Below are 113,769 nucleotides of genomic sequence, written 5' to 3' on the forward strand. Positions count from 1 at the left end.
GTCGGGGCCCACCTGGAGCTGGTCTGCGGCAGCGCCCGGTTCACCCTGCCCACCATGCCGGTGGAGGACTACCCCTCGCTGCCCGACATGCCGGAGAGCGCCGGCACCGTCGACGCCGCCGCGTTCGCCGCCGCCGTCGCCCAGGTGGCCATCGCCGCCGGCCGGGACGAGACCCTGCCGATGATGACCGGCGTCCGGCTCGAACTCTCCGGCAGCTCCATGGCGATGCTGGCCACCGACCGGTACCGGCTGGCCCTGCGCGAGATGGACTGGCAGCCGGACGACCCCGAGGTGAGCATCAACGCCCTGGTCCCGGCCCGCACCCTGAACGACACCGCCAAGGCGCTCGGCCCGCTCGGCGGCCAGGTGACCATGGCGCTCTCCCAGGGCGCCGCCGGCGAAGGCATGATCGGTTTCGTCGGTGGCACCCGACGCACCACCAGCCGCCTGCTCGACGGCGCCAACTACCCGCCGGTGCGTTCGCTCTTCCCGGCCAGCCACAACGCCGAGGCCCGGGTCTCGGTCAGCACCCTGATCGAGGTCGTCAAGCGGGTCGCGCTGGTCGCCGAGCGGACCACGCCGGTCCTGCTCGGCTTCAGCGCCGACGGGCTGGTGGTCGAGGCCGGCGGCACCGAGGAGGCTCGGGCCAGCGAGGCGATGGACGCCACCTTCACCGGTGACGAGCTGACCATCGGCTTCAATCCGCAGTACCTCATCGACGGCCTGGCCAACCTCGGCTCGCAGACCGCCGTGCTGCACTTCGTCGACGCCTTCAAGCCGGCGGTGATTTCCCCCGCAGACGAGGATGGCGAGGTCGTTCCCGGGTACCGCTACCTCATCATGCCGATCCGCGTCTCCCGCTGATCGCATGACGGCGCGGATCGGCATGACGACGCCGATCCCGTGACGACCCCGCGAACCCGACCCACCGGAGGTAGGAACCCATGCAGCTCGGCCTGGTAGGACTCGGCCGGATGGGCGGCAACATGCGCGAGCGGCTGCGGGCCGCCGGTCACGAGGTGGTCGGCTTCGACCGTGACCCGGCGCTGAGCGACGTCGCCAGCCTGACGGAGCTCGCCGAGAAGCTGCAGGCACCCCGCGCGGTCTGGGTCATGGTCCCCGCCGGGGTCACCGACGCCACCATCGACACCCTCGCCGAGTCGCTCGGCGACGGCGACATCGTCATCGACGGCGGCAACTCCCGGTTCAGCGACGACGCGCCCCGGGCCGAACGACTCGCCACCCGTGGCATCGGCTACCTCGACGTCGGGGTCTCCGGCGGCGTCTGGGGCCGGCAGAACGGCTACGGCCTGATGGTCGGCGGCAGCGACGAACACGTCGCCCGGCTGATGCCGATCTTCTCCGCGCTCAAGCCGGCCGGCGAGTTCGGCTTCGTGCACGCCGGGCCGGTCGGTGCCGGGCACTACGCCAAGATGGTGCACAACGGCATCGAGTACGGCCTGATGCACGCCTACGCCGAGGGCTACGAGCTGTTGACCGCCTCCGAGCTGGTCACCGACGTACCCGGGGTGGTCAAGGCCTGGCGGGACGGCACGGTGGTCCAGTCCTGGCTGCTCGACCTGCTCGACCGGGCCCTGGAAGCCGACCCGGAGCTGACCGAGCTGAGCGGCTGGACCGAGGACACCGGCGAGGGCCGGTGGACCGTCGACGAGGGCGTCCGGCTCGCGGTGCCGCTGCACGTCATCTCCGCCGCCCTCTTCGCCCGGTTCGCCTCCCGCCAGGACGACTCACCCGCCATGAAGGCCGTCTCCGCGCTGCGCCAGCAGTTCGGCGGACACGCCGTCCACAAGCGCTGAGCGGCCCCGCCGCCCGTGTACGTCCGCCGGCTCGAACTTGTCGACTTCCGCTCGTACGAGCGGGTCGCCGTCGACCTGGAGCCGGGTCCCAACGTCCTGGTCGGCGCGAACGGCGTCGGCAAGACCAACCTGGTCGAGGCGCTCGGATACGTGGCGACCCTGGGTTCCCACCGGGTCGCCACCGACGGGCCGCTGGTGCGGATGGGCGCGGCCGCCGCGGTGATCCGCTGCGCGGTGACCCACGAGGGCCGGGAACTCCTCGTCGAGCTGGAGATCGTGCCGGGCAAGGCCAACCGGGCCCGGTTGGGACGCTCGCCGGCCCGCCGGGCCCGCGACGTGATCGGCGCCCTGCGGCTGGTCCTCTTCGCCCCGGAGGACCTGGAACTCGTCCGTGGTGATCCGGCCGAACGCCGCCGCTACCTCGACGACCTGCTGGTGCTGCGCCAGCCCCGCTACGCCGGGGTACGCGCCGACTACGAGCGCGTCGTCAAGCAGCGCAACGCCCTGCTGCGTACCGCGTACCTGGCCCGTAAGACCGGCGGTACCCGGGGCGGTGACCTCTCCACCCTCGCGGTCTGGGACGCCCACCTCGCCCGGCACGGCGCGGAACTGCTCGCCGGGCGACTCGACCTGGTCGCCGCCCTGACCCCGCACGTGACGAAGGCGTACGACGCGGTGGCGGCCGGACGGGGAGCCGCCGGCATCACCTACCGCCCCTCGGTCGAGCTGGCCGACCCCACCGCCGACCGGGCCACCCTGGCCGAGGTGCTGACCGCGGCGCTCGCCGAGTCCCGCACCGCCGAGATCGAGCGGGGCACCACCCTGGTCGGCCCGCACCGCGACGACCTCGCCCTCACCCTCGGCCCACTCCCCGCCAAGGGGTACGCCAGCCACGGCGAGTCCTGGTCGTACGCGCTCGCCCTGCGACTGGCCGGCTACGACCTGCTGCGGGCCGACGGCATCGAGCCGGTGCTGGTCCTCGACGACGTCTTCGCCGAACTCGACACCGGACGCCGGGAACGCCTGGCCGAACTGGTCGGCGGGGCCAGCCAGCTCCTGGTCACCTGCGCGGTCGACGACGACGTGCCGGCGGCCCTGCGCGGCACCCGGTACCGGGTCGACGAGGGGACGGTGCGCCGTGTCGGATGACCACGCCGGCGGTCCCGGCGACCGGCTGCCGCCCCGACGTCCCAGCGGTCGGTCCGGGCCTCCCCGGCGCGCCGGCGGCCCGGCCGAACCCGGGCCGAACAAGGACACCGCCGGCTCGGGCGGTCCGCCCGCACCGGACAGCTCGGGCTCGGCGGGCGACGGGCCGAGCGGCCCGGAGTTGGCCCGCGCGGTCCTGGACGCCGCTCGGGCCCGTCGGGAGACGGCGGCGCGCACTCGGCGACGTACCCCGGGATCCGCCGGGGGTGACGGCGCCGCACGGCGGCTGCGCGGCTACTCCGGTCCGGGGCCGGACCCGCGCGACCCGCAGCCGCTCGGTGTCGTGCTGGGCCGGCTGATGAAGGCCCGCGGCTGGCAGCAACCGGCGGCCGAGGCGACGGTCTTCGGTGCCTGGGAGAAGGTGGTCGGCGCCGAGGTCGCCCAGCACAGCCGGCCGGTCAAGCTGGAGGACGGCGAGCTGACCGTGGAGGCCCGCTCCACCGCCTGGGCCACCCAGCTACGGCTGCTCGCCGGCTCGCTGCTGAAGCAGATCGCCAGTGAGGTCGGCCACAACGTGGTCCGGAAACTGCACATCCACGGCCCGGCCGCACCCTCCTGGTCGCGCGGTCCCCGCCGGGTCCGGGGCCGGGGCCCCCGCGACACCTACGGCTGAGACGGCCTCAGGCGTCGGCGTAGACGGCGTAGCCCCGGTCGGCGCAGCGCCGGTAGAAGGCGGCCAGCACGCCCAGCTCCGGGCAGGTGAAGCTCCACTGCGGTGGCGCCCCCGCCTCGTCCCGCAGCCCGTCGAGACGGCTGTCCAGCCAGCGCAGCTGCTGCTCGGCCAGGCGCCCGTCGGCGAGCAGCGACCGCAGCACCGCGCTCACCGACTCGAAGGTCACCGCCTCGCCGAACGGGCGGTGCGCCGCCACGAACCGCTCGATGCCGCCCGCGACCCAGGCGCACCCGTCCGGGTCGATCACCGGGTCCTCCTCCTCGGCGGCGGCGTCCGTGGCGTAGAGCACGTTCTCCAGGCCGAGGATCAGGTCCACCAACTCGGTGTACGCGGTCGCGCGGACCGTGCCGGTCTTCGCGATCAGCTCCGCGAGCGCGGCGGTCGGCGCGGAGACCTGCGGCAGATCCACGATCTCGCCGAAGTCGACGAACTCCGCCGGCGCCACCGGGTCGTAGAAACGACCGGTCCGTGGCCAGTGCACCGCGACGTTGTCCAGCCCCATCGGGCGTCACTCCTCACCGCAACGTGTCGAGCCGGTCATGCTGAGCCGATCGGGCCGGGCCGATCGCGTCGATCGTCCGCTTCCCGCCAGGAAAGATCAGAACCGGCCGGTCAGTGTCGCAAAGGTACGGTACGACGCTCCGGCGCCTGACGTCCGGTCCGTCCGATCCGGCAATCCGACCCGTTGGCCGGCGGCGCCCCCGATCAGCCCATGGCGTGTAAGGGGGGTCGCGGCCAGCGCGGTTCGGCCGGCTATGGAGTTCTCAGCCGCCGCGCAGGGGTGCCGAGTGGTGGTTCTGTCGTTCGCGCACAGTAGGATTGCGGGTGAGACGAAGGCCCGAGACGCAACGACGGGACACCGGCACTCGACGCCGTTGACCGATCCTCCCGTGTCGGGTCGAGCCGATCGCGATCCGCGGGCAACCGCGGCGACCGGCGTGTTCGGCCCGTACCCCGGAAAAGCCGGCCCGGTCCGCGCGCCGACGTCGCGTCCTGTCCGCCGAACCCGCGCCCGACGTGCCCTGCGGCGCGGACGGCGCGAGAAAGTGGCCGAGGGTGGCAGCGCAGGACAAGCAGGAGTACGGCGCCGAGTCGATCACCGTCCTCGAGGGGCTGGAGGCGGTCCGCAAGCGGCCCGGTATGTACATCGGGTCGACCGGCGAGCGCGGGCTGCACCACCTCGTGTGGGAGGTCGTGGACAACGCGGTCGACGAGGCGATGGCCGGCCACTGCGACACCATCGACGTGGTGCTGCTCGCCGACGGCGGGGTCCGGGTCACCGACAACGGCCGCGGCTTCCCCGTCGACCTCCATCCGAAGCTCAAGAAGCCAGGCGTCGAGGTCGCGCTGACCGTGCTGCACGCCGGCGGCAAGTTCGACGGCAAGGCGTACGCGGTCTCCGGCGGTCTGCACGGCGTCGGCGTCTCGGTGGTCAACGCCCTCTCCACGAAGATGGCGGTGGAGATCCACAAGTCCGGGTTCGTCTGGCGGCAGCAGTACCACCACTCCAAGCCCACCGAGCTGGAGAAGGGTGAGACGACCGACCGGACCGGCTCGGCGGTCTCCTTCTGGCCCGACCCGGACGTCTTCGAGACCGTCGACTTCGACTTCCAGACCATCTACCGCCGGCTGCAGGAGATGGCCTTCCTGACCCGGGGCCTCACCATCCACCTGCTCGACGAGCGGGTGCCGGAGGGCGAGGAAGGCAAGACCCGCGAGGTCACCTTCCGCTACGACGGCGGCATCGCCGACTTCGTCCGGCACCTCAACGCCTCGAAGAACCCGATCCACAAGACGGTGGTCGAGTTCGGCGCGGAGGAGGACGGCATGTCCCTCGAAATCGCCATGCAGTGGAACGAGTCGTACGGCGAGTCGGTCTACACCTTCGCCAACAACATCAACACCCACGAGGGCGGCACCCACGAGGAGGGCTTCCGGGCCGCGCTGACCGGCATCGTCAACCGGTACGGCGCGGACAAGAAGCTGCTCAAGGGCGACGAGAAGCTCTCCGGCGAGGACATCCGCGAGGGGTTGGCCGCGATCATCTCGGTCAAGCTCACCAACCCCCAGTTCGAGGGGCAGACCAAGACCAAGCTGGGCAACACCCCGGTGAAGAGCTTCGTGCAGCGGGTCTGCAACGACCGGCTGGTCGACTGGTTCGACCGGAACCCGGCCGAGGCGAAGACCATCATCACCAAGGCGTCCCAGGCCGCCCGCGCCCGGATCGCCGCCCAGCAGGCCCGCAAGCTGGCCCGCCGCAAGTCGCTGCTGGAGTCCGGCTCGATGCCGGGCAAGCTGGCCGACTGCCAGTCCACCGACCCGCGCGAGTCCGAGGTCTTCATTGTCGAGGGCGACTCGGCCGGCGGCTCGGCCAAGCAGGGGCGGGACCCGCGTACCCAGGCGATCCTGCCGATCCGCGGCAAGATCCTGAACGTGGAGAAGGCCCGGATCGACCGGGTGCTGAAGAACAACGAGGTCCAGGCGCTGATCACCGCGCTGGGCACCGGCATCCACGACGACTTCGACATGGAGAAGCTGCGGTACCACAAGGTGGTGTTGATGGCCGACGCCGACGTCGACGGCCAGCACATCCAGACCCTGCTGCTCACCCTGCTCTTCCGGTTCATGCGTCCACTTGTCGAGCTGGGCCACGTCTACCTGGCCGCCCCGCCGCTCTACAAGATCAAGTGGAACAAGAAGGGCGACGACGCCCAGTACGCCTACTCCGACCGGGAGCGGGACGGGCTGATCGCGCTGCGCCAGCAGAAGAAGCCGAACGCCAAGCCGGACGACATCCAGCGGTTCAAGGGTCTCGGCGAGATGAACTACCCCGAACTCTGGGAGACCACCATGAACCCGGCGACCCGTACGCTGCGTCAGGTCACCCTCGACGACGCGGCGACCGCCGACGAGCTCTTCAGCGTGCTGATGGGCGAGGACGTCGAGGCACGGCGCTCGTTCATCCAGCGCAACGCCAAGGACGTCCGGTTCCTCGACATCTGATCGGCCCCGCCCGGACCGGCCGGCTGGTGCCCGGCCGGTCCCCGGTCCACAGAGTTATCCACAGGTAGACCGGTTTCCACAGCGGTTATCCACAGCACGAAAACGACTCTAAGTCTGATAAGGGTTTAAAAGTGACGGATTCCCCCGAGCCCACACCCAGCGAGCCGGAGCTGCCGGAGGCCGCCGCCGCAGTCGTGGCGCACGACCGGATCGAGCCGGTCGGCCTTGAGGTGGAGATGCAGCGCTCCTACCTCGACTACGCGATGAGCGTCATCGTCGGGCGGGCGCTGCCGGACGTCCGGGACGGGCTCAAGCCGGTCCACCGCAAGATCCTGTACGCCATGTTCGACTCCGGCTACCGGCCGGACCGGGGCTACGTGAAGTGTTCCCGGGTGGTCGGCGACGTGATGGGTCAGTTCCACCCGCACGGCGACTCGGCGATCTACGACGCCCTGGTCCGGATGGCCCAGCCCTGGTCGCTGCGCTACCCCCTGGTCGACGGCAACGGCAACTTCGGTTCGCCGGGAAATGACCCGGCTGCGGCCATGAGGTACTGCGTTACGGCAAATGTCCGTATTCGAACTGCGGACGGTAGCAGGCGAGTCGGCGACCTCGTTCCCGACGCCGCGCCGAACAGCGAGACCGACATCGACCTGAAGGTCCGGGACCGCAACGGCGACCTGGTGCACGCTTCGAAGTTCTTCCACTCCGGCGAGCACCCCACGCTGCGGCTGCGAACCCGCGAGGGGTACGAGCTGACCGGCACCCACAACCACCCGGTGCTCTGCCTGGTGGACGTGGCCGGGGTGCCGACCCTGCTCTGGAAGCTGCTCGCCGAGATCTCCCCGGGTGACCGGGTGCTCCTCCAGCGGACCGTGCCGGACGAGATCGGCTACCCGATGCTGGAGCACGTCGAGGCCGCTGTCCTCGCCGGTGCCTTCGTCAGCGAGGGCTGGACCTCACAGGGGCGCGTCGGTTTCGACAACTGCGATCGCGAGTTCTTCGTCCGTGTCCTGGCTGCCTACGACCTGGCAGTCGGAGGCCCGCGCTGGGTTGGCACCGAGACAACCGTCACCGGCAAGACTTTGCATAAGCTGCGCGGCTGGACTTCCGACTTCATGAGGTCGATTCTCGGCGAGCTGGTCGGGGCGCGGAGTGCGGCGAAGTTCGTGCCCGAGTTCGTCTGGCAGGGGCCGGCCGCGATCAAGCGGGCCTTCCTCCAGGCGCTCTTCGAGGGCGACGGCTCGTCCTCGCTGCTGCCCCGCAACACCATCCAGATCTCGTACTCGACCCGCAGTGAGCGGCTCGCCCGCGAGGTGCAGCAGCTGCTGCTGGAGTTCGGCGTGGTCAGCCGGCAGTGCCGGTACGACAGTGGCGAGATCAAGGTCGTGGTGACCAACCGGCGGGACGCCCGGATCTTCGCCGTACAGGTCGGGTTCCTCGGTCGTAAGCAGGCCAAGCTGGAGTCCGAGCTGGCGTCGGTGCCGGCGACCAGCACGGCGCTCTCCGGCGACCACGTGCCGCTGGTCGGTGACTTCGTCCGGGCGCACGGGGCGACCCGGTGGACCGAGCGGGACTGGCTGCGCCGGCACAACGTGGACCGGATCGAGCGCTGGGAGCGGGACCGGGACGAGATCGCCGCCCGGATCACCGAGCCCGGGGTGCTCGACGTGGTCGAGCCGTTGGTCGACGGCCGGTTCTACTACGCCGAGGTGGCCGAGCTGGCCGACGCCGGGGTGCAGGCGGTCTACAGCATCCGGGTGGACACCGACGACCACTCGTTCGTCTCCGACGGTTTCGTCAGCCACAACACCGAGTGCAAGCTCGATCCGTTGGCGATGGAGATGCTGCGGGACATCGACGAGGACACCGTCGACCTGCAGGACAACTACGACGGCCGGGCCAAGGAGCCCACCATTTTGCCGTCGCGGATCCCGAACCTGCTGATCAACGGCTCCGAGGGGATCGCGGTCGGCATGGCCACCAAGATCCCGCCGCACAACCTGCGGGAGATCGGCGCGGCCGTGCAGTGGTGTCTGGAGAACCCGGAGGCCGACGAGGCGACCACCCTGGAAGCGCTGCTGGAGATCGTCAAGGGGCCGGACTTCCCGACCCACGGTCTGATCGTCGGCACCACCGCGATCCAGGACGCGTACCGCACGGGTCGTGGCTCGATCCGGATGCGGGCCGTGGTGGAGGTCGAGGAGGACAAGCGGGGCCGGCCGGCGCTGGTGGTCAGCGAGCTGCCGTACCAGGTGAACCCGGACAACCTGGCCGAGCGGATCGCCGAGCTGATCAAGGAGGGCAAGCTCGGCGGCATCGCCGACATCCGGGACGAGTCGTCCGGGCGTACCGGCATGCGGATCGTGCTGGTGCTCAAGCGCGACGCGGTCGCCAAGGTGGTGCTGAACAACCTCTACAAGCACACCCAGCTGCAGGAGACCTTCGGCGCGAACATGCTGGCGCTTGTCGACGGGGTGCCGCGGACGCTGAACCTGGCGCAGTTCATCCGGTACTACGTCGAGCACCAGATCGAGGTGATCCGGCGGCGGACGGCGTTCCGGCTGCGCAAGGCCGAGGAGCGGGCGCACATCCTGCGTGGTCTGTCCAAGGCGTTGGACGCCCTGGACGAGGTGATCGCGTTGATCCGGCGCTCGCCGACGGTCGAGGACGCCCGCCAGGGCCTGATCCGGCTGTTGGAGATCGACGAGATCCAGGCGACCGCGATCCTGGACATGCAGCTGCGCCGGTTGGCCGCCCTGGAGCGGCAGCGGATCCTCGACGACCTGGCCAAGCTGGAGATCGAGATCGCCGACCTGAAGGACATCCTGGCCAAGCCGGAGCGGCAGCGGCGGATCGTCTCGGAGGAGCTGGGCGAGATCGTCGCCAAGTGGGGTGACGAGCGGCGGACCAAGATCGTGCCGTTCGACGGCGAGGTCTCGATGGAGGACCTGATCGCCCGCGAGGACGTGGTGGTGACCATCACCCGGACGGGGTACGCCAAGCGGACCAAGGTCGATCTGTACCGGTCACAGCGGCGGGGCGGCAAGGGTGTCAGCGGCGCCACTCTGCGGCAGGACGACATCGTCAGCCATTTCTTCGTATGCTCCACGCACGACTGGATTTTGTTCTTCACCAACAAGGGTCGCGTGTACCGGGCCAAGGCGTACGAGCTTCCGGAGGCCAGTAGGGTGGCCAAGGGTCAGCACGTGGCCAATCTGCTCGCCTTCCAGCCGGACGAGCAGATCGCACAGATCATCCAGATCCCGAACTACCAGGTGGCTCCCTACCTGGTCCTGGCCACGAGAAACGGTCTGGTGAAGAAGACCCGACTCGAGGAGTTCGACTCCAACCGGTCGGGCGGGGTCATCGCGATCAACCTGCGCGATGAGGACGAGTTGGTCGGGGCGGTTCTGGTGGCGCCGGAGGAGGACCTGTTGCTGGTGTCGAAGAAGGCACAGGCGATCCGGTTCAACGCGACCGACGAGGCCTTGCGGCCGATGGGTCGGGCCACCTCCGGGGTGATCGGCATGCGGTTCACCGACGACGACGTGCTGTTGGCCGTCGAGGTGGTCCGGGAGGGGCTGGACGTGCTGGTGGCGACGAACGGGGGGTACGCGAAACGCACCCCGATCGAGGAATATCCGGTCCAGGGCCGGGGAGGTAAGGGCGTACTGACCGCGAAGATCACCGAGCGTCGCGGTGGCCTGGTCGGTGCGGTGGTGATCGATCCGGACGACGAGTTGTTCGCGATCACGAGCAACGGTGGCGTCATCCGGACTCCGGTGAAGCCTGTACGCCGTACCCGAGACCGGAACACAATGGGGGTCAAGCTGATGGACCTCCCGGACGGTGTGACTATCGTGGCGATTGCTCGCAATGCCGACGAGCCTGACGAACAGGACTAGTTGAATGACGGAGACACAGGCGAAGTCGGGGAACAAGGGGACCTCGGCCAAACCGGTCGACGAGGAGGCCGCGAAGAGCGGCGCACCAGCGACCGGCCGCGCGGCCGTGGGCCGGGCCACGGTCCCCGCCGACGCGCCTGCCCCGAAATTCACTCGGGCCCCCGGCATGGCTCCGCCGCCGGACAAGCCCGAGGATCCGGGGGCGGCCGGTAAGCCGGAGAAGACGACAGGTGCCGAGGCGAAGTCCGCCCCGGCGCCCCCGGCCCGTCCGAACACCACCCAGCCGATCAAGACAGGTTCGGCCGGTCAGTCCGGTTCCGGTAACCAGACCCGGCTCGGTTCGGCGGCCACCGGCACCCTGCCGCGGGTGAGTTCGCCCGGTTCGGGCGGCAAGCCCGATCAGGGGCGTCCGGGCGGCGGCACCGGGCGACCGGCAAACGGTGGCGGCCTGCCTCCGGGGGTCGGTGGCGCGTCCGCCGTCGGGGCCGCGCGGGTGGGTGAGGCGGTACGCTCCGCGCGTACCTCGGTCAGCTCGGCCGCGTCGCGCGGACCGCGCCGGGCCCGGCTGAACCTGAAGCGGATCGACCCCTGGTCGGTGATGAAGTTCGCCTTCGCCGTCTCCGTGGTGCTCTTCATCGTGGTGGTCGTCGCCACGTCGGTGTTGTATCTGGCGTTGGACGCGATGGGTGTGTTCCAGAGCGTGAACGACAGCCTCACCGACCTGGTGAACGCCGGTGGCGGGCAGAGCGGCGGGTTCCAGATCACCGCCCGTGGCGTGATCCTGACCTCGGCGTTGGTCGGCCTGGTCAACGTGGTGCTGTTCACGGCGCTCGCCACGCTGGGTGCCTTCGTCTACAACGTCTGTGCCGACCTGGTCGGCGGGATCGAGCTCACCCTCGCCGAGCGCGACTGAGTCTCGACGTCGACGCCGGGGTGTCCGCCAGGTGCGGCCCCCGGCGTCTCGCGTCGCCACCCCCTGCGGCGGAGTAGGGCCACGGGTGGGCGGTGACCCCGGTTTGGGCCGGGGTGGGCGGATGGGTTAACCTTGCTCGTCGCTTGCGGGGCTATAGCTCAGTCGGTTAGAGCGCAGAGCTGATAACTCTGAGGTCGCTGGTTCGATTCCAGCTAGCCCCACCGCACGTCCTCCGACATCAGTCGAGCGCTAGGGGTCGCCCCATGGTGAAGAAGCTTCTTTTCGTCGTCGGCATCGTCGGCGTGGCGGCCTTGGTTGCCAAGCGGGTCAAGGACTCCAATGACGAGCGCGCCCTCTGGCACGAGGCGACCACCGCTCCCGACCTGCGCTGATCCGGGCGGTTCGACCGCCTGCGGGGCCCTAGCTCAACTGGCAGAGCACTGCCTTTGCAAGGCAGGGGTTAGGGGTTCGAGTCCCCTGGGCTCCACCAGCACGAACACCGGTTGATCCCGGTCCCGAGTACAGCCATTCGTACCGCCAAGCGGGTTTGCCAGCGCTACGGCTTGAGCGTGCTGAGCAACCCGGTGACGTGGGTCTTGATGTCGTCGCGGACCTGGCGGACGACGTCGAGGGGTTGGCCGGCGGGGTCGGTGAGTTTCCAGTCCTCGTAGCGTTTGCCGGGGAAGACGGGGCAGGCGTCGCCGCAGCCCATGGTGACTATGACGTCGCTGGCTTCGGCGGTGTCCCAGGTGAGTCGGGCCGGGGTCTGGTCGGTGATGTCGATGCCGACCTCCCGCATGGCCTCGACGGCGGTGGGGTTGATCCGGTCGGCGGGCGCGCTGCCGGCGGAGCGGACCTCGACGGAATCTCCGGCGAGGTGGCGTAGCCAGGCGGCGGCCATCTGGGAGCGGCCGGCGTTGTGGACGCAGACGAACAGGACGCTGGGTTTGTCGGTCATCGGGGTGCGCTTTCTCGGGTCGGGTGGGGCACGACCACCGCGTCGGCGGCGTGTCCGGCGTGGGGGTACCAGGCGGCGAGGGCGGCGACGGCCACCAGAGCGCCGACGAGCTGGGCGGCGAGGAAGCCCGGCACGGAGGCGGGGGCGATGCCGGCGAAGGTGTCGGTGAAGGCCCGGCCGATGGTGACCGCCGGGTTGGCGAAGGAGGTCGAGGAGGTGAACCAGTAGGCCGCCCCGATGTAGGCGCCCACGGCGGCGGGCGCTGCGGTGGTGCGGCCGGAACGGGCGAGGGCGAAGACCAGCACGACCAGCCCGGCGGTGGCGACCACCTCGGCCAGCCACAGGTTCCCGCCGGTGCGGTCGGTGCGTGACCAGGTGACCGGTGGGAGCCCGAACATGAGGGCCGCCAGCACCGCCCCGGCGACGGCCCCGGTGACCTGCGCGCAGACGTAGCCGGCCAGGTCCCGCGGGGTCAGACCGGTCCCGAGCCGGCGGCCGAGCCACCAGTCGACGGCCGAGACGACCGGGTTGAAGTGCGCGCCCGACACGGGGCCGAACATCAGGATCAACGCGCCCAGGGCGAGGGCGGTGGCGACCGCGTTCTCCAGGAGCTGAAGCCCCACATCGGTCGGGGAGAGCCGGGCGGCGGCGATGCCGGCGCCGACGACGGCGGTGACCAGCAGGGCCGTGCCGGTGAACTCCGCGCTGGCCCGCCGGGCCAGGGTGAGACTCACTCGGCGGCCCGGGCGGCGGTGGGGATGTCCAACAGCGCGCCGAGCTGCCGGAAGGCTTCCGGGCGGACCCGGTACCAGACCCAGGTGCCTCGCCGCTCGGAGTCGACCAGCCCGGCGTCCCGCAGCACCCGCAGGTGGTGGGAAATGGTGGGGCCGGAGAGGTCGAAGGCCGGGGTCAGGTCACAGACGCAGATCTCCGGTACGGAGGCGATCATCGACATCAGCCGGAGCCGGACCGGGTCGCCCAGGGCCTTGAACAGGGGAGCGACCGCTGCCGCCTGGTCGTCGTCCATGGGACGGGCCGCGATCGGGGCGCAGCAGGCCACGGCGCTCAGGTCGACCACCGGCAGAGGCTGTTTCGACATGCGTCTAGGTTGACAGATTTCAAAACAGAGGGCAACGTGGGGTCTGCTTCGAAAACCATCTAGGCAGGAGCCAGTCATGGTGCCCCTGTCGGGAGGAGAACCATGTCCCGCGTTCAACTTGCCCTGCGCGTGTCCGACCTCGAAGGCTCCGTCGCCTTCTACTCGAAGCTGTTCGGCGTCGAACCGGCCAAGCGTCGCCCCGGCTACGCCAACTTCGCCATCCAGAACCCGCCGTTGAAGCTCGTACTCCTGGAGGGCGAGCCCGCCCAGCCGACCGTGCTGGACCACCTGGGCGTCGAGGTGTCCACCACCGAAGAGGTCAACGCGGCCACCCGGCGCCTCACCGAATCCGGCCTGATCACCCTGGAGGAGAACAGCACCGAGTGCTGCTACGCCCTCCAGGACAAGGTCTGGGTACGCGGCCCCGGCGACGAGCCCTGGGAGGTCTACACCGTCAAGGCCGACTCCGACCAGCTGGGGAAGAAGGTCACCGCCAGCACCTGTGGCACTCCCGCCACCGACAACCAGCCAGCCACCACCGGAGCGACGGGGAGCTGCTGCTAGCGGCACCGTCCCGCCTGCCTGCGGCGGGCCGTGCAGTGGTTTCCGGTGGTCGTCTCCTGCCAGGGATCGATGACCTGGATGCCCGTGCCGGTGCTCCTCCGTCCGGTGGCCGGCGGCCTCCTACCCGGGTCGCAATTCGAGTGCCGTCCCGCGCCCGATGTCACCAGGAGCCCGCTCGAACAGGCTTGCCTGGTGCCCTCGGGTGACGCCACCGGGACCGGATCCCGGGCAGTCGAGGGCACCGGGAGGCGGCAGATCGACATGATCGACACAGATGCGTCGAGGCGACCCCGGGTCGTGCGGTTCGGTGCGGTCCTGGCGACCGTGGCGCTGGTCGGGGTGACAGCGGTGGGTTGTGGTTCCGGGCCACCGCAGGCGAGCGTGGCACCGTACGTCACGATTCCGGCGGCGCCGGGCGCGGCGACCGGCACGGCCGCCCTGACCGGCCCGGACGTCGAGGCCTGGCTGGACGGGATGCTGCCGGCCGCGATGCAGCGGACCGGCATCGCCGGGGCCACGGTCGCGGTCGTCGGCGACGGCCGGATCCTCACCACCCGGGGGTACGGCCACGCCGACACCGGTGGCGGGGCGGCCGCGCCGGAGCCGGTCGACCCCGAGCGGCACCTCTTCCGGCCGGGATCGGTGTCGAAGGTGTTCACCGCCGTCGCCGCGCTGCAGTTGGTGCAGGGCGGCACCCTGGAGCTGGATGCCGACATCGCCGGGAAGCTCGACTTCGACCTGCCCCGCAGCTTCGACGAGCCGATCACCCTGCGGCACCTGCTGACCCACACCGCCGGGTTCGAGGAGCGGGTAGCCGGCCTGATCGGTACCGAGGGCGACTCGACGGATCTGCGCCGGGCCCTGGTGACCGACCCGCCCGAGCAGATCTTCCGACCGGGTACGGTGCCGGCCTACTCCAACTACGGCTACGCGCTGGCCGGGTACCTGGTCGAGCGAACCAGCGGGATGCCCTTCGAGGAGTACGTCCAGCGGTACGTCATCGACCAGGCCGGGATGACCTCCTCGACCTTCGCGCAGCCGCTGCCCCCGGCCCTGCGGGACCGGATGTCGCAGGGGTACCCGAACTCGGCCGCCCCGGCGGGGCCCTTCGAGTTCGTCGGCGTCCCGCCGGCCGGTGCGCTCAGCGCTCCGGCGCCGGACATGGCCCGGTTCATGCTCGCGCTGCTGGGCGAGAAGACGGATGACCCGGCGCTGCTCGACCCGCCCACCCTGGAACTGATGCGGCAACCGGGCCTGGACGCGGGCTCGCTCGGCTTGCTGGCCGAGGGACCCCGGATGAGCCTCGGGCTCTTCGACGAGAGCCGTAACGGCCACCGGATCCTCGGCCACGGCGGTGACACCAACTACTTCCACTCCCACCTGCAGATCCTTCCCGACCAGCGGGCCGGCCTGTTCATCTCGCTGAACAGCGGCGGCAACGGCGGGATGGACAGCCACGAGCTGCGCCAGGCGGTGCTGACCGGCTTCGTCGACCGGTACTTCCCCGCCAAGGGCGACCAGTCCGGAGCCGGAGCGGGCGGGACCGTCGACGCGGAGACCGCGGCGGAGCACGCGGCGGTGCTGGCCGGCACGTACGAGAGTTCCCGGACGATGCGCAGCACCTTCCTGGCCACCGTAGGCCTGGTCGGTCGGACCAGTGTCGCCGCGTTGGAGGACGGGCGGCTGCTGGTCGAACCGGCACCACTGTCCACCACCCCCGCGGTGTACGAGGAGGTCAAGCCCTGGCTCTGGCGGGAGGTCGGCGGGCAGCGCACGCTCGCGGCCCGGGTCGTCGACGGTCAGGTGGAGGCCATCGGGTTCGATTCCGCCTTCGCCCTCCTGCCGGTCGACCCGCAGCGCGGCACCGGCCTGGTCGCCTCGGTCCTGGGCGCCTCGACGCTGGTGCTGGTGCTGACGGTGCTGGTCTGGCCGGTCGCGGCGGTCGTCCGTCGCCGACTCGGCCGGGCTCCACGCGGGCGGGCCGGGCGGACCGCGCGGGTGTTGAGCCGGGTCGCCGTCGCCGGTGCGCTGCTCGCCCTGGTCGGCTGGGCGGTCAGCCTGACCGCCATCATGGGGATGCGGGAGGTCCCGACGGCTGTCCTGCGCGGTGTGCAGGTGCTGCAACTGGTCGGCCTGCTCGGGGTGCTACCCGCCACGGTCCGGCTGGTCGACGAGGTCCGTCGCCGGGGCGGCTGGCCCCGGATCGTCGGTAGCGCACTGGTCCTGCTGGCGCTGGCCGGTACCGGGTGGTTCGCCGTCGAGTTCATGCTGCTCGCCCCGAGCATCTCCTACTGACGAGGAAGATCAGGCCATGACACAGCACAGCGGTACCGGCCCGGGGGCCACCGGCGTCCCGGGCCGGTACCGGCTCAGTGGGCGGCTGGACGGGTGGCTCACCCGGCTCGGGGTGACCGGACGGTTCGCCCGGGACTGCCTCCTGGCCGTGGTCGTCGCGGTCGTGACGTTCGTCCTGTTGGTGATGCTCTTCTGGGTCGTGCTGCCGACCGAGGAGATCGAGGTCGGCGCGGACCGGGCCCGGTTGGCGATCCTCCTCTGCTGCGGGCAGGCGCTGCTGCTCTGCCTGCGCCGGGTCCACCCGGGACGCTGCCTCGCGCTCGTCGTCGGCGTCCAGCTCGTGATCAATGCGACGATGCCGTCCGAACTGACGGTCCAGGGTGGTGCCACGCTGATTGCGGCCTACACCGTCGGCACCCTGCTCCCGGTACGGACGGTAGTCGTCGCGGTGGGCCTGGCCACGGCGGCCGACACCGTGGGTGCGGTCGCGGCCGCCGCCTCCGGCAGCCCGGCCCCGCTGCGGGCCGTCCTCGGTCACCTCGTGTCCAGTGCCCTGTCCTACGGCGGTGCGGCCTTCGTCGGCGGCTACGTCGCGACCCACCGGCGGTATCTGGAACTGCTGCGGGTCCAGGCGGTCGAGGCGGTCCGGGCGCAGCAGGCGAAGGTGTCGGCCGCGATCGGCGCGGAACGTTCCCGGATGGCCCGGGAACTGCACGACGTCGCCGCCCACCACCTCTCCGGCATGGTGGTGCAGGCCTCGGCGGTGGAACGGCTGATCGACCGGGACCCGGCGGCGGCGAAGGACGGGGTGGTCTGGATCCGCGCGCAGGGCAAGGAGACCCTGAACAACCTGCGGCTCGTGGTGGGGGTGCTACGCGGGCGACCGGAGGCGGACGGGGCCCCCGGTCCCGGCGAGGGCAACGTGCCCGTGCCGGGCCTGGCGGTGCTGGACGACCTGGTACGCACCGCTCGTGAGCTGGGCAGTTCCGTCGAGCTGACCCGGCAGGGCCAGGAACGCGAGCTGCCGCCGATCGCCGACGTGGCGCTGTACCGGACGGTGCAGGAGTGCCTGTCCAACGCCCGGCAGCACGCCCCGGGGGCCCCGGTACGCATCGAGCTCCGGTTCGCCGCGCGCGAGGTGGCGCTGGCGGTGGTCAACGGACCCGCCACCCGACGTCCCGAGCCGACGGGCCGGACCAGCAGCGGGGTCGGGCTGATCGGCATGCGGGAACGGGCCCAGCTGATCGGCGCCCGGTTCGCGGCCGGCCCGACACCGGCCGGCGGCTGGTCTGTCACAGTGACGCTGCCGACCCGGGACGAGGCTCGGGCCACGTCGACGCGGGCGACCACGAAGGGAACCGAACCGACATGATCAGGGTGCTGCTCGTCGACGACCAGGCGGTGGTCCGGGCCGGTTTCCGGGTGATCCTGGAGCAGTCCGGCGAGATCGAGGTGGTGGCGGAGGCGTCCAACGGCACCGCCGCCGTCGACCTGGCCCGCCGGACGAACCCGGACGTCATCTGCATGGACGTCCGGATGCCCGGCGGCGACGGGCTGGCCGCCACCCGTCGGATCGTCGCCGAGGCGCCCGGGGAACCGCCGGCGGTGCTGGTGGTGACGACCTTCGACCTCGACGAGTACGTCTTCGGCGCGTTGGAGTCCGGCGCGAGCGGCTTCATCCTCAAGGACTGTGAGCCGGAGGAGCTGATCGAGGCGATCCGGCGGTTGGCCAACGGGCAGGGACTCGTCGACCAGGCGGTGACCCGGCGGGTGATCTCGGAGTTCGCCCGTCGTCGCCCGGTGCCGGAGTCCGACGCGCCGGCGGCGTACCAGTTGACCGCGCGGGAGACCGAGATCGTGGTGTTGCTCGCCCGTGGACTGTCGAACGTCGAGATCGCCACGGAGCTGTTCATCGAGACCAGCACCGTCAAGTCCCACCTCGGGCGGGCGATGGCGAAGATCGGTGCGCGGGACCGGTTGCAGACCGTGGTGTGGGCGTACCAACACGGTGTGGTTTCACGCTGATCTCAGGTCAGCTGGCCGGCTGGGCATCGGCCCGAATGTCTGTAACTATCCGTGTCGTGCTGTTGACAACGGGAGATGGCGGTTCGGGGGTGTCGGGATGAGTGGGCGACTGGGCGTGCTCCTGCGACGACACCGGACGGTCGCCGGGCTCACCCAGGAGGAACTCGCCGAACGGGCGGGACTGGCCGTGCGTACCGTGCGCAATCTGGAGCTCGGCTGGGTGACCCGGCCCCAGCGGCGGACGGTGGAGGAGTTGGCCGACCGGCTCGGCCTGTCGGCGGCGGACCGCTCCCAACTGGTGGCGGTCGCCCGGTGCCGCGACGACACCGGGGAGGACCGGACCGGTGCGGACGAGGACCGGGCCGGTTCGCTCCCCGGTGACCTGACCGACTTCGCGGGCCGGGCCGGCGAGCTGCACCGGCTCGCCGAGGAGGCCCAGGGGGCCGCCCGTGCCGAGGCGGCCCGGGTGGTGGTGGTCAACGGGCCGCCCGGGGTGGGCAAGACCAGTCTGGTGGTGCACGCCGCGCACCAGCAGGCGCGGCACTTTCCCCGCGGGTCGCTCTTCGTCGACCTGCGCGGCATGGACGACGAGCCGACCCCCCTGGCCCAGGCGCTCGACCAGTTGCTCACCGCGTTCGGGGTGGCCCAACTGCCGCCGTCGACCGACGCCCGGTTGACCCTCTACCGGACGCTCAGCGGCGAGGGCCGGGGGTTGCTGGTGCTGGACAACGCCCGGGACGAGGCCCAGGTACGCCCGTTGTTGCCGAACGGGCCGGGCTGGCTGGTGCTGGTCTCCAGCCGGAGCGCGCTGGCCGGGTTGGCCGGGGTACGCCGGGTGCCGCTGCGGGTGCTGTCGGAGGAAGAGGCGCAGCTGCTGCTCACCGGTGCGGTGGGCGGTGGACGGATCGCCACCGAGAGCGCCGCCGCGGTGGAGCTGGGGCGGCTCTGCGGGCGGCTGCCGCTGGCCCTGCGGGTAGCGGCGAACCGGCTGGCCGTCCGTCCGCAGTGGAGCGTGCAGTCGCTGGTGGAGCGGCTGCGCAACGAGCGGCGTCGGCTGGACCTGCTGCGCGCCGGTGACATCGAGGTACGCAGCGCGTTCGAGTTGTCGTACCGGCTGCTCGACACCCCGGCGCGGCGGGCCTTCCGGTCGTTGGCGGTGGTGCCGCTGCCGCAGTACTCCGCGCCGGTGGTCGCCGCACTTGTCGACGAGCCGGTCGCGGTCACCGAGGACCTGCTCGACGCGTTGGTGGACGCCGGCCTGCTCAACGCGGCGGCCACCGCCGGCCGGTACGTCCTGCACGACCTGCTGGCGCTCTTCGCCGCCGAACGGATCGACGCCGAGGAGAGTGCCGCGGACACCGACGCCGCCCGGGACCGGCTCGCCGGGCACCTGCTGGGCCGGATCGCCTCCGCCCATGGGTGGCTCGACCCGACCCGCTGGCGGCCACCGGCCGGGTTCCCCACCGCGCCTGCGGCGGTCAACTGGCTGGACACCGAACGGCCGGGCTGGTGGTGGGCGATCCGGTACGTCGCGACCCGGGGCCGCCACCACGAGGTGCTCGCCGCCGCCGGGCACCTGTACTGGTACGCCGAACGGCGGCACCTGGCGGTGCCCTGGGACGAGTTGTTCCGCCGGGCGGTCCGGGCGGCGCAGTCGCTCGGTGACCCGGTGGCCGAGGCGTTCCAGCGCAACAACCTCGGCTGGGCGTTGTATCTCCTGCACGACGACCTCGACGAGGCGTACGTCGAGCACCGTACCGCGTTGGCGTTGGCCGAAGCCGCCGGTGAACCGGGGATCGCCGGGTGGGCCCGGTGCTACCTGGCGGCGCTGCAGAGTCGGCGGGCCGACCCGGGTGCCGCGTTGGCGAACCTCCGCGACGCCCGACGGTTGCTGTTGGCGGCCGACGACCGGCTCGGCTGGATCGTGGCCTCGTACACCCTCTCGGATCTGCTGCGCTCGACCGGCCAACTCGACGAGGCGCTGCGCCTGGTCGAGGAGGCCGACCAGGGTTGGGGGTCGGCCCTGCCGGACCGGCCCGCCAGCCGGCCGCTGCGCGGCTGGGTACGGCACCGGTTGGGGCTGCTGCAGGCCGACCGCGGCCGGTTCGGTGACGCGGAGGCGGCGTTGCGCGGGGCGATCGAGGACTTCGACGCCGGTGACGACCTGGGCTGCCTCGGCCGTACCCACCTCACCCTCGCCGAGGTGCTGCTGCGGGCCGGGGCACCCGAACGGGCCCAGGTGGTGCTCGACCGGGCGACCGAACTCCTCGAAACGGTCAACGACGTCGGGTCGCTGGGCGAGGTGGCCCAGGTCCGGGCCTGGCTCGACGAGATCCTCGACTGACCGGGCGGGTCACCCGGTGGGGGCGCCGCGGCGGGTAACCAGGCCGAGGGTGAACGCCTGCCGGGTCAGTTCGGCCTTGTTGCCCACGTCCAGTTTGGACCGGATCCGGGTGAGGTAGGTGTTCACGGTCGCCTCGGAGATGCCGAGCCGCCGGGCCACCTGCGCGTGGGTCAGACCGTGGGCGATCAGCTTCAGGGTCTCGGCCTCCCGGGGGGCCAGCGCGGGCCGGCGGGGCGGGCGGTCCCGCCCGGGGCCGGGACCCGGGGCGCAGGGCGGCGCCGCCCGGCCCGGCGCGCGGGTGGCGCCGGGGCCGGGCGGTTCACCGCGCAGCCGGGCGGTGAACCGCGGACACAGGTAGAACCCGCCGGTGGTGGCGATGTCGAGTGCGATCCGCAGCTGGGCCTGCTCGCTCGCGGTGCTCACCACCGAGCGGGCGCCGGCCCGAATCGCCGCCACCGCCACCGTCATCGCCGAATCCGGCAGCATCACCAGCGTCGGGTGCCGGGGACAGGACCACCGCACCGCGTGCAGCAGTGGATCCACCAGGACGACGACGGTCTCCGGACCCGCGCCGCTGCCGGTCACCTCGCTCACCGTGTCCACCGTGACACAGCGTCGTACCCGCTCGTTGCCTCCGATCAGTTGGTGCACCCCGCGCCGGGCCAGCGGCTCGGACACCACCACACACACGTCGAACATCGGCCACCCCTCGGTGACAAGTCAACTACAGCGTGATGGGAAAGGCGAGGCAAGAAGACCGGCAAGAAACGGGCGTCAAACGGACAGGTAACCGAGCTCCACGGCGCGTCGGGTCAACTCGGCCTTGTTGGCGGCCCCGAGCTTGCGTCGCAGCCGCTTCGCGTACGTGTTGACGGTCTGCTCGGTCACCCCCAACCGGTGGGCGGCCTGCCGGTGGGTGAGCCCCTGGGCGATGCAGCGCAACGTCTCCACCTCACGGGGACCCAGCGCGGCCGACGCCTGCGCTGCCCCACCGGCCAGCGTCGTCACCCCGGGCGACAGGTAGCTACCGCCGCTGAGCACCGCCGCCCTGGCCAGGGTGAACTCCTCGGCGCCGTCACCCTCGCGCAGCACCGCCCGCACCCCGGTCACCAGCAGCGCCAACGGGTCGACGCTCGACTGTCGGGGCAGGACCAGCAGCACCATCCGGTCAGCGGTGAGTGCGGTCAGCTGCGGCCAGCGGTCACCGGTCAGGTGGTCCCACCGCAGGACCACCGGCTCCGGCGCGCCGGCTTCGGGCAGATCAGCCGTCGACATCCGGTTGCTCCTGAGTGGACGGGTCCGTACCGGTGCGCGTGCACCGGCACCGACAATTAAAGCCCCTCGACGCGTCCCCGAACTGACGGCTGTCGGTGTCCCCCCGGACATCGAGAAGAATCCTCGGCGCGACCTCGTTGTCGCCCACCTCTCCCAGCAGCACAGGCCGTCCCGACCGCGTCGGGTGCCGTCGACGTCACCCGGCCGGTCCATCCAGCGGGGACCGTCCGGTCGTGGGCCGGACCAGATTCGCGAGGTCCTGGCGACAAGGGAGACAGATCACATGATTTCGGCTCAGTTACGACTGTGGTGTTTCGGTGGCTTCCGGCTGGAGCGGGACGGACTGCCGGTCGACCTGTCCGGCATCCGCCCCCGGGTGCGCACCCTGCTGCGGTATCTCGCCGCCGAGGCCGGGCAGCCGGTGCACCGGGAGCGGATCATGGCGGCGCTCTGGCCGGAGCTGCCGGAGCGGGCGGCCCTCAACAACCTGCACGTCGGCGTCTCGACGCTGCGTACCTTCCTGGAGCCGGGAGTGGCCCGGGGCGCGTCCCGGTTCGTCGTGCGCGACGGCTGGACGTACCGGCTGGAGGTGGACGACGGAGGTTGCGACGTGTCGGCGTTCGGGGCGGCGCTGGCCGAGTCCCGGCGGGCCCGGTCGCGGGGCGAGGACGCGGCGGCCGTCCGGGCGCTGCGCACCGCCCTCGACCACTACGCCGGTGACCTGCTGCCGGAGGACGGCACCGCGGAGTGGGTGCTCGCCGCCCGGGACCGGCACCGGTCCCGGGCAGCGGAGGCCGCGGTGCTCCTGGCCGGCCTGGAGTTGACCCGGGGGCGGGCCCGGGCCGCCGTGGCGGCGGCCCGTCGGGCCCTGGAGCTGGACGGCTACCACGACGACGGCTGGCGGCTGCTGATCAGCGCACAACGGCGGGCCGGTGACGTGGCAGCGGCCCGGCACAGCCAGCAGACGTACGAGCGGGTGCTGCGGTCACTCGGCGTCGGGTCCCGCCCGGTGCACGTCACGGCCGCCTGAACACCTCCACCTCGGCCAGGGCCACCCGCCGCCCGCGCTGCTCGCCGTAGCTCGCCTGGATGGTCAACCGCAGCCGCGACACCCCGCCCGCCACGTGATGGAAGCTCTGCGGGCCCGGCCGGTCGGTCAGCCGCAACTGGCTGGCGCGCTCGCCGTCGCCTGTCGACAGGGTCATGGTCAGCTCGGCCGGGCGGGCCTGCTCGACGAAGGCGTCCTGCTGGGGCGAGGCACCGGTGTGCACGATGAGATCCAGCAGACGGATCGGCGGATCGAAGGTGAACTCGACGTACTCGCCGGTGGCGGGTCGGTCGGTGGCAGGCGCCCAGTACCGGTTGTTCAGCCCGTCGACGGTGGACCGGGCCGGATGACCGCGCGCCGCACTGGAGGCCGTCACCTCGCTGGGCAGCACCGCCTCGGGCGTCGCGGTCCGGTCCCGGACGGCGTCCACGACCGGCCCGGCGAACCGGGCCACCGCCAGCGCCACCGCGCCGAGCAGGGCCAGCACGAGCAGGACCGCCAGCAGCCGGCGCAGCCAACCCCCGCGGGACCGGCGGCGTGGCCAGCGCAGTCGACGCCACCACGGTAGGGCCCGGGGCGGGCCGGTGGTCGCGGTCAACGGGTTGCCGCACCGCCGGCAGAACGACCGGTCCCGCGGGTTGCCGGTGCCGCAGACCGGACAGGTCACGTCGTGCGGGCCGCCCGCCGGATCACCGGTGAAGTCCCGGACCACCGGTGGCGGCGCGACCGGTCGACCCGGTTGCACCGCCGTCGGCTGGTCGACTCGGTCGGTGGGATCGAGCGGGGCCGGCTCGGTCGGGGTGCCCTCCCGGGCCGGTGCGGTCTCGTCGGCCGGCCGTACCGGCACCACCAACGCGGCGGCCCGCCGCAGGTCGCGCTCGGCGGTGGGCGGTGCCGGCTCCGCGACCTCGACCTCCGGCGTCGGGGTGGCGTCGTCGTCCCAGGACAGGAACGCCCCGCAGGTGCCGCAGAAGCCGTCGCCCGGAACGACCTCGGACCCGCAGTTGTCGCAGCGCCTCACCGGGCCACCGTCCGGTCCGTCCCGGCCGGGTCCTCGCCCACCAGTGGCAGCACCTCCACCGTGTACGGCACGTGCGCTGGCCGGTTCGCCTCGACCACCGCCCGCAGCCGGGCGACCAGGGCGTCGCTGGGCTCCGGCGCGTACACCCGCACGGTAAGGGCGGGCACGGCGGACCCGGGCAGGGCGGTGCCGGGCGTGACCGACCAGGTGGTGCCGCCGCTCTCGACGATCTCCGGGACGAGCCCGGTGGCGAGGCGTACCTCCTCGGCCAGTCCGGCGGCGGTGCCGCGGACCCGGTGTCGGGCGACGGCCCCGGCGACCACCCGGCGGCGTTCGGCGGCCGGCCGGTCCCGCCCACCACCGGCGGCCACCCAGGAGCCCAGCCAGTCCACGAAGTCCGGCGGGGCCAACGCCGGGTCGAAGTACGCCCACAGGCTGTCCAGGGTGGCGTGCACCGGCGCGAGCACCTGGTCGAAGCCGCCGGTGAGGCGCTGGGCCAGGTCGTCGGCGGCGTAGACGGCGGGCAGCCGCCGGCCCAGCGGGTCGGGGGTGGCCAGTCCAGCGACTGCGGCGCGCATGGGTGGTTCCTCCTCGCTCAGGCGCCCGACGGGCGTTCGTCGACCCGGACCTGGTGCTGGTGGGAGAAGACGAGGGCGTGCCGATCCAGGTCGATCCGGGTGACCTGCTCACCCCGCCGGCCGGTCAACGGATCGGCGGGGAACATGCGGACCTCCTCGACCACCTCCACCCCCGGCAGCCGTTGCAGGACCCCGAAGATCTCCCCGGAGTGCACCTGCCGCCCGAACGGCCAACCCGTGCCCTCCGGCCCACCGTGCACCGGGTCGAGGTAGCGGTACAGGGTGGCGGTGGCCTCGCCGCGCAACTGGGCGGCGGCGACGTCGGGCCGGGGGACCAGCCGGACGACCACGGTGACCCCCTGGTAGAACGGCGGCTCCACGACCAGCCGGGTGCCGACCGGGCGGCGGGTGTCCAGATGCTCGGCGATGGTGGCGAGCATCCCGTCCGGGGGGACCAGGTCCTCGAAGTGCAGCCGGCCCTCCGCGTCGGCGACCGCCTCCGGCACCACCAGCAGCCGGACCCCGCCGGCGTCGCTGCCGTCACCGGCGGACAGGCAGCGCACCCGGGCGGCGGCCGGGCAGGCCTGCCGGGCGAGCAACTCGTAGTCGCGGGCGGTCACCGCCCGGTCCTGGGCCCGCAGCTGGACCGGACCGCGCAACCGGGCCTCCGCCACGGTCTCCCCGTCCACCCCGCCGGTGGCGGGCGCCCGGTTCTCCACCCCGGAGACGTACGGCATCGAGCTGCGCAGCACGGCCAGCGCGCCCCGGGCGACGTTGCCGCTGCGCCCGCCCCCGGTGCGGTAGCGCCGGACCCGGACCCGGGAGCCGGCGGCCGGTACGGCACCGTAGCGGCGTAACGTCCCGTCGGGCTGCCGGACGGCCGGCCCGAAGAAGATCTCCCCGGCGGTCCGGTCGAGCACCACGTGCCGGTCCTGGGGCCCGGAACCGCTGAACGAGTCCACCTCGGCCCACTCCAGCCACCCGGCACCGTCGGCGGTCTCCACCACCAGGGGCTGCTCGTCGCCGACGATCGGCGGCCGGGCCACCGTGAACCGCTGCCCGGGCACCCCCTCGGCCTCACCCACCTGCTCGCCGAGGATCGTCTCGGCGTGCACCGCGGTGACCGTGCCGCCGATGGTGGCCGCCTCGACCGAGCGGACCGTCGGCGAGGCGGCGTAGAACGGCTGACCCGGCCGGGCCTCGACCAGCCGGCAGCGCAACCAGCCGGCCCGCTGCCCGGCGACCACGCTGCTGATGTGGGTGGCCGGCACGTGCAGCACCACCTCGCCCGGCCGGTTCAACCCGCCGGTGTCGTCGTGGTCGACCTCGCAGGGCGACCAGTCCGCACCGGTCCACGCCTCCCAGACCAGCGGCGGTTGCCGCGGGTCGACCCCGACCCCCTCGACCCGGCTGTCCATCCGCAGCAGCACCGCGCAGGACGGCACGGCGGCGGAGAGCCCGAGCAGCATGGCGTCACCCACCGACGGGCTGGCCGGGAAGCAGGCCACGTCCCGGCCGTCGAGCAGCTCCTCGGTCCGGTCCGCCGGTGGGCCCTGGGCCGGGTGGCTGCGCAACCGGCTCAGCTCGCAGGGCACCACGGCCAGGTCCGTCGCGGTGGTGAAGACGATCGCCTCGTCGGTCTGGGTACGTTCGGTGCCCACCTCGGTGCCGGCGCGCAGCACCACCGGCTGGGTCTGCGGGCCGGAGAGCCAGAAGGTGACCTCGCCCCGGGCGGCCGTCGGCGGGAACGGGCGTACCCCGATCAGGTCGAGGAAGGCCAGGTAGTTCTTCTCCGGCACCCGGTTGAGCCGGTAGAGGAGCTGGTCGACCATGTGCGCGAACGTCTCCACCAGGGTGACCCCCGGGTCGGAGACGTTGTGGTCGCTCCACTCGGGGCAACGCTGCTGGATGAACCGTTTCGCCTCGTCGACGAGCTGCTGGAAGCGACGGTCGTCCAGGTTGGGCGCGGGCAGCGGCATCAGGCGGTGCTTTCCTCGTGGGACGGGATGACGTAGAACGGGAAGACCAGGTTCCGGGGGTCGTTGGTGCCCCGGACGGTGTACCGGACGTCGATGTAGAGCACCCCGACCTCCTCGGCGTCGAAGCTGACCACCACGTCGGTCACGTCGATGCGCGGCTCCCAGCGGTCCAGCGCCCGGCGCACCTCGAAGGCGATCCGCCCGGCGGTGTTCTCGTCGGCCGGGGCGAATACGTAGTCGTGCACCCCGCAACCGAACTCCGGTCGCATCGGCCGCTCACCGGGGGCGGTGCCGAGGATCAGCTGGATCGCCTCGACGATCTCCCGCTCCCGGTCGACCAGGGCGATCCCGCCGGTCGCGTCGGTACGCAGCGGGAACGCCCAGCCCGCACCGATGAACTGCTCGGCCACCGGCTCAACCCCCGATCAACACGGTAGGCGCGCCGGTGCTGACCACGGACTTGCAGGTGGTCTGGTCACCGCGTCGGGCAGCCTGGTGCCCGCCGATCAGCACCCGCCGCAGCGGCGGCGGCATGGCCGGCACGATCCGGTTGGTCAGCAGGAGCACCAAATGCTGGGGTGGCTTCTCGCACACGCAGACGGTGCCGACCACGGCGGCGGGTCGGCCCGCGATGAGCACGCTGGAGACCCCGAGCATCGGGGCACCGGGCGTACCGGGTGGCAGCGCCTGCCCACCGGGCGGGCCGATGGTCCCGGTGGGTGGGCCGGGGGTGAGCGCGGTGGCCAGGTGGCTGAGCTTGTCACCGATACGGGCGGCGGGCGGCATGGGGCATCCCTCCGGTCAGTTGAGCTTCACGAGTGGTGCCTGGATGTCGACCTGGGTGCCGCCGTCGACGGTGACCTTGCGTCCCCGCATGACCAGCTCGCCGGTGCCGGCGTCCAGGGTGATGCCCCGGCCCTTGACGGTGACCTGCTTCTGCGCCTCGATCTCGACGGTGCCGTCACTGCGGATCACCACCGAGGTCTTCCGCTCGTCCAGGTGCACGGTCAGCCGGTCCTGGGAGGTGACCAACCGGATCCCCCGGGGGCCGGCGGCGAGCTGGGACTCCAGGAACTCGATCCGGTCGCCGCTGCGGGAGGCGAACGAGCGCCGGTTGACCCGCCCGGAGGAGGAGTCCACCAGCGCGCCGTCGTGCGGTGACGGTCGGTCCGTGCCGTTGTAGAGACCCCCGATCACGTACGGGCGGTCCAGCAGGCCCTGCTCGAAGCCGACCAGCACCTCGTCGTTGACCTCCGGGCAGAACACCCCGCCGCCGCCACCCCCACCGAGCTGCACCGTACGGACCCAGTCGGTCTCGTACTCGCCGACGTCGGTCAGCCACGGGAAACGCAGCTTCACCCAGCCCTGGCCGACCCGTTCGGGGTGCCGACGGTCCACGTCGGCCTTGACGTTGGTGACGATCCCGGTGGCCAGCCCCGGCACCCGGCTCGCCCGGGCCGGCGCGGCGGCGGCGGTGGCCAGCCCCCAGGTCGACCGGTCCTGACGGCCACTCACCGTCAACCAGGTCTCGTAGACCAGGCCGGGGCCGAGCACGTGCCGGCTGGCGGTGATCGTGTACTTGCCCTCGAAGGGGGCGCCCACCTGTTGCAGGGAGATCGGCACACCGGCCCGCAGCAGGGGATTGCCCCGGAGGCCGACCTCCAGCTCCGCGAAGGCCCCCGTCACGTCGGCGGCCACCGCGCCGGCCACCGCCCGGGTCTCCGCGGTGGTCCGGTACGGCACGTCGGCCACGCAGAGTCGGGCCGTACCGAACGGGCTGGTGACCTTGTCCGGGGTGGTGCCGATCTGTACCTCGTCGCTGGCCTCGGCGGTGACCTCGGTCTTGAGCGGCTGCTTGCGGCGGACGTCCCAGCCGCGCACCGTCACCCCGGCCACCTGCCCGACGGAGGTGACGGTGGAGCGGACCGAGAAGAGGTTGTCGTCCATCTGGACCACGAACCGGCTCTGCTCGGCGGTCACCCCGGCACCGGGCGCACCGGCGGCCCGCACCGAGCGGCGGAACTCGAACCTCCCGTCGACGACGACCACCTCGGCGTCGTTGTCGACCGCGAGCATCTTGAGGAACTCCCAGTCGTTGACGTTCGGCTGGGTGACCGTCTCGTACACGGTGGAGGTGGCCTCGACCCGGCCGATCGGGATCCCGGCGGCGGCGGCGACCTCCCGGGCGATGTCGGAGGCCTTGCGGTTGACGAAGCTGCGGACCCGCTGGCCGCGCATCAGCCGGTGGGAGAGGTCCAGCGCCCGCAGGGTGGTGAAGGTGCCGACCCCGTCGTACTCGCACTCCAGGGCGACCACCTCGCCGGTGAACAGCGGCACCGTGGCGGGGTCCCGGCCGGTACGGACCCGGACGGTGACGTCCTTGCCGATGGTGATGCTGTTCTTCTCCAGGAACTTGCTCTCCGGGTCGCGGAAGCTCAGGGTGGCGGCGGCGGCGAGGTTGGTGCTGTCCTGGATCTCCGCCGAGACCAGCAGGTCGGCCCACTCCTTGGGCAGCTCGCCGGGTACCCCGATGACCAGGTTGTTGGTGTGTTCACCGCCGGACATGACGGTCCTCCCCGGTGGGCAGCTCCTCCGGTGCGGGCAGGAGCAGTTGTCGTCCCGCCGTCAACCGGAGCGGGTCGTCGATGTCGTTGGCCTCGGCGATCACCCGCCAGACGGTCGGGTCCCCGTACTCGCGGTGGGCCAGCAGCTCCAGGGAGTCCCCGGCCACCAGGGTGTGCACCCGCCGGGCGCTCCGACTGCCCGAGGTCGGGTTCTGCCCCGGCGTGGCCCCGCTGATCTCGTGCAGGGTCAGCGAGCAGGTGGCCCGCAGCGGGGTGCCGTCCGGGTCGAAGAGGCTGTAGGTCGCGTTGATCTGGCTGACGTACGAGTAGAACGACACGGTCTGGAACTGCCCCCAGGCGAACTTCACCCAGGGTGGTGAGGGTGCCTTCGCGGCGATGCTCGCCTTCGTCGGCACACAGCAGGTGAGCAGGGAGTCGACCCGTTGCTGAACGGTGCGGGAGTGGGTGTCGGTGGCGTCGAGGAAGATCTCCAGACTCAACGTCCGGGGGCCGGAGCCGCTGAACTCGGCGACGCCGACGTCCTGCGCGCCCCGGACCACGTGCGGGATCCAGTTCGCCGACTTGGTCAACGCCAACTGCTGCGGGTTGAACATGAACGTGATCGGCCCGCCGAGGGTGCCACCGGGTTGGCTCCCACCCGAGGTCGGCGGCTGGTACCGCTGCAGCTGCGCGGCGACCTTGCCGGCCCGCGACCGCATCAGCCCACTTCCAGAAAGCCGTGGTACGCCAACTCGATGCTCTCGCTGGCCACCTCGGAGCGTTCCGGGTCGAAACTCGGCCCGGACCAGCGCACCAGCACCACGTCGGCGAGTCCCCACTGGACCAGCAGCGCCAGGTCGGGCCGGAGCGCGGCGATCTGGGCGGTGCCCCGGCGCACCCCGCTGGGCAGCTGGGCCAGGTAACTGGAGACCTTCGCGGTGTCCCGGGTCAGCGGTCGGGTCAGCGTGACGTTGGAGTATCTCAACCGGGACGGCAGCTGCCAGACGAAGTCGTTGTTGCCGCCCTCCTGGTACTGCTCCAGCTCGACCTCGCAGCCGAGGCCGTCGCAACTGTTCCACTCGCCCAGGTCGATGCCGTCGATCTGGAGCCGGAAGTGGACGCTCGTCCCCGGGTCACCGCTGGCCATCGGGGTACCCCCTCTCGTGGTGCCGGTCTGTCCGTCGCCCCGGTGGTGGTCTCACCGGTGGCCGTCCCGCCACCGGCCGGAGCGTTCCCGGCTGGCCCGCAGATCGGCGCGGACCAGCCGGCTGATCGGTCCGACCAGCCGGTGTGCCAGGGCGTCGAGCTCCCGTCGGTCGAAGCCGCGCAGCATCGCCTCGATGTCCGGCTGCGCCGCCGGCTCGGCCGGTGCGCCGGTCTCCTCCCGCTGGACCGGCCCGAGCGACCGCTGTGCCACCCCGCCGACCTGCGGCCTGCTGGGGGAAGCCGCCCGGGACCCACCGGCGGATCCGGCGGAACGCTGGACCGTCGTGGATCCGGCGGTCCGTTGGACCATCGTGGGTCCGGTGGCCCGCTGGGCGGTCGTGAGACCGGTGGTCCGTTGGACCGTCGTGGGTCCGGTGGCCCGCTGGGCGGTCGCCCGCTGCCGGGGTGGACCGCCGGTGGCGGGTCGGGCCGCGCCGGCCGGATCGGGCTCCGGGCGTGCTCCGCTGTCGGATGCCGACCTCAGCGGCCGGTGCTCGGCCGACGCCGAGGTGCCGGTCACCCTGGTCCGGTGGCCGTCGCCGGGCGAGACGGTACGGGCAGCGCGGGCCCCGGGGTCGCCCTGCCCCGGCCCGACCGGGGACGGACCGGAACGGACCTGCCGCTGAACGGAGCGGGCCGGTGCCGGCGCGGCGGATGGGCCGGGGCGCGGACCGGCCGGGTTCCCGGTGGGTGCGGTGGTCCGCTGGGCGGCGGCCGACGCACCCTGGTCCGGGCCGGCCGCCGACGCCACGACGGCACCCCGGGTACGCCAGCGCACCGGCACGGTGGCCCGGGAGCTGGTCGGAGTGCCGGGCGTCGTCAGCGTCCCACTCAGGCCTCCGCTCAGTCGGGGCAGTTGGCGCTCGGCGAGCAGTGGCACCCGCTGTGGGGCCGGTGACGACACCCCTACCTCGCCCCGGTCGTCGGTCCGACGCAGCCGCTGAACCACCGGTCCGGCCGGGGGCGCCGTCGCCGCGGGGCCACCGGGCGTGGACCGGTTGGTGGCTGGCTGTCCCGGCACGGGTTCGGGTCGGCTGGCCGGCGTGCCGGGGCCGAGCGGAGTCGACCGGCCGACAGCCGACCGGTCGGTTGCGACCCGGGCTGGCACCGACGGGCTCACCTGGGCTGCCGTGGCCCGGTCCGGGTTCGGCCGGGCCGGTGCGGGCTGGACCGGGATCGACCGGCCAGGTGCCGGGGTGGTCGGCGGGCGGTGGGCGGCGCTCGGGGTGCTCGTCGGGGCCGTGCCCCGGGAGGCGCCGGTGGCGGTGGACGGAGCCCCGGCGGGGTTCCGCAACGTGGTCGACGGTGTGGCCGCCGTGGAGGCGGCGTCATCGGCGCGGACCACCGGCCGGCGACGCAGTGGGACGACCCGACCGGTGTGCCCGGGGGCCGCCGACCGTTGCAACGGTGTCGATCCGGCCGGGCCGACACCGTTGCCGTCGACGGTTCTGCCACCGCCACCGCCGCCGGTGCTGCGGGTGGTGCTGGCGGTCCCGCTCGTGCCACCGGGGTTCGGGGTGCCGGCGGGCGCCGCTGGTGGAGTGGGGCGGACCACCGGTGGGGGCGCGTCGGCGGGCAGGGGGTGGCCGAGCCCGAGCCGGGCCGGGCCGGGGGTGCTGCGGGATGGCGTGAGTGCTGCGGGGGGTTCGGGTCGCACCCGGGCGGTCTGGACCACCGGCGGGCCGGACGTCGCGGGGTCCGGCCGGGAGGGCACGGCTGCGGTGTCCCGGTGGGCGGTCGGATCCGGTGCGGGGTGCGGCGGGACGGCGGAGCGGTTGCCGGCCGGTGCCGGACCGCCGACGGCCGGTCGGGCCGTCCCGGCCGGGGTCGTGCCCCGGTCCGTCGTCCCGGTCGGGGTCGTGCCCCGGTCAGTCGTCCCGGTCGGGGTCGTGCCCCGGTCAGTCGTCCCGGTCGGGGTTGGGCCCCGGTCCGTGGGTGAGCCGGAGGTCGGGCCCCGTGACGTCGGTGGGCCAAGCGGGTTGTTGGTGGGAGCCGGCGCGCTGGCCGGGGACGAGGCGGGATCGGGTCGACCTGCGCGGGCGGGTGCCCGTTGGACGGTTGGCGGTGAGGTCGTCGAGCGACCCGCACCACCTCCCGTCGTGCTCCGATCCGTGGTGCTCCGGCCCGTGGTGCTCCGGTCCGTGGTGCTCCGGCCCGTGGTGCTCCGGCCCGTGGTGCTCCGATCGGTCGTGCTCCCGCCGGTTGGACGGCCGGTGGAACGTGGCCGGGCCGTCTCGGGCAGGGCCGGCAGGGGATCACCCAGCCCCAACCGGGCGGGTCGGCGTACCGGTGGCTGTCCGGACCGGTCCGATCCGGTACCGGCGGGGGCTGCGGCAGGGCCGGTGTGGTGGGTGGATCCCGCAGCCCCGGAGGGGACTCCCGGCCACCCGGAGGCCGGGCCGGGGCCGGCCGCGCCGGCTGCACCGGAAGCCGCGGTGCCGGGACGAGGGGGCGAGCTGGCGGCTGGGCCGGCGGCGGGACGGGCCGTGGTCGGGCTGGCGGTCGCGGCGCTGGCGGCGGTCGGGCTGGCCGGGGTGGTGGCCCGCTGCACGGTCGGCGGGCCGGAACCGGAACCGCTGCGGGGCGAGCCGGTCAACCGTCGGGCCGGGCCGGCCGGCCGGGCGGTGACCAGCGGGCCGGCCGAGGCGGGACGCTGGACGGCCGGCCGGGACACCCGGTGGTGGTCCGCCGGCCCGATCACCGGTGGCGGGGAAGCAGGGCGGGCGTCGGGCGTGGTGGGCGTACCCGTCAGGCCGGTGCCGGAGTGATCCACCAGGTGGTCGGCGGGGCTGCGCTGGACCGCCGGCAGCTGCGGGGCCGGGCCCCGGTCGGTGGGCTTCTCGGTGGGCTTCGGACCGGGCCGGGAGCGGGCCAGGTCGCGTACCACCCCGAGGGGGGCCTGCTCGCTGACCAGATGGTCGAGCGGGGTGCGCAGGCTCGGGTCCTGCTGGGTGCTCAACCGGGTGGTGAACCGGGGCAGGTCGCTGACCAGCATCGGCGCGTCGGCCATCGCCCGTTGCATCGGCGGCAGGGCCCGCCAGGCCGGATCGACGGGTACCCGATCCACGGTCCCGGTCGGCGCTGCTCCGGACAGGGTCGGCTCGGTGGCGGACCGGGCCCGCTCACCGGAGGGGTCGGCGGCGGCACCGGACGGGTCGGCGACCCGGGACCGGGTGCCGGCCACCAGTCGCCGCATCCTGTCGCGTAGCCCCATGGCACCTCACTGACCTTGGTTCATCCTGGTGTTGATGCGGGCGATCTCCGCCACGTACCGGGCCCGCTCGGCGTGGGTGAGACCGAGGATCTCGGCGTGTGGCCAGTGGAAGTGGTAGGCGACGTACGAGACCTCCTCGTGGAGCCGGTCGGCCCCGTACGTCACGATTCCCCCGGGCGACCACCGGCCAGGTCCACCTCGAACACCGACCCGCAGTCCGGGCAGGTCACCTCGGCGAGGGTGTGCCCCTCGGCGTTGATCCGGCGGTACAGGTCCTGCAGGAACGCCAGGTCGGAGGCGAAGAGCCGCTCGATGACCTCGGCGCGTACCTGGGTGATCGTGCCCAGCCGGGTGACCACCAGGCTGAGCAGGACGATCGACAGGTACGCCGGGTTCTGCTTGACCCGCAGGTCGACCAGGGGCGCCAACTCGTCCCGGGCGGTGGCCAGCCGCATGCTGCCCTCCCGGTGCACGGTGCCGTCCTCGTCGACGTACCCCCGGGGTAGGTGGAAGGTGAACTCCGTCTGGAGCCGGACCGGCGGGGGCGGCGCGACCACCGGCTGGCTCGGCTCCGCCGGCAGGTCGGCCGGGTCGACCAGGGTGTCGAGGCTGCCGGCGGAGACACCACGGCGTCTCACTGGGTGCTGATCTCTTCGTAGACGATGGTGACCTTCTCGCTCGCCGGGGTCGCGTCACCGGCCTTCAGTGACGGGCCCTCCCACCTGCTCACCCAGGCGTTGGTCAGGTCGAACCGGCGGGTCTGGGACTTGTCGGCGTTGGTGATGATGATGCTGATGTTCTGCCGGGCCGCGTCGATCGAGCCCTTCAGGAACGTCTCCTTGATCCACTCGGTGAAGGAGCTGCTCTGGTCCAGCCCCCGGGTGACCGTCACCTCGCCGGCCTTCCGGGCACCGGGGATCTTGCGGATGATCAGCTCGCCGGTGGGGGTGACGTGCTTGACCTCGATCGAGTCCAGCTCGACGGTCAACCCGCTGACCTCCTCCACCAGCTCCACCTGGATGCCGCCCATCTCCACCTGGAAGGTGTGTACGACAAAGCTGTCACCAGAGGCCATCGTGGCCGCCTTTCGTCATCGGGATCTGCGTCAGTCGCTGATCAGGCTGGTGCTGTCGGAGAACTGCGACAGGCGGAAGACGACGAACTCGGCGGGCTTGACCGGGCAGATGCCGATCTCGCACACCACCTGGCCCCGGTCGATCACCTCCGGTGGGTTGGTCTCGCGGTCGCACTTGACGTAGAAGGCGTCCGCCGCGGTCGCCCCGAACAGCGCGCCCCGCCGCCACTCCTCGGTGAGGAAGGCGGTGATGTTGCGGCGGATGGTGCCCCACAGTCGCTGGTCGTTCGGCTCGAAGACCACCCACTGGGTGCCGAGCAGGATCGACTCCTCGACGTAGTTGAACAGCCGGCGCACGTTGATGTAGCGCCAGGCCGGATCGGAGGAGAGGGTGCGCGCGCCCCAGACCCGTACCCCCCGGCCGGGGAAGGCCCGGATGCAGTTCACCCCGATCGGGTTGAGCAGGTCCTGTTCGCCCTTGGTGACGTTGTTCTGCAGGTCGACCACGCCTCGGAGCACCTCGTTGGCGGGGGCCTTGTGCACGCCCCGCTCGGCGTCGTTGCGGGACCAGAGGCCGGCCAGGTGGCCGCTGGGCGGCAGGAACACGCCCCGGCCGGTGCTCGGGTCGAAGACCTTCACCCAGGGGTAGTAGAGCGCCGCGTAGCGGGAGTCGTAGCCGGCCTCGTCCTGCCGCCAGGTGCGGACCTGCTGCGCGGTCAGCTCCGGCGGCGGGTCGAGCAGCGCCATCCGGTCGCCCATCTGCTCGCAGTGCGAGATCAGCGCGAGCTGCGCGGCCTTCACCGCCTCAAGATCGATGACCCCGGCCTGGTACGCCCCCATCAGGTCCGGCGCGGCGACCATGGTGATCTCGTCGATCGCCTCCAACCCGGCCAACCCGGTACGGCTGTCGACGTCCCCGGTGAACTCGTCGGCGGAGAGGCTGGTCGGTACGGCCTCACCGGGAGCGCTGGGCGGGGCCAGGGTGACCGTCTGCTTGGCCGGGCGGGCCAGCGCGTTGGCGGCGGTGGCCTCCTCCATGGTGATCAACTTGGACCGTTCCCGGACCTGGTTGACCACGTAGCTCTTGTTGCTCTTGCGGAACGAGGCGTCGTACTCCTCCGCCGGCCGGCCCTCGGCGCGCACCACCAGCCGGAAGCGGTCCTCGCCGACCCCCTCGCCCTCGACGTCGGCCACCTCCACGGTGACCTCACCACCGGCGGCCGGCAGCGCCGCCACCCGGAAGGTGCCCAGCGCCGACGGCTCCCCGGCGGGCAGCTCCTTCGGCGCGCCCCGACCGCTGCTCTTGCGGGCCGCCGACGAGTCACCGATGCGGACGATGTAGCAGATGCCACCGCCGTTGGCGAAGTACCCGTACACCGAGTGGGCCAGGTAGCTGCCCTCGACCATCCCGCCGAAGAGCTGGACGAACTGGCTCCAGTTGGTGACCAGGGTCGGAGTGTGGAAGGGCCCCTTCTCGGCGAACCCCACGAAGGCGGTCACGGCGGTGCCGACGCCCTCGATGGGACGCGAACCGCTCTGGACCTCCTCCACGTACACACCTGGGGACAGGTACGTCGGCATGCAAGCTCCTCTGCCAGGTCGGCGGACGTTGGCCAGCCTTGCGCGCCGTACCGCCGTCGGGAAGGTCCGTAGGGACCTGCGCCGGGGCAGAGTCGCGTACCACAGGGGCAGGCCGTCCGTGATCCTGTCCGGATGGTCCTGCCCCGCGCCGGACGGGTGGACCTACGCTGGAGGTCGACCCCGAGGAGGTGGCCGGGCATGCGCCAGCACCGCTCCGAGCAGGCGTCGAGCACTCCGGACCGTCCCGCGTCGACCCACGCCGGGCCCGCCGGTCGACGGGCCGAGGGACACACCGCCCGGCGGGGCGAGGTCGCCCGGTCCGGACGTCCCGGTGTCGGGCGCAGCCCGCAGGAGATCATCGGTCTGCAACGGACGATCGGCAATCGTGCGGTGGCGCGGGCGATCGAGGAGGACCGGCACGAGCACGCCGCCGGCTGCGCCCACCCGCCCGCCGAGCAGGTCCAGCGGTCGGTCGCCTCGGTGCTGGGCTCCAGCGGGCGGCCACTGGACGACACGACCCGGGCCGACATGGAGTCCCGCCTCGGCTCGGACTTCTCCGACGTACGAATCCACGACGACTCGGCGGCCCGGTCGTCGGCGGCCGGGATCGGGGCGCGGGCGTACACCTCCGGCAACCACGTGGTCCTCGGCGAGGGCGGCGCCGACCGGCACACCCTGGCCCACGAGCTGACCCACGTCATCCAGCAACGGCTGGGGCCGGTCGCCGGCACCGACAACGGCTCCGGCCTGCGCATCAGCGACCCGGGTGACCGCTTCGAGCGGGAAGCCGAGGCGACCGCCCGCCGGGTCCTCGCCGGTGCTCCACCAGCGGCCACCGAGCAGCAGCACACCGACGGCCCGACGGCCGCGGAGTCGCCGGTGCAGACCGCCGTGCAGCGGGTGCCGAAGGCGGACACCGAGCCGACCAGCAGCCGCCAGCAGCCGTACCCTCCCGAGGGTCGCCGGACCCGGGGCAAGGTCAGGGAGGAGGAGCGGGCCAAGCTGCCACCGGTCGACCCCAAGCAACTCCGACTGCGGTTCAGGTCCGCCTACGACGGCCCGGACGAGCAGGAGTTGGACACCAAACAGGACATCGGCTTCACCCAGACCGCCACCCTGATCGCCCCGGCCAACCTGCCCCGCAACGCGGAGTTCACCTACGACTTCCGGCAGTTCGCCGCGGACCAGTACGTCTACTGGGAGCGGCAGGACGACGAGACGTACAAGAAGGGTCAGCGGACCTCGACCGCCTGGCGGCTGGACGGGCCCTACCATCCGCCGTACGACGACAGTGAGATCGACAAGACGCCGACCACCATCACGTTTCGCGACGCCCCGGGGTGGTCCCGTAACGTGGCGATGACCCCGGGCTCCTGGCTCGCCTCGTACACGGTCCGTTTCCGGTGGGAGATCAAGCTCGCCGGTTCCACGGACGCGCCCTGGGTGAGTGACGTGGTCAGCCACACCTTCACCTCCCCGTTCGACCGGCGGAACCCGGCGGAGTCCGGGCCGTTGCAGGCCGCTCCGGTGGGCAGCCGCGACTGGGACGTGACCCTGCCCTAGCGGCCGTGCCGACCGGGCTCGGCCGGGGTCCTTTCCGCAGGGCTGACCCCCACGGACGCCACTGGCGTGTCGTCAGTCCGGGTCGCTTCGGCGCTTTGCGGGCGATCAGCCGTGGCCAACGCGAGGGTTTCTCGTTGGGGCAGACGTGAGCCGACCTCCTTTGCTGCCGACCAGGCAGGATGCCCGACAGGGCCGATATGATTCGAGTATGACCAAGCGGGTGACGGTGAGTCTGCCGGATGACGTGGCGGCCTACCTGGCCGGCGAGGAAAACGCCTCAGCGGCGGTCGCCGACGCCCTGCGGGCCCGCATGGACCGGGCCGCCGCCACCGCGGCGATGCTGCGAGCGGTCGGGGTGGACGTGACGGAGGAGGGCATCGCCCGGGTCCGGGGCACCCTGCCGCCTCCGACGGCCGAGCAGCGGGCCGAGAACGCGCGACGGCGTGACCTGCTCCGGGCCGGCAACTGGCCGGAAGGTTCCGGGAGACCGGCAGATGCCTGACGAGGTCGTGATCCGGGCCGTGCTGGACGCGTCAGCGATGCTCTCCTACTCCCGGGGGCACGTGCACGTCGGGGAGTTGCTGCTCGACATCTCCGAGGAAGGCGCCTACGTGGGGCTACCCACGGTGGCGTTGCTGGACGCGTACGCGCAGACCGGCGCCGACCGACTGACCAAAGCGCGACTCAAGGTGCTGGCCACGCTGCCCGGCGTCGCGGTGCTGTCCCTAGGTGCTGCGGACGCGGTGGAGGTGGCCAACACGGTACGTCTGGTCAAGGGCGACCTGGCGCGGGCGCACGCCGTCTGGACCGCACTCGACCACGACGCGTACTACCTCACCAGCGAGCCGCACCTGGTTCCCGACGTGATCGCCCCGGAGTTGGTGCACCACATTCCGGTCGACGACGTCTGACGGGACGCTGCCCGCCCGGGAGCTTCCGAGGCGGCGTTGATCGACTCGGTTGGGCCGATATGGCTGTGTCAACCTGCCTCGGACCCCGCCATATCTACCCAACCGAGTCGATCAACCGGGCCGTCAGGGGCGGCGGGGCGGGGTGGGGCCCGGCAGGACCAGCCGGCCGAGTTTGCGGTACTCCGCCTGGGCGGCGGCGACCACCATCGCCATGGTGACCGGGCCACCGGACTCGGCGGCCAGGTAGCCGGCGCTCACCGCGCAGGCCCGGATGCCGCCCCCGCTCAGCTCGAACGACCGGGCGCAGTGATCCAGGTCGACGTCGTCGGCGCGGGGCAGTTCGGTGCCGAGACACCGGTCCCAGAGGGCCCGCCGCTGGGCGGTGTCGGGGACCGGGAAGTCCACGATGACGTCGAGCCGACGCAGGAACGCCTCGTCCAGGTTGGCCCGCAGGTTCGTGGTGAGCACCGCGACCCCGTCGAACGACTCCATCCGCTGCAGCAGGTACGCGCTCTCCAGGTTGGCGTACCGGTCGTGGGCGTCGCTGACCTCGGAACGCTTTCCGAAGATCGCATCCGCCTCGTCGAAGAGCAGCACCCCGTTCACCCCGGCCGCCTCGGTGAAGATCCGTTCCAGGTTCTTCTCGGTCTGGCCTACGTACTTGTCGACCACCGTGGAGAGGTCCACCACGTACAGGTCGAGGCCCAGATCTGCGGCGACCACCTCGGCGGACATGGTCTTGCCGGTGCCGGAGTCCCCGGCGAACAGGGCGGTCACCCCGTGACCGCGCCCACCGCCGGGACGCAACCGCCACCGGCCGAGCACCTGCTCCCGGTGGCGTACCCGCCGGGCCAGCTCGGCCAGCTGTTCCCGGGCGGCAGCGGGCAGGACCAGGTCGTCCCAACCGACCCCGGGCTCGACCCGGCGGGCCAGCTTCTCCAGCGCCGCCGCGTTCTGCGAGCGCACCCCGGCCCGGACGTGGTGCACGGTGAGCGGACCGGACCCGGCCAGCACCGCCTGCTGGGTGGCGGCCACCGCGGCCCGGCGTACCTGGTCGGGCCCGAGGACGTAGGCGGCCAGTTCCCGCTCCGGGTCGACGTCGGCGGCCAGCTCCACCGGCCGCCCGGCGAGGGTGTCCCGCCACAGCCGGGCCCGCTCGGCGGCGTCGATCGGGGTGGCGGTCACCAGCAGCGGCGACCGGTCCGCCCAGTACGGATCCCAGCGCAGCCGGCCGGTCAGCAGCACCGGTACCGGCAGCGCGGTGAGTCGGCGCAGCAGCCGGGCGTTGGCCGGACCGGCCGTCGGATCCAGCACGTCGACCGGTCCGACGACGAGTCCCGCGCGGCGTAGCCGGGCCTCCCGGACCGCGACCGCCAGCGCCTCCTCGGGTGCCGGGTCGGCGTGCAGCGCGTCCAGGTCCAGGGCGAGCACCGCCCGCCCGGCCCCGACCAGTGCGGCACGGGCCAGTTCGTCGGCCGCCCCGCCGGGCTCTTCCCGCAGGTAGACGAGCTGGTCACCGGCCTTGATCGCCGCCGCCAGCCCGGCCGTCGGCCCGTCGTCGGTCGGCCCGTCGTCGGTCGGTGGTGGCGCGGTCGGGGAAGCGTGGCCTGGTGGCCCGGTCGGGCGAGTGCGGTCCGCTGGCGTGGTGGGGCGAGTGCGGTCCGGTGGCCCGGTCGCCGGGAAGGTCGGTTGGCCCGGTACCGGCCGGAGCAGGCCGGCGAGCCGGCCCACGGTGTGCCGCTCGCCGAGCAGGTGCCCGGTCACCCGGTCCGGCACCCGCAGTGACCGGGTCAGGAAGGGGCGGTCGTCCTCCTCGACCTGGAGCAGGCCGCCGGTGACCAGGGGACCGGTGTGGGCGATCCGGGCGCGGGCGCTGCCGGCGAACGGGGCCGCGCCGCAGAGCCGCAACGCCAGCCCGATGCTCGCCCGCCGCCGGGTCACGTCGTCGTTGAGGTAGCCGTACAGCCGCTCGTACCGTGGGTCGAGGTCGGGCAGCATCGCGATCAGCAGCAGCTCCACGTCGAGCGCGGTGAGCGCGAAGTCCTCGGCCAGGTCGCGTAGCGGCACCCTGGCACCGGCGGCCCGCGACTGGTCGGCCCAGCGGTCGGCGGTCTCGACCGCGTCGGCCGCGATCTCGTCCGGCACCGGTGGGGCCGGGTCGTCCAGCAGCCGCCAGGCGTCGGAGTCGGAGACGTGCAGGCCGCGCAGCGGGTCGTCCGGGGCCGGGTCGGACTGCCGCGCGGTGACGACCGCCCGCCGGACCCGCTGCTCGACCAGGAAGAGCCGAGCCCGCAGGTACGTCGTCCCGGCCGACTCCGTCTCGTCCGCTGCTGTCCCGGCCGACTCCGTCTCGTCCGCCGCTGTCCCGGCTGTCTCCGTCCCGGCTGCCGTCGGTGCGGTCGACTCCGTCCCGGTCGTTGGCTGGTCGATGTGCGACGGGGCAGCGGTCACCGCTGGCCGTCCCGGATCGGACCGCCGGTGCCCTGGCGGCGCTGGCGGTCGGCGGCGGTGCCCCGGGCCCGTCGGACGCCGACCGGGGGGGCGGGTTCCGGCTCCGCCGGGTCCGGGTACCGCAGCCGTCGGGTCTCCGCGCCGACGATCTCCCGTCCCGCCGCCCGGTCCCGGGCGGCTGCCCCGTCCCGACCCGGGGCGCCGGCGCGCTCCTCGGTGGGGCCGGTCCGGGCACCGGTACGCAGCCGCAGGCCGTCGGTGACCGGCTGGACGGTGAAGCCGGTGGAGGCGGCGATCGGCGTGGTCACCACCAGGTCGAGGGAGGGCTTCAACGAGCCGCCGAGGGCGGACCAGATGTCGGCGAGCCCCCGGTCCCGTTTCGGGGGCACCGCGACGGTCACCGGCACGGTCAGGCCCAACTCGGCCAGGCCGCCGACCAGGCGTCGTGGGGGCAGCACGTCGTGGGTGACCAGGCCGGTCAGCAGCAACGAGAGCAGCCGGTGCTCGTCCTGCGGCCGGGCGGTCCAGGCGGTCACCAGGTACGACAGGGTGAAGTACCGGGGTGGCTGGTGTTCGGCGACGACCACCCCGGCGCTGTCGTACTCCTCGATCCGGCCCTCCCTGCGGTGGGCCATGTCCTCCCGGATGTCGTAGAGGAAGAGGTTGACCGTCGGGGCGTTGCGTCGCGCCTCCCAGTCCTTCGTCGGCGCGTCGAAGGCCACCTGTACGTCGGTGCCGGCGAGCACCTCCTCGGTGAGCAGCGCGTGCAGCACCTCGTCCACCTCGTGGATCACGGATTTCCTCTTCTCACCAGCCGCGCTGGACCAGGCCGGGGGGTTGCTGGGCGGGCAGTACCACCCGGAAGTCGGCGCGCAGCGTGCCGAACCCGGGGCCGGTGGCCAGCACCTCCCGGGGGCCGAGCTGGTCGCGGGGCACCACCAGCAGCTGCGCGGCGAAGGTGCCGTTGGCCGCCGGCACGGCCGGGTTCGCCGCGGCGGTCAGCCCGACGTCCCAGGCCAGCCGGACCGGTACGCCGGGCGGGAAGTCGACCCCCCGGACCGAGGTGACGAAGCCGGGCGGCCCGATCTCCGGAACGGTCACGATCCGGGGCTGGAGCACCCGGAACGGGGCCTGGGCGGTGTCGTCGAGACCGTCGTCGGCGGCCACGGTGCCGCGCACCGTCGTCGTGGTCGCCGCCCTCGGCACCAGCACGAAGGTGAGGCTCCGGCTGGCCGCCGGGGCCAGGTCGGGCACCGGGCAGGAGGTCGCGGTGCAGCCGGCCGGTCGGGTCCGCACCGGCACTCCCGAGGGCAGCCGTGGCGTGATCCGGATGCCGGTGACGGGCAGCTCACCGATGTTGCGCACGGTGTAGGTCACGGTGATCCGGCCGCCCACGTACCCGGGGGTGGGGTTGACCCGCACGGTGATCCGCACGCCGGTCACCGGTGGGGCGGGCGACGGCACGACCGGCGGGCTGGTCGGCGGTGCGGTGGTGGGTGGCGGCGTGGTCGGCGGTGGCGTGGTCGGCGGTGGCGGCGTGGTGGGTGGTGGCGGGGTCGTCGGTTCGACGACCGGGGTGACGACCACCGGTACGGACGCCGTGTTGTCCGAGGGGCGCGCGTCGACGACAGTCGAGCAGCCGGCCGTCCACTGCACCTGGTACGTCCCGGCGGTGACCCCGAGCAGCTCGACGCGTACCCGGACGGTGTTGCCCAGGCCGATCGCGCCCAGGTCGCAGCCGGGTGAGTCGAGCTGACAGGAGCCCTGCTCCGGCTCCAACGCGGTGACCTGGAGGCCGGCCGGCACGTCCAGCGTCAACTGGACGTCGATGGCCGGGCTCGGCCCCCGGTCGGTGACGGTCAGGGTCAGCGCGGTCCGCTGACCGACCGGCACCGGGGCCGGCGGCTCCAGCACCGCCGTGGCCACGTCGACCGACTGCTGCCAGGTCGGCTTCCGCTGCCGGCCGGCGGGCAACTCCCAGGTCAACCCGTCGTGGTACGCGGTACCGAAGTCGTACGTCTTGACGTACTCCGGGCTGGTCGAGGCGTCGTAGCGGCGGGCGTTGTAGGCGAGCTGGCTGCCGTCGGGTGACCAGGCCACGTCGCGGGGCCGGTGCGGGCCGTCCTCCGGGGCGGTCAGCGGGCCGGCACAGTCGGCGGTCGGGGTCTGCGGCGCGAGCACCTCGCAGTCACCACCGGCGAGGTCGGTCGTCACCAGCCCGTCCACGCCCCGACCGAAGGCGATCCGGGTGCCGTCCGGGGAGAAGGTGGGGCCGTAGTCCGCGCCGGTGCACTCCGGACAACCGTCGGCGGTCAGGTCCTGCTGGCCGGTGCCGTCACGGGCGTCGACGGTCCAGATGTGACTGTCCGCGCCGGCACCCTCCGGTTGGCCCCGGACGAAGGCCAGCGTGGAGCTGTCCGGTGACCAGGCGGGCTGGCTGTCGGCCAGCTCCCCACCGGCCGCCGGTGCCACGGTGAGCAGCCGTTGGCCGGTCTCCAGGTCGGCCACCACGATCCGGGTCGGCAGACCCGGCGCGGCCAGCGCGTACGCCACCCGGGTGCCGTCCGGTGACCAGGCCGGGTCGGTCTCCCGTTCACCGGCGGCCCGGTCGGTCAGCGGCAGCAGCGCCGCGTTGCCGCCGTCGGCGTCGACCGTCCAGAGCCGGGAGACCCGGCTGCCGTCGACGGTCTCGAACCGGTTGACCACGATCCGCCGGCCGTCCGGCGAGTAGTCGGGGCGGGCGGTCCACGGATCCCCGTTGACGGGCTGCCAGAGCAGATCCGGGTCGTCCGCCGCACCGGGATCCTCGCGCAGCACGGTCAACCCCAGGTCACGCGGGTCGGTGGCGTCCGGCCGGATGTCCTGCAGGGTCACCGTGTACCGGTCCTCGGCGGTGGTCCGGGTGACCAGCAGCTCCGGTTCGCCGCCGGTCGGGGCGTACCAGGTGGGTCGGTCGACCGAGCGGTCCTCGGCGAGGCGCAGGACGGCCTCGCAGGGGCACCAGTCGTCGCGCGGGACCCCGGTGTAGACCAGGTCGATCTCGCCCCGGGTGCCCTCGGTGTCGGTGGTCCGGCTGAGGAACGCCACCGTCGTACCGTCCGGGGACCAACTCGGCCGATGGCTCTCCCACACGTCGCTGAGCAGCAGCCGGTCGTCGCCCCCGGCGCTGTTCATCAGGTGGATCTGCCGGTCGTCCGGGATGTCCGGTGCGGCCGTGTACGCGATCCGGTCGTTGGCCGGGTCCGGGTCCCAGGCCGGCTCACCGGCACCGTCCGGCCGGACGGTCAACGGGGTCGACGGGCCACCGTCGACCGGCACCCGGTGGATCTGCGGTACGCCGCCGTCACGGCGTTCGAAGGCCAGGGCGGTGCCGTCGGGTGACCAGGTGGGCCGCCGGTTGTCACCGATACCGTCGGTGACCTGGCGTAACCCACTGCCGTCGACGCCGATCACGAAGAGGTCGTGCCAGCTGTTGACCCCCTCCCGGGTCTGCTCGAAGGCGATCCGGGTGCCGTCCGGCGACACCGACGGTGCCCCGGCCACCTGCACCGGATCGTCGGTCAGCCGGGCGATCTCCCCCGAGCTCCGACGGACCCAGAGCTGGGCCAGCTCCGACTCGCGCCGGCTGACCCAGGTGACCACGTCCCGGTGGGCGGCTGCCTCGTCGTCGAAGTGCGTCGGCCCGGCACCGAGGAAGGGCACGGAGACCGCCTCCGCCCCGGTGCCCTCGATCAGGCCGATGCTGCGGTGCCCGGTGGCCAGGTAGGCGATCCGCAGGTCGGTGACGGGTGGCAGGTCGGCCGCCGCCTCGACGGGTGCCGCGCCGCCCGGCGGGGCGACCAGCACCCACCCGCCGAGCAGGGTGGTCACGGCGACCACGGTGGCGAGCAGCGGGGATCTTCGGTGGAGACGCAACAGACACCTCGGCGGGCGTGGGCCTCGGGTGGGTCAGGTCGCCATCATCTGCCTGCGGCCCGCGATGGCACAGGGCCCGCCGGACAGGGACACGGGCACGATCCACCGGCGGTACGGGCACCGCGCCCCGCTGCCGGGACGGCACGCCGCGGCCCGCTGCCGGGACGGCACGCGTGAGAGGGGTTCCCTTCTCGACCGAAGGCGTTAACAGGGGGCCCTTCCTTTCAGATGAGGTCGTGGCGGAGGGCGTAGGCCACGGCGTGGGCCCGGTTGCGCAGGTGCAGCCGGGTGGTCATGCCGTGCACCACGTTCTTCACCGTCCGTTCCGAGTAGGACAGCTTGGCGGCGATCTCCCGGGTCTCGAACCCGTCGGCGACCAGCCGCAGCACGTCGACCTCGCGGGTGCTCAGCCCGCCCAGGGTCAGTCCCCGGGGGTCCAGCACCTCCCGTTGCAGCCGGCGCATCTGGTTCAGCAGGCGGCCGAGCAGATCGGCCGGGACACTTCCCTCACCCCGGGCCGCCGAGGTGATCACCTCGACCAGGCGGTTGCCGGAGGCCTCACCCCGGCGGACCACCCCGACCACCCCGCACTCGACGGCGGTGGCGAGCTGGGCGTCGTCGATGGCGGCGGGGACCAGGACCAGCCGGTTCTGCTCCCGGCGCAGCCGCCGCAGGGCCTGCGTCGCCGGGCCCGTGAGGGTGTCCACGACGATCAGGGTGACCGCCGCCTGGTCGGCTTCCGCCTCGTTCAGCACCCTGATCTCCGGGTGTCCCGCGAGCTGGCCGGTCACCCCCGCCCACGAGATCGGATCCGTCGCGTGCACGTAGACCGGTACCCGCTGCATCCTCGTCTCCTCACTCACCGTGCCCCGGCCGGCGTGCCGGCGGCTCGGAGAGTATGCGCGGGATGTCTTTGCGTTCACTTAACGTCGTCCACAGGGGCAGCCGCATCTGCCCGTCGCCGTACCCGGATGACCGGTGGCAGGGGCGGGAACCGTACCTACGCTCGGGCAGATGCGGGCATCGGCGAATCTGGCCAGCACCTCCGTGAGCGTCGCCCCCGGTGGGGAGGCCGAGGTGCCGGTCACCGTGCGCAACGCCGGTGACACGGTCGAGGCGTACCAGATCGAGGTTCTGGGGGTGCCGGCCGAGTGGGTGACGGTGGAGCCACCGACGCTCACCATCTATCCGGCGGGCTCGGACGGCGTCGTGGTGACGTTCCGGCCGCCCCGTTCGTCCCGGGTGGACGCCGGTGACCGGACCTTCGGCGTGCGGGTGGTCCCCTCCGAGTACCCGGACTCCGCGGTGGTGGAGGAGGGCGTCCTCACCGTCGAGCCCTTCGCCGAGCTGGCCGCACAGGTGCAGCCGCCGTCGCGCAGCGGCCTGCGGGGGGCCCGGTACCGGATCGACACCGACAACCTCGGCAACGTCACCGAGGAGGTGGCCTTCGCGGTCGCCGAGGGCACCGACCAGGTGGCCTTCGCGCTGCCCGCCGATGCCGTCGCGGTGCCCAACGGCACCCGCGCCGAGACCCGCCTGCGGGTACGCGCCCGCCGGCTGCTCTGGTGGGGCGAGCCGAAGGAGTACCCGTTCGCCGTCGAGCTGCGCCCCGGTGCCGGGCGAGCGGTGAACCTGGACGCCACCTTCGTGCAGCGCCCGGTCATCTCGGCGGGGTTGTTGAAGCTGCTCGCCGCCCTGCTGGCCCTGCTGCTGGCGTTGCTGGCGCTCTGGTTCGGGCTGCTGCGCCCGCAGGTGGAGTCGGCGGCCCGGGAGGCGGTCGAGGCGGAACGGGTCGCCCAGGCGGAGCAGACCCCGTCGGCCGAACCGGTCCCGCCGGCCGCGTCCCCGTCGGCACCGGGCGGCGGTGAGCCGGGTGCCGGTGAGCCGGGCACCGGTACGCCCCCCGGCGGCACCGGCCCGGGTGGGGTGGGTGGCCCCGGTGGCGCCCTCGGCGGTGAACAGTTCGCCGCCGCCATCACCTTCCGGACCAGCCCGAACGGCTCGGCGGAGCGCAGTTGGACCGTGCCGGAGGGCCGGACCTTCCTGCTCACCGACTTCCTGGTGGACAACGTGCAGGGCGACGAGGGCACCCTGACGGTCACCGCGAACGGCGTCCGGGTGGTCACCTACGCGCTGGAGAACTTCCGCAACCAGGACTACCACTCGGTGACCCCGATCCGGGTGCCCGAGCGGGGGCGGGTGACCCTGACGGTGGTCTGCCGCCGGCCCGGTCAGCCGGCCAACGCCCCCCGCGCCACCACCTGCCGCGAGTCGCTCTACCTCAACGGCGTGCTCACCGATCCCCCGGCGGAGGACCAGGACTGAGCCTGCTCCGGCGTGGTGGCGTCCCGGCTGACGGGCGGGCTGCTGGGCGGGGTGCCGTCGTCCTCGTCGGGCTCCGGCGAGGCGGTCGGCCGCGGCGGGTCGGGTGAGTCGGTCGGCTCCGGCGAGGGGGTACCGGTCGGGGCCGATGGGCTGGGGACGATCGGCTCCGGCTCGGTCGACCCGTCGTCGTCGGGCGGGCTCGTCGAGCCGGTCGGGATCGGCAACGGGCTGGTCCTGACGGTCCGGTCCGGCTGCGGGCGCTCGTCGGACGGCTGGCCGTCGGCCGCGCCGATCCCGCTGGTGTCACCGCTGCCGCCCGGCGTCGACTCGGTGGTGCCCGATGCCGAGGTCACCGTGGCGAAGGCCCGTGCGCAGGGGGTGCCGTTGAGGCTGAACTCCCGGGGTGCCCCACCGTCGGTGACGTCGTGGGTGCCCCGCAGCGACAGGGTGGTGGTCTGGCCCGGGGCGAGCCGGTGTGCGGCACGTACCGTCACGCTCTGCTGCTCCTGGCTGAGCTGGACGTCGTCGGCGCTGTCCACCATCCGCTGACCGTCGGGCACGGAGAAGACGAGCTGCCAGCCCGACAGGGTCACCCCGCCGGAGTTGGTGACGGTCAGCCCGGCGACGAAGGTGCCGTCCAGGTCGTGCTGGGCGGTGTACCGGGTGGCGCAACCGGCGGCGGGCACCGCCGGGGCGGCCTCGGCCCGGGTGCCCTCCGTCGGGTCGTCGATCGAGCCCAGGCCGGGTAGTTGGGTACCGAGGATGGCCAGCAGGACGGCCGCCGGTGCGGCTCCGAGCAACATCGGCCGGCGCAGTGACCGACCGGTGCGGCCCTGCCGGGGTGGCGTCGCGGCGGCGGTCCGCTCCCGACTCGACCGGTTGGTCACGGCGCGCGCCCGCCGACGCGGAGCGACCGGGTCCCGGTCGGCTCCCGGTACGGCCGGGTCCCGGTTGGCTCCCGGTACGGCCGGCGCCCGGTCGGCCCCCGGCCCGGCCATGGCCGCGCCGGTCACGGTGGTGAGTGGTCGGGGGCCGGCGGCCTCGGCCAGGATCTCGAACGCCTCGACGGCGCTCGGCCGGTCGGCCGGATCCGGGGCGAGGCAGCGGCGGCACAGCTCGGCGACCGGCTCGGGTAGCCCCGGCACGGTGGGCAACTCCGGCCCGATGCCCGCCTGGCGTTGCCGGATCAGCTCCGTCGGGGTCGATCCGTGCGCCGGTGGCCGACCGGTCAGGCACTCGATGAGCAGCAGGCCGAAGGCGTACAGGTCACTGCCGGAGACCGCGACCTCCCCGCGGGCCTGTTCGGGGGCCATGTAGCGCGGGGTGCCCAGCACCTCGCCGGTGCCACCACCGGCGGGCTGACCGATGGACTCGGCGATGCCGAGATCCACCACCTTGACCCCGGTCTCGGAGAGCATCACGTTGCCGGGCTTGACGTCCCGGTGCACCAGGCCCGCGACGTGCGCGGCGGCCAGGGCGGCGGCCACGTCCATGCCGATCCGGACGGTGTCGGCCCAGTCCAGGGCGCCCGAGTCCCGCAGCCGGTCGGCGAGGGTGCCCCCGTCGACGAACTCCAGCACCAGGTACGGCACCCGACGGTGCCGGCCGTGCCGGGTCTCGCCGTAGTCGTACACGCCGGCGATGTGCGGATGGTTGAGCTGGGCAGCCGCGTACGCCTCCTGGCGTACCCGGTCGCGGAAGCGCTGGTCGGCGGCGAGGCGCGGGACGAGCAGCTTGACCGCGACGGTCCGGCGCAGCACCCGGTCGTAGGCCCGCCAGACGACCGCCATGCCGCCTTCGCCGACTGGCTCGACGAGCTGGTAGCGGCCTCCCAGCAGTTGCATCCGGCTCCTCCCAGGTGAGTCGGTCGAGACGACCCGGGGTGATCGCCTCGGCGACCGCGCCTTGGGATGAGCCGGGCCGCCTGGGTTGACGTCACCTGTACCCGGTCCGGTCCGCGGAGAAACGCGTTCGACCGGACCCGAAGGTCGCTGGCCGGTCCGGGGTGTCCCGGACCGGCCAGCGACGACGGGTCTCAGCGGGCGGTGACGACGGTCCGGGTCACCATGTCCGCGATGGTCTGACGCTTGGCCGTGAAGAGCGGAAACAGGTATCCGACGAAGAAGACGAGGCCGTCCAGCCCGTGCGCCAGGTCCCGGACGGCGGCCCGCACCGGCCCGGCCGGGCGCTTGCTCCCGGCACCCAGCAGCTGGATCCCGACCAGCCGGCGGCCCCAGCTCTGCCCGGTGCGGCCGGCCAGCCACCACCGGTTGTACGCCCAGACGGCACTGCCGGCGGCCGCCAGGGAGTAGTAGAGGACGGGGTTGGCGGGCTCGCCCAGCAGCCCCGCGACGAGAAAGAACGGTGCGGCGATCAGGAAATCGACGAGGTACGCGCCGGCGCGGACGAACCAACCCGAGAACTTCATGGTGACTCCCCTTGAGTGAACTGGCTGAGCGGTGATGGGAGAAGCCTGTCAGCGCGTCCCTGGTCAGCGCGTCGGCGACGGGATGGATCCGTACCGCCGCCGGATGGTGCCTTCGAGGACGGGGCGTACGCGAAAGTCGCAGGTCGTCACTCGCGCAGCTCCCGCTTCTCCACAAGCGCGCCGGCGCGGAAGCAGAACCGGTAGAGCACTACCTGTTCACCGGACCGGACCTGTTCGGACAGGGGGGCCAGGTAGGTGACGCAGGTGGCTGCGGGCGGCGGCGGCTCGGTGGTCTCGTCGTCGACCGCGTGCGCCGGCGGGGGCAACACCTGGCGGACGTCGGTCTCGGGTTGCCCGATCCGGACCGCCGCGAACTGGTCGGCGGCCACCGTGGTCGGCGGTGCGGTGGCGACGAAGAAAACGGCCGCGCCACAGCAGCCGAGGACGGCGGTGATCGCGACCGTCAACGTGATCAACGCGATCCGGGAGCGGTGCGCCGACCGCCGGACCAGCAGGTCGAAGTCACCCGCAGCGTCCATCCCGGGTACGGCGGCAGGGCCGGGATGCGGGTCGGCCGTGCTCTCCGGGGCCAGGACCCGGTACGGCAGCATCGCGGCGAGCCGGAACCCGGTGCCGGTGGTCGTACCGTGGTGGAGCACGCCGCCGGCGAGGCGGACCCGCTCGCCGAGTCCGAGCAGGCCCTGCCCCGAGGTCGGCCCGGGATGACTGGCCCCCGGCCCGTTGACCACCTCGACGACGAGGGTGTCCGGCTCGTAGCGCAGCGCCACGTCGATCGGGCCACCCCGGGCGTGCCGCAGCGCGTTGGTCACCCCCTCCTGGACCACCCGGTACGCGGCGTGCTCGATCAACGGCGGCAACGGACGGGAGGTGCCGCTGCGGGTCAGGGAGAACGTCGCTCCGGTCGACCGGGCCGAGTCCGCCAGGGCGTCCAGACTGTCCAGTGGCTGGGCGACGCCCACCTCCTCGCCGTCCTCCTCCTGGCCGAGGACGCCGAGGATCTGCCGCAGGTCGGCCATCGCGTCGGTGGCGGTGGAGCGCAGCAACGCCACGTGCTCGTCCCGCTGGGCGCCGGTGGCTGCGGGCAACGTGCCGGCGTACAACGAGATCAGGGTGAGTCGATGACCCAGGGAGTCGTGCAGGTCCCGGGCTATCCGGTTGCGTTCCCGGGTCCGGGCCTGCCGGGCCACCGCCACCTGCTGGCTGTGCAGTTGCACGTTGCGCCAGTGCATCGCGCCGACCACCCGGCGACGTCGGCCGACCGCCCAACCCACCAGCGCCGGCACCAGGTGCGTGGGGACGAAGAAGGCAGCGGTCAACACCAGGTCGACGAGGTCACCGACCACGTTCAGTTGCACGGCGGTGGCGACCCAGCAACACGCCACCAGCAGCAGCGCCAGCAGACTGCGGCCGAGGTGCCGCAGGCGGTACCCCGCCGAGAAGCAGAGCATCACCACCAGCAGCCCGCCACCGTCCCCGACGACCACACCTACCGTTGCGGCACAGAGCAGGGCGGTCAACGGACGCACCAGACGCAGCGGTACGACGACGGCGGCGGTGACGGTCGCGAGAACCGCCGCCACCGGCGCGGGGAGCGGTCCGCTGTCGTAGACGAGCGGAGCAATCGGGGCCAGGGCACAGAACGCGAGGGCCAGTACGACCTCGTAGGTCAGGCGCAGCGCCCCGACCGGGCGGATGCCGAACGTCACAGTCAACCCATTCGATCGAAGGTCCGAAGAGGACGGCATCCGGGGTGGTGACCCGGAATGCCGTGCCCCAGCCTCACAGACCTTCCGCCGACGGCACACCGACGCCGGAGGTATCCGCACCCACGGCCGGTACGACTTTCGTCGCACGCCGCGTCGCGTGGGTTTCGCCGCCTGCCCGCGCCGTGCAGTGGACACCGGTCCCGCCCCGCGGGGGAGATCACCTACAGTCTGGCCATGGCCGAACCCATCCGGGTACTGATCGCGGACGACGACCGGCTCGTCCGCGCGGGCATCGGACTGATCCTCAAGCCGCTGGTGGACGTCGACATCGTCGGGGAGGCCGCGAACGGGCGGGAGGCCGTCGAGCTGACCGTCCGGCTACGGCCGCACGTCGTGCTCCTCGACATCCAGATGCCGGTGCTGACCGGCCTCGCCGCGCTGCGCGAGATCCGTACCCTGGCACCCGCCTCGGCGGTGCTCATGTTGACCACGTTCGGTGAGTCCGGGTACGTCACGGAGGCTCTCTCCGGTGGCGCCGCCGGTTTCCTGCTGAAGGACTCGGCCGTCGACGAGCTGGAACGCGCCGTCCGGGTGACCGCGGCCGGGGAGGCGTTCCTGACCCCGGCGATCACCCGGCAGATTCTCGACCGGTTGCCCGCCTCCCGCACGCCCGATGCCGGCGACAAACTCGCCGTGTTGAGCGAGCGCGAGCGCGAGGTGATCGTGCTGGTCGCCCAGGGGCTGTCCAACGTGGCCATCGGTGAGCGGTTGTGGATCACCGAGGGGACCGTCAAGACGCACGTCAGCCGGATCCTCACCAAGCTGGAGTGCGAGAACCGGGTACAGGCCGCGTTGCTGGTGCACCGCGCCGGCCTGGCCGGCTGACTCAGCCCGGTGCGCCGCGCCGGCCTGGCCAGGCTGACTCAGCCCGGTGCGCCGCGCCGGCCTGGCCAGGCTGACTCAGCCCGGTGCGCCGCGCCGGCCTGGCCAGGCTGACTCAGCCCGGTGCGCCGCGCCGGCCTGGCCAGGCTGACTCAGCCCGGTGTCCCCGCCGCGCCGGGCGGCTGCGGCAGCCGCTCGACCAGCCGGGTGAGCGCCCCGTTGGCCATGGTCGCGCCGACCGCCGAGCCGGTGGCGATGCTCCAGCCGACCGGGCCGAGCGGGGTGCAACCGAAGAACTGACTCAGCCCCGGGGTCTGCACCACCACCACGAGTACGCCTACCGAGGCGGCGGTGGCCAGCAGGACGCCGGGGCTGGTCCCGCCGGCCAGCACGGTCTGGCCGAGCTGGGTGCCGACCAGGGAGACCAGCCCGACCGTGCCGGCCCGCCGCCGGGTGCCGGTCCACCGGGCCAGCGTCCAGCCGGCCGTCGCGCCCAGCGCGGTGGCGGTGGCCCGCAACGCGATCTCCCGGTCCAGGGTGCGGCCCAGGGAGGTGTCCGGGCCCTCCCGTAGCAGGTCCTCGCTGTGTTTCGGGTTCGGTGGCCGGACCGCGATGGCCAACGCCGGCGCCAGGTCGGTGAGCATGTTGACAAGCAGCAGTTGCCGGCCGTTGAGGGCGGACCGGCCGGTCGCGGCGGCGCTGACGATGCTGAACGCGATCTCGCCGAGGTTGCCGCCGACCAGGATGCTCAGCCCGTGCCGGACCGAGGACCACATGGCCCGCCCCTCGGCCAGGGTGGCGATGATCGTCTCCAGCCGGTCGTCGGTGACCACCAGGTCGGCGGCGGCCCGCGCGGCCGGGGTGCCGTGCTGCCCGAGCGCGATCCCCACGTCGGCGAGGCGGATCGCCGCCGCGTCGTTCGCGCCGTCCCCGGTCATCGCCACCGTGCGGCCGTGTGACCGCAGCGCCTGGATGATCCGGACCTTGTGGGTAGGCGTGCAGCGGGCGACCACGTCGGTGTCGGCCAGCCGGTTCGCCACCGCCTCGTCGTCGAGGGCGTCCAGGTCGGTGGCGGTGACCACCCGGGGCCCGGCCCCGGGGCTGATCACCTTGGCGATGGCGGCGGCGGTGGCCGGATGGTCACCGGTGATCATGATGGTGTGCACGCCGGCCCGCCGGATGTTGGCCACCGCCGGTGCGGCGCTGGCGCGTACCCCGTCGGCGAGGGCGAGCAGGCCGACGAAGGTCAGCTCCCGCACGTCGGAGTCGTCGAGGTGGCCGGCGTCGACGGAGCGTTCCGCCACCGCGAGGACCCGCTGCCCCGAGCTGGCGTGCCGGTTCAGCTCGCGGTGGATCCGGTCCCGTCCGGCCTGGTCCAGCGGCACCACCCCGGACGGGGTCCGCCGGGCGGTACAGCGGGGCAGCACCGTCTCCGGTGCACCCTTCACGCTGAGCAGCACTCCACCGTCGCCGGAGCCGGTGGTCGCGTGGTACCCCCGGGACGGCTCGAACGGCAGGTTCCCCACCGGTTTCCAGGCCGCCGCCCCGGTCTGCTCGGTAACCTCCGCCCGGCCGGCTCCGCGACGTACCGCGCGGTCGGTCTGCTCGGGCAGCTCCTCCGGGTCGTCGGCGGCGGGGGTGGCGCGCAACGCGGTGGCCAGCACCGTCCGCAGGTGCGGATCGAGCTGGTCGGTCGGGGCGTACCGGTCGCCGTCGCCGACCCCGGAGAGCAGCAGCCGTCCCTCGGTGAGGGTGCCGGTCTTGTCGAAGCAGAGCACGTCGACCCGGCCGAGCGCCTCGATGGTGCGCGGGTTGCGGACCAGCGCGCCGTGCTCGGCCAGCCGCCGGGCCGCCGCCAGCTGCGCCGCGCTGACCATGAAGGGCAACCCCTCCGGCACCGACGCGACGGCCAGGTTCGCGGCGGTCGAGGCCGTCTCGGCCAGCGGTACGCGCCGAGCCAGCCCCGCCCCGGCGACCGCCACCGCCGAGGCGAGGGCCAACGGGACGGACTTGCTGGTCAGCTTCCCCAGTCGGGCCTCCACGCCGCCGCTGGGCGCCCCCTGCCGGGCCAGCGCCAGACTGCGCCCGGCCTCGGTGTCGGTGCCGGTGGCGACGACCAGCGCGCAACCGTGGCCGGCGGCGACGGTGGTGCCCTCGTAGACCATCGACCGGCGCTCGGCGACCACCGAGGCCACCACCGGCTGGTCGGTCTTGCCCACCGGCAGGGACTCACCGGTGAGCGAGGACTCGTCGATCTCCAGTCCGACCGACTCCAGCACCCGGCAGTCGGCTGGCACCGCGTCCCCCGGTGCCAGCACGATCACGTCCCCGTCGACCAACTCGTCGGCCGACACCTCCCGCTCCGCGCCGTCGCGGCAGACCCGCGCGGTGACCGCCGAGCGGGACAGCAGCTCGGCCAACGACCGCTCGGTCCGCTGCCGGTGCACCGCGCCGACCACGGCGGTACCGCCGACGACGCCGCCGACCAGGGCCGCGTCCACAAGCGAACCGAACGAGGCGGACAGGATCGCGCCGGCGGCGAGCACCGGGGTGAGCGGGTTGTTCAACTCGTCGACGAAGGCCCGCAGCAGACCCGCCGGCCCGGCCTGCGCCGCGGTGTCCCGGGTGCGCCGACGGGCCGCCTCCGCCTCGCTCAGGCCGGCCCGGTCGGTGCCGAGCCGACGCAGCGCGGTCGACACCGGCATCAGGTGCCAGGCGGTGGTCGGCGCGGTCGGGGTGTCGGCCGGGCCGGGTAGCTGGTGCGCCCGCCACACCCCGTGCGCGAACGCCAGCGCCCCCGCGCCGTTCACCGCGGCCAGGGCCCGGCCCGGCAGCTGTCCGGTCGCCGCGGTGAACGCGCCCAACGCGCCCAGCCCGGTGCCCGCCATGGCCAGCCGGATGTTCTGCCCGGTCATCCGGCGGGCCACCCCGACCGCCCCGACGATCAGCGCCGCGAGTCGCAGGTCGGTGCCGATGAGCAGGTGCGCGCCCCAGGGTGGCAGCTCGTCCGGGCCGGCCACCCCGAGGCCGCAGTCCGCCGCCGCCAGCGCCGCCCGGTCACCGGAGACCACCAGCACCACCGCACCGTCGCGTTGCAGTTGGCGTACCGACTCGGCCAGTCGGGGCCCGCCGGGCAACACCGCGTCGGCGAAGCCGTACCGCGCCCTGCCGTTCGTGCCGGGGCTGCCGACGCTGCCGTTCGTGCCGACGCTGTCGGCGGTGCCGTTCGTGCCGGCGGTGCTGGCGGTGTTTTCGTTGCCGACGCTGTCGGCGGCCACCACCAGGCGAAGGCCGGCCTGGCGGGCGGCGGTCGGCAGGGCCTCGACGCCGGGTGCGGGTTCCGGCTCGACCCGCAGCAGCGCGGCGAGCCGATCCCCCCGGGCCAGGCCGAGCAGGCGGGTGCCGTCCGAGCGGAGCTGGCGGCTGTGCGCGGTGTCCCCGGGGTCGGTGGCCGCCAACTCGTCCAGCGGCCCGAGCCGCCACCCGTCCGCCCGGTGCAGCCCGTCGGGGGTGGCCGGGTCGAACAGCTCGAAGGCCCGCGCCGCCACCTGACCGGTCTCCACGCCCGACAGCGGGGCCAGGTCGGCCAGGCTGCCCCGGTCCGAACCGAGGACCGCGGCGTCCACCAGCACCGTGTCGATCCGGTCCAGCTCGCGCAGCACGCTGCGGTCCATGGCGATCACACCGCGCCGGGCCAGCAGGGCACCGAGCTGGGCGGCGTACCCCTCGCGGCCACTGCCGGGGGCCTTGGGCAGGCTGGACAGGGCCAGCGCGGCGGCCCGCTTGGCACCGAGGGTCGGCAGCGCGGCGGCACCCGCGACGGTCCCGGCGGCCAGCGCCTGCTTGACGTACCGTTCGGCCGGTCCGTCGGGTCGCGGCCGCGGCCGGTCACATCGGGGAGCCCGCGCGACGGCCCGGTCCGGGGTGCCGGTCAAGCCGGGTTCGGCCTGCTCCCAGGCGTGCAGCTGGGCCCGCGCCTCACCCCACTGGACCACCCGCTGGGCGCCGTCGAGCACGATCCCCGCCCAGCCGCCGGTCAACCCCTGCACCACCGCCTCGGCCAGCGGAAAGAGCACCTCGGCGCGGGGGTCGGCGCGCAGTCCCCGGCTGGCCAGCTCGTGCAGCCGGGGATGCAGGTCGATCGCGGTGAGCAACCCGGAGACCTCACCGGGTACCGGCGTCAACGGCAGGATCCGGGTGGCCGCCGAGATGGTCAGCCCGAGCGCGTCGGAGACCAGGGCGCCCAGGGTCCGGGCGGTACGCGGGCCCTCCTCCGGAGGATGTGGTGGGGGCACCTCCGGGTCCGGGTCGTGGTCGCAGTGGCGTTCGGTGCGGTCGATGGTGGCGATCAGCTCCCGCAGCCGGGGCCCCGGCTGGTCGACGGCGACCACCACCCGGCCCGACGGGGCGTTGACCCGGGCCCAGCGGACGCCGGGCAGCCGGGCCAGGGCCGCCTCCACCTGCCGGGCCAGCCGGTCCCCGCCGTCCTGGCAGACCCCGTGCACCTCGATGTGGTGGCGGCCGTCGGCCGACCAGACCCGACGCCTGGTCAGACCGGCCGCGCGGGCCAGCCGGGCCGCGGCGGCACCGGCGGTCCGCGACGCGCCGTCGACCACCCGGGGTACGCCCGGCAGCTCGGGCAACCGGGTCGGAACCGGCAACGGGGGTGCCACGGCCAGCGGACGGAGCAGACCGACCAGGCGGCCCAGCGAGGTCATCTGGTCTCGGGGCCGGACGCCGGCCGGCCGGTCACCGTCGTACCGGTCCCGCTACCCACGCCCCTGACCTGGCCCATGTCACCCTCCCGTGCCGTTTGCCCGGCGGCCTGCCTTCCCCGCGCAGCGTCCGTCATGCCCGGTCGAGCCGCCCGGTTTCGCCGTCGCCGCGCTTCGAACGGGTGCAGCCGGGCCCGCCCGTCGGGCATGGACCGGGCCGGCGGTGGAATCCCGGTGAGATGGTCGAGCAACCCGGGAGGACGTGATGAACATGGTGTTGCAGCACCTCAGCGGGGCACACGAGATGATCCGGACATACAGTCGCAGGGTGGAGTTGCCGGTGCTGGGCGAGGTGGCGGTGCCACCACCGGACAAGGTCGCCTACTACGCAGGGGTGGGCGTGCTCGCCGCCATCGGGGTCATCGAGTGGCCGTTGGCGCTGGTCATCACCGCCGGTCACGTCCTGGCCGACCAGCACCTCTCCGGCCTGGCCAAGGGAGTCGGCGAGGCGCTGGAAACCGCCTGACGAAAACGGGTTGACCTGAAGCGGGGTTGAGGGAGCAGGCTCGACCCCATGGTGATCGAAGCGTCGGTCGACACCGACGACCGGCTGTACGCCCCGCGGCTACGGGCGATGACGGTGGGCAGCGTCGCGCTGGTCTCCCTGCTGGCCTTCGAGGCGCTGGCGGTCGGCACCGCCATGCCGACCGTGGCCCGCGCCCTGGACGGCCTGCCCCTGTACGGGCTGGCCTTCGGTGGCGCGTTCGCCTCCGGCGTGATCGCCATGGTGCTCTCCGGCATCTGGTGCGACGCGCGGGGCCCCCGGGCACCGATGTGGCACGGGGTGGGCTGGTTCGTGGCCGGTCTGCTGATCGCCGGGACCGCCCAGGTGATGGGGCAGCTCGTGGTCGGCCGGCTGGTGCAGGGCTTCGGGTCCGGCCTGCTCATCGTGGCGCTGTACGTCATCGTCGGGCAGGCGTACCCGCAATGGTTGCGCCCGAAGGTCTTCGCCGCCTTCGCGGCGGCCTGGGTCGTACCGTCACTGGTCGGTCCGGCGGTGGCCGGACTGGTCGTCGAACACCTGGGCTGGCGGTGGGTGTTCCTGGCGGTGCCGGTGCTGGCCCTGCCGGCGGCGCTGCTGGTCCAACCGGGCCTCCGCGGGCTCGCACCGCAGGTCGCGACCCGCCCGGCGGAGGGTGCCCGGGCGCGGATCGCCTGGGCCTGCGTGGCGGGGGTGAGCGCCGCACTGCTGCACTACGGGGGGGCAGCAGCGCGGCGCGCCCGCCGCCGTCCTGGTCGGGGTGGCCCTGGTCGGGCTGGCCGGCTCCGCGCCCCGGTTGCTGCCGACCGGATTCCTGCGGGCGGCGCGCGGGCTGCCCACCGTGGTCGGCCTGCGTGGGCTGGCCGGGGCCGCCTTCGCCAGCGCCGAGGTGGTGATCCCGCTGATGCTCTCCCGGGAGCGGGGCTTCTCACCGACCGCCGCCGGTCTGGTGCTCACCACCGGCGCCCTCTCCTGGTCGCTGGGCTCCTGGCTGCAGGGACGGGTGTCGCCGCCCCGGTCACCGGCCACCCTGCCCCGGCTGGGGCTGACCTGCCTGACCGCCGGTACGGCGACGGTGGCGCTCGGCGTCCTGCCGGCCGTGCCGGTGGCGATCGGGATCCTCGGCTGGGCCGTCGCCGGCCTCGGCATGGGGCTGACCTTCCCGTCGCTGTCGGTGCTCACCCTGGGCCTCTCCGCCCCCGGTGAGCAGGGCCGCAACAGTTCCTCCCTGCAATTGGCCGACAACCTGTGCACCGCGACCGTGCTGGCGCTGACCGGTACCCTGCTCGCCGCCAGTGCCGCCCCCGGCCCACCGACGTACCTGGCGATGTTCGCCGTGGCGGTCGGCTGCGGCGCGCTCGGTGCGGTGCTCGCCGGCCGGGTCGTGGTGCCGGCTGCTCCCCCGCTCGGGGCGCTGTCCGGCTGAAACCCGTACGGGCCGGGCGGCCGGCCGGCAGGATCGGGGACGATGAACTTCCTGACCCTCCTGCCGATGGCCGTGGTGATGGTGGCCGGCACCCAACTCGTCGCGGCGGTCTTCCTCGCCTCGGGCGACCGGCCGCGCCCGGCGTCGCTGGGCTACCTGGCCGGTGCCGCGTTGGCCGTCACCACCGGGGTCACCGTGAGTTGGCTGGTCTTCCGGCTGGTCAAGGGCAGCGTGGACGACGACGGCGGCGGGCATCGGCGGATCGAGACCGTCATCGACTGGGTGGTGCTGGCCCTGCTGGTCGTGCTGGCGGTGATCGTGTTCGTCCGACGACACTCCAGCGGCCCGCCCCGGTGGATGGGCAAACTGCAACAGGCCGGCCCCGGGTACGCCTTCCGACTCGGGCTGCTGCTGATCCTGCTGATGCCCTCGGACGACATCACCATGGTGACCGTGGGGGCCAGCGCCGCCCGGCACGACCTGCCGTGGTGGCACCTGCTCCCGTTCATCCTGCTCACCCTCCTGCTGCTGGCCATCCCGCTGCTGACGCTGGTGCTGGCCGGCCGGCACGCCGCAGCGGAACTGCCCCGCATCCGGGACTGGGCGAACCGGCAGTCCTGGCTGGTCAGTGAGATCGTCATCGCCTTCTTCATCGTGCTCACCGGGGTGGATCTGCTCCGCTGACGGCCGACATCGAGGCGGCGGCGCGGGCGGACCCGTTCGGGGGACCCCGACGGCGACCGGACCCGGCGACGTTCCCGGTCCGCCTAACGTGACGGCATGTTCACACTGGTGGCGATGGCGATCCTCTACGTCTTCGGTTTCGTCTTCCTCTACGGCGTGATCCGGGTGGCGGTCCGGCACGCCATGGAGGATCTGGACGCCCGCCGGGCGGAAGCACACCGGATGGACCGGGCGGTCACCGCGCACGAACGGAACTTCATCCGCGAGAACGAGTTCCTCGCCAACGGCTGACCTGGTGCTCCACCTGTCGGGGGTGGGTGCGAGGATCGCTGTCGTGATGGGGACGCTGAAGACCGAGCCCGCCCGCAGCCGCCTGGACCTGCTCGCCGCGCCGGTCGCCGCCGCGCTCGGCCAGTGGCCCGCCGACGCGCCGGTGGACGTCGACGACGTACTGGTCGCGCCGATCGATCCGGAGCTGGCCGACACGGCCGCGTTCTGTGCCGCGTACCAGGTGGAGTTGGCGGCCTCGGCAAACTGCGTGATCGTCGCCGGCAAGCGCGAGGGCGAGATCCGCTACGCCGCCTGCATGGTCCTGGCGACCACCCGGGCCGACGTCAACGGCGTGGTGCGGCGGGCGCTCGACGTGCGCAAGGCCAGTTTCGCCCCGATGTCCGACGCGGTCGAGCTGACCGGCATGGAGTACGGCGGGATCACCCCGATCGGGTTGCCGGAGCAGTGGCCGATCCTGGTGGACTCCCGGGTGATCGCCACCCGACACGTGATCATCGGTTCCGGCGTACGGCGCAGCAAGATCGCGCTGCCCGGTCCGGCACTCGGCGCGCTGCCCGGGGCGCGGGTCGTCGAGGGACTGGCCCGCGGCTGAAAGCTCTTGGAGGATTTCGGCCCGGAGGGGCACATTTCTTCCAAGATCTCCCTCGCGGGTCTATCACGCGTGTCGATGTTGTTGCACGTGAAACATTGCCGGAGTGCAGGTCAGTGTGGTGCGGACTCGCGCTGGGCCACCTCGGTCAGGGCGGCGAGCAGGGTCTGCGGCTCCTGAGCGCCGGTCACCGCGTACTTTCCGGCCAGGACGAAGGTCGGCACGCTGGTGACGCCGAGCTCCCGCGCGGCGGCCAGGTCGGCGGCGAGCTCGGTGCTGCCGGCGGTGGAGTCCAGGTGGGCGCGGGCGGCGGTGGCGTCCAGGCCGACCGAGCCGGCGATCCCGGCCAACGCCTCCCGCGAGCCGACGTCCACCCCGTCGGCGAAGTGTGCCTGGTAGAGCGCCTCGACCAGCTCGGCGCTGTGCCCCTGCCCGTCGGCGTACCGGATCAGCCGGTGCGCGTCGAAGGTGTTGGCGGCGATCGCCCGAGCGAAGTCCATCCGCAGTCCGACCCCGGCCGCGACCTGGGTGACCTGACCGACCATCTGCTCCATCCGGTCCGGGCCGCCGAACTTGGCAGCCAGGGCCTCGACCAGCGGTACCGGCTGCGGCACCGGCGAGGGGTCAAGCTGGAACGGCCGGTACCGGAGGGTGGCCGTGCCGTCGTACGACGCCAGCGCCTGCTCCAGCCGCCGCTTGCCGATCCAGCACCAGGGGCAGACCACGTCCGCGTAGATTTCGATCTCCATGCCCGTGGGCAACACCCTGCTCAGGCGCTCTGTTCCCGCCCGGCCTCGGCTCAGGCGGTCTGCCCGGCGGGCGCCTGGGCTCCGGTGGCTCTGCTCGGGGTGCCCAGGCTCAGGCGGCGTACCGGGTGGGGGGTTTGCGCTCGGCGGCTCTGTCGGTCCCGAGGCTCAGGCGGTCTGCTCGCGGACCTGGCGCTTGAGCCGGGCGAGAATCGCGGTGCCGCCGCGGACCCGCAACGGGCTGATCGCCTGGGCCAGCCCCATCCGCTGGTACAGGTCGTCCGGCACCGCGAGCACCTCGGCGGCGCTCGCCCCGGCCAGCCCCTCGGCGAGGATGCCGGCGAAGGCGCGGGTGGTCGGTGCCTCCGGCGGGCAGTCGAACCAGGTGGTCACGGTGCCGTCCGGGGTGACCTGGGCGCGCAGGAAGAAGGCCGTCTGGCACTCCGGCACCTGCTCCATCCCGGCCCGGTCGGCCAGCTCGGCCGGCAGTGGCGGGATGACGTCGGCGTACTCCAGCATCATCTCCAGCACCACGTCCCGGGGTGCGGCGGCGAACTCGTCGACGATCTCGGCCAGCTTGGTGGGCATCTCGGGCATCAGATCAGGCTACCGCCGACGGCCGGCCCGGTATCGGGTGCCGGGCGGTGCCTCCGCCCAGCCCGGGTTGCTGCGTCGGAGCTGGTGACCGCCCCGGGTCGGCGGGTGGTCACCAGCTGCCGGAGACTGCCCGGTCTTGCCGGGCGGGGTGCCTGCCCAACGGGATCGACGAGGTTCACGTACTGGGGGCGTGTTCGCTGATCTCACTGAGCGCAGAGGTGGGGTCGAACTGCATCGCCAGGTCGCCGAGGGAGACGATGCCTACCAACTTCCGCTCGGCATCACAGACCAGCACCCGGCGGATGCCCCGCTCGCGCATGAGCGCCGCCGCCTCACCGGCGCTGGCGTTCTGCTCGATCATCACCACCTCCCGGGTGGTGATCGACCCGATCGTGGTGACTCTCGGATCACTGCACTCGGCCACCGATCGCACCACGATGTCCCGGTCGGTGACCAGGCCGGCGAGAGTGGCACCCTCGGTGACCACGACGTCTCCGATGTCCGCCTCCTTCATCACCCTGGCAGCCTCGTCCAGAGTGGTTTCGGCGGGTAGGTAGACGACCTGTCTGGTCATGACGTCGCTGACCCGGTAACCGGTCATAAGAGCCTCCGAAGCGCAGGAATCCCGATCCGAGGGAGTTACCCCGTCACGTGATCGCTACACCCCCGGCCGCCCGCAGCCGCAGCGACGCGGAACGCATCGGTCAGGTCGGCAACCCACAACCGGGAACATGGCGTCTGGAGTAGCGACAGCGTCCCGCACCTTCCCATCGAAGGGCCAGCCCGGGTGGACTTCCAACCAACGGAGTTCGACGACTTCGTCCGCAGCCGCACCCCTGCGTTGCTGCGGTCGGCCTACCTGCTCACCGGGGACCAGCACCTCGCCGAGGATCTCGTCCAGTCCGCGCTGGCCCGTACCCACCGGGCCTGGCACCAGGTGGGGCGCTCCGGCAACTTCGAGGCGTACACCCGGAAGACGATGTACCACCTGCAGGTCTCCTGGTGGCGTCGTCGACGGTTGGCCGAGTCGATGCCGGGTGACCTGCCGGAGCCGCGTGGCGCCGCTCCTGACCACGCCCAGCAGACAAACCTGCGCCTCACCCTCCACGACGCGTTGAGCAAGCTCACCGCCCGGCAGCGGGCGGTGCTCGTCCTGCGTTTCTTCGAGGACCGCTCCGAGGCCGAGGCTGCCGACGTGCTCGGCGTGACCATCGGCACGGTGAAGAGCCAAACGGCGAAGGCGCTGGCGAAACTACGGGTCGTCGCCCCGGACCTCGCCGACCCGATTGTCCCGGAAGTTGACCCGTGTTCTCTGGAAGAGGTTCTTCGATGAGCAACGACCGGCTTCGGTACGCGTTGACGGAACTGGCCGACGAGGCGCTTCCGGTCGACCTTCGGGACCGGACCCTGCGCAGTTCCCGTCGCCTCGGTATCCGGCGTACGGTAGCCGGCTCGGCCGCCACCCTGATACTGCTCGGCGGCTCAGCCGGGGCCCTGCTGGCGAACCCTCGGCAGCACACCGACCCGCCCCCGATCGCCGCTACCCTGCCGAACCCCCGGCAGCTTCCTGGGCAGGCGTGGCCGGTGCCGCAGGCCGGTGGCGTCGAAACGGAGAATCCGACGTTCGGCCGACTCTTCTACCTGCCACCGTCGACCGAGGGGAACGACGGCCCCATGGCGTCGGTGCCGCTGTCGTCGTGGCGGCCCGGAACGGCCCCCGACGAACTGCTCGATCTGCCGGTGCAGACCGCCTTGAACACCGTGGCCGTCTCTCCGGACGGCCAGCGGGTCGTCTGGGTGGAGCAGGAAGGGTTGCTCTTCCGGTCTGACCTTGCCGACCCGGCACGAATCGTGGTGGCCAGTAGCATCGACGGCTCGTGCTGGGTGCCAGCGTGGCTACCGGACTCCCGGCGCCTTGGCATCGCCTTGGCTGTCGACAGTAAGCAGCAGCAGAGCGGTGACAGCAGGGAGTACCGGACCCGTTTCTTGGAGCTTCCCCGGGCGAAACTCAGCGGTGACGCGCCACGCGAAGGTTGCTTTCCGCTCTGGTCGGCGAACGGCCGGGTGTTGGCGTACACCGGCTTCGCAGACGGTCGGGCGTTCGTCACCGAGCCGGCCAACGGAACCCGCCGGACCGTACCTGGACTGGGGGCGGGCGAGAAGCACGAGACGTGGGGACTGACCAGCATCGCGCCGGACGGCCGAATGGTCGCCCTCCACGTCCGGCAGCGGGAGACGACCGCCTCCGACGATCCGGGGCCGATCGTGGTGCTGGACACCCGGACCGGTGCCCAGATCGACCTGCCGCTGGACGGTCGGCCGCTGCGCCAGGCGTACTTCCAGGCTGATGGCACCCTGGTGGCGCGGGTCTCCGCCGGCAGTGCCACCGTCCTGGTGCTGATCGGTGCCGACGGCCGGAAACTCGACGAGGTTCGGGAGCCGGTCGAGCTGAACGGCCTGCGGGTCATCTCCGTCACCCGATGATCCGGCAGTACGGTCCCGGGAGGGTGCCGCCGGGCAGACGGTTGCCGATCAGCCGCCGTCCGCCCCGCGCGACCCTGTCCGATGTAAGGAGGGGACCCTTCTCTACCGTATGCGTTAACAGGGGGCCCTTCCTTACCTGCGGAGCGGAGGTTTTTGGTGGGCTGGCGCAGTTTCGTGGCGGTCGGGGACAGTTTCACCGAGGGAATGGACGACGCCTACCCGGACGGCAGTTACCGGGGGTGGGCGGATCTGGTGGCGACCCGGCTGGCCGCCGAGGTCGGGCCGGAGTTCCGGTACGCGAACCTCGCCATCCGGGGGCGGCTCTTCCTGAACGTGGTGGCCGAGCAGGTGCCGGTCGCGGTGGCGATGAAGCCGGACCTGATCAGTTTCGCCGCCGGCGGCAACGACGTGCTGCGCCGCAACTTCGACTCGCAGTCCCTGGTGGCGCGCTACGACCGGGTGATCGGTCGGCTGCGCTCCGGGGGTGCGGACGTGGTGGTCTTCCGGTTCGCCGACCTGATGGCCCGACTGCCGGGGCAGCGACTGGTCGCACCCCGGGTCAAGCTGCTCAACCAGGCTGTCGGCGAGACCGCCGAACGACACGGGGCGATCATGGTCGACCTCTTCGCCGACGACACGTTCCTCAATCCGATGCTCTGGAGTACCGACCGGCTGCACCTGTCGCCGGCCGGGCACCGGCGGGTGGCCGGGCAGGTGCTCACCGCGCTCGGGGTCGGCTGCGACGAGGAGTGGCTGCTGGTGCCGCCGCACCCGCAACCGTCGCCCTGGCTGGCGGCCCGCGCCGCCGACCTGCGCTGGGCCGGTCGCCATCTCGCCCCGTGGGTGAAGCGGCGGCTGACCGGGCGCTCCTCCGGCGACACCGTGACCGCCAAGCGTCCGCTGCTCGGCCCGTTGGCCGACTGACATGCGTACCCTGCACGTCGCCGACGCGCTGCGGCTCGGCCCCGACGGGAGTGCCCGGCCCGGGTCGGCGGTGCTGGTCGGCGGGGAACGGGTCGAGGCGATCGGTCCGGCCGACGAGCTGCTCGGCGCGTACCCGGGGGTGCGGGTGCGGCGGTGGGCCGGCGTGCTGGGGCCGGCGCTGGTGCACGACGGACCGCTGCCGGCCGCCCCGACGCCGCGCGAGCGGGTGCACGCCCTGTTCCGGATGGGGGTGAGCGCGGTGCCGGCGGCCTGGCTGACCGACCCCGAGCTGCGGGCGGTGGCGCTGCGCAGCCGCCTCGCGGTGCCCGAGGCGGATGCCCCCCGGGTGCTCACCGTCGGTGGCCGGGCCGACCTGGCGGTCTTCGGCCCCGACGGGGTCTGCCGGGCCACCGTGCTCGCCGGTCGGCTGGTGCACCGGGCCACCTGAGCGGCCGGGATCGGCGTAGGTTGGATTTCATGTCTGTGCCGAACGATCCGAACCCGCGCCTTCAGTCGTACGCCGACCCGCAGCGCCTGGTCACCACCGAGTGGCTGGCCGAGCACCTGGGCGAGGCGGGTCTCGTCGTGGTGGAGTCCGACGAGGACGTGCTGCTCTACGACACCGGGCACCTTCCGGGTGCCGTCAAGGTGGACTGGCACACCGAGTTGAACGACCAGGTCACTCGGGACTACCTGGACGCGGAGAGCTTCGCCGAGCTGTGCGCTGCCAAGGGCATCGGGCGGGACGACACGGTGGTCTTCTACGGCGACAACTTCAACTGGTGGGCGGCGTACGCGCTCTGGGTCTTCTCGCTCTTCGGCCACGCCGACGTCCGGCTGCTCGACGGCGGCCGGCAGAAGTGGGTGGCCGAGGGCCGTGAGCTGACCCGGGAACGGGTGACCAGGCCACGGGCCGAGTACCCGGTGCCCACCCGCAACGACGCGCCGATCCGGGCGTACCGGGAGCAGGTGATGGCGCACGTCGCGGCGGGACGGCCGTTGGTCGACGTCCGCTCGCCGGGCGAGTACACCGGCGAGATGCTGCACATGCCGGACTACCCGCAGGAGGGGGCGCTGCGCGGCGGGCACATTCCGGGCGCGGTGAGCAAGCCGTGGAAGTCGGCGGCGAACGAGGACGGCACCTTCAAGTCCGCCGACGAGCTGCGCGCCATCTACGCCGACCAGCTCGGGTTGAGCCCGGACGACGACGTGGTGGCCTACTGCAGGATCGGTGAGCGCTCCAGCCACACCTGGTTCGTCCTGCGGCACCTGCTCGGCTATCCGCAGGTACGCAACTACGACGGCTCGTGGACCGAATGGGGCAACCTGGTCCGGGCACCGGTGGTGCGGGGCGACCAGCCGGGCGGCCTCGCCGGCTGACAGCGCTGCTCGGCCTCGCCGTTCGGGCCTCACCGTTTGGGCGCCTCGCTGTTGGGCGCCTCGCCGTTTGGAAGGGCCCCTTGTTAACGCGCGCGGGTGAGAAGGGAGCCCTTCTCTACCGTATGCGTTAACAAGGGGCCCTTCCTTACACCTTGGGGGTGGGGTTGCGGAGGTAGCGCTGGATGGTGGGGGCTACCCAGGCGACGAGTTCGGCCGGGTCGGCGTCGGCCACCGGTGGCAGTCGCAGCACGTACCGGGTCAGCGCCAGGCCGAGGATCTGGCTGGCCACCAGGCCGGCCCGGCGGGGCAGTTCCGCCGGGTCCGGGACGACCGGGGCGATCGCCGCGCCCAACTGGTCGGTGCAGATGCCGCGCATCCGTTCCGCCGCGCCCGGGTTGGTGGTGCCGGCCCGGAGCAGGGCGGCCATCGTGCCGTCGGACTCCCAGCGCCGGAAGAAGTGCGTCACCAGGGTCTCGCCGAGGCGTTCAGGGGGTACGTCGGTCAGGTCCGGCAACCGCAGGTCGAACTCGGCTGCCGCCGCGAAGAGCCCCTCCTTGCTGCCGTAGTAGCGCATCACCATCGAGGGGTCGATCTTCGCGTCGGCGGCGATGGCCCGGATGGTGGCTCGTTCATAGCCGTCGGCGGCGAAGCGTTCCCGTGCGGCCCGCAGGATCGCCGCACGGGTGGCGTCGGATCGGCGCGTCGTGCTCATGCCAACAACCGTAGGCCAACACCTGTTGACAGGAGGAGTCGGGGCGGCTTACCTTGCCAACAAGTGTTGGCAAACATCTGTTGGCATGAGGATCGGGGGTACGGGATGCTGCCGGAGAAGACCGATGTCCTGGTGGTCGGCGCCGGGCCGGTGGGGCTGGCCACCGCGTTGACCCTGGCCCGGCACGGGGTCGAGGTCACCCTCGTCGACCAGGCCGAACGATCACCTCTGACCTCGCGGGCCGCCGTCGTGCACGCGTACACACTGGAGGAGCTGGACCGGATCGGTGCCGCCGCACCGCTGGTCGCCCGGGGCCTGCGCGCGCCGCGCTTCACCATCCGGGAACGAGACCGCACCCTCTTCACCACCAGGTTCGACAACCTGCCCACCCGGTTCCCGTACGCCCTGATGGTGTCGCAGGCGGAGACCGAGACGGTGCTCGAAGAGCTGCTGGCCAGCGTCGGCGGGCGGGTACTGCGGCCGTACCGGCTGGTCGGTCTGGACCTCGACGCCGCCGGCGCGGTGGCGCGGTTCGCCGACGGCGCGACCCTGCGCGCCCGGTACGTGGTCGGTGCGGACGGCATGCACAGCGCCGTCCGGCGGCTGGCCGGGATCGGGTTCCGCGACCCGCACGGCGGCAACGGCCGATCCGGGGCGGGCGGCGGGTCCGACGTGAGCGACCGGCCCGACGGTGGTGGTGAGGCAGCCGGTGGTGCGGGGTCGTTCGTCCTCGCCGACGTGCGGATCGACGGTGGGCTTCCCCGCGACGAGGTGATGCTCTTCTTCGCCCGGCAGGGGCTGCTCGTCTGGGCGCCGCTGCCCGACGGCGTGGTCCGACTGGTGGCTCCGCTGGCCGACCCGCCCCGGCACCCCGGGGCACGGCAGTTGCAGGCACTGGTCGACGAGCGCGGCCCGACCCGGCCGGGGCGGATCACCGAGGTGCTCTGGGGCTCCCGGTTCCGGGCCCACCACCGACTGGCCGACACCTTCCGCGCCGGCCCGGTGCTGCTCGCCGGAGACGCCGCGCACGTGCACAGCCCGGCTGGCGGCCAGGGGATGAACCTCGGCCTGCGCGACGCGGTGGCCCTCGGCAGCACGCTCGCCAGCGTCCTGACCGCCGCCGGGGACCCCCCGCGCGACCCGGTCGAGCCACCGCGCGACCCGGCCGATCCGCCACGCGACCCGGTCGAGCCGCCGCGCGACCCGGTCGAGCGTCCTCGCCGGTCCGCCGGGCGTCAGGGCCGCGACGCGCTGTCGGTGGTCGACCCCGACGCCCTGCTCGACGGGTACGCGGCACAGCGCCGCCCGGTCGCCGAGCAGGTCCTGCGCCTCACCGACCGGTTGACCCGGTTGGGCACCGCGCCCGCCACCGGCCGGGCGGTACGCAACTCGGTGCTGAGGCTCGCCGCCCACCTGCCCCCGGTCCGGCGTCGGGCCGCCCGGCAGATCTCCGGCCTGGCCCAGCGCGACGACCCGAGCTGACCACGTCCACCGCCGCCGGGCGGCTGGTCGGCCCGCCGCCGCTGGCTGGTCGACTGGCCGCCGCCGCGGGTCAGCTGGCCGCCAGTGCGTGGCCGGTCCGCTCACCGCAAGGAAGGGCCCCTTGTTAACGCGCGCGGTAGAGAAGGGAACCCTTCTCTACCGTATGCGTTAACAAGGGGCCCTTCCTTACACCTCAGGTGGAATCTGGCGGTTGTGCCGGCGGGACCGGCCGGGTCGGGGCAGTCTGCGGAGGGACCTGTCGGCGAGACCGGTGAGGGGGCAGCGTGCGACGCCCGGACACCCGGTTCACCGCCCTGCTGCTGCTGGCCGCACTGCCACCGGCCGTGGAGGCGTTCGTGCTGGTGAAGGTGAACTTCATCTCCGCGCAGGGCCTGCCACCGCAGATCACCGCCGTCTGGCCGTACGACACGTACCACGATCTGCGGTGGATCTTCGTGTACCACAACTCCTGGCTCGCCTTCGGTGTCCTGATGGTCGCCGCGATCCTCCTGCGCGGCCTGCTCACCACCGGGTTGGTGGCCCTGGCCTGGCCCGGGGAGGTGGACCGGCCCAGCGTGCGCTGGCTGCTGACGCGCAACACCTTCCTGTCGGTCCTGGTCGCGCTCTTCGTCAGCCCGTGGGCGGTCGCCTCGGTGGCGGCCTCGGTGGTGGCGCTCTCCTGGCTGCTGATCGCCTCGCTGCTGCCGATGTTCCTGCTCGCGCCGTTCCTGCAACGGGCCGCCGTGGTCGGGCCGTGGTGGCGGGGGCTGCCGTCCTGGCCGCTGGTCGGCTGGTCGAGCCTGAACTTCGTACTGATCACCGTGACCGGGGCGGTCGCCTGGAGCGTGCCGAAATGGTGGACGGTGCCGGTGGCCGGCGTCGCCGGGATACTCAACGGGTTGCTCTGGCAGCGGACCGTACGCGCCGCCGTGCTGGCTCCGCCACCGCGGCTGGCCTGGGTGCCGGTGACCCCGCTGGTCGCGCTCCTGGTGCTGGCGGTGCCGTTCGCGGTGCCGGCGCTGATCCGGCTGCTGCCCGGCGGCGGCACGAAGGTGGACGCGGCGGTGCTGACCAAGCCGCTGCCCCCCACGGTCCGGCATGCGGTGATCGTGCTGGCCGGCTACGGCTCGACCTACGACGGGACCCGACCGCCGGACCCCAACGTGCAACGTTTCTCCTACCGGGGGCTCGGCCCGACTGGCGAACCCCTGCCGTACGGGTCCACCGACACCTTCCAGTCGATCAGTTCCAGCGTGGACCTGCTGGCCGACCAGGTGGAGCGGCTGCACCGGCGGACCAACCGCCCGGTGGCCCTGATCGGGCAGAGTCAGGGTGCCATGGTGGCGCGCACCTACCTGGCGCAGCGCCGGCACCCGGCGGTGGACAGCCTGGCGATGTTCAGTCCGCTGGTCAACGCCGGTCGGGCCTACTATCCGCCACCCGGGGACCAGACCGGCTGGGGAGTCGCCACCGGTTGGCAGCTCCGGGTGATATTCGGCGGGGTCAGCCTGGTCCGGCCGGTCGCCACCGGGCCCGACGAGCCCTTCATCCGTTCCCTGCTGGACGACGCACCGTTCTACCGCAACAACCTGATGTGCCCGGTACCCGGTGTTCGGCTCGTGGCCTTCCTGCCCACCGCCACCGCCACCGAGGCCCCACCGGGGGACTACACCCAGATTCCGGTCTTCCAGCAGCCCGGTGTGCACGGCACCCTGCTCGGTCGGCGGCAGGCCCAGGAGAACCTGATCGCCTTCATCACCGGCCAGTCGATCGACCGGCCCCGCCGGGAGTACTACCTGCTGCAACGGATCAGTGCCGCCTGGCAGGCACCCCCGCTGGCGATCTGGATCAACCCGGCCTGGCAGGCGCACCGGGAACCGGACCCGGCCTTCACCGGGAAGGTCTGCCTACCGAACTGACCCGCTCCGCCCGCCGACGCCACCGGCCGTGCCGCAACAGCAGCCGGGCGGCGGCCACTGCCAACCCCGCCGTGATCAGTGCCTGCACCGGATGGAACGGCCCGATCACCAGGTGCACGCCGATCCCGAGCGTGGCGGCGGCCAGTCCCAGCCGGGTCGACCAGACCCGCCCGAGCGGCGCGACCAACCCGGCCACCCCCAGCAGTACGCCGACCGCCAGGTGCAGCCAGGCCCAACCGGTGACGTCGTGGCGGACCAACCCCTGCTCGGTGAGCGAGACGTACCGGTCGGTGCCGAGATCGTCGATGGCAATCAGCACGTCGAAGAGTGCCGCCGTACCGAGCAGGATCCCGGCCAGCAGCAACGGTCGCTTGCGCCGGTTCGGCGTACTCCCGGTCCGCACTCCTGTCGACGCCCGACGGTCCACGGTCCCAGGTTAGGAGCATCCCTCCGCCCGGTTCACCGACTTGACCGATCTGCCGACTCGGCTGATCTGTCTTTCTCCGCCAGCACCGGGCGCGTCCGGGCAACCACGAGGGGTGGACGGGGGACTACGCTGGCCGGGTGACGGTGGGGCAGCAGAGCCGGGGTGCCGGCAACGGCACGGCGAGCGGGGGCCGACGGCGTTCCCGACGCGAGGAGATCCTGACCATCGCGGTCGGGCTGTTCGCCGCCCGTGGCTACCACGGGGTGTCGATGGACGACATCGGTGCCGCCGCCGGCGTCACCGGGCCGGCCCTCTACCACCACTTCGCCGGCAAGGAGGCGATGCTGGTCGCCGCGCTGGTCCCGGTCAGCGAGGGGCTGCTGGCCGGTGGCCGGGACCGCGCCCTCGGGCATCCGGGCGATCCCCGCGCCGCGGTCGAGTCGCTGATCGGCTTCCATGTCGAGTTCGCGTTGGCCAACCCGGCGGTGATCGCCCTGCACCTGCACGAGCTGGACCGGCTGCCGGAGGAGCCCCGGCGGGAGATCCGCCGGCTGCAACGGCTCTACGTCGAGGAGTGGGTGACGGTGCTGACCGCGCTGCACCCCCGGCTGGACGCCGCCGAGGCCCGGGTGCTCGCCCACGCCGCGTTCGGCCTGATGAACTCGACGCCGTTCCTCGGTGGCGAGGTGGACCGGCTCCGCTGCGCCGAGCTGCTGCGCGCCGCCACCCTGGCCGCCCTGCTCGACCACCCCCGCAGATAGCCGGTGCCCTACCGGACATCGCCCTGAACCGACCGCGTCCCTGGGCCGTTGTACCCGTCGGCGACGATGCTGGTGCTCGGGAGGGCGTGTGGACGATCGGATCTCCGACAGCGATATCGAGCGGCTGGCGGTCTGGGTGTTGAGAGGAGACATATGGCGGTCCGCCGGGTCTCCACGGTGGAGCGGTGAAAGCCGTGACTGGGTGAAGGCCGAGCGGTTCATCGATGAGACGCACCGTGCCCTTCGGCCGGAGGCGGGGCGACTCGGCGCGCTGGTACCCGGCCTCAAGCAGATGATGGGCCGGCTGAGGGGCAGGTCCGCTTCCGCGCGTGATTGGAAGCGTGATTGGCAGCGGGTCGACCCGCCGCCCTACGGGAGATCCGATGCCACGGTCCCTGCTCCGACCTTTCGCAACCTGGTGCCTTACGGTTTGCCGGCGAATGAATCACCGATCTCCGGTGTGGAGATGTCATTGAAGAATGATGTGGAAATTCGCCTGGCGGTTGCCGCCAAAATCAAGGACATGATATCGGCCGATGCCAGCCTTGACAGGCTCCACAAAAAGGGTGCTCTGTCCATAGTCTCGGCCTATTATTACCAGCACCGCCAAAGTCAATTCTCGACACACCTCGGTGGGCTGGATCACGGTGGCTGGCTGGCCGAGTCTGTTTTGAATCACGAGGGTGCGGTACGGCCGGAGATCACAGAGCTGCTCAAGTCCCCGCCCTCGTTCCGGTACGGCGATTATGTGCAGCAAGTCCTGGCGAGCAACCAGCAGGCGATGGAGTACGAGCGCCGGGAGCGTCTCGCGGGCAAGTGGTTGTCGACCGAGTTCAAAAGCATCGCGCCTCCGCTTGAGGCCTATCTGATGGAAGCCCGGGAGCGGGCTTCCGCCCAGCGTCAGGCGGAAGCCCGCCGGGTGGCCTGGGAGCCGCCGGTCTTCCAGGCCGGGAAGGCCGAGCAGGCGAGGGCGGCGAGCGCAACCTACCAGCCGCCCTCGGCCTCGTCGACCACATCGAACAACCCGTGGGCGCAGCACCTGCGCGGGCCGGCACCGGCACAACTCGGCTCGAACAACCCGTACCACCCGGACAAAAACCCCGCCCGTTCGCAGCCGTCGCCAGTGCAGCACGGCGCCCCCACATCTCGGCCGGGATCCGCCCGGAGCCGGTGACCCTGGTTCCGGAGGCTCCTGTCCCGTCTGGCTGGACCGCGGGTCATCATGGTTCTCTACTGGCGTTCGCCACCCCCCCCTGGAAGCTGGAGGAAACATGATCGAGTCGCTGCTGGTCGCCAACCGGGGCGAGATCGCCCGCCGGATCATCCGTACCGCGCGGCGGCTCGGCATCCGGACGATCGCGGTCCACTCGGAGGCCGACGCCGAGCTGCCCTTCGTCGCCGAGGCCGACGAGGCGGTCTGCGTTGGCCCGGCGAACCCGGCGTTGAGCTACCGCAACACCGACGCGATCCTCGCCGCCGCCAAGTCCACCGGCGCGCAGGCGATCCACCCCGGCTACGGCTTCCTGTCGGAGAACGCCGACTTCGCCCGTACCGTCGAGGCCAACGGCCTGATCTGGGTCGGACCGGGCGCGGATGCGATCACCGCGATGGGCGACAAGATCAACGCCCGGAACCTGATGGCCGCCGCCGGGGTGCCGGTCGCCCCCGGCACCACCGACCCGGCCGCCGACCTCGACGCAGCGGTCACCGCCGCCGCCGAGATCGGCTACCCGGTGATGGTGAAGGCCGCCGCCGGTGGTGGCGGCATGGGCATGGGCGTGGCCACCGACGAGGCCGCGCTGCGCACCGAGTACGACAAGATCCGCTCGTTCGCCGAGCGGATGTTCGGCGACGGCTCGGTGCTGATCGAGCGTTACTTCCCCCGGGTACGCCACGTCGAGGTGCAGATCCTCGGCCTGGCCGACGGTCGGGTGGTGGCCCTCGGCGAGCGCGAGTGCTCGGTGCAGCGGCGCAACCAGAAGCTGGTCGAGGAGTCCCCGTCCCCGGCGGTCTCGCCGGAACTGCGGGAGCGGTTCCTGGCCGCGGCCGTCCGGGCCGGCGAGGCGGTCGGCTACCGCAACGCGGGTACGGTCGAGTGCCTGCTGGTTCCAGGAACCAACGAATTCTTCTTCCTGGAGATGAACACCCGGCTCCAGGTCGAGCACCCGGTGACCGAGCTGGTCTACGGCGTCGACCTGGTCGAGGAGCAGCTGCGGGTGGCCGCCGGGCTGGCGCCCACCTTCGACCCGGACGCGCTCGCCCCCCGGGGGCACGCCATCGAGCTGCGGATCAACGCCGAGGACCCGAAGCGGTTCCTGCCCGGCCCCGGCAAGATCGCCACCTGGACCGAGCCGGCCGGTGAGGGCGTCCGGGTCGACTCCGGGTACGTCGCCGGCAACACGGTCACCCCGTTCTACGACAGCCTGATGGCCAAGTTGATCGTCAGCGCCCCCACCCGCGACGAGGCGATCGAGCGGGCCCGCGCCGCCGTGGCCGGGTTTGAGGTGGCCGGTCCCAAGTGCAACCTGCCGTTCTTCGCCGAGCTACTGGAGAACGACGAGTTCCGCTCCGGCGACTACGACACCGGCATCGTCGGCCGGATGCGCTGACACCCCCTGCTCCGTCTTCCCCGGCTGGCCGGTGCGGCTCGGCTGGCCGGGGTCGATCGGCGGGTCTGCGCTGGCCGGGCCGGTCGGGGTTGGTCGCCTGGGCGGGTTGGAGCGGGTTGATCGACTCGGTTGGGCCGATGTGGCGGTATCCGGACGTCCTGGACCCCGCCACATCGCCACAACCGAGTCGATCACGGCAGCGGGGGTGAGCCGCGCTGGCTCCTGGGCAGCGAGCGCGACGGATGCCTCGGGTGTGGTGAGAGGGGTGCCCCGCTCTACCGTAAGTGTTAGCAAGGGGCCCTTCCTTTCCCGTGGTGAGGTGGCGAATGTCTGATATGCCGGAATCTGTGGTGATTCGTGAGGTCGGGCCGCGGGACGGGTTGCAGAACGAGGATCCGATCCCGACCGAGGCGAAGGTACGGCTGCTGGACGCGCTCTCCGGCACCGGCGTGCGGCGGATCGAGGCGGTGTCGTTCGTGCATCCGAAGGCGATCCCGCAGATGGCGGACGCGGACGAGGTGTGGCGGCGGGCCGCGAAGGTCGACGGGGTGCGCTACTCGGCGCTGGTGCCGAACACCCGGGGTGCGCAGCGGGCGCTGGCCGCCGGGTTCACCGAGATCGAGGTGGTGGTCTCGGCCAGCGACACGCACAACCGGCGCAACGTCAACCGTTCCACCGATGAGTCGCTGGACGACATCGCGGCGCTGATCGACCTGCTGCACTCCGCCGGGGCGACCGCCGAGGTGATCGTGGCGACCAGCTTCGGCTGCCCGTACGAGGGGGATGTCGATCCGGCGCGGGTGGCCGCGATCGTGGACCGGGTGGTCGCCGACGGCGCGGACCGGGTGGCCTTCGGCGACACCACCGGCATGGGCACCCCGCGCCGGGTCCGCGAGCTGCTGACCGCGGTACGCGACCGCAACGCGCAGGTGCCGGTGCTGCTGCACTTCCACAACACCCGGGGTACCGCGTTGGCCAACCTGCTGACCGCGCTGGAGCTGGGGGTGACCGAGTTCGACGCCAGCGTCGGTGGCCTGGGCGGTTGCCCGTACGCGCCGGGGGCCAGTGGCAACCTGGCCACCGAGGAGGCGGTGCACATGCTGCACGACATGGGCATCGACACCGGCATTGACCTGGCCGCGCTGCTCGACGCCGCCGCGCTCGCCGAGCGTCTGGTCGGTCGCCAGCTCCCCTCGGGGGTGCTGCGGGCCGGCCCCCGGGACCGGCTGACGCCGAGGTCGGCCTGACCAGCGGCCGGTGCTCCCGAGGGCACGCCGGCAGCTGTGCCGGATGCCACCGGATGCGCTAGCCTAACGATCGTTCAGGCAGGCTGGCCCGGAGGCCGGCAACGCGGCGAGGGAGTCGGCGTGACGCTCGACGGTGAGGCACTGGAGCAGCTGCGCAAGCGCGCCCGGGCGGGCGGTGCGGACAGATACCACGCGGCCAACGCCGCCAAGGGCAAGCTCTTCGCCCGGGAGCGGGTGGCGTACCTGGTCGACGAGGGCTCCTTCGTCGAGGACGGGCTCTACGCCAACGCCACGGCCGACGGGTTGCCCGCCGACGGGGTGGTCACCGGCACCGCCACCATCGACGGCCGGCAGGTCTGCCTGATGGCCAACGACTCCACGGTCAAGGCCGGTAGCTGGGGCGCACGGACGGTCGAGAAGATCATCCGGATCATCGAGCGGGCCTACGCGACCGGCGTGCCGATGGTCTACCTGGTCGACTCCGCCGGTGCCCGGATCACCGACCAGGTCGACCTCTTCCCGGGCCGGCGCGGCGCGGGGAAGATATTCTGGAACCAGGTGCGCGCCTCGGGGGCGATCCCGCAGGTCTGCGCGCTGTTCGGCCCGAGCGCCGCCGGTGGGGCGTACATTCCGGCCTTCTGCGACGTGGTGGCCATGGTGGACGGCAACGCCAGCATGTACCTCGGCTCGGACCGGATGGTCGAGATGGTCACCGGGGAGAAGACCACCCTGGAGGCGATGGGCGGGGCGAAGGTGCACTGCGCCGAGTCCGGCGTCGGGCACTTCCTCTGCCAGACCGAGGCCGACGCGCTCGACGTGGTGAAAACCTATCTGTCGTACCTGCCGGCGAACTGGCAACAGCAGCCGCCGACGGCACCCGCCGTCGACGCGCCCGCCAAGGCCGACCTGGCCGCGTTGGTCCCGGCCAGCGAGCGGCAGGCGTTCGACATGCGCCGGTACGTCAGGGGCCTGCTCGACGACGGCAACTTCTTCGAGATCCAGGCGCTCTGGGCCAGGGAGCTGACCATCGGCTTCGGCCGGCTGAACGGCGAGGTCGTCGGGGTGGTCGGCAACAACTCGATGTTCAAGGGTGGCGTGCTCTTCGTCGACTCGGCCGACAAGGCGACCCGGTTCGTGCAGCTCTGCGACGCGTTCAACGTGCCGCTGCTCTTCCTGAGCGACGTACCCGGTTTCATGGTCGGCAGCGCGGTGGAGAAGCAGGGCATCATCCGGCACGGGGCCAAGATGATCACCGCGATCTCCGAGGCGACCGTACCCAAGATCTGCGTGGTGGTCCGCAAGGCGTACGGGGCGGGGTTGTACGCGATGGCCGGCCCCGGGTTCGAGCCGGACGCGACGATCGCCCTGCCCACCGCGAAGATCGCGGTGATGGGGGCGGAGGCGGCGGTCAACGCGGTCTACGCCAACAAGATCGCGGCGATCGCCGACGAGACCGAACGGGCCGCGTTCGTCGCCGCCCGCCGCGAGGAGTACGAGCGCGACATCGACCTGGTCCGCCTCGCCAGCGAGCTGGTGATCGACGCGATCGTCGAGCCGCACGAGCTGCGCGGCGAGCTGATCCGGCGGTTCGTCGCCGCCCGGGGCAAGGACCGGCAGTTCTCCCGGCGGCGGCACGGCGTCACCCCGGTCTGAGCGAACACCCGGCACCATCCGCTGTCACCGGCGTCACGAGCGTCGGTGGTGGCCCGGCCACACAGGAGGAACCATGGACTTCCGGCTCAGCCAGGAGCAGGAGGCGCTGCGGGAGAGCGTGCGCGAATTCGCCCGCGAGGTCGTCGCGCCGGTCATCGCCGAGCACTACGAGCAGCACACCTTCCCGTACGAGATCGTCCGGCAGATGGGCAAGATGGGCCTGTTCGGCCTGCCCTTCCCGGAGGAGCACGGCGGCATGGGCGGCGACTACTTCGCGCTCTGCCTGGCCCTGGAGGAGTTGGCCCGGGTCGACTCCAGCGTGGCGATCACCCTCGAGGCGGCGGTCTCCCTCGGTGCCATGCCGATCTGGCGCTTCGGCACCGACGAGCAGCGGGCGCGGTGGTTGCCGAAGCTGCTCAGCGGGGAGGCGCTGGCCGCGTTCGGGTTGACCGAGCCCGGGTTCGGCTCGGACGCCGGCGGCACCCAGACCCGGGCGGTGCTGGACGAGCGCACCGACGAGTGGGTGATCAACGGGTCGAAGGCGTTCATCACCAACTCGGGCACCGACATCACCTCGCTGGTCACCGTCACCGCGGTCACCGGCACCCGGCCGGACGGCAGCAAGGAACTGTCCACCATCATCGTGCCCGCGGGTACCCCGGGCTTCACCGTCGCGCCGGGCTACTCCAAGGTCGGCTGGACCGCCTCGGACACCCACGAGCTGACCTTCGACGACTGCCGGGTGCCGGCGGCCAACCTGCTCGGTGAGCGGGGGCGCGGCTTCGCCCAGTTCCTGCGGATCCTCGACGAGGGGCGGATCGCCATCGCGGCGCTGGCCGTGGGGCTGGCCCAGGGCTGCGTCGACGAGTCCGTCCGGTACGCCAGCCAGCGCGAGGCCTTCGGCCAGCCGATCGGCAACTACCAGGCGATCCAGTTCAAGATCGCCGATATGGAGCTGCGGGCGCACACCGCCCGGCTGGCCTACTACGACGCCGCCGCCCGGATGCTCGCCGGACAGCGGTTCAAGCGGCAGGCCGCGATCGCCAAGCTGCACGCCAGCACGGTGGCGGTGGACAACGCCCGGGACGCCACCCAGGTGCACGGCGGCTACGGCTTCATGAACGAGTACCCGGTGGCACGGTTCTGGCGGGACGCCAAGATCCTGGAGATCGGCGAGGGCACCTCCGAGGTGCAGCGGATGATCATCGCCCGCGATCTCGGCATGTGATCCGGGCGCACCAGCGGCCGTCGGCCGGCGCCCGCAATCGGGTCGGCCGGCGGCACTGTCGGGAATCGGCGCGCCTGCGTCGGTAGTACGACGATCGACTGCCGTCGGTCGTACCCGGTCCGTACTCTTCCACCCCATGACTCCGGTCCATGATCGATCAGGGCGCCCGGACGGCCGTGCCGCGTTGCCGGATCTGTTGCGTGGGCACCGCCGCTCCGCCGGGCTGACCCAGGCCGAGTTGGCCGCCCTGGCCGGGGTCGGGGTCCGGACGATCCGGGACCTGGAACGGGGTCGTGCCGCGCGTCCGCAGCGCACCACCGTGGAGCTGATCGCCGGTGCCCTGGGGCTCACCGGGGTCGTCCGGACGGCGTTCCTCGCCGCGGCGCGCGGGACCGGGTCCGCCCCCGCCGCGCCCACCGACCCGATGACGAAGGACCTCGACGGTACGCGTACCGCCCTGCCGGCCGCGGTGGAGCTGACCGGCCGCGAGCAGGACGTCGCCGAGCTGACCCGACTGGTCACCGGTGACCGGCACCCCCCGGTGGTCAGCCTGGTCGGGCTGGCCGGCGTGGGCAAGACGGCCCTGGCGCTGCGGGTCGCGCACACCGTCGCGGCCGAGCACCCGGGCGGGGTCGCCGGAGTGCTGGTGGGCGAGGGGTCGGACGTCGGCGACGTACTGGCGGCGGTGGCGGCGTCCTTCGGGGTCAGCCGGGACACCGAGCTGGCCACCCGGATCGCCGGCCGGCCGGCGCTGCTGCTCGTCGACGCGGTGGAACGGGCCCCGGACCCGGTGGCCGCCGCGTTGACCAGGCTCGGCGTGACTCTGCCCGACCTGCGGATCATCGTCACCGGACGGCATCCGGTCGGGGTGCCCGCGGAACGCGTCTGGCCGGTTCCGCCGCTCGACGTACCACCGCCGGACTTCGACCCGGACGGGCCGGCGGCGTTGGCGGCGTACCCGGCGGCGGCGCTCTTCACCACCCGACTCGCCCAGGTACGCCGGGAGCCGCCCCGGCCGGCCGAGCTGCCGGCGTTGGCCGCGCTGGTCCGGCGGCTGGGCGGGCTGCCGCTGGCCATCGAGCTGATGGCCGCCCGAGGCCGGATCCTCGACCTCAACGAACTGCTCGACCGGTACGGCGACCGGGTGCTGGACCTGGCCCGCCCCCCGGAGCGCACCTGGCCGGAGGCGCGTGGCGGTCTCCCACCGGCGGCGGTGACCCTGCGCGAGGCGGTGGCGACCAGTTACCGACTGCTCGCCCCGGACGAGCGCACCGTGCTGCGTCGACTCTCCGTGTTCCGCGACCGGTGGTCGGTCGAGCTGGCCGAGGAACTGCTCGCCGACCCGGACGGCACACCTGTGGACCGGGCGCCGATGCTGGACCGGCTGCACGAGCTGGGGCTGCTCAGCGTGGCGAGCCACGGCTCGTTCCGGTTCCGGCTGGTCGACGCGGTACGCGAGTTCGCCGCCGAACAGGCCACCGGCGCCGGGGAGGCGACCGCCGTCCGGCGGCGGCACGCCGAGATCGTCACCCGGCTGGTGGTCCGCACCGCACCGGAGCTGACCGGCGCGGGCCTGGCCGCCGCCGTACGCCGGTTGGACGAGGTGAGCAGCGACATCGCCACCGCGCTCGGGCACGCGGCGGTCGACGACCCGGTCACCGCCCTGCGGCTGGCCGCCAGCCTGACCCGGTGGTGGCGGTTCCGGGGCCGCGACGTCCAGGGCCGGCAGTGGTTGCGGCGGCTGCTGGCCGATCCCCGTACGGCCGACGCCGATCCGGTGCTGCGGGCCTGGGCGGCGCTGGGGGTGGCCCGACTCGCCGCCGAGCACCGGGCGGGCGCCGCCGAGCTGCCGGGTGCACGCGCCGCCCTGGCGGCCTTCACCGCGGCCGGTGACGTCGACGGGGAGCTGGCGGCACGGGCCGTGCTCAGCTCGCTGCTCATCGCCGCCGGCGCACCCGACGAGGCGCGGCAGCAGGCGGAGGCGGTGCTCACCCTGGCCACCGGCACCGGGCGGGTACGCGACACGGCGGTGGCCCAGAACAACCTCACCTGGCACGACATCCGCCTCGGTGACCTGGTCGGGGCCCGACGGCGACTGGCCGCCGCGGAACGACTCGCCGCCCAGTGCGCGGAGCAACGGCTGCGCCTGCTCGTCCGCGCCAACCTGGCCGAGGTGGCCCGGCTGGAGGGCCGGTACGTCGACGCGGTGGACCAGGGACGACGGACCGCGGCGGCCCTGGTCGAGCTGGGGGATCCCGGTCACCGACGCCGGGTGCTCGGCACGGTCGGGTTGGCCCTGGCCCAGGACGGCCGCTGGGCGGAGGCCGCCGAGGTGCTGGCCGAACTGCGCAGCTCCGCCGGAGGGGGCCGGGTGGACACGGCGGCCGGTTCCCCGACGCGGGGCGACCGGTCGACCGGTACGGCGATCCGGCCCGAGGACGGCATCTGCGCGCTGATCGAGGGCAACGTGGCCCTGCTGCGGGGCGACCGTGAACTGGCGACGGAGTGGTTCGCCGCTGCGGCCGAGGCGGCCACCGGCGGTCAGGACCGGCGGGACGTGGTGGAGGCGCTGGTGGGGCTGGCGGCGAGCACCGGGGACGCCGTGGTGCTGGACCGGTTGGAGCGGGTCTGCCGGGACAGCGGGATCCGGTTGTTGCCACAGGAGGAGGGGCTGCTCTACGCGCTCCGGGTGACCCGACCGGGACCGCAGGGAGGGTGGCGCGAGCGACTTGCCCCCTGACTGTCCCTCGCTCGTCGCTCGCGCCGGCACCCCCCGGTGCGCCCCCGCTGACAGGGAGACTAGTCAGCGCCATCAAGGCACTACGTACCTTTTGTGGGGTTATTAAGGCTGTGTAAGGCACTTCTGCCGGTCGTTCTGCCGGTGTCGTGGCGCGCTCTGGCCGTCGCCGGTCGTGATAGTGCGTGGTCGTCGGGCTGCGCGTCGTCGGTGAAGCGGTCGGGACGTTGCCCGCCCGGGGTCAGTGGGACCCGGCGTCGCCCGGACGGTGGTCGGCCGGGTCGGTGCTGCCCGCGGTCGCGCCCGGATGCACCGCGTCGCGGACCCGGCGCAGGCCGTCGAGGAGGGCGGCCAGCGCCGCCGGGTCGAGTTGGCCGGTGAACCACTGCTCGATGATCCGCAGGTGGCCGGGGAGGGTGGCGTCCAGCCGGTCCAGGCCGGCCTCAGTGACCCGCGCGTACGAGCTGCGCCGGTCGGAGGGGCAGGCGCGGCGGCAGAGCAGGCCGTCGCGTTCCATCCGGTCGACCACGCGGGTGACCCCGCTGGTGGAGAGTGAGGTCTGGGCGGCCAGGTCGGTCATCCGTAGCTGGTTGCCGGGTGAGCGGGCGAGGCGGGTCAGCACCTCGAACTCGACCGGGGAGAGGCCGTGCTCCTCAAGTTGCTCGGCGAACCGGGCCGACAGCCCGGCGTGCGCCTCGACGAGCAGGCCGACGGCGGTGATCCGGGGGTCGTCGAACACGTTCTGGTCCACCTGGCCAGCATACCAGTGCTTGACACGGGGAATATTGCTTTGGCTATAGTTGCTCAGGCAAACTTCGAACCACTCCATACAACCCGCCAGGAGCTGTGCCATGACTGTCAACGCCAACCCCGAGGTCACCCGGGAATGGAACGGTCTCACCATCCCCACCCCGGGCACCTACGCCCTGGACGCCGCCCACAAGCGGGTCGGGTTCGTCGCCCGGCACATGATGGTGAGCAAGGTGCGGGGCGAGTTCACCGAGGCGACCGCCACCATCACCGTCGCCGAGGACCCGCTGGCCTCCTCGGTCACCGCGACCATCCAGGCCGCCAGCATCACCACCGCCCAGGACGACCGGGACGAGCACCTGCGCAGCCCCGAGTTCCTCGACGCGGAGAACCACCCCACGCTGGAGTTCCGCAGCACCGGGGTGAAGTCCCAGAGCGGCAACGAGTTCGTGCTCTCCGGTGAGCTGACCATTCGCGGCGTCACCCGCCCGGTCGACCTGGAGGTCGAGTTCGAGGGCGTCGGCCGCAGCCCGTTCGGCCAGGACATCTTCGGCTTCACCGCGAGCACCGAGATCGACCGGGAGGACTTCGGCCTCACCTGGAACGTCGCCCTGGAGACCGGCGGCGTGCTGGTGGGCAAGAAGATCAAGATCGAGATCGAGGGCGAAGGCATCCGCCAGGCCTGATCCCCGCCACGACCCGCCACCGGGCCCGCGCCGTCGACGACGGTGTCGGGCCCGGCGCCGTACCACCGGCAGGTCTTCTCGGGGCGTACCCGGGGGTGTCGGTCCGGCGGGTCGTGTGGCACGCCTCATTTCCCCCCGCCGGTGGTGGCCGGCCCCTCCGGCGGGGTAGAGATGCCGCCGGGAGCGCCGCCGCCCGGTCAGGGCCGTCCGGGTCGTGCTTGGCGGGCCGACGCTGGCCGAGACGGGTACGCGCTCCTAACGTGGGTGGTTCACACCGCGCTTCCGGGACGACGCGTTCCGATCGCGCCACGCGCCGGGAGGCCAGCATGGGCAAGGACGTCGAGCAGAGCGACTACTCCCGAGACGATCGGGTCCGCTACCGGCAGAAGGTCCGGCGGTGCCTGGACGTCTTCGCGCTGATGCTGGACGACTTCGGCTTCGACGCCGACCGGCCGATGACCGGTCTGGAGATCGAGCTGAACCTGGCCGACCCGGCAGCCGAGCCGGCGATGCGCAACGACAAGATCCTGGCCGACATCGCCGACCCGCTCTTCCAGACCGAGCTGGGGCGGTTCAACCTGGAGCTGAACGCCCTGCCCCGGCTGATCGAAGGCAACGGCTTCGCCGACTACGAGAAGGACCTGCGCGGCAGCCTCACCCGGGCCGACGAGCGGGCCGCCGACTCGGACGCCCGGATCGTCCTGGTCGGCATCCTGCCCACCCTCACCGAGCAGCACCTGGTGGCCGACAACCTCTCCGCCAACGAGCGCTACCGGGTGCTGAACGACCAGATCGTGGGGGCCCGGGGCGAGGACATCGAGCTGGACATCCAGGGGGTGGAGCGGCTCCAGACCCACACCGACTCGATCGCACCGGAAGCGGCCTGCACCAGCCTGCAGTTCCACCTCCAGGTGGCACCGGACAGCTTCGCCGACTACTGGAACGCCTCCCAGGCCATCGCGGGAGTCCAGGTCGCGGTCGGTGCCAACAGCCCCTTCCTGTACGGCCGGCAGCTCTGGGCGGAGACCCGGATCGCCCTGTTCCAGCAGGCCACCGACACCCGCCCGGACGAACTCAAGGCCCAGGGGGTACGCCCCCGGGTGTGGTTCGGCGAGCGCTGGATCACCTCGATCTTCGACCTCTTCGAGGAGAACGTCAGGTACTTCCCGCCGCTGCTACCGATCTGCGAGGACGAGGACCCGGTCGAGGTGCTGCACGCCGGCGGGGTGCCCGAGCTGGCCGAGCTGCGCCTGCACAACGGCACCGTCTACCGCTGGAACCGCCCGGTCTACGACGTCACCGACGGCCGGCCGCACCTACGGGTGGAGAACCGGGTACTCCCCGCCGGGCCGACGGTGGTGGACATGCTCGCCAACGCCGCCTTCTACTTCGGGCTGGCCCGGGGACTGGCCGAAGCCGACCGGCCGATCTGGAGCCAGCTCACCTTCAGCGCCGCCGAGGAGAACTTCCACGCCGCCGCCCGCCGCGGCATGGACGCGAGCCTGCACTGGCCCCGCCTCGGCGAGGTGCCGGTCACCAAGCTCGTGCTCGACGTACTGCTGCCGAAGGCCGCGACCGGTCTGGACCGCTTCGGCGTCGACCCGGCGGAGCGGGACCGCCTGCTCGGCATCATCGAGCAGCGCTGCCGGACCGGCCGCAACGGGGCGGTCTGGCAGACCGAGACGGTCCGGGCGGCCGAGCGGCAACGGGGCCTGGACCGACCGGCCGCCCTGCAGCACATGGTGCAGCGCTACGTGGAACTGCAACGCACCAACACCCCCGTCCACACCTGGCAGGTGTAAGGAAGGGCCCCCTGTTAACGCTTTAGGTCGAGCGGGGCACCCCTCTAACAGGTCGAGGTGGGGGCTGGACTCGGACCGGAGTGTTCAGCCGGGTCGGCGGGGGCCGGGGCGAGGCTTCGGGGCCACCGGGGAGCCCGCGTCGGTCCCGGTACCCGCGTCGGTCCCGGTACCCGCGTCGGGCATCGTCCCGGCCGGGCCGACGGATCCCGTGGGAGCGGCTGGGCCGGTGGGCCCGGTAGGAGCGGCCGGGCCGGTGGGCCCGGTGGAAGCGGCCGGACCGGCGGAGCCGGCGGAGGCGGCGGAGGCGGCGGAGGCGGCGGAGGCGGCGGAGGCGGACGGTCCTTCGGCGCCGCTCGCCGAGGCCTGGCCGGACGGGCTCTGGGACGCGCGGCTCCGCGGCTTCCGCTTCGCCGTCGCCGGACCGGAGACCCGGCTCCGGCCCACGGCCGCGGTCGGCGGGTCCGCTGCCGGGCTGGGCGGGTCGGCAGCGTCGGGCGGGCCGGACCGACCGGTTGCGCCGGGCGGATCGGGTGCCGATCGTTGCCTGGGTACGCCCGGGGCCGCCCGGTCGGTGCCGGATGACAACCCCGCAGTGGTCGACCCCGTACCGGCCGCCGGAGGCGTGCCGTCGGCGTCCGGCACCGAAGACCCTGGGCCGGCCAGCGAGGTCACGCCGTCCGGGTTCGGTACGGCGCGCCCGATCCGAGCCGATCCCGCAGGTTCGGCCCCGGCCGCCGAACGGGCGCGGCGGGCGGCGGACCGTTGGCCGAGTGCGGTCACCGCGACCGAGGCACCCGCCCCGACGATGACGGCGTACGGGGCCATCAGATGCGCCGACACCTGCTCCGGGCCGAGCACCGCGAGCCGGGGTACGACCAGGAAGTACGCCAATGCCACCAGCAGCGGGCCGGCCGCTCCGGACACCGCCGTGCCGACCTGACGATGGGGCTGTCGGGCACTGCGTCTGGCCGCGAACCCGCCGATGACCAGGGCGGATCCCAGCGCCAGCGCCGCACCGGGCCAGTAGAAGTAGTCCCGGAACCAGAAGCCGGGGTTGTCCGCGCTGAGCTGCCAGATACCGAGCTGGGCGGTGGTCAGTCCACGGCCGGAGAGCACCCCGTCCACCACCGCGGCCACCGCGAGCAGCCACAACCACCCGACGGTCGCCACCAGGTTGGCACGGGCCGCCGGGGAGTGCAGCGCCCAGAGGGCGATCAACAACCCGACCAGTACGCCGACGCCCGCGTACCCGCCGGCAACGCTCTGCGGTGAGAAGGTGTCCGGTACGTCGGCCATCCGGGCCGGCACGGCGACCAGTAGTACGGTGATCATGGCGCCGACCGCAGCTGCGACGGCCAGTGTCAGCCGGCCCAGCACCCCGCCCGTGACCCGCCCGCGACCGTCCTCGGGTGGCGCCCCGCCTTCGCCCCGGGCCGGGTCGTCGCCGGCCCGGTCCCGACCGGCCCCGGTCCGGGCCGCCTCGTCGCCGGTCGAAGCCCGATCGTCTCCCGTCCGGATCGGGTCCTCCCTGGTCCGCAGCAGCCCGTCTTCGGTACGGGGCAGCCCGTCTTCGCCCCGGGCCGGGTCGCTTCCGGTACGGGGCAGCCCGTCCTCGGTTCGGGCCGGGTCGTTCCCGGCACGGGGCAGGGCATTCGCGGTCCGGGCTGGGATGTCGCCCGACGGTTCGTGCAGTCGCTGGGCGCAGGCCGCGCCGACGATGGTCGAGGTGGCCGCGATCCAGGTGGCCCAGGCCAGGCTGGCCACCCAGGCGGCCTCGTCCGGGTCCGTCGCCGGGGTGAAGTTGATGATGCCGAGTCCGTAGCCGAAGCCGAGTTGAGCCGCACCCGCGCCGGCGGCGACGCCGATCGCGGTGATGATGGATCCTGCCCAGCCCCTGGCCATGCGGGGGAGCGTAACGTCCGCGCGGCACACCGGCGAGTCGTGGCGATTGTGGTGGACTGATCGCAGGTGGCCGGTGACCCGGGGTTGACCCTGTTCGTCTCGGTCGAAGGCTGCCCGGCCCGCTGGGTGGACCCACGAGGGCCAGGAAGCCCGCCCGGAGGGGACGTGCCATGAGCGAGCCCGCGAGCGAATCATCCCGGCCGCACGAGCGTGCCACCGCCGACACCGAAACCGCCGCTGCCGACACCGACACCGAAACCGCCGCTGCCGACACCGACACCGAAACCGCCGCTGCCGACACCGACACCGAAACCGCCGCCCAGATCGTCGACACCGCCGCCACCATCGGCCCGAGTGCAGCGAGCTGACGACATGAGCGACGACCACCAGCAACCATCCGACGCAGCGGACGACGACCGTACCCGGGGACTTCCGCCGGTCGGGCCGGAGGTCACCCAGCGGGCCGAGCCGCCGGTCGGGCCGGACGTCACCCAGCGGGCCGAGCCGCCGGTCGGGCCGGAGGTCACCCAGCGGGCCGAGCCGTCGGTCGGGCCGGACGTCACCCAGCGGGCCGAACCGCCGGTCGGGCCGGACGTCACCCAGCCGGTCGTACCGCCGCACCGGACCGTGGCGCCGCCGGACCGGACGGTGGCGTTACCGCTGGGGCGTACCGGGACGGGGGTGGATTCGACCGCTCGGCGGGCCGGGCCGGCGGTCTGGTCGGGACGGGCCGGGGTGCCGCCGCCCCGTCCGCCGGAGCCGGGCACCGAGTGGTACGACGACGAGCCGGTCGACCGCCGGTGGTGGGCTCCCATCGCGCTCGCGGTGGTCGCGCTGGTGTTGCTGGGGCTGCTCGGGACGGTGTTCTGGTTCGCGGTGCAGCAGGTGGACGAGCCGGGTCCGCAGTTGCCACCGTCACCGCAGCCGAGCGTCGCACCGACCACGGTGCCGCCCAGTTCGCCCGCGACCACCCCGCCGCCGACCACGGCGCCGGCCACCACCGCGCCGCCGACGACCGCCCCGGCCACCACCGCCCCGGCCACCACCGCCCCGGCCGTTCCCGGGCAGGTTCCGGTACCACCGGTGGTCGGCCTGTCGCAGGCGACCGCGCAGGCGGTGCTGACCGGTCTCGGGTTGAGCTACCGGGTGGAGTACCAGCCGTCGCCGCAGCGCCCCGGCACGGTGATCGGGGTCAACCCGGGAGTGGGCGTGCCGGTGCCGGCGGGACAACAGGTGCTCCTGGTCGTCGCGGCCCAGAACCCGTCACCGACCAGCCCGGCTGCCCCGACCGCCACTGGGGAGGCGACGGTTACCCGCTGACCGGCCCACCGTCGCCGGCCTGGCCTCCCGACCGGTCGGGTCACCACTGCCGGCGGCGGAAGCCGATCATCCCCATACCGACGAACGAGACGGCGAGGCCGAGGAGGCCCGACCAGAACAGCGAGCGCCGTACGCCGTCGTCTGCGGTCCGGGCCGCCGCACCGGATCGAGCCGCCAGACCGGACTGGGCCGCCAGATCCGAATGGGCCGCCAGACCGGACGGGTCAGTCAGACCGGACTGGGCAGTCGAATCGGGACGGGACGGTGCCCCGAGGGCCGTCCCCGTACCGGTGCCGGCCGCTCTCCCGGCCGGGTTCTCCGCGGTGCCGGCCGCTCTTCCGGCCGCGTTCTCGGCGGTGCCGGCCGGTCTTCCGGCCGCGTTCTCGGCGGTGCCGGCCGGTCTTCCGGCCGCGTTCTCGGCGGTGTCGGTGGCCCCGGGGACGGCCCAGGGATCGACCCAGGGTTCGGTCGGGGGTGCCGACTCCTCGGCGACGAAGATCTCCGGTGCCGGCACCGGTGCCGGCACCGGTGCCGGCAGGCGGGTGGCGGAGTAGGCGGGGCCCCGGGCCAGGACCACCAGGGTGGTCGCGGCTCCGAGCAGCAGGAGAGCCCCGAGGGCGTAGCGGATGCGGTGTCGCTGCTGCGTGGCGGACATTCTCAGCATGGCCATCCCAGGTTCGGGGTCCGGGCCGCGCGGGGTGGAACGTGCCGGGGTGGGCGTACCGATTCTATGCCGGTAGCCCACCCGGCGGACGGAAAACTACGAGGTCAGCCCACCCGGACCGGGGTCCGGGCGACCGGGCGGCGGGTCCGCACGGTGTGCGGTCGGGGCTCAGCGATGTGGAGCTGGCGCAGCCCCTCGTGCTTGACGTAGATCGACCGCCGGCTGACCGCGTCCCCGGTCGCGTCCAGCTCGTAACCTTCGAGCCAGACCCAACCTTGGTACGTCGGCCAGTCGTGCACCTTGATCACCCGGAAGATGAGCGGGCGGCGGAACTGGACGCTCGCCGCGCGAGTCACGTGCAGAACGTCACCAGGGCGGGGAAGCACATGGGCTCCTGAAGGGTTGGCCGGCGGTCACACCGGCGGGAGCTGAACGGGGAAGGTCACGTTCCGGCGACAAGGTCGTGCCCTGTCCGCCGGCTTCGGTCGGACGGTGCTGGTCGGTCCGGCTCACTGGTGGCGTGCCAGCGTCCGATCAGCACCTGGTGCGCCCGGCTGGCGTCCCACCGCCGTAGCCGGTCGGCCTACCTCGGCGGGGTTGTCTCTCCGGGGCGGTCCCGCGTGTAACCGCAGCTCAGGAAGGTTTCACCTACCTGCTCCGGTGGGGCGAAGCAGGTAGGTCCGAAGGTCGACACCAACGGTGAGTAACCCGAGTCACACGGTTAGAGTGCATCAGTGTTCGGATACATGCAAGTTGCACCTTGGCTTTTGCCGATGCGTGAACGGCTGGCGGAACTGCGTACGTGAACACGCCACACGGGTGCGCTTGAAGCTCTCGATCCCTAGCGGCACACTGGACGCCCGTTTCGCCGTCGCGGCCGGCCGACGAACGGCACCACCCCCATGCCGCGAACGATCGCCCGCCGCCCGACGGTCGCGCCCCCGGCGGGCGTCGCGAAGTAGGCGCGATCAACCGGAGGTAGCTCGGTGAGCGCGAGTGTCTCGCTGCCCGGACCGGCCCTGACTCGAGGTGAGTCGTGAGTGAACGGCGTAGCCCCACCATCCGACGTCGCCGGCTCGGCGCCGAACTACGCCGTCGGCGGGAGCACGCGGGCGTCACCATCGAGGTGGTGGCCCAGCAACTGGAGTGTTCGACGTCGAAGGTCTCCAGGATCGAGACCGGACACACCACCGTCACCCCCCGCGACGTCCGCGACATGCTCCAGATCTACGGGACATCGGAGGCCGAGAGCGACGAGTTGGTGCAGTTCGCCCGGGAGGCCCGGCAGAAGGGCTGGTGGCATCCGTACAGCCACGTTCTCTCCGGCGCGTACGTCGGCCTGGAGGACGCCGCCCGGACGATCAGGACCTACGAGCAACAGGTCGTCTCGGGCCTGCTGCAGACCCAGGAGTACGCCGACGCGATGCTCCGGCTCGCCCGCCCCGACCTGTCCGAGGAAGAAGTAAAGCAGAAAGTCCGTGTCCGAATGGCCCGCCAGTCGTTGTTGACCCAGGACGATCCGGTCAATCTGTCGGTGGTGCTCGATGAGGCGGTGGTGAGTCGACCGGTGGGCGGCGACGCAGTGATGCGTGGTCAGCTCCAGCGGTTGGTGGAGGTGGCGCAGTGGCCGAACGTGACGCTCCAGTTGTTGCCCTTCGAGGCGGGCGCGCATGCCGGCATGGACGGCACCTTCACCATCCTCAGCTTCCACGAGCCCGGTGACCCGGGAGTCGTGTACGCGGAGAACGCCACGGGTGGGCTCTTCCTGGAGAAGAGCGACGAACTAGACAAGTACCACTCCATCTTCGAGCAGATCAGAGCAGCCGCCGTCGGACCCGAGGAGTCCATTGCACACATCGTGACACTGGCAGAGGAGCCGTTGTGGAAGTGGCGACCAAGGGGTTCCCCGCGAACCTGACGCAGGCGGTCTGGTTCAAGAGCTCCAAGAGCGGACCGAACTGCGACAACTGCGTCGAGGTGGCGTACGCGAGCAGCGCGGTCGGGGTCCGGGACACCAAGGACCGGTCCGGGCCGGCGCTGGTCTTCGCTCCGGGTGACTGGCACGCCTTCGTCGCCGGTGCCAGGCAGGGTGTGTTCGGCCGGGACTGACCGACCGGCAGCAGAGTCGAGGGGCGCGGAACCGTCCGGCAGCGTGGCCAGCCGGGACCGCGCCCCTCGCGGTGCCGGCACCGGGCGACGATTCGGGTGCCCCCACGGGTGGTCCCGTCGCCACTTCCGTCCCGACTCGTTGTACCCCTCGGTACGGCGCTGGTCGACAACCCGCCGCACGGATCCGCAGACCGAGCGAGTCCGCACACCGAGCGAGGCAGGCGAAACGGATGACGACGATCGGGTCAGAGAACCACACCAACGGTCCGGGGAAGTCGGAACGGTTCGGTGGCAAGTACCGGGGTGCCCGCCGGGACAGCGTCCTGACGGAGGTGGTCTCCACCGACTCCGAACTCGACCGCCGGGAGACGGCACCGCCCGGCCCGGAGCAGGTCGGGGTGCCGCTGGCACTGCCCTCGCTGGATCCGAACCCGCTCACCGAGCCCTCGTTCCCGCCGAGCGGCTGGCCGTTGGAGTCGACCGAGTCCCTGGTCGACCACCCCCTGCTGCGCGGCCTGCTGATGGAGCTGCCGCCCAAGGGCAGCGTGCCCCCGCCGGGTTGGCTGGACCGTTGGTTCGAGGCGACCCGGGCGATCCTGGAACTGCTATACGTGCAGGGGGCTGGCCGAGCGCGGTGAGCTGGTGGCGGGCTCGGCCAGGGCCCGCTCGGCGAGCCGGTTGTGCCGCAGCGCGTGGCGGATCGCGATGGCGATGATGCCGAGTACGCCGACGGTGATCGCCGGCCCGGTCACGCCACCGCCGTCGAAGAGGTCGATGCCGGTGGCGGAGAGCGCGCCCGGCACCGTCGCCAGGCCGGTGATCTGCAGCGGCAGGCCGATCAGCGGGTGCGCGGCGGCGGCCCGCAGGCCGTGCGGGGCCGGGGTCCGCGGCGCGGTGGCGAAGGCGGCGGCACCGGCCTGGAGCCGGCGCAACCGGCGTACGGTGCAGACCGCGACCACGGCCGCCGGTGCCATCGCGAGGGCGAGTCCGGCGGCGGCCCGGTCGGCCGGCGCGGAACCGGCGCTCTGCAGGCCAGCCATCAGCACCCCCGCGGTCAGCCCCAGCCCGGTCAGGGTGAGTACGAACAGCCAGTGCACCCGTCGGCGCAGGACGCGCGCCCGGTCCAGCCGGGGCATCCCCTCGGCGAGGAGACCGGCGGTGAGCCAGACGGCGGCGACCGCGAGCAGAACGGTGAGATGACTGTCCATGCCATGAGACTTGCCCATTATCCGGCGGAGCGAATCCGGGTCGGCACCCTGGGCCCGCCCCCACTTCACCCGTAGGGGCCATCCCACCGGGGTGATGGGGAGTTCGGCATGTTTACTGGCAACTTCCATGCCCTAGCCTCAGCGTGATCGGTCGTTGTCGGTCCGTAACCACGAGTGTCCGGACGTCGGCACCGGTCAGAGGGAGGTAGGAGAATGGGTATTCCACACAGGTCCGTCCTCGTCGGAGTGGCCGCGCTGGCCATGCTCGCGGCCGCCACCCCCGCCATGGCCGCCGAGCCGGTCGGTCCGGTCCGGGCAGCCGGTGGGGCCACCGCCGTCGCGGGCAGCTACATCGTCGTGTTCAAGGACAGCGCCGTCGGCCGCAGCCGGGTCGGTGACAACGCCAACCGCCTGGTCGGCCGGCACGGTGGCACGGTGGCCCGCACCTACGGTGCCGCGCTCCGTGGCTTCGAGGCCCGGGTCGACGCCGACGCCGCCGCCCGGATCGCCGCCGACCCCGCCGTGGCGTACGTCGAGCAGAACCACACCGTGTCGATCGCCGGCACCCAGGCCAACCCGCCGTCCTGGGGGCTGGACCGGATCGACCAGCGCAACCTGCCGTTGGACAGCTCCTACACCTACCCGAACACGGCGAGCAACGTGCACGCCTACATCATCGACACCGGCATCCGGTTCAGCCACAGCGACTTCGGTGGCCGCGCCGTCACCGGGTTCGACGCGGTCGACGGCGGCCCGGCCGACGACTGCAACGGCCACGGTACGCACGTCGCGGGCACCGTCGGCGGCGGCGCGTACGGGGTGGCGAAGGGCGTCACGCTGGTCGGCGTACGGGTGCTCAACTGCGCCGGCAGCGGCACCATCGCCGGGGTGGTCGGCGGGGTGGACTGGGTCACCGCGAACGCGGTCAAGCCGGCGGTGGCCAACATGAGCCTCGGCGGCGGCGCGAACGCCACCCTCGACACCGCCGTCCGTAACTCGATCAACTCCGGGGTGACGTACGGCCTGGCGGCGGGGAACGACAACGGCTCCAACGCCTGCAACAGCTCACCGGCGCGGACCACCGAGGGGATCACCGTCGGCTCGACCACCAACACCGACGCCCGTTCCTCGTTCTCCAACATCGGTACCTGCCTGGACCTCTTCGCCCCCGGCTCGTCGATCACGTCCGCCTGGTACACCAACGACACGGCGACCAACACGATCAGCGGCACCTCGATGGCGACCCCGCACGTGGTGGGGGCGGCGGCCCTGGTGGCCAGCGTCAACCCGACCTGGTCCCCGCAACAGGTCCGTGACTTCCTGGTGGACAACGCCACCGACAACGTGGTGACCAACCCGGGCACCGGCTCACCCAACAAGCTGCTGTACGTGGTCAACGGCAGCACCCCGCCGCCGGCCGACGACTTCTCGGTGTCGGTGTCGCCGACGTCCGGCTCCACCACGCCGGGCGGTTCGGTGACCGCCACGGTCGCCACCGCCACCACCAACGGCTCGGCCCAGTCCGTCAGCCTCAGCGCCAGCGGGCTGCCCAGCGGGGCGACCGCCTCGTTCAGCCCGGCGAGCGTCACCTCGGGCGGCTCGTCGACGCTCACCGTCGCCACCTCGGCGGGCACCCCGGCCGGCTCGTACCCGGTGACCGTCACCGGCACCGGCGCGTCGGCCACCCGGACGGCCACCTTCACCCTGACGGTGACCGGCCCGGGTGGCTCCTGCTCGGGCAGCAACGGCACCGACGTCTCGATCCCGGACAGCGCCCTGGCCGGGGTGACCAGCTCGATCGTGATCGCCGGCTGCGGCCGGGCCGCCTCGGCCTCGTCCTCGGTCGCGGTGAAGATCGTCCACACCTACCGGGGTGACCTGGTCATCGACCTGCTCGCCCCGGACGGCACCGCCTACCGGCTGAAGAACAGCAGCATCCTGGACGGTGCCGACGACGTCGACGCCACGTACTCGGTGAACCTCTCGGCGAAGGCGGCGGACGGCACCTGGCAGTTGCGCGTCCGGGACGTCTTCTCCGGTGACACCGGCTACGTCGACACCTGGTCCCTGACCCTCTGACCCGACCCGGCCTGCCCGCACCTCCCGTGCGGGCAGGCCGGTGGCCAGTTTCCTGGTTGTGGTGGCTTCCACTCCTGCCATGGTCCCCCATAACCAGGAAACTGCGCGATCCCGGGAGCCGGTCAGGCGGGCCGCCGGGCGGTGCAGGGGGTCTCGTGGCCGGCGCGGAGGATGCATCGGCGGCCGTTGGCGAGCCGGATGTCGCAGAAGACCCGATGATGCACTGTCTGGTCGTCCTCGGCGGAGACGGTGGTCTCGCCGGGATCGATGCTCGTGATGAAGGCCAGCGGTCCTGGCGAGTAACTTGGCGCGAACCAGGTCCGGGGCGTCCACCGGCAGGTGGATGACGTAGCGATCACTCATGTCGGTTGGTTCTGGTCGGCGCACTGGGTCAGGTGCCAGGTCTGCCAGGCAGCCAGTGCGTTCCGTAACCGGGCAGCCTCCGCCCGGCTGGCGACGAGCGCCGTCTGCGCCGTCGTGAGTTCCTTCGCGACCCGATCGAGGAAGGCGGCGACCTCGAACAGGTCCGCACCACGGCGGCGCACCGTGAAGGTGCGCCCCCGGACCTGCCTCGGTCGTAACGGCATGTGCAGGACCGGTTGGTACGCCTCAACGGGCGGTCGGTTCGGTGCACCGGGACGAACGTCTCCAGGGGAACTGCGTCTGCTCATGAGAGGCCGGAGGAGGCTGCGCATCGCGTCGGTTTCCTTTCACTCCCGTTCGGTGGTGTCGTCTTGCCGGTGTGGCGGGGGCGGTGGGTACGCCCGGGGACGGGCTTGCGCGCTGGTGCGTGGCAGTGGAGCTGGCACGACCGGCCGGAGGGTGGACGGTCGTGCCAGCCGGCGCGGTGGTCTACCGAAAGCCGGTTGCCTACCAGGCTTCGCAGGAGGATCCGCCTGGACAACATACAATGCAAAGCATTAGATGACAGGGAGTGACCAGATCTCCTACTCGGCGTGTTGGCCGACAACCTGCGGGCGTGCGAAGATCTTGGGGCCTACCAGGAGTCGCCATGCCCCGAATTTCTGATCGCCAACGGATCGCGCAGGACATCCGTGACAAGGTCGCCGCAGGTGAGTACGCCCCCGGCGACAAGCTGCCGTCGCTGCGGGAGTTGACCGTCCAATACGGAGTGTCGGCCGAGCCCGTACGGTCAGCGCTGTTGATTCTCCAGGCCGAGGGCCTCGTCCAGGGACACCAGGGTAAGGGCGTCTACGTCACCCCGCGATCGGACCCCGCCTGACCTCCGGCCTGCCGGCGCATCGGGTGAGAAGACCCCTGCATCAAGGATCCTGCGCGAACCACGCCCGGGTGGTCGCGCAGGATCCTTGATGTGGTGGGCACCGCGGAGGCGGGGCGACCGCGAGGTGTCAGTGGGGCCACGCTCCGGCGGTTGGGTGGGTCAGACCGCGAAGGTGGTGGGGCGCTCCGTGGCGGGGGCCGGTGGACGGGCCTTCCAGACGCCGGTCTTCTGCGCCGCCAGGCGACCCAGGTAGGCCGGGTTGAGGATGACGTACCGCTTCCACAGCCGCTTCGGCTCCAGGCCGAGCCGCCAGAACCACTCCAGGCCCGCCTTCTGCATCCACGGCGGGGGGTTGCGCAGCAGACCCGCGTGGTAGTCGAAGGCCGCGCCGACGGCCATCATCGGCATGTCCAGCAGCGGGCGCATCGCGTACGTGAAGATCTCCTGGCGGGGGCAGCCGAGCCCGACCAGGACGAGCCGGGCCCCGCTGGCCTTGATCCGGTCGGCGATCTCGACGTCCTCGCCCGGCTGGACCTGGCGGAACTTCGACGGCTCCATCCCGGCGATCTTGATGCCGGGGAACATCCGCTCCAACGCCGGCACCAGTCGGGCCAGGGTCTCCTCGGTGGAGCCGTACAGGTAGACCGGCAGGCCCTCGTCGGCGAAGCGGTGCAGCACGTGCAGGGTCAACTGCGGGCCGTAGACCCGGTCCGACAGTTCGGCGCGGTGCAGCAGGTTGAGCGCCCAGCGCACCGGCTGCCCGTCCGGGGTGACCACGTCGAAGGAGTTCAGCCGGGCGTTGTGGGCCGGGTCGAGTACCCCGGTCATCACGCCGTGCACGGCCAGCGCGGTCAGCGCCAGCGGGCGACGGTCCCGGGCGGCGGAGACCACCTCCTCGGTGGCCGAGGCGTAGTCGGTGGCGTCGACCATGACGCCCAACACGTTCCGCTTGGTCTGGGTACTCACGCCGGCACCCACTTGCCGACGTTGGCCTCGTGGATCTCTCGCATGATCATCGGTACGTCGTACACCTGTTTCCAGTCGGGGTAGTCAGTCTGGAACGCCTCGTTCGAGCCGATCCACCACTTGTGGTCGCCGATCCGGTTGGCCTCGACGTACTCGGTGCGCATCTCCTCGCCGGTGATCTGCTCGGCCAGTGCGAACGCCTCGCGGTTGGAGGTGTTGGAGTGCCGGCCACCGCCGAGGTTGTAGACCGCCGCCGAGCGCGGGTTGCGGAAGAAGGCCTCGAACGCCGAGACCACGTCCGAGCTGTGGATCGCGTCCCGGACCTGCTTGCCCTGGTACCCGAAGATCTTGTACGTCCGGCGTTCCATGTTGGCCCGCATCACGTACCCGAGGAAACCGTGCAGCTCGGTCGCGGAGTGCGCCGGGCCGGTCAGCGTGCCGCCCCGGAAGCAGGCGGTACGCATGCCGAAGTACCGGCCGTACTCCTGCACCATCACGTCGGCGGCGACCTTCGAGGCCCCGAAGACCGAGTGCAGGCAGGCGTCGATCGACATGTCCTCCCGGATGCCCTGCTCGTACGGGTGCCCCGGCTCGATCTCCCACCGGGTCTCCCGCTCCACCAGCGGCAGGCTGTTCGGGCGGTCGCCGTAGACCTTGTTGGTCGAGCAGTGGATCACCGGCGTCTCGACGCAGTGTTCCCGGACGTTCTGCAGCACGTTCAGCGTGCCGCCGGCGTTGACGTCGAAGTCGGTGAAGGGATCGCGCACCGCCCAGTCGTGCGACGGCTGCGCGGCAGTGTGGATCACCACAGCGATCTCGCGGCCGTACCGCGCGAAGAGCTTCGCCATCGAGTCCCGGTCGCGGATGTCGATGCTGTGGTGCGAGTACGCCGACCCCAGCTCGTCGGTGAGCTGACGGACGTTCCAGGCGGTCGACGCCTCGGCGCCGAAGAACTCCTGGCGCATGTCGTTGTCGATGCCGACGACGTCCAGACCGAGGCCGGCGAAGTGTCGTACCGCCTCTGATCCGATCAGACCGCCGGATCCGGTCACCAACGCGACACTCACTCGCCACTCCTGGGTTCGGACGCTGGAGAAACCACCGGAGCATAGCGCGGTGTCCGATACGCCCCAGCGTGGAGCTTGGCCGGCCGTCCCGCCCCGACCTACCCCCGTGGCGGCCGGCCTAACGGGTGGCGTCGCCCGGAACGAAGCAGGGGCCCCGCATCGCTGCGGAGCCCCTGCTCAGTGGTGGGGATGGGGGGAGTTGAACCCCCACGTCCTTTCGGACACACGGACCTGAACCGTGCGCGTCTGCCATTCCGCCACATCCCCGTGGCATGACCCGGAACACCCTAGCCGCTGCGGTCCCGCTGTCTCCAGCGAGCCCGGCAGATACTACGCTGTCCCTGGCGCTTGCCACGATCGGTTACCGTTCGTGGCGGACGAAAGAGTAGCACGACAGCATTGGCCCGTCCGAGCGGGCCGACGACAGGCGGCCGAGCGGCGTGTGAGCTGCGCGCGCTTCGGCCGGATACCATCATGTCCTCGGGACCCGAGGAGGAGCCGGTGAGCGTGCTGCAACGCTTCGAGAAGCGACTGGAAGGCCTGGTCGAAGGGGCCTTCGCCAAGGTCTTCAAAGGGGTGGTCCACCCCGTGGAGATCCTCAACGCCATGCAGCGGGAGGCCGAGGCGCACAAGGCGATCCTGGCCGGTGGGCGCACGTTGGTGCCCAACCGCTACGTGATCGATCTCTCGCCGTACGACCACAGCAGGTTGGCACCGTACGCCGCCGCACTGGCCCAGGAGCTGGCCCAGTCGCAGGCGGAGTTCATCGGTGAGCAGGCCTGGACGGTCTACGGCGACGTGATCGTCGAGATCGAGCGGGGCGAGGGCCTGGACACCGGTATGTTCCGGGTCACCGCCGAGGTCTACACCGGGGGTGACGTCGCCCCGGTCTCGGCCCCCGGCTACGACCAGGGCGGATACGACGCCGGCCCGCCCGGTTACCCCTCCTACGACCAGGGTGGTGGCTACGGCCCGCCACCCGGGCACGGTGGCGGTCGCAACGTGCGACTGGTCTCCGGCGACGGCCGTACCTATCCCCTGCAGATGGGTTCGACGGTGATAGGGCGTGGTGATCAGGCCAACCTGCGACTGCCGGACGTCGGCATCTCCCGGCGACACGCCCGGCTGGACTTCGACGGTGGGCAGGTTGTGCTGACCGACCTCGGATCGACCAACGGCACCATGGTCAACGGGCAGCGGGTCTCCGCCGTCGCGCTGAACCCCGGTGACATGATCCAGCTCGGCACCACCACGCTCACCTTCCGCGTGGACGGCTAGCCGCCTTGCCGGAACTCGTCATCACGGTCGCCCGGTTCGGGTTCCTGATCCTGCTCTGGATCTTCGTCTTCACGGTGGTCGGTGTGATCCGTCGGGACCTCTTCGCGGGTGCCCGGTCGGGTCGACTGGTGGCCGCGCCGCGTGCGGTGGGTGCCTCGACCGGACAGCCGCCGGCCAAGCAGGCGAAGGTCAAGCGGGGCAGGGCCGCGCACCAGTTGGTGGTGACCGCCGGTCAGCTGGCCGGCACCCGAATCACCCTGGGCGAGGCCCAGATCACCATCGGTCGGGCCGAGGACTCCACGCTCGTCATCACCGACGACTACGCCTCGGCGCGACACGCCCGACTGCTGCCGCGTGACGGGCAGTGGTTCGTCGAGGACCTCGGATCGACTAACGGCACCTACCTCGATCGCGCTAAGGTCACCGGACCAACCCCCGTCCCCCTCGGCGTGCCGATCCGGATCGGCCGCACCTCTCTCGAATTACGGCCATGACTCTGACCCTGCGCTATGCGGCCCACAGCGACCGCGGTCTGATCCGAGACGGAAACCAGGACTCCGTCTACGCCGGGCCGCGGCTTCTCGCCGTCGCCGACGGCATGGGCGGCATGGCCGCCGGTGACGTCGCCAGCAACATCGTCATCGGTGCCCTGGCGCCGCTCGACGAGGACGTCCCCGGGGACGCGCTCGTCGACGCGTTGCGTTCCGCCGTCGGCACCGCCAACCAACAGCTCCGCGACACCGTGGAGGCCAATCCCCAACTGGAGGGGATGGGCACCACGCTGACCGCGACCCTCTTCTCCGGCAGCAAGATCGGGATGGTCCACATCGGGGACTCCCGGGCCTACCTGCAGCGCAACGGCGAGTTCGCGCAGATCACCAAGGACGACACGTACGTCCAGATGCTCGTCGACGAGGGGCGGATCAGCCCCGAGGAGGCGAGCAGCCACCCGCAGCGGTCCCTGCTCACCCGGGCGCTGGACGGCCGCGACATCGACCCGGAGTACAGCGTCCGCCAGGTGCTCACCGGCGACCGCTACCTGATCTGCAGCGACGGCCTCTCCGGTGTGGTCAGTGCCGAGACCATCGCCGACACCATGCGGGAGTACACCGACCCGCAGCAGTGCGTCGAGCGGCTGGTGCAACTCGCGCTGCGCGGCGGTGGCCCGGACAACATCACGGTCATCATCGCCGACGCCACCGACCGGGACATCGTCGAGGCGGCCCCGATCGTGGGTGGCGCCGCCGCCCGGGACCGGGGGATGGCCACCTCCGCCGACGTCTCCACGCCGGCCGCCCGGGCCTCGGCGCTCTCCGCCCCCCGACCGCCGGCGCCGGAGGACTCCTCGAACAGCCGGGACGACGAGCCGGAGCGCCCCAAGCGCCGTCCGGTCCGTACCGCCGCGATGCTGGCGGCGTTGCTTGTCATCCTCGGTGGTGGCCTCTTCGCCGGGTGGAGCTACACCCAGCGGCAGTACTACGTCGGAGCCACCGACGAGGGGCAGCTCGCCGTCTTCCGGGGGGTGCCCGGCCAGGTAGCCGGAATGGACCTGTCCACCCTGCACTCCACCAGCCCGGCCCGGCTGGACGATCTCACCCTGGCCGCCCAGGAGCAGGTCAAGCAGGGCATCCAGGCCAGCAACGAGCCGGACGCCGTCCGTCGACTGGCCGACCTGACCAACGACGACCCGACCAACCCGAACCTCAAGCCGGTCTGCCCGCCGAGCCCGGTGCCGACCCCGGAGGTCACCGCCTCCCCCGAAGCGCCGGCCTCGCCGGCGGCCAGCGGACGGCCGACCCCCCGGGGCACGGCGGCCAGCCCGTCCCGACCGGCCCCGACCCCCACGCCCGAGGTGCTCCCCTCCGACCTGGCCCCGCCGGTGCTCGACCCGGCGGGCTGCCGGCCGGCCGAGTGAGCGCCGGCACCAACCCTAGGGACGACGCGTGACCGCAGCGGCCAACCCGGCAAGCTCGCCCGTGACGACGGGCGGGCAGTCCGGCGTACGCCTCGCCCGGTCCCGGCGCAACTCCGAGCTGTGGCTGCTCCTGCTGGCGATGGTGCTGGTCGCCGCCTACCAGGCGACCATCGAGGCGACGCTGCTCGACACGATCACCGCGGACTTCTGGATCCCGGCGGCGGCGCTGGGTGCGGTCTTCCTCGGTCTGCACCTGGTCATCCGGTTCCTGGCCCCGTTCGCCGATCCGGCCCTGCTGCCGGCGGTCGCCCTGCTCAACGGCATCGGGGTGGGCTACCTGCGCCGGATCGACCTGGACAACGCCGCACCGGCCCAACGGGACGACCTGGCCATCTTCGCCGGCATCGGTGGCCGGCAGCTCGCCTGGACGCTGATCTCGGTGCTCCTCGCCGCCGGGCTGCTCGCGCTGGTGCGCGACCACCGCTCGGTCTCCCGGTACGCGTACACCCTGGGGCTGGCCGGCATCGTGCTGGTGCTGATCCCGGCGGTGCTGCCGGCGAGCATGTCGGAGATCAACGGCGCGAAGCTCTGGATCCGGATCGGCAGCTTCTCCATCCAGCCCGGTGAGTTCGCCAAGCTGGCGCTGCTGGTCTTCTTCGCCTACTACCTGGTCCGCAAGCGGGAGGTGCTCTCGCTGGCCAGTCGGCGCTTCCTCGGCGTCGACTTCCCCCGGGGCCGCGACCTCGGTCCGGTCCTGGTGGTCTGGGCCGTCAGCCTCATGGTGCTCATCTTCCAGAAGGACCTGGGCACCTCGCTGCTGTACTTCGGCATGTTCGTGGTGACCCTCTACATCGCCACCGAACGGGTCAGCTGGCTGATCATCGGTCTGCTGCTCTTCTCCGTCGGGGCCTACCTGGCGTACTTCCTCGGCAGCACCGTCGGCGGCCCGTTCGCCAACTTCTACGTCCGGGCCGAGATCTGGCTGGACCCGTTCGCCGACCCCACCGACAAGGGTTACCAACTGGTCCAGGGGCTGCTCGCGCTCGGCACCGGCGGGCTCTTCGGTGCCGGTCCGGGCGGCGGTGAGCCGGGCATCCTCCCCGAGGTGGAGAACGACTTCATCTTCGCCGGCATCGGCGAGGAGATCGGCCTGTTCGGGCTCTCCGCGCTGCTCGTGGTCTACCTGCTGATCGTGGTACGCGGCCTGCGGGCCGCCCTGGAGGTCCGGGACTCGTTCGGCAAGCTCGTCGCCGGTGGTCTCTCCTTCACCCTCGGTCTGCAGGTCTTCGTGATCGTCGGTGGGATCAGCGGTCTCATCCCGCTCACCGGCCAGACCACCCCGTTCCTGTCCGCCGGTGGCTCGTCGCTGATGGCGAACTGGCTGCTCATCGCGGTGCTGCTGCGGGTCTCCGATGCGGCCCGCCGTCCGGTCGTCACCGGTGGTGGGCCGTCCGCCCGACCCGGTGGCGGCCCGCCGGAGCAGTTGCACGGCGCCAAGACGGAGGTGATCCGCCCGTGAACGCACCCCTGCGTCGTGTCGGTGTGGTGGCTATGGTCCTGTTCGGCCTGCTCTTCGCCAACCTGAACTGGGTCCAGGCGTACAAGGCCGACGACTACCGCACCAGCGACTACAACGGTCGGGTCCAGGTCGCCGAGTACGAGCGCCGGCGCGGCAACATCGAGGCCGGCGGGACGGCCCTGGCGACCAGCAAGGCCACCGACGGCAACCTGAAGTACCTGCGTACCTACCCGGCCGGGGCGCAGTACGCCCACGTGCTCGGCTACAAGCCGGTGAACCTCGGTGACACCGGCATCGAGCGGCTGGAGAACGACTTCCTCGCCGGTACCAGCGACCAGTTGATCGCCAACCGGGTGAAGGACATGTTCACCGGGGACGAGAGCGGCGGCGGCAACGTGCTGCTCACCCTCTCCCGGCAGGCGCAGAAGGCCGCGTACGAGGGGCTGCGCGAGAACCGCAACAACGTGAGCAAGGGTGCGGCGATCGCCATCGACCCGCGTACCGGCGCGGTGCAGGCGCTGGTCTCCATGCCGAGCTTCGACCCTAACCCGCTGGCCAGCCACGACACCCGGGAGGCCAGCGCGGCGTACAACAAGCTGGAGCAGGACGAGGACGGTCCGCTGCGCAACCGGGCGTTGGCCGAGGTCCTGCCGCCGGGCTCCACCTTCAAGATCGTGGTGGCCGCCGCCGCGCTGGAGGACGGGGTTGGTCAGCAGACCCAGATCCCGGCCGGGTCGAGCTGGCGGGCCTCCACCGGCGGTAACACGATCACCAACGCCGCACCGTCGATCTGCCCCGAGCGGCAGGTCACCCTGCTCAACGCGGTCACCGAGTCGTGCAACACCGGCTTCGCCCAGCTCGGCGTCCGGCTCGGCGCCGAGACGATCAAGGAGAAGGCCCGGCAGTTCGGCTTCGAGCAGGAGGACCTCACCGTCGGGCACCTCGGCGAGGGGGGCGTCCCGGTGGCGGCCAGCCGGACCGGCGACATCCAGAACCCCGACGGCGGAACCGACGAGGCGGCACTCGGCCAGTCCTCGATCGGCCAGCGGGACGTCCGGATGACCCCGTTGCAGGGCGCGCTGATCGCCGGCGCGGTCGCCAACGGCGGTAGCCAGATGCGGCCGCACCTGGTCCGCCAGCTCCTCGCCCCGGACCGCACCACCACCTACTACACCGCCAAGCCGCGCGAGCTGCGTCAGCCGGTGAGCGGGCAGGTCGCCGGCGACCTGCGGGACATGATGGTCAACGTGGTCCGGGAGGGCACCGGCCGCAACGCCGCGTTCCGCGGCTACACCGTCGGCGGCAAGACCGGTACCGCCCAGTCCGGCCCGGACACCCGCGACCACGGCTGGTTCATCGGCTTCGCGCTGGACAAGAACGGTACGCCGGTCTCCGCGGTCTGCGTGGTGCTGGAGGAGGCCGGGCCGGGCGGCAGCGCCGAGGCGGCGCGGATCGCCGGCCAGATAATGCAGGCGGCCGTCGCCGACACGGGGGGCCGCTGACATGCTCAGCCCTGGCGTTCAGCTCGGCAACCGGTACCGCCTCGACGAGCGGATCGCCAGCGGTGGCATGGGTGATGTCTGGCGCGGCACCGACCAGGTCCTCGGTCGTACGGTGGCGGTCAAGAGCCTGCTCCCCGCGCTGATGGACGATCCGGGCTTCGCCGAGCGGTTCCGGGGCGAGGCCCGGACCATGGCCACCATCAACCACCCGGGGGTCGTCGACGTCTACGACTTCGGCAGCGACCAGCAGATCGCCTTCCTGGTGATGGAGTACGTCGAGGGTGACGCCCTCGCCGCCACCCTCAACCGGGTCGGCCGGCTCACCCCGGCCCGGACGATGGCCCTGGTCGCGCAGGCCGCCGACGCGTTGCACGCCGCGCACGAGAAGGGCATCGTGCACCGGGACGTGAAGCCGGGCAACCTGCTGGTCCGCCCGAACGGCACCCTGGTGCTCACCGACTTCGGTATCGCGCGCTCGGACATGGTGGGGCAGCTGACCGCCGCTGGATCGGTGCTCGGCACCGCGTCGTACATCTCGCCGGAGCAGGCCACCGGCGCGGTCGCCACGCCCGCCTCCGACGTGTACGCCCTCGGTGTGGTCGCGTACCAGTGCCTGGCCGGCCGGCGCCCGTTCGAGGGTGACAACCCGCTGGAGATCGCCATGAAGCACGTCCGGGACAATCCCCGGGCGCTGCCCCGCGACATCCCGCCACCGGTCCGTTCGATCGTGGAACGGGCCATGGCCAAGGACCCGAAGGCGCGGTGGCAGAGCGCCGCCGCGCTGGCCGGGGTGGCCCGCCAGGCCAAGCAGCTACTGTCCCAGCAGAACCGGGGCGGCGGTCCCGCCGGTCCGATCTCCGCCGCTCCGGCCTCGCCGGCCGCGCCGCCGCCCGGCCGGGCCCAGGTGCCCGCCCGGCAGCAGCCCCGCCCGCCGGTCTCGGCCCAGCCGCTCTCACCCGTGGCCCAGCAGCACGGAGCCCAGCAGCACCGGCCGCCGGCGGCCCAGCAACACGGTTCGCCCGCGGCCCAGCAGTATCGGCCGCCGGCGGCGCAGCAGCTCCGCCCACCCGGGATGGCCCAGCAGCATCGCCCGCAGCCGGCGCTTCCGCAGCCCCGGCCGCCGATCGTGGCCCGCCCGCCGGCCGGGGCCCACCTGCCGGGTCCGCTGGCCGGGCAGCCCGCCCGCCCGCAGCAGCCGCAGCGGGCACCCTCGACCCCGCCGCAGGGTTTCCCGCCGAACCAGCATCCGATGCCGCAACCCCCCGGACGTCCCCTCGGGTACGCTCGGCCGCCGGCGCCCCAGGCCGCCCCGCGCCGGTCCAGCTCCGCGATGGTGCTGATCGTCATCCTGCTGGCCGCGGTGGTCCTGCTCTGCTCCGGAATTGTCACCTACTCCAACAAGATGGCGCTGGCCGGGGAGCCGGCCGTACCGAGCGTCACGGTCGGTGTGCTGGCTGGCGGTGGACGCGACGATCCGGCCCAGACGCCGTACCGTCGGATGGAACGGATCCTGCCGGTGGACGGCGACACGACGACGAGCGAAGGACGACAGACGCGATGACAGCGCAGGCCCGCCTGCTCGGTGGCCGGTACCAGGTCGGCGAGCTGCTCGGCTACGGCGGCATGGCTGAGGTCCATCGTGGCCGGGACCTGCGCCTCGGCCGGGACGTCGCGATCAAGATGCTCCGGACCGACCTGGCCCGGGACGCCACCTTCCAGATGCGGTTCCGTCGGGAGGCGCAGAACGCCGCGTCCCTCAACCACCCGGCGATCGTCGCGGTCTACGACACCGGTGAGGAGATCGCCCCGACCGGCGAGACCCTGCCGTTCATCGTGATGGAGTTCGTCAACGGACGGACCCTCAAGGAGGTGCTCGGCGCCGAGGGCCGGCTGCAGCCGCGTCGGGCGCTGGAGATCTGCGCCGACATGGCCGCCGCCCTGGAGTTCAGCCACCGGCACGGGATCATCCACCGGGACATCAAGCCGGGCAACGTGATGCTCACCCAGACCGGCCAGGTCAAGGTGATGGACTTCGGCATCGCCCGGGCGCTGGCCAGCGGGGCCACCACGATGACGCAGACCAGCGCGGTCATCGGCACCGCCCAGTACCTCTCGCCCGAGCAGGCCCGGGGCGAGGCCGTCGACGCCCGCTCCGACGTGTACGCCGGCGGCTGCGTCCTCTTCGAGCTGGTCTGCGGCCACCCGCCGTTCGTCGGTGACAGCCCGGTAAGCGTCGCCTACCAGCACGTACGTGAGCAGCCGCCGACGCCGAGCGACATCAACCCGGACGTCACGCCGGCGATCGACGCGATCGTGCTGAAGGCGCTGTCGAAGAACCCGCTCAACCGCTACCAGAGCGCCGGTGAGATGCGGGCGGACCTGCTCCGCGCGGCGGCCGGCCGGCCGGTGCTGGCCACCCCGGTACTGCGCGAGGACGAGACCACCCAGCTCGCCCCGCAGGCGGCCGCGGCCGGGTACCCGGCTGCCGGTGGCCCCGCCACCACCCGGCAGGTACCGGCCCGGGTAGGTGACCCGCAGCGGCGGCGTACCTCGTCCTGGTTGATCGCGGTCTTCGCCGCGGTCGGGGTGCTGGCGGTGATCGCCCTGGTCGCCGCGCTGATGCAGAACCGGGAGCCCGAGGACACCCGGATCGCGGTGCCGACCATGGCCGGTAAGCAACAGGCTGCGGCCGTCACCGAGCTGCGCGCCGCCGGCTTCAATCCGGTGATCGGCGAGCCGGTCTTCGACAGCAACTGCACCGAGAACACCGTCACCAGGCAGACCCCGCCGGCCGGCACCAGGCTGGAGCGAAACGAGACGGTGACGATCCAGATCTGCGGCGGCAAGCCCGAGGTCGAGATCCCCAACGGGCTGGTCAACTCCCAGTTCGAGAACGTCGAGCAGCAGCTCGACGACCTGGGCCTCGACGTCGAGCGCAAGGACGTCAACAGCGCCCAGCCCAAGGGGATCGTCACCAAGGTCACCCCGGGCGAGGGGACGAAGGTCGCCGAGGGTGCCGAGGTCGTGGTGGAGGTCTCCCGGGGCAACATCCGGCAGGTGCCGAACGTCGACGGGATGACCCGGGACCAGGCCAAGCGGGAGCTGGAACGAGCCGGTTACAAGGTCAGGGTCGTCGACGGCGAGGAGGTCCCGGCGGCACAGGCCGGTCGGGTCAGCGGGCAGAACCCGGCCGCCGGCCGGTCCCTGCAGACCGGCGAGACGGTGACCATCGAGGTAAGCGTCGAGGAGCCCGAGCCCGAGCCGGACCCGACCTCGGAGAGCCCGGATCCGCCGGAGCCGACGCCGACGCCGACCGCCCCGGGCGACGGTGGTGGCGAGGGTGGCGGCCTGCCCCGCGTCGTCTCCCCGCCGGCCCGCTTCACCGACTGACCGATCGTTGCTCGCCGGGTCACCGAGGGTGGCCCGGCGGGTCGTGGGTCGGTCCGGTGCGGCCGGTCAGGTCGCGGGACGGTCAGGCGGTGGCGAAGGCGGCCAGCCGGCGGGCGTCGACCTCGGCGGCCAGTTCGGGGGCGCGCTCCAGGGCCGCCGGGTGCCCGCAGGCGGACAGCCAGTTCGCCAGCATCAGGTGACCGCCCTCGGTGAGCACCGACTCGGGGTGGAACTGGACCCCCTCGATCGGGAGAGTGCGGTGACGCATCGCCATCACCACCCCGGAGTCGGTCCAGCCGGTGACCTCCAGCTCCTGCGGGAGGGTCTCCGGCAGGACGGTGAGCGAGTGGTACCGGGTCGCGGTGAACGGATCCGGCAGCCCGGCCAACACCCCGACCGAGCTGTGCCGCACCTCGGAGGTCTTGCCGTGCAGCAGCTCGGGGGCGCGGGCCACGGTGGCCCCGAACGCCTCCCCGATCGCCTGGTGACCGAGGCAGACGCCGAAGATCGGCAGCTCGCCGGCGTACCGGCGGATGACGTCCAGGCAGATCCCGGCCCGGTCCGGACTGCCCGGCCCCGGTGAGAGCAGTACGCCGGCCGCCCCGAGCCGCCCCACCTCGGCGAGGTCGATCTCGTCGTTGCGCCGGACCTCGCACTCGACACCGAGCTGGCCGAGGTACTGCACCAGGTTGAAGACGAACGAGTCGTAGTTGTCGATCACCAGAACGCGCATCTCGTCACCGGTCCGGGGAGGGTGGGGTGTTGTTCTGCTCGGTGTCGTACGGCAGGTCGTGATCGTCACCGGCGGGGGCGTCCTCGCCGGGCAGGTCCGGGTTGCCGCCGGCCGGCCCACCGGTGTCCCCGGTCGGCTGCTCGACCTGTACGTCGTCGAAGGGCAGCAACGGCTCGGCCCACGGGAAGATCACGTACCAGAGCAGGGCGACGGTCGCCGTCGCCAGCATGACGCTGCCGAGCAGTTTGCCCGGCACCCCGAACGGCAGCTTGCGCCAGATCCACGCGTACACCGGCTCAGCCCTCCAGCTCCGACGGGCGCCCCTCGGACTTGGCCATCTTGCGGTCGAGTTCGGCGTGCACGATCAGCCGTTCGTAGTTGTCGAACTTGGGGTTGCAGGTGGTCAGGGTGAGCATGGCCTGGGTCGGCTTGGCCCGGGGCCGGCCCGGCACCGGGGCCACCACCTCGACCTGCGACGGCTTCACGATGTGGTTCTTCGACACCCGGTAGACGAACCAGGTGGTCTTGGACTCGGCGACGATGACGTCCCCGTTGTTGAGTTCGTCGAGTCGCCAGAAGGTGGCCCTGTTGCGGTGTCCGGCGACGGAGAAGTTGCCGACCTGGCCGGGCATGGCGCTGTCCGGGTAGTGGCCGGGGGCGTACCGGATGTCCTTCTGGCTCACCCCCTCGACCACGATCCAGCTCTTGTCGAGCTTGGGGATGTAGAGGCCGGCGATCGGCTTGCCCTCCACCGGTGGCTTCGGGGTGGCGGGGGCGCTCGGCGTGGCCGACGGGGCGACGGTGGGGTCGTCGGTCGGGGCCCATTCCTGGGCGAGCTGGTCGGAGAGGTCGCTCTGGTGGGCGTCGACCATCACCGACTTGCCCCAGATCTCGTAGCCGGCGAAGAGGAGCACCACCAGGCCGAAAGTGATCAGGACTTCGCCGGAGAACCGGATCCCGGTACGCAGTCGCGACCAGAACGACGGCCGGGTCAGCTCGGAGTAGACGCTCTTGTAGCCCTCGCCGGTCTGCTCCGGGCGGAGTTGGACGACGCGTTCGCCGCGTCGAGCAGGTGGCGGCGTCGCTGGTCCGTCGGCCGGGCGGTCGCTCTCCGGCATCCGGGGGACCGCACCCATCAGCGCGGTCGAGTCGAGAGCGGGGTCGGTCTGCGGGGGCCGCCGGGTCACCGCCGGGATGAGCGCGGTGGCCGAGGGGTCGACGGGTCCTTCCCGCCCGCCCGGCTCCGGACGGGGCTTGGCCGCAGCGGGACCGACCGTGGACAGGAAGGCGGTCGGCTGGTCCGTGCCGGTGCCCGGTCCGCCCTCGTGCCGGGGGTGGGCGGGTTGTTGGTGCGACGACTGCTGGTGGGCCGGATCGGGCTCGTTCGGGGTCGACCCCTCCGGTCGGTTGCCCCGCCACGGCGGGGGCGCGCTGCCCGGACCGGACGCCGTCGCCGGACGTCCGGTGGGCTCGGCAGCGGGGTGCCGGTCCGCCCAGGTGGCGGCCTCCCCGGTCCGCTCAGCACCCGGGTACCGGCCCGGCCCAGACCCGCCGGACCAGGGCGAACCAGCCGGTACGGCGCCGGTTCCCGGTTGCGGCGCGGCGGGGCGTACCTGGTGGGCGCCGGTCGGGGCGGAGTCGCCCGGCCGGGTCGTCGCCGGTGGGCCGTACCGGGAATCGGTCGGGTGGGTCGGTCGCCCGGATTCGGTCGGGTGGGTCGGTCGCCCGGATTCGCGCGGGTAGGGCTGGGGGCGACGGTCCACGGCGGGGCCGGTCTGCGGGTGCCCTGCCGGTCTGCCGGCCTGCGGGTGCTCTGCCGGGCGGCCGGTCGGCTCCGGGCGGGCCGGCGCGCGGGGTGGCAGCACGGGCGTCGGCCAGGGGCCGGCGGGCGCGCGGTGGGCCGCCGCCGGGTCGGGTCGGTTGGTCCGGGTCAGGAACTCGGTGGACTCCTCGGGCTGGCTCCGGTGGCGACCGTCGCGGTCGTCCCGCCAGTCGTCGACCGGGCGGCTCACCGGGGGACCGTCGCGGAACGCAGCGCGGTGGAGTCCTCGAACGCCGGCACGGTGACCGGCGAGACGGTCTCCCGGTAGCCGAGCTGGTAGTCGTCGACCGCTTCCTTGAACAACCGGACTCCCTTGGAGCCGGCGAGGGCCTGCTGAAGTGCGGCCGGATCGCCGATTGCTACGATCTTGAACGGTGGGGAGTACACCCGGCCGTGCAACAGCAGGGTGTTACCCACGCAGCGTACCGCGCTGGTCGACAGCACGCGGACGTTCATGATTGACATGGCCTCGGCGCCGCCGGCCCAGAGCGCGTTCACCACCGCCTGGACGTCCTGCTGGTGGACGACCAGCTCGTCGTTGCTCACCCCATCGGGTAGCACCTGGTCGCCGAGGCGCTGCGCGTCGTTGAGCTCGACGGTCACCCCGGTGCCGGTGAGCGCGGTGAACCCGGCCTGCTGCAGGCTCCCGGTGCCCCGGTCCCGCTGCTCCTTGATCGGCGTGTCCGACTCGGCCAGGGTGGCCGTGGTGTTCTCCACGTCGGCCCGCAGGGCCGCGGCCCGTCGTTCGCTGGCCGCGACCTGCTCGCGGCGGTCCTCGATCACCTGCTTGAGCTCGGGGCGTCGGTCCTCGCGCAGGGCGGTGCCGCCCGCGGTGGTGGCGGTGGTGGTGAAGAGCAGGCCGGCCGCGGCGGCGATCAACGGAACGCCGATGGACCAGCCCGGCCGCCGCTGCCGCGGCCGCCGTGGCAGCAGTCCGGCGACCAACCGCCGGAGCACCTTCTGCCAGGAGGCCGCACCGGATGTGTACTCCACCGTGCGCTCCTTTCCCGTCGCGGAGGCCGGACCCGCCGAACGCGGGTCGTCGTCCTCGGTGACCGGAATACTTACCTATATTTCGGTCACTCCGACCAGCGAAGTGACCCTGTTCGTGGCTTGAACGGGTCTTCCGGACTACGCTGGCTGACGAACATTATTGGCCATGGACCGTCGCCCTGCGTCCGGTTGTCAGGCCGGACGAGGTAGTCACCCCCTCTGGAGAGCGTCGTGCCCAAGTCACAGGTCCGCAAGAAGAAGGTGTACACCCCGCCGACGGATGTCCGTCCGACGACGACGGCGTCGACGCGTAAGCCTAGCCCGGTGTGGCTGCCGGCCTCGGCGGTCGCCCTGATCGTCTTCGGCATCGGGTGGCTGGTCGTGTACTACCTCTCCGAGCAGGAGTACCCGGTCATGTCGTGGGGCTACTGGAACCTCGCGGTCGGGTTCGGTGCCATGGTCGGCTCGCTGGCCCTGCTCTCCCGCTGGCGCTGACCCGGTTGGCGTAGGCCGAGGCCGGTCGGCGGCGTGCGGGGCTCCGGCCCGGGCCGCGGTGCGTCGACCGGGGTCGCCGCTGTGACGTTGTGGTGCCGCGTAACCCCTGCTGAGGCGCTTTCCAGCCGGTCCGCCTAAGGTGTCCGCAGGGCGGCGCGGCCCCCGGGTGCGAGGATTCTCACGTTACTGGTGGGTAACCTTGCGCGTAGGCTGCACGCGACAGGCAGCAGACCGGGGAGGCCAACTCGATGGGCAGCGTCCAGATCGGCACCACGATCCTCGCCGCCGCCATCACCGCCGTTGCGGTGTGGCTCGCGGTACGCGCGGTCATGAAGATGACCGCCGTCATCCGGCTGGGGCAACCCGATCCGACCCGCTCGGCCGACAAGGGCGCCCGGGTCAGGGCCATGCTGACCGAGACCGTCGGGCACACCCGGATGCTGCGCTGGAGCCTGGTGGGCGCGGCGCACTGGTTCGTGATGGTGGGCTTCGTCGTCCTGTCGCTGCTGGTGTTGGAGGCGTACTTCGAGGTCGTCTCCCCGACCGGTGGGCTGCCCCTGATCGGTGGCTGGGCGGTCTACGGCCTGGTCACCGAGTGGATCGGCATCCTCGGCCTGGTCAGCATCCTGATCCTGATCGGCATCCGGCTGCGCAACCGGCCGACCCGCCCCGGCGGCCGGTCCCGGTTCACCGGCTCCACCATGTGGCAGGGCTACTTCGTCGAGGCGGTCGTCCTCGGCGTACTGGTCATGGGCTTCGTCATCCGGGGCTTCAAGGTCGCCACCGACCACTTCGAGTACCCGGCCTGGGCCACCCCGCTCAGTCACGCCGTCGGCGCGGCGCTGCCCGGCTGGGAGACCGGGGTGAGCATCGCCGCCCTGATCAAGATCTCGATCTCGATGATCTGGGTCATCGTGATCTCCCTGAACGTCACCATGGGCGTCGCCTGGCACCGCTTCCTGGCGTTCCCCAACATCTTCTTCAAGCGTGACCCCGCCGGTAAGGTCTCCGGGCTCGGCGCGCTGCGCCCGATGACCAGCCAGGGCAAGCCACTGGACTTCGAGGAGGCGGATCCCGAGTCCGACCAGTTCGGGGTGGCCCAGGTCGAGCAGTTCACCTGGAAGGGTCTGCTCGACTTCAGCACCTGCACCGAGTGCGGCCGCTGCCAGTCGCAGTGCCCGGCCTGGAACACCGGCAAGCCGCTGTCGCCGAAGCTGCTGATCCTCAGCCTGCGCGACCACGCGTACGCCAAGGCGCCGTACCTGCTGGCCGGCGGCGGCAAGGACCTGACCGGCGAGGAGAAGGCCACCGCCGCCCAGCTCGCCCACCTGGACGTGCTGACGTTGGCCGAGGCGGAGAAGCCGCTGATCGGCGACGCCGAGGCCGGCGGGGTGATCGACCCGGACGTGCTCTGGTCCTGCACCACCTGCGGGGCCTGCGTCGAGCAGTGCCCGGTCGACATCGAGCACGTCGACCACATCGTCGACATGCGTCGCTACCAGGTGCTGATCGAGTCCAGCTTCCCGTCCGAGGCCGGGGTGATGCTGCGCAACCTGGAGAACAAGGGCAACCCGTGGGGCGCTCCGCAGAACACCCGGGAGGACTGGACCAAGGGCCTGGACTTCGAGGTGCCCCGGGTGGGCGAGGTCGAGGACTTCGAGTACCTCTTCTGGGTCGGCTGCGCCGGCGCGTTCGAGGACCGGGCGAAGAAGACCACCCGGGCGGTGGCCACCCTGCTCAACGAGGCCGGCGTCTCCTTCGCCATCCTCGGCGAGGGGGAGACCTGCTCGGGTGACCCGGCCCGGCGGATCGGCAACGAGTTCGTCTTCCAGATGCTCGCCCAGCAGAACGTGGAGACCCTGAACGAGGCGTTCGAAGGCCGCGAGCCCGCCAAGCGCAAGATCGTCGCCACCTGCCCGCACTGCTTCAACACCCTGGGCAACGAGTACGGGCAGCTCGGCGGCGAGTTCGAGGTGGTGCACCACACCCAGCTGCTGGCCCACCTGGTCGCCACCGGCCGGCTCACCCCGGTGCAGCCGGTCGACGGCGGGGTGACCTACCACGACCCCTGCTACCTGGGCCGGCACAACCGGGTCTTCGCCCCGCCGCGTGAGGTGCTGGGCAGCGCGATCTCCGGCAACGGCAGCGCCGGCGACGGCGCGGACGCCGGTCTGATCGAGATGCCGCGCAACAGCGAACGCTCCTTCTGCTGCGGCGCCGGTGGGGCCCGGATGTGGATGGAAGAGAAGATCGGCAAGCGGGTGAACGTGGACCGGGTCGAGGAGGCCATGTCCACCGGCGCGAAGACGGTCGCGGTCGGCTGCCCGTTCTGCTCGACGATGCTCAGTGACGGGGTCAACGGCAAGGGTGCCGGCGAGCAGGTCGAGGTGATCGACGTGGCCAGCGTGCTGCTCCGCTCGGTCAGGCCCCAGCGGCCGGCGGCGGGCCGGGAGGACGAGCCGGTCGGCGGCTGAGCGCGGACCGTGGTCGACCCCTCACGCATCGCCATACTTCATTGAAGCGATCGCCGATACCGTTGGTACGCAAGCGATTCTTTCTGCGTGATGGTGAAACAGGTCGCCTTGATCCGGCCCGGAAGGCGACCTAGTGTTGGGCACCGACCGGG

General features: G+C 72.4%; 100 protein-coding genes, 3 tRNA genes and 2 pseudogenes (1 of these 105 cut by a window edge). 59 read left to right on the top strand and 46 right to left on the bottom strand.

The genetic code is table 11. The annotated features are described in order from the left end of the window. The 4 genes from dnaN to GA0070617_RS00680 form a co-directional block, all read left to right on the top strand. Window positions 1-864, top strand: partial view of a DNA polymerase III subunit beta gene (gene dnaN / locus GA0070617_RS00665; RefSeq protein ID WP_091432486.1) — the 3' portion only. Its footprint begins 270 nt before the window's first position; 864 of the gene's 1,134 nt are visible here — the last part of the coding sequence; its start codon lies beyond the left edge, outside the window; the stop codon is at window positions 862-864. A gap of 80 nt (window positions 865-944) precedes the next feature. Then, window positions 945-1,817 carry a phosphogluconate dehydrogenase (NAD(+)-dependent, decarboxylating) gene (gnd, locus tag GA0070617_RS00670; RefSeq protein WP_091432490.1) on the top strand — a complete coding sequence of 291 codons (873 nt, stop codon included), beginning with the start codon at window positions 945-947 and terminating at the stop codon, window positions 1,815-1,817. Window positions 1,818-1,832: 15 nt separating this feature from the next. Then, window positions 1,833-2,966, top strand: coding sequence for a DNA replication/repair protein RecF (recF, locus tag GA0070617_RS00675; protein WP_091432493.1), 1,134 nt, complete (start codon window positions 1,833-1,835; stop codon window positions 2,964-2,966). 25 nt (window positions 2,967-2,991) lie between these two features. Continuing rightward, the gene (locus GA0070617_RS00680; RefSeq protein WP_091445694.1) at window positions 2,992-3,636 is read left to right on the top strand and encodes a DciA family protein; all 645 of its coding nucleotides are present in this window, start codon (window positions 2,992-2,994) and stop codon (window positions 3,634-3,636) included. A gap of 7 nt (window positions 3,637-3,643) precedes the next feature. Here GA0070617_RS00680 and GA0070617_RS00685 read toward each other — a convergent pair whose 3' ends face one another. Beyond that, entirely contained in the window at window positions 3,644-4,198 is a 555-nt protein-coding gene (locus GA0070617_RS00685) for a hypothetical protein (protein ID WP_091432497.1), read from the bottom strand. A 554-nt stretch (window positions 4,199-4,752) separates the two neighbouring features. On the opposite strand from GA0070617_RS00685, the gene gyrB reads away from it, so the two are divergent. The 6 genes from gyrB to GA0070617_RS00710 all read left to right on the top strand — a co-directional run bounded on the left by gyrB (window position 4,753) and on the right by GA0070617_RS00710 (window position 12,010). Beyond that, entirely contained in the window at window positions 4,753-6,699 is a 1,947-nt protein-coding gene (gene gyrB / locus GA0070617_RS00690; protein WP_091432500.1) for a DNA topoisomerase (ATP-hydrolyzing) subunit B, read from the top strand. Window positions 6,700-6,830: 131 nt separating this feature from the next. Then, window positions 6,831-10,607 carry an intein-containing DNA gyrase subunit A gene (gyrA, locus tag GA0070617_RS00695; RefSeq protein ID WP_091432503.1) on the top strand — a complete coding sequence of 1,259 codons (3,777 nt, stop codon included), beginning with the start codon at window positions 6,831-6,833 and terminating at the stop codon, window positions 10,605-10,607. A gap of 4 nt (window positions 10,608-10,611) precedes the next feature. Further along, on the top strand, window positions 10,612-11,520 hold the full coding sequence (locus tag GA0070617_RS00700; RefSeq protein ID WP_091432507.1) for a DUF3566 domain-containing protein: 909 nt from the start codon (window positions 10,612-10,614) through the stop codon (window positions 11,518-11,520). Window positions 11,521-11,667: 147 nt separating this feature from the next. Beyond that, window positions 11,668-11,741, top strand: a tRNA-Ile gene (locus tag GA0070617_RS00705). A 42-nt stretch (window positions 11,742-11,783) separates the two neighbouring features. Further along, window positions 11,784-11,912 carry a DLW-39 family protein gene (locus GA0070617_RS30960; protein ID WP_217628753.1) on the top strand — a complete coding sequence of 43 codons (129 nt, stop codon included), beginning with the start codon at window positions 11,784-11,786 and terminating at the stop codon, window positions 11,910-11,912. Window positions 11,913-11,934: 22 nt separating this feature from the next. Continuing rightward, window positions 11,935-12,010 (top strand) — tRNA-Ala (locus GA0070617_RS00710). A gap of 66 nt (window positions 12,011-12,076) precedes the next feature. Here the strand turns inward: GA0070617_RS00710 and GA0070617_RS00715 are convergent. Genes GA0070617_RS00715 through GA0070617_RS00725 form a run of 3 tightly spaced genes read right to left on the bottom strand, consistent with a single transcriptional unit; the run spans window position 12,077 to window position 13,577 of the window. Beyond that, window positions 12,077-12,478 (bottom strand): arsenate reductase ArsC, encoded by a 402-nt coding sequence (locus GA0070617_RS00715; RefSeq protein ID WP_091432510.1) that lies wholly within the window; start codon window positions 12,476-12,478, stop codon window positions 12,077-12,079. Continuing rightward, on the bottom strand, window positions 12,475-13,212 hold the full coding sequence (locus GA0070617_RS00720) for an aquaporin (RefSeq protein ID WP_091432513.1): 738 nt from the start codon (window positions 13,210-13,212) through the stop codon (window positions 12,475-12,477). The genes GA0070617_RS00715 and GA0070617_RS00720 overlap by 4 nt, the downstream gene beginning before the upstream one ends. Then, a complete protein-coding gene (locus tag GA0070617_RS00725) occupies window positions 13,209-13,577 on the bottom strand; it encodes an ArsR/SmtB family transcription factor (protein ID WP_091432516.1) in 369 nt (122 codons plus the stop codon). The genes GA0070617_RS00720 and GA0070617_RS00725 overlap by 4 nt, the downstream gene beginning before the upstream one ends. 102 nt (window positions 13,578-13,679) lie before the next feature. On the opposite strand from GA0070617_RS00725, the gene GA0070617_RS00730 reads away from it, so the two are divergent. From GA0070617_RS00730 to GA0070617_RS00750, 5 genes are all read left to right on the top strand, one after another. Beyond that, entirely contained in the window at window positions 13,680-14,141 is a 462-nt protein-coding gene (locus GA0070617_RS00730; protein ID WP_091432519.1) for an ArsI/CadI family heavy metal resistance metalloenzyme, read from the top strand. 261 nt (window positions 14,142-14,402) lie between these two features. Beyond that, window positions 14,403-16,436: a serine hydrolase domain-containing protein gene (locus GA0070617_RS00735; protein ID WP_091445696.1), complete on the top strand. Its 2,034-nt coding sequence runs from the start codon at window positions 14,403-14,405 to the stop codon at window positions 16,434-16,436. Window positions 16,437-16,452: 16 nt separating this feature from the next. Beyond that, window positions 16,453-17,808 (top strand): sensor histidine kinase, encoded by a 1,356-nt coding sequence (locus GA0070617_RS00740; RefSeq protein ID WP_091432522.1) that lies wholly within the window; start codon window positions 16,453-16,455, stop codon window positions 17,806-17,808. Continuing rightward, on the top strand, window positions 17,805-18,461 hold the full coding sequence (locus tag GA0070617_RS00745) for a response regulator (protein ID WP_091432525.1): 657 nt from the start codon (window positions 17,805-17,807) through the stop codon (window positions 18,459-18,461). Before GA0070617_RS00740 ends, GA0070617_RS00745 begins: the two co-directional genes overlap by 4 nt. 97 nt (window positions 18,462-18,558) lie before the next feature. Then, window positions 18,559-20,805, top strand: a complete 2,247-nt coding sequence (locus GA0070617_RS00750; RefSeq protein ID WP_091432528.1) for a helix-turn-helix domain-containing protein — start codon at window positions 18,559-18,561, stop codon at window positions 20,803-20,805. Window positions 20,806-20,814: 9 nt separating this feature from the next. Here the strand turns inward: GA0070617_RS00750 and GA0070617_RS00755 are convergent, their stop codons facing one another. After that, window positions 20,815-21,504 (bottom strand): helix-turn-helix transcriptional regulator, encoded by a 690-nt coding sequence (locus GA0070617_RS00755; RefSeq protein ID WP_217628754.1) that lies wholly within the window; start codon window positions 21,502-21,504, stop codon window positions 20,815-20,817. 75 nt (window positions 21,505-21,579) lie between these two features. After that, a complete protein-coding gene (locus tag GA0070617_RS00760; RefSeq protein ID WP_217628755.1) occupies window positions 21,580-22,080 on the bottom strand; it encodes a helix-turn-helix transcriptional regulator in 501 nt (166 codons plus the stop codon). A 283-nt stretch (window positions 22,081-22,363) separates the two neighbouring features. Here GA0070617_RS00760 and GA0070617_RS00765 point away from each other — a divergent pair, with 283 nt between their 5' ends. Then, window positions 22,364-23,110: an AfsR/SARP family transcriptional regulator gene (locus GA0070617_RS00765; protein ID WP_091432535.1), complete on the top strand. Its 747-nt coding sequence runs from the start codon at window positions 22,364-22,366 to the stop codon at window positions 23,108-23,110. On the opposite strand, the gene GA0070617_RS00770 is transcribed toward GA0070617_RS00765, so the two are convergent. Genes GA0070617_RS00770 through GA0070617_RS00825 form a run of 13 tightly spaced genes read right to left on the bottom strand, consistent with a single transcriptional unit; the run spans window position 23,097 to window position 36,346 of the window. Continuing rightward, a complete protein-coding gene (locus GA0070617_RS00770; protein WP_091432538.1) occupies window positions 23,097-24,149 on the bottom strand; it encodes a zinc ribbon domain-containing protein in 1,053 nt (350 codons plus the stop codon). The genes GA0070617_RS00765 and GA0070617_RS00770 overlap by 14 nt on opposite strands. Then, on the bottom strand, window positions 24,146-24,727 hold the full coding sequence (locus GA0070617_RS00775) for a phage tail protein (protein WP_091432541.1): 582 nt from the start codon (window positions 24,725-24,727) through the stop codon (window positions 24,146-24,148). The genes GA0070617_RS00770 and GA0070617_RS00775 overlap by 4 nt, the downstream gene beginning before the upstream one ends. Before the next feature lie 17 nt (window positions 24,728-24,744). Continuing rightward, entirely contained in the window at window positions 24,745-26,706 is a 1,962-nt protein-coding gene (locus tag GA0070617_RS00780) for a putative baseplate assembly protein (RefSeq protein ID WP_091432544.1), read from the bottom strand. Then, window positions 26,706-27,116: a GPW/gp25 family protein gene (locus GA0070617_RS00785; RefSeq protein WP_091432547.1), complete on the bottom strand. Its 411-nt coding sequence runs from the start codon at window positions 27,114-27,116 to the stop codon at window positions 26,706-26,708. The genes GA0070617_RS00780 and GA0070617_RS00785 overlap by 1 nt, the downstream gene beginning before the upstream one ends. A gap of 4 nt (window positions 27,117-27,120) precedes the next feature. After that, on the bottom strand, window positions 27,121-27,492 hold the full coding sequence (locus tag GA0070617_RS00790) for a PAAR domain-containing protein (RefSeq protein ID WP_091432550.1): 372 nt from the start codon (window positions 27,490-27,492) through the stop codon (window positions 27,121-27,123). A 15-nt stretch (window positions 27,493-27,507) separates the two neighbouring features. Then, the gene (locus GA0070617_RS00795) at window positions 27,508-29,271 is read right to left on the bottom strand and encodes a VgrG-related protein (protein WP_091432553.1); all 1,764 of its coding nucleotides are present in this window, start codon (window positions 29,269-29,271) and stop codon (window positions 27,508-27,510) included. Beyond that, complete coding sequence (locus tag GA0070617_RS00800; RefSeq protein WP_091432555.1) at window positions 29,258-29,989, bottom strand: CIS tube protein; 732 nt, start codon at window positions 29,987-29,989, stop codon at window positions 29,258-29,260. Before GA0070617_RS00800 ends, GA0070617_RS00795 begins: the two co-directional genes overlap by 14 nt. Continuing rightward, window positions 29,989-30,417 (bottom strand): phage tail protein, encoded by a 429-nt coding sequence (locus tag GA0070617_RS00805; RefSeq protein ID WP_091432558.1) that lies wholly within the window; start codon window positions 30,415-30,417, stop codon window positions 29,989-29,991. Before GA0070617_RS00805 ends, GA0070617_RS00800 begins: the two co-directional genes overlap by 1 nt. 51 nt (window positions 30,418-30,468) lie before the next feature. Further along, the gene (locus GA0070617_RS00810) at window positions 30,469-33,690 is read right to left on the bottom strand and encodes a hypothetical protein (protein ID WP_139135541.1); all 3,222 of its coding nucleotides are present in this window, start codon (window positions 33,688-33,690) and stop codon (window positions 30,469-30,471) included. Window positions 33,691-33,696: 6 nt separating this feature from the next. Next, window positions 33,697-33,855: a DUF6760 family protein gene (locus GA0070617_RS30305; RefSeq protein ID WP_175440397.1), complete on the bottom strand. Its 159-nt coding sequence runs from the start codon at window positions 33,853-33,855 to the stop codon at window positions 33,697-33,699. Continuing rightward, window positions 33,852-34,328 carry a hypothetical protein gene (locus GA0070617_RS00815; protein WP_091432564.1) on the bottom strand — a complete coding sequence of 159 codons (477 nt, stop codon included), beginning with the start codon at window positions 34,326-34,328 and terminating at the stop codon, window positions 33,852-33,854. The genes GA0070617_RS30305 and GA0070617_RS00815 overlap by 4 nt, the downstream gene beginning before the upstream one ends. Further along, window positions 34,325-34,765, bottom strand: coding sequence for a phage tail protein (locus tag GA0070617_RS00820; protein WP_091432567.1), 441 nt, complete (start codon window positions 34,763-34,765; stop codon window positions 34,325-34,327). The genes GA0070617_RS00815 and GA0070617_RS00820 overlap by 4 nt, the downstream gene beginning before the upstream one ends. A 30-nt stretch (window positions 34,766-34,795) precedes the next feature. Next, entirely contained in the window at window positions 34,796-36,346 is a 1,551-nt protein-coding gene (locus GA0070617_RS00825; protein WP_091432570.1) for a phage tail sheath family protein, read from the bottom strand. A 198-nt stretch (window positions 36,347-36,544) separates the two neighbouring features. Here GA0070617_RS00825 and GA0070617_RS30965 point away from each other — a divergent pair, with 198 nt between their 5' ends. The 3 genes from GA0070617_RS30965 (at window position 36,545) to GA0070617_RS00840 (ending at window position 38,820) form a co-directional block, all read left to right on the top strand. Continuing rightward, window positions 36,545-37,909, top strand: a complete 1,365-nt coding sequence (locus tag GA0070617_RS30965; RefSeq protein ID WP_217628756.1) for an eCIS core domain-containing protein — start codon at window positions 36,545-36,547, stop codon at window positions 37,907-37,909. Between the two features lie 208 nt (window positions 37,910-38,117). Beyond that, window positions 38,118-38,411 (top strand): hypothetical protein, encoded by a 294-nt coding sequence (locus GA0070617_RS00835; RefSeq protein WP_091432573.1) that lies wholly within the window; start codon window positions 38,118-38,120, stop codon window positions 38,409-38,411. Next, window positions 38,404-38,820: a hypothetical protein gene (locus GA0070617_RS00840; RefSeq protein ID WP_091432576.1), complete on the top strand. Its 417-nt coding sequence runs from the start codon at window positions 38,404-38,406 to the stop codon at window positions 38,818-38,820. The genes GA0070617_RS00835 and GA0070617_RS00840 overlap by 8 nt, the downstream gene beginning before the upstream one ends. A gap of 123 nt (window positions 38,821-38,943) precedes the next feature. On the opposite strand, the gene GA0070617_RS00845 is transcribed toward GA0070617_RS00840, so the two are convergent. The 4 genes from GA0070617_RS00845 to GA0070617_RS00860 all read right to left on the bottom strand — a co-directional run bounded on the left by GA0070617_RS00845 (window position 38,944) and on the right by GA0070617_RS00860 (window position 46,031). Then, complete coding sequence (locus GA0070617_RS00845) at window positions 38,944-41,271, bottom strand: ATP-binding protein (protein WP_229688278.1); 2,328 nt, start codon at window positions 41,269-41,271, stop codon at window positions 38,944-38,946. Beyond that, window positions 41,268-42,065: a Pvc16 family protein gene (locus GA0070617_RS00850; RefSeq protein ID WP_091432580.1), complete on the bottom strand. Its 798-nt coding sequence runs from the start codon at window positions 42,063-42,065 to the stop codon at window positions 41,268-41,270. The genes GA0070617_RS00845 and GA0070617_RS00850 overlap by 4 nt, the downstream gene beginning before the upstream one ends. 13 nt (window positions 42,066-42,078) lie before the next feature. Next, window positions 42,079-45,186: a DUF11 domain-containing protein gene (locus tag GA0070617_RS00855; RefSeq protein ID WP_091432584.1), complete on the bottom strand. Its 3,108-nt coding sequence runs from the start codon at window positions 45,184-45,186 to the stop codon at window positions 42,079-42,081. Window positions 45,187-45,410: 224 nt separating this feature from the next. Then, entirely contained in the window at window positions 45,411-46,031 is a 621-nt protein-coding gene (locus GA0070617_RS00860; RefSeq protein ID WP_091432588.1) for a helix-turn-helix transcriptional regulator, read from the bottom strand. Between the two features lie 169 nt (window positions 46,032-46,200). Here GA0070617_RS00860 and GA0070617_RS00865 point away from each other — a divergent pair, with 169 nt between their 5' ends. After that, the gene (locus GA0070617_RS00865; protein ID WP_091432592.1) at window positions 46,201-47,511 is read left to right on the top strand and encodes a COG1470 family protein; all 1,311 of its coding nucleotides are present in this window, start codon (window positions 46,201-46,203) and stop codon (window positions 47,509-47,511) included. On the opposite strand, the gene GA0070617_RS00870 is transcribed toward GA0070617_RS00865, so the two are convergent. The 3 genes from GA0070617_RS00870 to GA0070617_RS30310 all read right to left on the bottom strand — a co-directional run bounded on the left by GA0070617_RS00870 (window position 47,463) and on the right by GA0070617_RS30310 (window position 51,666). Beyond that, a complete protein-coding gene (locus GA0070617_RS00870) occupies window positions 47,463-49,355 on the bottom strand; it encodes a serine/threonine-protein kinase (RefSeq protein ID WP_091432595.1) in 1,893 nt (630 codons plus the stop codon). The genes GA0070617_RS00865 and GA0070617_RS00870 overlap by 49 nt on opposite strands. 191 nt (window positions 49,356-49,546) lie before the next feature. Continuing rightward, on the bottom strand, window positions 49,547-49,939 hold the full coding sequence (locus GA0070617_RS00875; protein ID WP_091432598.1) for an RDD family protein: 393 nt from the start codon (window positions 49,937-49,939) through the stop codon (window positions 49,547-49,549). Window positions 49,940-50,085: 146 nt separating this feature from the next. Beyond that, a complete protein-coding gene (locus GA0070617_RS30310; RefSeq protein WP_229688291.1) occupies window positions 50,086-51,666 on the bottom strand; it encodes a sensor histidine kinase in 1,581 nt (526 codons plus the stop codon). Window positions 51,667-51,900: 234 nt separating this feature from the next. Here GA0070617_RS30310 and GA0070617_RS00885 point away from each other — a divergent pair, with 234 nt between their 5' ends. Then, complete coding sequence (locus GA0070617_RS00885; RefSeq protein ID WP_091432602.1) at window positions 51,901-52,551, top strand: response regulator; 651 nt, start codon at window positions 51,901-51,903, stop codon at window positions 52,549-52,551. A 149-nt stretch (window positions 52,552-52,700) separates the two neighbouring features. On the opposite strand, the gene GA0070617_RS00890 is transcribed toward GA0070617_RS00885, so the two are convergent. Continuing rightward, a complete protein-coding gene (locus tag GA0070617_RS00890; protein WP_091432603.1) occupies window positions 52,701-57,266 on the bottom strand; it encodes a cation-translocating P-type ATPase in 4,566 nt (1,521 codons plus the stop codon). A gap of 262 nt (window positions 57,267-57,528) precedes the next feature. Between GA0070617_RS00890 and GA0070617_RS00895 the strand changes: the two genes are divergently transcribed. The 6 genes and pseudogenes from GA0070617_RS00895 to GA0070617_RS00915 all read left to right on the top strand — a co-directional run bounded on the left by GA0070617_RS00895 (window position 57,529) and on the right by GA0070617_RS00915 (window position 60,797). Then, on the top strand, window positions 57,529-57,789 hold the full coding sequence (locus GA0070617_RS00895) for a hypothetical protein (RefSeq protein ID WP_091432604.1): 261 nt from the start codon (window positions 57,529-57,531) through the stop codon (window positions 57,787-57,789). 174 nt (window positions 57,790-57,963) lie between these two features. Then, window positions 57,964-58,380: pseudogene (locus tag GA0070617_RS31175) on the top strand (MFS transporter); the annotation flags it as partial. A gap of 184 nt (window positions 58,381-58,564) precedes the next feature. Further along, window positions 58,565-59,230, top strand: a complete 666-nt coding sequence (locus GA0070617_RS31180; protein ID WP_229688293.1) for an MFS transporter — start codon at window positions 58,565-58,567, stop codon at window positions 59,228-59,230. Between the two features lie 42 nt (window positions 59,231-59,272). Beyond that, entirely contained in the window at window positions 59,273-59,914 is a 642-nt protein-coding gene (locus tag GA0070617_RS00905; protein WP_091432605.1) for a GAP family protein, read from the top strand. Window positions 59,915-60,010: 96 nt separating this feature from the next. Beyond that, a complete protein-coding gene (locus GA0070617_RS00910) occupies window positions 60,011-60,205 on the top strand; it encodes a hypothetical protein (protein WP_091432607.1) in 195 nt (64 codons plus the stop codon). Between the two features lie 46 nt (window positions 60,206-60,251). Beyond that, window positions 60,252-60,797, top strand: a complete 546-nt coding sequence (locus GA0070617_RS00915) for a YbaK/EbsC family protein (RefSeq protein ID WP_091432609.1) — start codon at window positions 60,252-60,254, stop codon at window positions 60,795-60,797. Between the two features lie 110 nt (window positions 60,798-60,907). On the opposite strand, the gene GA0070617_RS00920 is transcribed toward GA0070617_RS00915, so the two are convergent. From GA0070617_RS00920 to GA0070617_RS00930, 3 genes are all read right to left on the bottom strand, one after another. Beyond that, window positions 60,908-61,543: a DsbA family oxidoreductase gene (locus GA0070617_RS00920; RefSeq protein WP_091432614.1), complete on the bottom strand. Its 636-nt coding sequence runs from the start codon at window positions 61,541-61,543 to the stop codon at window positions 60,908-60,910. A gap of 165 nt (window positions 61,544-61,708) precedes the next feature. Further along, window positions 61,709-62,137 (bottom strand): SufE family protein, encoded by a 429-nt coding sequence (locus GA0070617_RS00925; protein ID WP_091432616.1) that lies wholly within the window; start codon window positions 62,135-62,137, stop codon window positions 61,709-61,711. Between the two features lie 175 nt (window positions 62,138-62,312). After that, entirely contained in the window at window positions 62,313-62,738 is a 426-nt protein-coding gene (locus tag GA0070617_RS00930) for a CBS domain-containing protein (protein WP_091432619.1), read from the bottom strand. Window positions 62,739-62,924: 186 nt separating this feature from the next. Between GA0070617_RS00930 and GA0070617_RS00935 the strand changes: the two genes are divergently transcribed. The 5 genes from GA0070617_RS00935 (at window position 62,925) to GA0070617_RS00955 (ending at window position 66,925) form a co-directional block, all read left to right on the top strand. Continuing rightward, window positions 62,925-63,470, top strand: a complete 546-nt coding sequence (locus GA0070617_RS00935; RefSeq protein WP_091432622.1) for a SigE family RNA polymerase sigma factor — start codon at window positions 62,925-62,927, stop codon at window positions 63,468-63,470. Then, window positions 63,467-64,621, top strand: a complete 1,155-nt coding sequence (locus tag GA0070617_RS00940; protein WP_091432625.1) for a WD40 repeat domain-containing protein — start codon at window positions 63,467-63,469, stop codon at window positions 64,619-64,621. Before GA0070617_RS00935 ends, GA0070617_RS00940 begins: the two co-directional genes overlap by 4 nt. A 156-nt stretch (window positions 64,622-64,777) precedes the next feature. Continuing rightward, window positions 64,778-65,545 (top strand): SGNH/GDSL hydrolase family protein, encoded by a 768-nt coding sequence (locus GA0070617_RS00945; RefSeq protein WP_091432628.1) that lies wholly within the window; start codon window positions 64,778-64,780, stop codon window positions 65,543-65,545. 1 nt (window position 65,546) lies between these two features. Continuing rightward, entirely contained in the window at window positions 65,547-65,993 is a 447-nt protein-coding gene (locus tag GA0070617_RS00950; protein WP_091432631.1) for an imidazolonepropionase-like domain-containing protein, read from the top strand. Window positions 65,994-66,022: 29 nt separating this feature from the next. Next, window positions 66,023-66,925 (top strand): sulfurtransferase, encoded by a 903-nt coding sequence (locus GA0070617_RS00955; protein ID WP_091432634.1) that lies wholly within the window; start codon window positions 66,023-66,025, stop codon window positions 66,923-66,925. Between the two features lie 145 nt (window positions 66,926-67,070). Here the strand turns inward: GA0070617_RS00955 and GA0070617_RS00960 are convergent, their stop codons facing one another. After that, a complete protein-coding gene (locus tag GA0070617_RS00960; RefSeq protein ID WP_091432639.1) occupies window positions 67,071-67,637 on the bottom strand; it encodes a TetR/AcrR family transcriptional regulator in 567 nt (188 codons plus the stop codon). Window positions 67,638-67,742: 105 nt separating this feature from the next. Between GA0070617_RS00960 and GA0070617_RS31955 the strand changes: the two genes are divergently transcribed. Then, window positions 67,743-69,119 carry an FAD-dependent oxidoreductase gene (locus GA0070617_RS31955; RefSeq protein ID WP_139135543.1) on the top strand — a complete coding sequence of 459 codons (1,377 nt, stop codon included), beginning with the start codon at window positions 67,743-67,745 and terminating at the stop codon, window positions 69,117-69,119. Between the two features lie 284 nt (window positions 69,120-69,403). Then, window positions 69,404-71,038 (top strand): esterase/lipase family protein, encoded by a 1,635-nt coding sequence (locus GA0070617_RS00970; protein ID WP_091432642.1) that lies wholly within the window; start codon window positions 69,404-69,406, stop codon window positions 71,036-71,038. On the opposite strand, the gene GA0070617_RS00975 is transcribed toward GA0070617_RS00970, so the two are convergent. Beyond that, window positions 71,010-71,465, bottom strand: a complete 456-nt coding sequence (locus tag GA0070617_RS00975) for a DUF7144 family membrane protein (protein ID WP_139135544.1) — start codon at window positions 71,463-71,465, stop codon at window positions 71,010-71,012. The genes GA0070617_RS00970 and GA0070617_RS00975 overlap by 29 nt on opposite strands. A 137-nt stretch (window positions 71,466-71,602) precedes the next feature. Here GA0070617_RS00975 and GA0070617_RS00980 point away from each other — a divergent pair, with 137 nt between their 5' ends. The 7 genes from GA0070617_RS00980 (at window position 71,603) to GA0070617_RS01010 (ending at window position 81,703) form a co-directional block, all read left to right on the top strand. Further along, window positions 71,603-72,226 (top strand): TetR/AcrR family transcriptional regulator, encoded by a 624-nt coding sequence (locus GA0070617_RS00980; protein WP_091432649.1) that lies wholly within the window; start codon window positions 71,603-71,605, stop codon window positions 72,224-72,226. Between the two features lie 88 nt (window positions 72,227-72,314). Continuing rightward, entirely contained in the window at window positions 72,315-73,400 is a 1,086-nt protein-coding gene (locus GA0070617_RS00985; protein ID WP_091432653.1) for a hypothetical protein, read from the top strand. A 97-nt stretch (window positions 73,401-73,497) separates the two neighbouring features. Continuing rightward, window positions 73,498-74,835, top strand: coding sequence for an acetyl-CoA carboxylase biotin carboxylase subunit (locus GA0070617_RS00990; RefSeq protein ID WP_091432656.1), 1,338 nt, complete (start codon window positions 73,498-73,500; stop codon window positions 74,833-74,835). Between the two features lie 335 nt (window positions 74,836-75,170). Then, the gene (locus GA0070617_RS00995; protein ID WP_175440399.1) at window positions 75,171-76,082 is read left to right on the top strand and encodes a hydroxymethylglutaryl-CoA lyase; all 912 of its coding nucleotides are present in this window, start codon (window positions 75,171-75,173) and stop codon (window positions 76,080-76,082) included. Window positions 76,083-76,202: 120 nt separating this feature from the next. Further along, window positions 76,203-77,735, top strand: coding sequence for an acyl-CoA carboxylase subunit beta (locus GA0070617_RS01000; RefSeq protein WP_091432664.1), 1,533 nt, complete (start codon window positions 76,203-76,205; stop codon window positions 77,733-77,735). 73 nt (window positions 77,736-77,808) lie between these two features. Further along, window positions 77,809-78,963 (top strand): acyl-CoA dehydrogenase family protein, encoded by a 1,155-nt coding sequence (locus GA0070617_RS01005; protein WP_091432667.1) that lies wholly within the window; start codon window positions 77,809-77,811, stop codon window positions 78,961-78,963. A 136-nt stretch (window positions 78,964-79,099) separates the two neighbouring features. After that, a complete protein-coding gene (locus GA0070617_RS01010) occupies window positions 79,100-81,703 on the top strand; it encodes an ATP-binding protein (protein WP_091432670.1) in 2,604 nt (867 codons plus the stop codon). A 238-nt stretch (window positions 81,704-81,941) separates the two neighbouring features. Here the strand turns inward: GA0070617_RS01010 and GA0070617_RS01015 are convergent, their stop codons facing one another. Beyond that, on the bottom strand, window positions 81,942-82,451 hold the full coding sequence (locus GA0070617_RS01015) for a MarR family winged helix-turn-helix transcriptional regulator (RefSeq protein ID WP_091432673.1): 510 nt from the start codon (window positions 82,449-82,451) through the stop codon (window positions 81,942-81,944). A gap of 100 nt (window positions 82,452-82,551) precedes the next feature. On the opposite strand from GA0070617_RS01015, the gene GA0070617_RS01020 reads away from it, so the two are divergent. After that, on the top strand, window positions 82,552-83,136 hold the full coding sequence (locus GA0070617_RS01020; protein ID WP_091432677.1) for a YceI family protein: 585 nt from the start codon (window positions 82,552-82,554) through the stop codon (window positions 83,134-83,136). A gap of 326 nt (window positions 83,137-83,462) precedes the next feature. After that, window positions 83,463-84,938, top strand: a complete 1,476-nt coding sequence (locus tag GA0070617_RS01025) for a glutamate-cysteine ligase family protein (protein WP_091432680.1) — start codon at window positions 83,463-83,465, stop codon at window positions 84,936-84,938. Window positions 84,939-85,022: 84 nt separating this feature from the next. Here the strand turns inward: GA0070617_RS01025 and GA0070617_RS32530 are convergent, their stop codons facing one another. Then, window positions 85,023-86,840, bottom strand: coding sequence for a hypothetical protein (locus GA0070617_RS32530; protein ID WP_483308193.1), 1,818 nt, complete (start codon window positions 86,838-86,840; stop codon window positions 85,023-85,025). Between the two features lie 170 nt (window positions 86,841-87,010). Here GA0070617_RS32530 and GA0070617_RS01035 point away from each other — a divergent pair, with 170 nt between their 5' ends. Further along, a complete protein-coding gene (locus GA0070617_RS01035) occupies window positions 87,011-87,208 on the top strand; it encodes a hypothetical protein (protein ID WP_091432683.1) in 198 nt (65 codons plus the stop codon). A gap of 4 nt (window positions 87,209-87,212) precedes the next feature. Then, window positions 87,213-88,160 carry a PASTA domain-containing protein gene (locus GA0070617_RS01040; protein WP_091432686.1) on the top strand — a complete coding sequence of 316 codons (948 nt, stop codon included), beginning with the start codon at window positions 87,213-87,215 and terminating at the stop codon, window positions 88,158-88,160. Window positions 88,161-88,200: 40 nt separating this feature from the next. On the opposite strand, the gene GA0070617_RS01045 is transcribed toward GA0070617_RS01040, so the two are convergent. Both GA0070617_RS01045 and GA0070617_RS01050 read right to left on the bottom strand, forming a co-directional pair. After that, complete coding sequence (locus GA0070617_RS01045) at window positions 88,201-88,815, bottom strand: hypothetical protein (protein ID WP_091432689.1); 615 nt, start codon at window positions 88,813-88,815, stop codon at window positions 88,201-88,203. A 113-nt stretch (window positions 88,816-88,928) separates the two neighbouring features. Further along, entirely contained in the window at window positions 88,929-89,210 is a 282-nt protein-coding gene (locus GA0070617_RS01050) for a hypothetical protein (RefSeq protein WP_091432693.1), read from the bottom strand. Between the two features lie 650 nt (window positions 89,211-89,860). Here GA0070617_RS01050 and GA0070617_RS01055 point away from each other — a divergent pair. The 3 genes from GA0070617_RS01055 (at window position 89,861) to GA0070617_RS01065 (ending at window position 91,571) form a co-directional block, all read left to right on the top strand. Continuing rightward, a complete protein-coding gene (locus GA0070617_RS01055) occupies window positions 89,861-90,742 on the top strand; it encodes a helix-turn-helix domain-containing protein (RefSeq protein WP_091432696.1) in 882 nt (293 codons plus the stop codon). Further along, the gene (locus GA0070617_RS01060) at window positions 90,712-90,933 is read left to right on the top strand and encodes a DUF397 domain-containing protein (RefSeq protein ID WP_091432700.1); all 222 of its coding nucleotides are present in this window, start codon (window positions 90,712-90,714) and stop codon (window positions 90,931-90,933) included. Before GA0070617_RS01055 ends, GA0070617_RS01060 begins: the two co-directional genes overlap by 31 nt. Window positions 90,934-91,163: 230 nt before the next feature. Then, entirely contained in the window at window positions 91,164-91,571 is a 408-nt protein-coding gene (locus tag GA0070617_RS01065) for a hypothetical protein (RefSeq protein ID WP_091432703.1), read from the top strand. On the opposite strand, the gene GA0070617_RS01070 is transcribed toward GA0070617_RS01065, so the two are convergent. Then, the gene (locus GA0070617_RS01070; RefSeq protein ID WP_091432708.1) at window positions 91,539-92,141 is read right to left on the bottom strand and encodes a hypothetical protein; all 603 of its coding nucleotides are present in this window, start codon (window positions 92,139-92,141) and stop codon (window positions 91,539-91,541) included. The genes GA0070617_RS01065 and GA0070617_RS01070 overlap by 33 nt on opposite strands. A gap of 213 nt (window positions 92,142-92,354) precedes the next feature. On the opposite strand from GA0070617_RS01070, the gene GA0070617_RS01075 reads away from it, so the two are divergent. After that, window positions 92,355-94,220: a S8 family peptidase gene (locus GA0070617_RS01075; protein ID WP_091432712.1), complete on the top strand. Its 1,866-nt coding sequence runs from the start codon at window positions 92,355-92,357 to the stop codon at window positions 94,218-94,220. A 122-nt stretch (window positions 94,221-94,342) separates the two neighbouring features. On the opposite strand, the pseudogene GA0070617_RS31200 reads toward GA0070617_RS01075, so the two are convergent. Next, window positions 94,343-94,583 (bottom strand): annotated as a pseudogene (locus tag GA0070617_RS31200) (hypothetical protein). Beyond that, a complete protein-coding gene (locus tag GA0070617_RS01085; RefSeq protein ID WP_091432714.1) occupies window positions 94,580-94,915 on the bottom strand; it encodes a DivIVA domain-containing protein in 336 nt (111 codons plus the stop codon). Before GA0070617_RS01085 ends, GA0070617_RS31200 begins: the two are co-directional and overlap by 4 nt. 317 nt (window positions 94,916-95,232) lie before the next feature. Here GA0070617_RS01085 and GA0070617_RS01090 point away from each other — a divergent pair, with 317 nt between their 5' ends. Then, window positions 95,233-95,463, top strand: coding sequence for a winged helix-turn-helix domain-containing protein (locus tag GA0070617_RS01090; protein ID WP_091432717.1), 231 nt, complete (start codon window positions 95,233-95,235; stop codon window positions 95,461-95,463). A 159-nt stretch (window positions 95,464-95,622) separates the two neighbouring features. Here GA0070617_RS01090 and GA0070617_RS01095 read toward each other — a convergent pair whose 3' ends face one another. The 3 genes from GA0070617_RS01095 to GA0070617_RS01105 form a co-directional block, all read right to left on the bottom strand. Then, on the bottom strand, window positions 95,623-96,393 hold the full coding sequence (locus GA0070617_RS01095; RefSeq protein ID WP_373868338.1) for a WecB/TagA/CpsF family glycosyltransferase: 771 nt from the start codon (window positions 96,391-96,393) through the stop codon (window positions 95,623-95,625). 32 nt (window positions 96,394-96,425) lie between these two features. Further along, window positions 96,426-97,496, bottom strand: coding sequence for an NAD-dependent epimerase/dehydratase family protein (locus GA0070617_RS01100; protein ID WP_091432720.1), 1,071 nt, complete (start codon window positions 97,494-97,496; stop codon window positions 96,426-96,428). A 181-nt stretch (window positions 97,497-97,677) separates the two neighbouring features. Beyond that, window positions 97,678-97,763 (bottom strand) — tRNA-Leu (locus tag GA0070617_RS01105). Between the two features lie 207 nt (window positions 97,764-97,970). Between GA0070617_RS01105 and GA0070617_RS01110 the strand changes: the two genes are divergently transcribed. The 7 genes from GA0070617_RS01110 to pknB are packed head-to-tail and all read left to right on the top strand — an operon-like array spanning window position 97,971 to window position 107,100. Continuing rightward, entirely contained in the window at window positions 97,971-98,774 is an 804-nt protein-coding gene (locus GA0070617_RS01110) for an FHA domain-containing protein (protein WP_091432724.1), read from the top strand. Between the two features lie 5 nt (window positions 98,775-98,779). Beyond that, window positions 98,780-99,268, top strand: coding sequence for an FHA domain-containing protein FhaB/FipA (locus GA0070617_RS01115; RefSeq protein WP_091432726.1), 489 nt, complete (start codon window positions 98,780-98,782; stop codon window positions 99,266-99,268). After that, on the top strand, window positions 99,265-100,689 hold the full coding sequence (locus tag GA0070617_RS01120) for a protein phosphatase 2C domain-containing protein (RefSeq protein WP_091432728.1): 1,425 nt from the start codon (window positions 99,265-99,267) through the stop codon (window positions 100,687-100,689). The genes GA0070617_RS01115 and GA0070617_RS01120 overlap by 4 nt, the downstream gene beginning before the upstream one ends. Before the next feature lie 28 nt (window positions 100,690-100,717). Beyond that, complete coding sequence (locus GA0070617_RS01125) at window positions 100,718-102,208, top strand: FtsW/RodA/SpoVE family cell cycle protein (RefSeq protein WP_091432730.1); 1,491 nt, start codon at window positions 100,718-100,720, stop codon at window positions 102,206-102,208. After that, the gene (locus tag GA0070617_RS01130) at window positions 102,205-103,710 is read left to right on the top strand and encodes a peptidoglycan D,D-transpeptidase FtsI family protein (RefSeq protein WP_091432732.1); all 1,506 of its coding nucleotides are present in this window, start codon (window positions 102,205-102,207) and stop codon (window positions 103,708-103,710) included. The genes GA0070617_RS01125 and GA0070617_RS01130 overlap by 4 nt, the downstream gene beginning before the upstream one ends. A 1-nt stretch (window position 103,711) precedes the next feature. Next, a complete protein-coding gene (locus GA0070617_RS01135) occupies window positions 103,712-105,271 on the top strand; it encodes a serine/threonine protein kinase (protein ID WP_091432733.1) in 1,560 nt (519 codons plus the stop codon). Further along, entirely contained in the window at window positions 105,268-107,100 is a 1,833-nt protein-coding gene (gene pknB, locus GA0070617_RS01140; RefSeq protein WP_091432735.1) for a Stk1 family PASTA domain-containing Ser/Thr kinase, read from the top strand. The genes GA0070617_RS01135 and pknB overlap by 4 nt, the downstream gene beginning before the upstream one ends. Window positions 107,101-107,182: 82 nt before the next feature. On the opposite strand, the gene GA0070617_RS01145 is transcribed toward pknB, so the two are convergent. Genes GA0070617_RS01145 through GA0070617_RS01160 form a run of 4 tightly spaced genes read right to left on the bottom strand, consistent with a single transcriptional unit; the run spans window position 107,183 to window position 110,648 of the window. Beyond that, window positions 107,183-107,833 (bottom strand): aminodeoxychorismate/anthranilate synthase component II, encoded by a 651-nt coding sequence (locus tag GA0070617_RS01145; protein WP_091432737.1) that lies wholly within the window; start codon window positions 107,831-107,833, stop codon window positions 107,183-107,185. 4 nt (window positions 107,834-107,837) lie between these two features. Continuing rightward, window positions 107,838-108,125 carry a hypothetical protein gene (locus tag GA0070617_RS01150; protein ID WP_091432739.1) on the bottom strand — a complete coding sequence of 96 codons (288 nt, stop codon included), beginning with the start codon at window positions 108,123-108,125 and terminating at the stop codon, window positions 107,838-107,840. Window positions 108,126-108,129: 4 nt separating this feature from the next. Continuing rightward, window positions 108,130-109,845, bottom strand: a complete 1,716-nt coding sequence (locus GA0070617_RS01155; protein WP_091432740.1) for a class E sortase — start codon at window positions 109,843-109,845, stop codon at window positions 108,130-108,132. Beyond that, window positions 109,842-110,648, bottom strand: a complete 807-nt coding sequence (locus GA0070617_RS01160) for a DUF881 domain-containing protein (RefSeq protein WP_091432744.1) — start codon at window positions 110,646-110,648, stop codon at window positions 109,842-109,844. Before GA0070617_RS01160 ends, GA0070617_RS01155 begins: the two co-directional genes overlap by 4 nt. A gap of 231 nt (window positions 110,649-110,879) precedes the next feature. Between GA0070617_RS01160 and GA0070617_RS01165 the strand changes: the two genes are divergently transcribed. Then, entirely contained in the window at window positions 110,880-111,143 is a 264-nt protein-coding gene (locus GA0070617_RS01165) for a cell division protein CrgA (RefSeq protein ID WP_091432746.1), read from the top strand. Between the two features lie 248 nt (window positions 111,144-111,391). Then, complete coding sequence (locus GA0070617_RS01170; RefSeq protein ID WP_091432750.1) at window positions 111,392-113,617, top strand: (Fe-S)-binding protein; 2,226 nt, start codon at window positions 111,392-111,394, stop codon at window positions 113,615-113,617. Window positions 113,618-113,769 lie beyond the last annotated feature (152 nt).

The sequence above is a fragment of the Micromonospora yangpuensis genome (genome assembly GCF_900091615.1).
Lineage (GTDB): Bacteria > Actinomycetota > Actinomycetes > Mycobacteriales > Micromonosporaceae > Micromonospora > Micromonospora yangpuensis.

Coding starts and splice junctions, on each gene's coding strand:
- gnd (WP_091432490.1), top strand. CDS start 945: ATGCAGCTCGGCCTGGTAGGACTCGGCCGGATGGGCGGCAACATGCGC.
- GA0070617_RS00685 (WP_091432497.1), bottom strand. CDS start 4,198: ATGGGGCTGGACAACGTCGCGGTGCACTGGCCACGGACCGGTCGTTTC.
- GA0070617_RS00700 (WP_091432507.1), top strand. CDS start 10,612: ATGACGGAGACACAGGCGAAGTCGGGGAACAAGGGGACCTCGGCCAAA.
- GA0070617_RS30960 (WP_217628753.1), top strand. CDS start 11,784: ATGGTGAAGAAGCTTCTTTTCGTCGTCGGCATCGTCGGCGTGGCGGCC.
- GA0070617_RS00715 (WP_091432510.1), bottom strand. CDS start 12,478: ATGACCGACAAACCCAGCGTCCTGTTCGTCTGCGTCCACAACGCCGGC.
- GA0070617_RS00725 (WP_091432516.1), bottom strand. CDS start 13,577: ATGTCGAAACAGCCTCTGCCGGTGGTCGACCTGAGCGCCGTGGCCTGC.
- GA0070617_RS00730 (WP_091432519.1), top strand. CDS start 13,680: ATGTCCCGCGTTCAACTTGCCCTGCGCGTGTCCGACCTCGAAGGCTCC.
- GA0070617_RS00735 (WP_091445696.1), top strand. CDS start 14,403: ATGATCGACACAGATGCGTCGAGGCGACCCCGGGTCGTGCGGTTCGGT.
- GA0070617_RS00740 (WP_091432522.1), top strand. CDS start 16,453: ATGACACAGCACAGCGGTACCGGCCCGGGGGCCACCGGCGTCCCGGGC.
- GA0070617_RS00745 (WP_091432525.1), top strand. CDS start 17,805: ATGATCAGGGTGCTGCTCGTCGACGACCAGGCGGTGGTCCGGGCCGGT.
- GA0070617_RS00750 (WP_091432528.1), top strand. CDS start 18,559: ATGAGTGGGCGACTGGGCGTGCTCCTGCGACGACACCGGACGGTCGCC.
- GA0070617_RS00755 (WP_217628754.1), bottom strand. CDS start 21,504: ATGTTCGACGTGTGTGTGGTGGTGTCCGAGCCGCTGGCCCGGCGCGGG.
- GA0070617_RS00760 (WP_217628755.1), bottom strand. CDS start 22,080: ATGTCGACGGCTGATCTGCCCGAAGCCGGCGCGCCGGAGCCGGTGGTC.
- GA0070617_RS00765 (WP_091432535.1), top strand. CDS start 22,364: ATGATTTCGGCTCAGTTACGACTGTGGTGTTTCGGTGGCTTCCGGCTG.
- GA0070617_RS00775 (WP_091432541.1), bottom strand. CDS start 24,727: ATGCGCGCCGCAGTCGCTGGACTGGCCACCCCCGACCCGCTGGGCCGG.
- GA0070617_RS00780 (WP_091432544.1), bottom strand. CDS start 26,706: ATGCCGCTGCCCGCGCCCAACCTGGACGACCGTCGCTTCCAGCAGCTC.
- GA0070617_RS00790 (WP_091432550.1), bottom strand. CDS start 27,492: ATGCCGCCCGCCGCCCGTATCGGTGACAAGCTCAGCCACCTGGCCACC.
- GA0070617_RS00795 (WP_091432553.1), bottom strand. CDS start 29,271: ATGTCCGGCGGTGAACACACCAACAACCTGGTCATCGGGGTACCCGGC.
- GA0070617_RS00800 (WP_091432555.1), bottom strand. CDS start 29,989: ATGCGGTCGCGGGCCGGCAAGGTCGCCGCGCAGCTGCAGCGGTACCAG.
- GA0070617_RS00805 (WP_091432558.1), bottom strand. CDS start 30,417: ATGGCCAGCGGTGACCCGGGGACGAGCGTCCACTTCCGGCTCCAGATC.
- GA0070617_RS00810 (WP_139135541.1), bottom strand. CDS start 33,690: ATGGGGCTACGCGACAGGATGCGGCGACTGGTGGCCGGCACCCGGTCC.
- GA0070617_RS00820 (WP_091432567.1), bottom strand. CDS start 34,765: ATGGCCTCTGGTGACAGCTTTGTCGTACACACCTTCCAGGTGGAGATG.
- GA0070617_RS00825 (WP_091432570.1), bottom strand. CDS start 36,346: ATGCCGACGTACCTGTCCCCAGGTGTGTACGTGGAGGAGGTCCAGAGC.
- GA0070617_RS30965 (WP_217628756.1), top strand. CDS start 36,545: ATGCGCCAGCACCGCTCCGAGCAGGCGTCGAGCACTCCGGACCGTCCC.
- GA0070617_RS00835 (WP_091432573.1), top strand. CDS start 38,118: ATGACCAAGCGGGTGACGGTGAGTCTGCCGGATGACGTGGCGGCCTAC.
- GA0070617_RS00840 (WP_091432576.1), top strand. CDS start 38,404: ATGCCTGACGAGGTCGTGATCCGGGCCGTGCTGGACGCGTCAGCGATG.
- GA0070617_RS00860 (WP_091432588.1), bottom strand. CDS start 46,031: ATGCAGCGGGTACCGGTCTACGTGCACGCGACGGATCCGATCTCGTGG.
- GA0070617_RS00865 (WP_091432592.1), top strand. CDS start 46,201: ATGCGGGCATCGGCGAATCTGGCCAGCACCTCCGTGAGCGTCGCCCCC.
- GA0070617_RS00870 (WP_091432595.1), bottom strand. CDS start 49,355: ATGCAACTGCTGGGAGGCCGCTACCAGCTCGTCGAGCCAGTCGGCGAA.
- GA0070617_RS00875 (WP_091432598.1), bottom strand. CDS start 49,939: ATGAAGTTCTCGGGTTGGTTCGTCCGCGCCGGCGCGTACCTCGTCGAT.
- GA0070617_RS00885 (WP_091432602.1), top strand. CDS start 51,901: ATGGCCGAACCCATCCGGGTACTGATCGCGGACGACGACCGGCTCGTC.
- GA0070617_RS00890 (WP_091432603.1), bottom strand. CDS start 57,266: ATGACCTCGCTGGGCCGCCTGGTCGGTCTGCTCCGTCCGCTGGCCGTG.
- GA0070617_RS00895 (WP_091432604.1), top strand. CDS start 57,529: ATGAACATGGTGTTGCAGCACCTCAGCGGGGCACACGAGATGATCCGG.
- GA0070617_RS00905 (WP_091432605.1), top strand. CDS start 59,273: ATGAACTTCCTGACCCTCCTGCCGATGGCCGTGGTGATGGTGGCCGGC.
- GA0070617_RS00910 (WP_091432607.1), top strand. CDS start 60,011: ATGTTCACACTGGTGGCGATGGCGATCCTCTACGTCTTCGGTTTCGTC.
- GA0070617_RS00915 (WP_091432609.1), top strand. CDS start 60,252: ATGGGGACGCTGAAGACCGAGCCCGCCCGCAGCCGCCTGGACCTGCTC.
- GA0070617_RS00920 (WP_091432614.1), bottom strand. CDS start 61,543: ATGGAGATCGAAATCTACGCGGACGTGGTCTGCCCCTGGTGCTGGATC.
- GA0070617_RS00925 (WP_091432616.1), bottom strand. CDS start 62,137: ATGCCCGAGATGCCCACCAAGCTGGCCGAGATCGTCGACGAGTTCGCC.
- GA0070617_RS00930 (WP_091432619.1), bottom strand. CDS start 62,738: ATGACCGGTTACCGGGTCAGCGACGTCATGACCAGACAGGTCGTCTAC.
- GA0070617_RS00940 (WP_091432625.1), top strand. CDS start 63,467: ATGAGCAACGACCGGCTTCGGTACGCGTTGACGGAACTGGCCGACGAG.
- GA0070617_RS00950 (WP_091432631.1), top strand. CDS start 65,547: ATGCGTACCCTGCACGTCGCCGACGCGCTGCGGCTCGGCCCCGACGGG.
- GA0070617_RS00955 (WP_091432634.1), top strand. CDS start 66,023: ATGTCTGTGCCGAACGATCCGAACCCGCGCCTTCAGTCGTACGCCGAC.
- GA0070617_RS00960 (WP_091432639.1), bottom strand. CDS start 67,637: ATGAGCACGACGCGCCGATCCGACGCCACCCGTGCGGCGATCCTGCGG.
- GA0070617_RS31955 (WP_139135543.1), top strand. CDS start 67,743: ATGCTGCCGGAGAAGACCGATGTCCTGGTGGTCGGCGCCGGGCCGGTG.
- GA0070617_RS00990 (WP_091432656.1), top strand. CDS start 73,498: ATGATCGAGTCGCTGCTGGTCGCCAACCGGGGCGAGATCGCCCGCCGG.
- GA0070617_RS00995 (WP_175440399.1), top strand. CDS start 75,171: ATGCCGGAATCTGTGGTGATTCGTGAGGTCGGGCCGCGGGACGGGTTG.
- GA0070617_RS01005 (WP_091432667.1), top strand. CDS start 77,809: ATGGACTTCCGGCTCAGCCAGGAGCAGGAGGCGCTGCGGGAGAGCGTG.
- GA0070617_RS01010 (WP_091432670.1), top strand. CDS start 79,100: ATGACTCCGGTCCATGATCGATCAGGGCGCCCGGACGGCCGTGCCGCG.
- GA0070617_RS01020 (WP_091432677.1), top strand. CDS start 82,552: ATGACTGTCAACGCCAACCCCGAGGTCACCCGGGAATGGAACGGTCTC.
- GA0070617_RS01025 (WP_091432680.1), top strand. CDS start 83,463: ATGGGCAAGGACGTCGAGCAGAGCGACTACTCCCGAGACGATCGGGTC.
- GA0070617_RS32530 (WP_483308193.1), bottom strand. CDS start 86,840: ATGGCCAGGGGCTGGGCAGGATCCATCATCACCGCGATCGGCGTCGCC.
- GA0070617_RS01035 (WP_091432683.1), top strand. CDS start 87,011: ATGAGCGAGCCCGCGAGCGAATCATCCCGGCCGCACGAGCGTGCCACC.
- GA0070617_RS01040 (WP_091432686.1), top strand. CDS start 87,213: ATGAGCGACGACCACCAGCAACCATCCGACGCAGCGGACGACGACCGT.
- GA0070617_RS01045 (WP_091432689.1), bottom strand. CDS start 88,815: ATGTCCGCCACGCAGCAGCGACACCGCATCCGCTACGCCCTCGGGGCT.
- GA0070617_RS01065 (WP_091432703.1), top strand. CDS start 91,164: ATGACGACGATCGGGTCAGAGAACCACACCAACGGTCCGGGGAAGTCG.
- GA0070617_RS01070 (WP_091432708.1), bottom strand. CDS start 92,141: ATGGACAGTCATCTCACCGTTCTGCTCGCGGTCGCCGCCGTCTGGCTC.
- GA0070617_RS01075 (WP_091432712.1), top strand. CDS start 92,355: ATGGGTATTCCACACAGGTCCGTCCTCGTCGGAGTGGCCGCGCTGGCC.
- GA0070617_RS01085 (WP_091432714.1), bottom strand. CDS start 94,915: ATGCGCAGCCTCCTCCGGCCTCTCATGAGCAGACGCAGTTCCCCTGGA.
- GA0070617_RS01090 (WP_091432717.1), top strand. CDS start 95,233: ATGCCCCGAATTTCTGATCGCCAACGGATCGCGCAGGACATCCGTGAC.
- GA0070617_RS01095 (WP_373868338.1), bottom strand. CDS start 96,393: ATGGTCGACGCCACCGACTACGCCTCGGCCACCGAGGAGGTGGTCTCC.
- GA0070617_RS01110 (WP_091432724.1), top strand. CDS start 97,971: ATGTCCTCGGGACCCGAGGAGGAGCCGGTGAGCGTGCTGCAACGCTTC.
- GA0070617_RS01120 (WP_091432728.1), top strand. CDS start 99,265: ATGACTCTGACCCTGCGCTATGCGGCCCACAGCGACCGCGGTCTGATC.
- GA0070617_RS01135 (WP_091432733.1), top strand. CDS start 103,712: ATGCTCAGCCCTGGCGTTCAGCTCGGCAACCGGTACCGCCTCGACGAG.
- pknB (WP_091432735.1), top strand. CDS start 105,268: ATGACAGCGCAGGCCCGCCTGCTCGGTGGCCGGTACCAGGTCGGCGAG.
- GA0070617_RS01145 (WP_091432737.1), bottom strand. CDS start 107,833: ATGCGCGTTCTGGTGATCGACAACTACGACTCGTTCGTCTTCAACCTG.
- GA0070617_RS01170 (WP_091432750.1), top strand. CDS start 111,392: ATGGGCAGCGTCCAGATCGGCACCACGATCCTCGCCGCCGCCATCACC.